Consider the following 109,617-nt stretch of genomic DNA (forward strand, 5'->3'; position numbering starts at 1 on the left):
GCGGCTCATCCGGCTGCAATGCTATGAGGGGCTCGACCTCGCCTCCGCCGTCTACGAGTGGAACTATTCCGGGCAGATGATGGCGATCCGGCTCGCCGAGGCCGGCGGCGTTGCCGAGGATCGCGAACGGCTGGAAGGCGATATCTTCTCCGAGAAATATCTGGTGAAGCGGCCGCTGCTGCAGGCGCTCGAACCGCAGGACGGCGGTGCGCCGATCCTGCTGATCGACGAGCTCGACCGCACCGACGAGGCCTTCGAGGCTTTCCTGCTCGAAGTGCTGGCTGATGCGCAGGTGACGATCCCGGAGTTCGGCACGGTGAAGGCTGCCGAACCGCCGATCGTGATCCTGACCTCGAACCGCACGCGCGAGATCCACGACGCGCTGAAGCGGCGCTGCCTCTATCACTGGGTCGGGTATCCCGACGCGGCGCGCGAACTCGCCATCCTCAAGGCAAAGGTGCCGGACGCGCCTGCCAAGCTCTCGAAGCAGGTCGTCGGCTTCGTGCAGGCGATCCGCAAGGAGGAGCTGTTCAAGGCGCCGGGTGTGGCCGAGACGCTGGACTGGGCGACGGCGCTGGTCGAGCTCGACGCCGTTGCGCTCGATCCGGCCATCGTCTCCGACACGCTGGGCGCGCTGCTGAAGTACCAGGACGATATCCAGGCGATGCAGAGCTCCAAGGTGAAGGAGTTGCTGGATCAGGCCAAGGCCGAGGTGGGTCGCTAGTCTTCAACTCGCGACAACAAGCGACATCGGCGGAGCAGCGTGAGGAGGGATGTCGTGAACGCAGACATCAAGGCCGTTGAAGCGACGGTGCGGACTTATCTCGATGGGCTCTATGAGGGGGATGCGGAAAAGCTCGCGCATGTATTTCATCCGACAAGCGCGCTCACCACCGCCCGCGAGGACGGCACGATCCACATCGTCCCGCGCGATCAATGGCTCGATCTCGTTCGGAACCGGCCTTCGCCCCACGCCGCGGGGCTGCAGCGCGACGACCATATCCTGACCATCGATCTCGTCGGGCCGACGCTGGCGCTGGTCAAGGTCAAATGCCAGATGCCGCCGCGCTACTTCACCGATCTGCTCTCGCTGCTGAAGATCGAGAGCCGCTGGCAGGTTGTCCAGAAGGTGTTCATGACGGAGACGAAGCCGGTATGATCAACCTCGGCCATCATCCTCAGGAGCCGCGCAGCGGCGTCTCGAAGGATGCTTCAGAGCGAACTGGAACATCCTTCCAGACGCGGGCGGTGCCCGCTCCTCAGGAGGAGGGTTGAGCTATGTGCTGTCCCCCATGACCGGGAAGCTCTCCGAGAACGTTGCCTATTTTGCGCGAGCCTTGCGCGCGGCCGGGCTGCCGGTCGGGTCCGGGGCGGTGGTCGAGGCGGTCGAGGCCTTGGGCGATGGTGCATTGGGCGACCGCGACGATGTCTACTGGGCCCTCCACGCGATCTTCGTGAAGAAGCATGAGGACAGCCCGATCTACGATCAGGCGTTCCGGCTGTTCTGGCGCCGCCGCAACCTGATCGAGAAGATCATGGCGCAGATGTCGCCGGTTTCGCCCGGGGCCGAGCGCCAGCCGCAGAAGGCCGAGGCGGGGGCGTTGCGCGTGGCCGAGGCCTTCTCGCCGCCTGCCCGCGAGGATGAGCCGCCGGTTGAGCTGACGGAGCTTACGGCGCGGCTGACGGTCTCGGATCGCGAGATGCTGAAATCGCGCGACTTCGCGCAGATGACCGCGGCGGAAATCGCCCGCGCCAAGCAGCTCATGGCCGAATTGAGGCTGCCGGACGACAGCGTGCCGACGCGGCGGTTCAGGCCCCTGGCGCATGGACGGACGATCGATCTGCGCCGGACGCTCCGGCAATCGCTCAGGGGAGGCGGCGGCTCGATCGACCTGGCCTTCCGTGAGCGGCGCGAGATGCATCCGCCGATCGTGGCGCTGGTCGATATCTCCGGCTCGATGGCGGAGTATTCGCGCATCTTCCTGCATTTCCTGCATGCGCTGACCGAGAAGCGCCGGCGCGTGCATTCCTTCGTCTTCGGCACCCGGCTGACCAACGTCACCCGGATGCTGAAGGCGCGCGATCCGGACGAGGCGCTGGCGCTTGCCGGGAGGGCGGCGCCGGATTGGGAGGGTGGCACCCGCATCTCCGCGGCACTGCACGAGTTCAACCGCGTCTGGTCGCGGCGCGTGCTGGCGGGCGGGGCGGTGGTGCTGCTCTTCACGGACGGGCTCGAGCGCCATCTCGACGACAGCCTCGCCTTCGAAATGGACCGGCTGCACCGTTCCTGCCGGCAACTGATCTGGCTCAACCCGCTGCTGCGTTACGACGCCTTCGCTGCGCGGGCGAGCGGCATCCGGGCGATGCTGCCGCATGTCGACAGCTTCCGGCCGATCCACAATCTCGCTGCCATGGCGGATCTCTGCACGGCGCTTTCGCGGGAGGTGGGGCGCGAGAACGATCCGCGCCTGTGGTTGAAACGGGCGCAGATGCCGAGGATCAGCGCCTGAAGCGGCCGTGCTGCAGGAAGTGGATGGTCTGGGCCATGGCTTCCGGATCGCGCATGATCAGGGGATGGCTCGTCGGCAGGACGATGTGGTCGCTCATGCCGGCGACGCGGGTGCGCTCGACCGAGACGCGCCCGTCATTGGGGCCGGGCAGCACCAGCGACGCGAAGACATAGAGCGAGCGATCACCGGCGATGACGCCGAGCGGGTAATCCACCGCTCCGAGCAGACGGCACAGCTCTTCGCTGCGCTGCGTCGCGAGCTGCCCGCCTGCCGGGCCGAAGGCGCTCTGATATAGCCAGTTCCGCTGCAGCAGGTCGGCGATCTCGCTGCCCTCGTTCGGCGGGGCGAGCATGACCACGCGGCCAAGCCGCTCCGGGGGGAAACGGTTGAGATAGGCGCGGGCGACGAGCCCGCCCATCGAATGGGTGACGAAGTGGAGATGCCCGGTCAGCGCGGCCTCGAAGGCCGCGATCGGGTCGCGAAGCCCTTCCACGATCTCGGACAGATCCTGCCGGCGCGAGGGGTAATCGAGATTGAGGACGCGATAGCCCGCCGCCGTGAGGGCCTGTTCGAGCAGCTTCATGGAGGTTGCGCGGCGCAGTATGCCGTGCAGCAGGACGACGCCGTCTTGGCCGGTCGCGGCCATGGATTTCCTCGGATCGGAGCGGGAAGGGCTTTGAACTTGGCAGAGCGCTAGCACATATATCGGCTGAGCATAACGACCGTGCTGGGTTCGCTCGACGCGAACCGGCCATTGGCGCATAAGATCGCATCTCGTTTCCGCGTCATCCGCGAAAGGCCCGGCGATGATCAGCACCGACACCGACATCCTGCGCGCTGCCGAGGAGTGGAGCCGCGGTGGCCGGCATGTGGCGATCGCCACGGTGGTCGAGACCTGGGGCTCGGCGCCGCGCCCGGTCGGCTCGCATCTCGTCATCGACGGCGAGGGCAATTTCCTCGGATCGGTCTCCGGCGGCTGTGTCGAAGGCGCGGTGGTGGCCGAAGCCGCCGACGTGATTGCCGACGGCAAGGCGCGCATGCTGGAATTCGGTGTCGCCGACGAGGCGGCCTGGAAGGTCGGCCTCTCCTGCGGCGGCCGCATCAAGGTCTATGTCGAGAAGGTGAACTGAGATGGCCTCCTGGGAAACGCTGATCGCCTTCGCGACGGTGACGATCCTTGTCGCCTATTTTCCGGGGCCGGCGCTGCTCTACACCGCTGCCCAGACGATCAGCCATGGCCGCAAGGCTGGCCTGATGGCGATGCTCGGAATCCATCTCGGCTGCTATGTCCACGTCTTCGCCGCCGCCTTCGGCCTCTCCGCCGTGTTCAAGCATGTGCCGGAACTCTACATGGCGGTGAAGATCGCCGGAGCGATCTATCTGGTCTGGATCGGCATCGGCATGATCCGCTCGCGGATGGGCGCGCCCGATCAGCCTGTCGCACCTCCGAAGACGGTGAAGCGCGCCCTGCTCGATTCCTTCATCGTCGAGATCCTGAACCCGAAGGTCGCGCTGTTCTTCATCGCGCTCCTGCCGCAGTTCGTCGATCCCGCCGCCTCGCTGCCGGTCTGGGTACAGTTCCTGATCCTCGGCACGATCGTCAATTTTGCCTTCTCCTCGGCCGATCTCGTCACTGTCTTCGGCGCCTCCTTCGTTGTGGGCGCGATGAAGAAGACCAAGGCGGGGTTCGCCTTCGGACGCTGGATCGGCGGCTCGCTGATGATCGGGCTGGGGCTGAAACTCGCGGTGGACAGGGGCTGAGCCCGTGGATCTCTCACTCCTCGCGGCGCTCAATGCCGAGCGCCAGGCACGCCGCGCCACCGTGCTCGTCACCGACATAGCCAGTGGTGCGCAGCGGCTCGTCAGGCAGGCGGCGATTACCGGCGATCCGCTGGCCGAGCCGCTGGAACGGCAGCTGCGCATGGGCAAGAGCGGCATGGTCGAGGTCGAGGGTGTCCAGTACTTCCTCACCGTGCAGGCCCCGCATCCGCGGATCGTGGTGACGGGCGCCGTTCATATCTCGCAGGCGATGGCGCCGATGGCGAAGACGCTCGACCTCGACCTCGTCATCATCGACCCCCGCACCGCCTTCGCGACGCCCGAGCGGTTTCCGGAGACCGAATTGCTGGCGGAATGGCCGGATGAGGCCATCGGCCGGATCGGCCTCGACAGCTACACCGCCTTCGTCGCCCTGACGCATGATCCGAAGATCGACGATCCCGGCCTGGAAGCGGCGCTGCGTTCGGACTGCTTCTATGTCGGCGCGCTCGGCAGCCGGAAGACCCATGGCAAGCGTGTCGAGCGCCTGACCGCGGCGGGCTTCGATTCTGCCGCGATCGAGCGCATCCGCGCGCCGATCGGGCTCGATATCGGGGCGGTTTCGCCGGCGGAGATCGCGCTCGCGATCCTCGCGGAGATCGTCTCGACTTTGCGCGGCCCGCGCCGCAAGCCGGCCTGAAAGGCGCAGCAGATGAGGTTCGGGCCCGTCCCCATCGCCGAGGCTGTCGGCTGCATTGCGGCGCATACGATTCGCGCCGGCGGGGCGACGGTGAAGAAGGGCGCCACGATCAAGGCGGAGATGGCGGCGCGGCTCCAGGAAGCCGGTGTCCGCGAGATCGTCGCGGTACGTCTGGAGCCTGGCGATATCGGCGAGAACGCAGCTGCCGAGCGCCTGGCCGCACAGATGACCGGCGAGGCGATTACCGCCGAGCTGCCCTTCACCGGCCGGGTCAACATGTTCGCCGCCGCGGCGGGCGTTCTCAAGATCGACGTGGCCGCCATCGATGCCTTCAACGCGGTGGATGAGGCGATCACGGTCGCGACACTGCCGGCCCTCAAGGCAGTGGTGGCGGGCGAGCTCGTTGCGACGGTCAAGATCATTCCCTACGCGGTTGCCGAGACCCAGATGCAGCAGGCGCTGGCGGCGCTCGGGGCCGGGCCGGCCATCGCGGTCGCACCCTATCGTCCATCGCGGGTGGCGGTGATCTCGACCCTGTTGCCGGGCCTCAAGCCGAGCGTCGTCGACAAAACCTTGCGGATCATGGAGGAGCGTCTGGCGCCGGCACAGGCCGTTCTGGCGGCCGACAAGCGCGTGCCGCATCAGCCGCGGCCGCTCGCCGAGGCCATTGCCGAGCAGGCGAAGGGAAATGCCGACATCATCGTGGTGTTCGGCGCCTCGGCCATCACCGACCGGCGCGACGTCATTCCGCAGGCTCTGGTGGAAGCCGGCGGCGAGGTCGAGCATCTCGGCATGCCGGTCGACCCCGGCAATCTGTTGATGCTCGGCAGGCTCGAAGGCAAGCCGGTGATAGGGGCGCCCGGCTGTGCTCGCTCGCCCAAGGAAAACAGCTTCGACTGGGTGCTGCAGCGCAGCCTCGCCGGCATCCGGGTCGGACGGTCGGACGTCCAGCGGATGGGCGTCGGCGGGCTGCTGATGGAGATCGTCTCGCGGCCGCAGCCGCGCGCGCCCGGGCATGGCGAAGCCGGCTCGATTGCCGGAATCGTGCTCGCCGCCGGGCAGTCGGCGCGCATGGGGGCAAGCAACAAGCTGCTTCAGCCGCTGCGCGGCAAGCCGATCCTGCGTCACGCAGTGGAGGCGCAGCTCGAAGCCGGCCTGTCTCCGGTCCTCGTCATTACCGGTCACGAGCAGGGTGCCGTCGCGGCTGCCCTTGCGGATCTGCCCGTCCGGGTCGTGCACAACCCCGATTATGCCTCGGGCCTGGCGAGCTCCTTGAAAACCGGGATCGCGGCCCTGCCCGGCGAGGTGCGGGGGGCGGTGGTCTCGCTCGGCGACATGCCGAACGTGACCCCGAATGTGATCGAGCGGCTGATCGACGCGCATGGAGCGCGGCCGGAGGCGCTCGCCGTCGTGCCCACGCTGTTCGGGCAGCGGGGCAACCCGGTGCTGCTGGCGCGAGAGGTCTTCCCGGCAGTGTCGTTGCTCACGGGCGATCGCGGGGCGCGGCGGCTGCTCGACGAAGCCGGCGAGCGGGTGGTCGAGGTCGCCTTCGAAGATCCGGCGATCGCGATCGACGTCGATACGCCGGAGGCGTTGCGGGCGCTGCAGGGCTGAGCGTCAAAGGAGCCAGTGCAGGCTCAGCGAGCCATAGGCGTTCGAAGGCCGGTCGCTTGTTCTCTGCCAGCCGCCGGACAGGCGCCATTCCAGATTGAGGAATCGCAGGCCCGTGAGGTGAAGCCCGAGCCGCAGCTTGCGATAGTCTTGCTCGCGATAGGCCTCGACTTCGGGGCCGACATAGAACCCGGTCGGCATCTGCCAGCCGGGTGCAAGCCGCCCCCAGAGCCGATGATTGACCGAGGAAACATAGGCATTGGCCTGCAGCATCATGCCATCGGCAGGCATTGCCCAGAGATCGGCCTGGAGCCGCGCGCCGTAGCGCGTCGTGATCATCGATGGACCGAAGGTTTCGACGCTCTGCTCGCTTTCGACGTCGGAGCCGGCATAAAGCGCGAAAAAGCTGTCGCCAATGCGCCATTCATAGCCCAGCAGCGCCTGTGACTCGGCCTTGTAGGTGGTGCCATGCGGTGGCTGGCGCCGCGTCTGTTCCTGCGAGCCCCCGGCTTTGAGGAAGAGCCTGAAGCCACTTTCGGCAAGCCCGCCGCCGAGCGCCCGTTTCGTGCCGACCGATGCGAAGGTTTTTGTCGGCCCTGCTTCCATCGAGCCGAATATCACCACCGAGACGGGGGAACGCTCTTCCGAGGCCTCCTCCGCACAAGGCAGATCGACAGGAGCGGCTGTCACGACAAGCACCAGCCCGGCCCGCTTGGCCTTGCCCCAGCCATACGCCACGCACACCCCCCGATAACGCGATGTCGCGGGCGCCGACCCACGTACCGGTTGAGATTGCAGCAGGTTGGCATTAAAATTGCAAGGGTTTGTTAACCAACCGGGAGCAGCCTCGACATATCCGGCAAAGCTTTCATTCCGTTTCAGGAGAGGAGGTGGCGATGGTCTCGGCAGACTTCATCAAGCAGCTGGAAGGCTACGGGCTGACAACGGCGACGATCCTCTATCGTATGCCGGATCACCTCCACGTCCTGCAGACCTATATCTGGCAGCAATACGACCTGGCGCCTCGCTTTCCGGTGCTTCAGGAATTTCTCGCCTTCTGGCGGCGCGAGCTCGATGGACCGCTTCATTCGGTCACCGTCGCGCATTCACGCCTGATCCGGCCGGCCGAAATCCGCAACCTGAACGGCGTGCTGACGCTGCACTGAGCAGGCCGCCCTTGGGGTGGCCTTGAGCGCCGGGCATTGAACGCCTGCGCGGGGCGTGCTTGTTGGGCGGCGGTCGGCCATGCTAGGCGGGCGCTTCCGCTTCGGCACGGCCTTTGTTCCCTTGTCATCTTCCCTGCGCACCTCCGGACTTCTCACGGCTCTCGCCGGACTGCCCGGGGAACGGATTGCGGTCGGTACGATCGTCGCCGCACTTCAGGACCGGGCCTACGCCCTGCTCGTCGTGCTGCTCGGCCTGCCGAACTGCCTTCCGATGCCGCCGCCGATCCCGTTGGTCTGCGGTCTGGTCCTCGCCTTCATTGCCCTGCAGATGCTGATGGGCCGGCGGATGCCGTGGCTTCCGCAGGCGCTGCTTACCCGCAGCATCGGCAAGCCCGAGCTCAATCGCGCTGTGCAGCGGGCGCTTCCAGCGCTGGTCCGGCTCGAACGCTTCTCCAAGCCGCGCCTGACGATGCTGGGCAGCCCCTACGCGGTCCCGATACTGGGACTTCTGATACTGGTCCTGGCGCTGGGTCTGATCGTCGCAGCGCCGTTCATCGGCCAGATACCGCTCGGCCTCGCCGTCTGTCTGGTCGGACTCGGCCTCGTCGAGCGCGACGGGGTGCTGATCATCATCGGGGCGGTCTTCGGTGCGGCGGGGCTGCTGCTCAGCGCCGGTTTCGCCTACGCGATCTTCAGCGGCATCCACGAGCTGCTGTTCTGAAGACGGATTTCAGGCGGCAACGAGGACTTCAGCAAAAGGGTTGTTGAGATCCAGCAGCCGGTCGATTTCGTTGGCGGGCACAGCCTTCGAGAACAGGAAGCCCTGGAGCTCATGGCAGCCGATTGCCTGCAGGAAGCGATGCTGCTCGGCCGTCTCGACGCCTTCAGCACAGACGCGCAGGCCAAGTGCGCGGCCGAGATGCGCCATGGAGTGAACCAGAATCGCGGATTCGCCGGTCGCTTCCATGTATTCGAGGAAGGAGCGGTCGATCTTGATCTTGTCGAAGGCGAAGCGCCGCAGATAGATCAAGCTCGAATAGCCGGTGCCGAAATCGTCGAGCGCCAGGCCGACGCCATGAGCGCGGATATCCATCATCGCGGTCTCGGCCGCATCGGCATCCTCGATCAGCACGCCTTCGGTGAGCTCGAGCTCCAGCTGTGCCGGATCGAAATCGGTCTCCTCGATGATGCGGATGACGTTGGCGACGAAGTCCTTGTGGCGGAACTGGATCGGCGAGACGTTGACGGCGAGCCGGACGCCCGACCAGCGCCTGGCTTCCGTGCAGGCGCGCCGCAGCACCCATTCGCTCAGCGGCACGATCAGGCCACGTTCCTCGGCGATGGCGATGAAGTCCGATGGCGGGATCATGCCATGCACCGGGTGCGGCCAGCGCACCAGCGCCTCGACCCCGACGATGGTGGAGCCGTCGACCGAGACCTGCGGCTGGTAGTGCAGCGTCAGCTCGTCATTCTCGATGGCGCGGCGCAGATCATCCTCGACCATCCGCTTGAGCTGCAGCGACCGGTTCATCTGCGTTTCGAAGAAAGCAAACCGATTCCGGCCGTTGTTCTTGGACTGGTAGAGCGCCGTATCTGCCAGCTTCAGCAGCATCTCGCGGTCCTTGCCGTCGCGCGGGCCCATCGCGATGCCGATCGAGCAGCCGATCGTGACCTCGATGCCCATGACGAGGAAGGGCTCGGTAAGGCGCGCAAGGATGCGTTCCGCCAGCGCGGTGCAGCGGGCGGGCGTGGCCTGCGTCTGAATGATGCCGAACTCGTCACCCCCGATGCGCGCGACCGTGCCTTCGGCCGGTGTGGCGCTTGCGAGCCGCGTGGCGACCTGCCGGATCAGCTCGTCGCCCGCAGTATGGCCATAGGTGTCGTTGACCGCCTTGAAGCGATCGAGGTCGATCAGCATCACCGCAAGGCTTTGGCCGTCCTGCTGCATATCGGCGAGGGTCTGGTCGAGAGTCAGGTCGAAGCTGCGCCGGTTCGGCAGGAGCGAGAGCTCGTCCTGGCCGGCGAGACGCTGGATCTGGCGCTCGCGCAGTTCGATCTGCCCGGCGGCTGCGCGCAGGCGCTGAACGACGAAAATGAAGATCGCCGAAAACAGCAATGCCACTGCGATCAGGGCCCAGAGGAACCGGTGCAGCATGACGTCGCCGGGGCGAGCCGGTGTCCAGCTCAGCCAGCCGGAGACCGCCCCGTCGGGAGCCCGCAATGCCAACCCGTTAAGCGCGTCGCTAGGCTGCGCGGCGACCAGGCGGATGTCGGCAATGCGATAGCGGTTGGAGAGCTCAGCCAGCAGGCCTGTCGATATGTGCCGGTAGGCAAGCAGGAAGAGCGCTTCCGGCGTGCTCGCGGCGTTGAACGGCATGACGCGTGAAAGGTCGACGACCGTCAGCATCAGGGTTTCGTCCCCGTCCCGGACAATCGTCGAACGCGTGGCTCCGAACTGTGGAAGGATCTCCTCGCCGACGGCGGCGGAAACCGGAGATTTTTTCGCACCGTGCAGCAACATCTCGAGATGGCGCAGCCCTTCCGCACCCGCCCGGCCCAGCTGCGTGTCCGTCTCGATGCCGGCCAGCACGATGCCGCGCGCGGACGCGATATAGGCCCCGTCGAAATCGGCGAACTGACCGCGCAGGCGTTTGAAGGCCGCCTGAAGCGCGGGCTTGGGATCATCCCCCTCCAAGGCATCCGGCAGCTCGCCGGTCGCGGTCAGGCCCTGCAGGCGCAGTTCATTGGCCTTGATCTGGGCGTTGAAGGCGGCCTCGATCCGTTCCGCCTGGCGTTGCACTTCGAGACGATTGGCCTCGCGGGTGATCGCGATGACGACGCCGATGCCGGCTGCCATCAGGAGCAGGAACGCGCAGCCGAGAGTCACCACCGTGCTCGCGAACATACGAGCGGAGGCCCCCGCATTCGTCATCTTCGCGGCAAACGGTTGCAGCATTCGTTATCCAAGGCAGGTCGTTGGCGCGATCTAAAGCCGAAATTATTGATATCCCGTTGCAGTTCGATAGCATCAGGATTCGGAGGGGAGGTAAGGCGGGCGCGGGATCGCCATGTGGGCCGCCCGCAAGGCGGCGGACCAGCGCTCGCGCAGGTCGTGGAAATAGGGCTCCCCAGCCTCGATCCGCCGGTTGAGTTCGAGATCGTCGGCATCGCGCCGCATGACGAGCAGGTCGATCGGCAAGCCGACGCCGAGATTGGAACGCATCGTCGAATCCATCGAGATCAATCCGACCTTGAGGGCATCGTAGAGATGCGTCTTGAAGGTCACGGCACGGTCCAGAATCGGCTTGCCGTATTTGTGCTCGCCGATCTGGAGGAAGGGCGCGTCCACACCGCATTCGATGAAGTTGCCGGCGCCATAAATCATGAAGAGCCGCATAGGCTGCCCCTTGATCTGGCCACCGAACAACATTGAGATGTCGAACTTGACCCGCGCTTCCTCCAGGGCGGTGCCGTCGATCTCGCGGATATGGCGAATGCAGCGCCCAACGAGCTGCGCGGCCCGGAACATCGAGCTCACATTCTGCAGGGTGTCGACCTCGCCGGTTTCCGGATTGGGCAGGCCTTCGTGCAGGAAGCTCACGACCGACTGGGTGATCGAGAGGTTGCCGGCGGTCATCAGACCGAAGTTCCGGTCGCCCGGCCACGAGAACACGTGGAGCTTGCGGAAGGTCGAGATGTCGTCGAGCCCCGCATTGGTGCGGGTATCGGCGATCATGACGAGGCCATCCTGCACGAGGATTCCGGCGCAGTAGGTCACGGGGCTTGTCCTTGCATCTGCGGCACTCCCGGGGAGGCGCGATCACTGGTTGGCGAAACGGCCCTCGGCCTCGCGGGCGCTGACGAGCACGTTGAGGTTTTCGCCCTCGCCGCCCTGACGCGAGCCGCGGACCGGCGCAGCATCGGCGAAGTCGAGCCCCACTGCCACGCGAACATGCGTATCGATCGGGCACAGGCCGTTGGCGCAGTCGAACCCGATCCAGCCATAGTCGTCCAGATGAACCTCCGCCCAGGCATGGGCGCCATTGCCGTGTGGCAGGCCGTCTGAGTGCGCGACATAGCCCGAGACGTAGCGGGCGGGCATGCCGAGATGCCGGGCGCAGGCCATGAAGACATGGGCAATATCCTGCGCGATCGCCTCCTGCTCGGCAAAGGCCGCGATCGCGCCGACGCCGCTGCGGCCGCTGGCATCGATGCAATTCATCCTGTCGCCGACGGCAGCCATGAGAGCATGCATCTGCGACAGCGGCGTGGCGGCGCCCGCCGTCACCTCGTCCGCAAAGCTGCGGAGCGCTTCGTCCTGTCCGGTCAGCAAGGTCTCGCGTCGATAGACATCGCAGGGAACCCGTTCGAGGCCGCCGCGAACCACACCGGCGAGATCGATCGTCTCGATCAACCCGTCAATGCGAATGCCGAGCGAAGAGATCGGGCCTTCGGCGTAGAAGCTATGGACGATGTTGCCGTGCGCATCCTGCGTCGCGCGCAAACGGCCGTCGACGCTCGGCTCGATGCGCCAGGACATCACATGCTGGCCGTCATGGTCGCGCGGCGTCAGGCGCAGGATCTGCGTGATGTGGCGCGCCGGCTCGGCGTAGTCGTAGCTGATCGTGTGGGAAATCCTGATCCGCATGATCCAATCCGAGCGGGTTACCGCAGCCGCGTTTTTGCGGCGAGCCTGAACGCGAGCAAGCCTTTCATTGCAGATACTGCTCGAAAATGGTGTTGCCGAGGCGATTGTTCTCCGTGATGAACTCCTCGATGAACTCGTGCAGCCCATGATCGAAGACATCGTCGATCCGGGTGTTGCTGAGGCCCGCCAGCGTCTTGCGCGCCTGGCGCTGGGCCGCGCCCTGCCGGCCATAGGCGTCGCCGAGATGGTCGAGGAAGCGCGAGATGTTCTCGTAGCAGGCGGCGAGCGAGCGGGGCATGCGGCGGTTCAGGATAAGCAGATCGGCGATCAGGATCGGCTTCACCGCCTCGCGATAGACCCAGTGATAAGCAGTCAGCGCGGAAACCTCGCGCAGCACTGTCGTCCACTGGAAGTAGTCGAGCGAGCCGCCGACCTGTTCGTTGGCCGGCAGCAGCATATGGTACTTCACGTCGAGGATACGAGCGGTGTTGTCGGCGCGCTCGATATAGACGCCCAGCCGCGAGAACCAGTAGCTGTCGTCGCGCAGCATGGTGCGGTAGGCCGAGCCATCGAAGACCAGCGAGACGTTCTTCACCCAGTCGAGAAAGCGGGCGAATTCCTCGCGATCCATGCGCTTCTTCTCGAAGCGCTGCAGTTCCAGCCAGGCGCCGTTCAGCGCATCCCACATCTCCGAGGTCAGCGCCGTGCGCACCGCTCGCGCATTGGAGCGCGCCTGGGCGAGGCAGTTGCGGATCGAGGAGGGGTTGTCGGGATTGAAGGTCAGGAAATCGCAGACATTGCGCTCGTTCGCTTCGCCATAGGCCCGGGCGAAGGTGTCCTCGCAGCCGGCGGTCAAGACCGCGCTCTGCCATTCCGTGCCGGCGCCGCCATAGGTCGAGGGCAGGTTGGTGAGGCGGGTGGTCGCGTCGAGGATGCGGGCGAGATATTCGGCCCGCTCGACATAGCGGGAAACCCAGTAGAGGCTGTCGGCAGTACGCGAAAGCATGATCAGCGAGAGCCTTTCCGCAGCAGGGCAGTCGGTTGCGGGGACATGATGGCGTGGCGTGAGGCTGCGTCCGTCATGCGTCGAGCACCCAGGTGTCCTTGGTGCCGCCGCCCTGGCTCGAATTGACGACGAGCGAGCCTTCCTTGAGTGCGACGCGGGTCAGCCCGCCGGGCACGCAGGAGATGCCGTTGGCGCCGGAAAGCACATAGGGACGCAGGTCGACATGGCGCGGCGCCACGCCCGAGGCAACGAAGGTCGGGCAGGTCGAGAGCGCCAGCGTCGGCTGCGCGATGAAGCCCTCGGGCTGGGCCTTGAGCTTGCGCCGGAATGTCTCGATCTGCGCCTTGTTGGCGTGCGGGCCGACGAGCATCCCGTAACCGCCGGAGCCGTTGACCTCCTTGACGACGAGCTTCTCGAGATTGTCGAGGACGTAGGCGTTGGCTTCCGGCTCGCGGCAGCGGAAGGTCGGGACGTTCTTCAGGATCGGCTCCTCGCCGGTGAAGAACTTCACGATCTCCGGCATGTAGCTGTAGACCGCCTTGTCGTCGGCGACGCCGGTACCCACCGCGTTGGCCAGCGTGACGTTGCCGGCCTTGTAGGCGCCGATGATGCCCGGCACGCCCAGAATCGAGTCGCTGCGGAAGACGAGCGGATCGATGAAATCGTCGTCGATACGCCGGTAGATCACGTCGACGCGCTTCGGCCCCTGCGTCGTGCGCATGTAGACGACGTCGTCCTTGACCAGCAGGTCCGAGCCCTCGACCAGCTCGACGCCGAGCTTGTCGGCGAGGAAGGAGTGCTCGTAGAAGGCCGAATTGTACTGGCCGGGCGTCAGGAGGCAGATCGTCGGGTCGGAGGGGGCGCTGCGCGGTGCGACCGAGCGCAGCGTCGCCAGCAACTGGTCCGGATAATTATCGACCGGCGCGACGCGATGCGTGGCGAAGAGCTCGGGGAAGAGCCTGAGCATCACCTCCCGGTTCTCCATCATGTAGGAGACGCCGGAGGGCGTGCGCGCATTGTCCTCGAGGACGTAGAAGGTATCCGCGTCGACCCGCACCACATCGATGCCTGCGACGTGGCAGTAGATGCCGTGAGGCACCTTGAAATCGACCATTTCGAGTTGGTAGCAGGCGTTCCGGTAGACCAGATCCGGCGGAATGATGCCGGCCTTCAGGCATTCCTTCGGCCCGTAGACATCGGCAAGGAACATGTTGAGCGCGGTGACACGCTGGCGCAGGCCCTTCTCCAGCTTGGTCCATTCCGGCTTGGTCAGGACGCGCGGGATGATGTCGAAGGGGATCAGCCGTTCGGTCGATTCGGCGTCGCCATAGACGGCGAAGGTAATGCCGATGCGGCGGAAGAACAGTTCGGCCTGGCTACGCCTCAAGGCGAGGGTTTCCGGCGGGGCCTCCTTCAGCCAGCGGTCGAGAGCTTCGTAGGCGGGCCGCAGCTCCGTGCCCGAGCCGGTCATTTCATCGAATGCGACCATGCTGCCCTCTTCCCCTTTTCGGCCAGCCTATGCGCATTCGCTGGCGTTCGGGAAGAGGGGGGAGAGGCCGCCAATTGGTCGGGTCTGCCTAATTCATGAGCAAGATTGCGTGAGGTGTTCGCGCAACCGAGCGGAAATACGCGAAGATGAAATCGCGCCGACGGCGGGCACTTCTGCCGCCAAGCCTCGCGGCGAGGGCGCTTCTAGGCGGTTTTAGTCGAAATGGATCGTTCCTGCAGCCAGAGCCTCAAGGCTTCGGCATTGTTCCGATGCTCGTCCTTCGCAGCGTAAAGCAAGGTCACCGGGCCTTCCTTCAGCTTCTCGTCCAGCGTGGCAACGGCCGCCTGCGCCGGCGCTGTGCCGAGTTCGGCAGCATAGGCTGCGCGAAACTCATCCCAGCGGTCGGGGTGGCCGTGGAATTCGTGCCGCAAGGTGTCGCTGGGCGCGATCTCCTTGAGCCAGAGGTCGATCCTGTCCTTGGCGATGCCGCGCGGCCACAACCGATCGACCAGGATTCGCATGCCATCGCTGGGGGCCGGCGAATCGTAGACACGTTTCACTGTCAGCTGCGACATGTGCTCTGCCTCCCGTGGAGGTGGTGTGCGGCTCAGATCAGGCCGAGGCTGCGGAAGCTCGCATGGCCGTCGCGGCCGACGATGATGTGGTCGTGGATGGCGATGCCGAGTGGCTTGGCGATATCGACGAGCTCGCGCGTCATCCGCATGTCGGCCCCCGAGGGCGTCGGGTCCCCGGACGGGTGGTTGTGCACGAGGATGATCGCCGAAGCCGAGAGTTCCAGCGCCCGGCGCATGACCTCGCGCGGATAGACCGGCGTGTGATCGACCGTGCCGGTCTGCTGCACCTCGTCGGCGATCAGTGCGTTCTTCTTGTCGAGGAAGAGGATGCGGAACTGCTCGCGTTCCGCGAAGGCCATCGCCATGCGGCAATAATCGAGCACCGAGGACCAGGAGGACAGGACGGGCCGCTTGGAGACCGCGCCCTTGGCCATGCGCTTCAGCGCGGCTTCGACGATCTTGAGATCGAGCGCCACGCCCTCGCCGACGCCCTTCACCTCGGTGAGACGCGAGGCCGGCGCGGCCAGCACCTCGGCGAAGGAGCCGAAGCGCTGGATCAGCTCCTTGGCGAGCGGCTTGATGTCGCGCTGCGGGATGGAACGAAACAGCAGCAGCTCCAGCAGCTCATAATCGGGCAGCGCGTCGGCCCCGCCTTCCTGGAAGCGGGCGCGCAGCCGCTCGCGGTGGCCGTGATAATGCGGCGCCGGCGCTTGCGGGGCAGGGGCTTCGGCAAAGACGTCAGGCGAGGGTGCCTTGCGTGGTCCCTTGCCGACGCCGGCGCTCATTTTGCGGCGAGCGGATTGTCGAGGCCGGCCGGCGAGAGCGTGAAGATCTCGCAGCCCGTCTCGGTGACGCCGATCTGATGCTCGAACTGGGCGGAGAGCGAGCGGTCGCGCGTCACCGCAGTCCAGCCATCCGAAAGCACCTTCACCCCCGGTTTGCCGAGATTGATCATCGGCTCGATGGTGAAGACCATGCCCGGCTTGAGCTCGATGCCTTCGCCGGGGCTGCCGTAATGCAGGATGTTCGGCGCGTCATGGAAGAGCTGGCCGATGCCGTGGCCGCAGAAGTCACGCACCACCGAGCAGCGCTCGGCCTCGGCATAGCGCTGGATGGCGAAGCCGATGTCGCCGGTCGTGGCGCCGGCGCGCACGGCCTTGATGCCGCGCAGCAAGCTCTCATAAGTGATCTCGATCAGCCGCTCGGCCTTCCGCGAGATCTCGCCGACGCCGTACATGCGGCTCGAATCGCCGTGCCAGCCATCGACGATCAGCGTGTAGTCGATGTTGAGGATGTCGCCTTCGCGCAGCGGCTTGTCGTCGGGAATGCCGTGGCAGACGACGTGGTTGATCGAGGTGCAGATCGACTTGGTGTAGCCGCGATAGAACAAGGTTGCCGGGTAGGCGCCGTTGTCCATGGCGAACTGGAAGGCGAGATCGTCGAGGCGCTGGGTGGTGACGCCCGGCTTGACATAAGAGCCGAGCATGTCGAGCCCCTCCGCCGTCAGGCGCCCGGCCTTGTGCATGGCCGCGAAGGCTTCGGGGCCATGAATTTTGATGGCGGGCTCGCGCGAACGCGAGCGGCCGATGGTGTCTTCGAATGTCATCGCGCGCGGAAAACTCCTCCCCCCATATCTATTGCGTTTGGTGGGAGGCGCAAGCCGGTTGAATGCGGGAGGCATGCGGGTGCGGGCATGCAGCTTCCGTGATGCCGTAAGGTTCGTGGCGCGCGAATGATTGTTGCTTCGGGATTTGCGGGATTGTAACTTTTTTGAGGCAATTCGTCGCCGCACCCTCGATTCGACCGGCTCGCTTCCCTTTGGACACATGCAAGCGTCTGTTTCCAGCCTGGCCGCCGATACTCCCGACCCGACGCTCAGCGCGCTCGATGCCTTGGTCGTCGATCTCGCAATGGCCCGCGGCCTCGACGAGGTCATGGCCGTGGTGCGCCGCAACGCGCGGGGGCTGACCGGCGCGGACGGCATCAGCTTCGTCCTGCGTGAGAACGGCCGTTGCTACTATGCCGACGAGGACGCCGTTACGCCGCTCTGGAAAGGCCAGCGTTTTCCGATGGAGGCCTGCATTTCCGGCTGGGCCATGCGGCACGGCGAGATCGTCGTCATCGAGGACATCTACGCGGACGACCGCGTTCCCCATGCCGCCTATCGTCCGACCTTCGTGCGCAGCCTGGTCATGGTGCCGGTGAGGCAGGACGACCCGGTCGCCGCGATCGGTGCCTACTGGGCCCGCCGTCATCGTCCCCAGCCCGAGGTGATCCGGGCCCTGAGGCGGATCGCCAACAGCGCGGCCGTCGCCATGACGAACATCGCGCTGGTGAATTCGCTCTCGGCCGCGCTGGAGGAAGCGGAGCGGGCGAAGGATGCCATCATCCTGGCCATGGCGTCGCTCGCGGAGACGCGCGACAACGAGACGGCCAATCATGTCCGCCGCACCCAGCATTATCTGCGAGCGCTTGCGGAGGGCGCCCGGGAGCGAGGCCTCTTCTCCGAGGAACTGGACGACGCGGCCCTGGACCTGCTGTTCAAGTCGGCTCCGCTGCACGACATCGGCAAGGTCGGCATTCCCGACAGCATCCTGCTGAAGCCCGGAAAGCTCGACGAGGAAGAGCGGGCCGTGATGCAAACCCATGCCGAGCTCGGACGTGTCGCCATCGCCAATGCCGAGCGCCATCTGGGCGGATCGAGCTCCTTTCTCCGGCTCGCCAAGGAAATCGCCTATACGCATCATGAGCGCTGGGACGGGGCCGGCTATCCGCAAGGTCTTGCCGGCCAGGCCATTCCGCTGGCGGGGCGGCTGATGGCGATTGCCGACGTCTACGACGCTCTTGTCACGGAGCGGGTCTACAAGGCGGCGATGACGCATGACGAGGCGGTCGCCGTGATCCTGAGCGAACGTGGGCGGCAGTTCGATCCCCGGCTCGTCGATGTCTTCATCGAGATCGCGCCCCTGTTCGGCGAGATCCATTCGCGTTTCGCCGACGCGCGGTGACGTCAGGCGATTGTGTATCCTGACGACTGGCGTCCCGGCGCCGCGAGGTGTATCAGGCTGGCCCGATGGCCACCATGATCGATCAATCCGCTGGCGAGGAGCGGCCTTACGGCGCCTTTGCCCCGAAAGCCTTCGTCGCACGCATCATCGCCTGGACACGCGCGACCACCAACAGCTTCCTGGGGCGCAAGCTCGCCCTTGCGCTGCGCAGCATCGCCGTGCGCGCGCTCGACGGTACCCCGGTCGACATCGAGGCGCTCGGCGCCAGGATGCGGCTCCATCCGAACGGCAATATCTGCGAGAAGCGCGTGCTGTTCACGCCGCAGAGTTTCGACGTGTCGGAGCGCGAGATGCTGACGGCGCGGCTGCGCGAAGGCTTCACCTTCATCGATGTCGGCGCGAATGTCGGCGCCTATTCCTTGTTCGTGGCGGCGCAGGCGGGGCGCGGCGCGCGCATCCTCGCGGTCGAGCCGCAGCCGGATATTTTCGCGCGGCTCGCTTTCAACATCGCGCAGAACCCGTTCGGCACGATCAAGGCGGTGGCCTGCGCTCTGGCCGACAAGCCGGGCGAGCTGACCCTGTTCATCGATCAGGCCAATCGCGGCGAGTCGAGCGTCCGTATCATCAATTCGAGCGCGGGAACCGCGCTGAAGGTGCCGGCGATGACCCTGCTCGCTCTGGTCCAGGGCGAGGGCTATGAGCGGATCGACGCGATCAAGCTCGATGTCGAGGGCGCCGAGGACATCATTCTCGAGCCTTTCCTGCGCGATGCGCCGGAGGCGCTCTGGCCGAGCTTCATCATCATCGAGGATTCGCGCCAGCGCTGGCAGAGCGACCTCGTCGGGCTGCTGACGCGCAGCGGTTACGAACTCGTTTCGCAGACGCGGCTCAATCTCGCCTTCGAGCGCAAGCGCGCCTGAACCGGCGCGTCCGTGCCGCGCAGGGGCGCGTCTGCGGAGCTGCTTGAGCACCGCGCAAATATGCCATAGACCACCGCGCGTCCCGCCGGACGCGGCGGTGGTATTCTATCTATCTGTTATCGCATCGCATTTTTCCGAAAAGTCGATTCCACTTTTCGGCCTGATGCTATAGCTCTTGTGCTGCAAGCCAGGAGCGCCGCCATGACCGCCAGTGAAGCCAGTTCCTCCGCCGCCATCGTGACGGCCGCGATCCTGGTGATCGGCGACGAGATCCTGTCGGGGCGCACGAAGGACAAGAACATCGGCTATATCGCCGAGTACCTCACCAATATCGGCATCGAGTTGCGCGAGGTCCGGGTGGTGCCGGACGTCACCGAGGAGATCGTCGCGGCGCTCAACGCCCTGCGGAACCGCTACAGCTATGTCTTCACCACCGGCGGTATCGGGCCGACCCATGACGACATCACGGCCGATTCGGTCGCGGCCGCCTTTGGCGTCGACATCGACTACGATCCGCGCGCGGTCGCGATGCTGTCGGAGCGCTTCTCGCCGGCCGAGCTCAACGAGGCGCGCATGCGGATGGCCCGCATTCCCGCCGGTGCCGAACTGATCGCCAATGCCATCTCAAAGGCGCCGGGCTTCAATATCGGGAATGTCTATGTGATGGCTGGCGTTCCGGCGATCATGCAAGCCATGCTCGATGTCGTGGCACCGACGCTGCGGACCGGGACCAAGATCCTCTCCGACACCGTCCGCGCCGGTCTCCGCGAGGGCGATATAGGCGGCCCGCTGGCGGAGATCGCTAGGGCTCATCCGGCGGTCTCGATCGGCTCCTATCCGTTTTGGTCGGACACCGGGCCGGACACGAACATCGTCGTGCGGTCGCGCGAAGCAGACAAGCTCCAGGCTGCCATGGGCGATGTGAAGGCTATGATTGCTTTCGAAAATCAAAGTAGGAAAGACGATAAATAAGTGTTTCGGCCTTTGCGGCTAGGGCGCGATTCAACTCTTGTTTTCTGCTCCAAAACGATGCGGAATAGGGTAATGGCCTGTCTTCTTATTGTTTTGTAGCAGTATTTTATACGTGAATATTTCTTTATTTTATGTCTTATGGCATATTGAACTACATATACATCATTCATCAATCAGTTGACGCCATGATCCCCCAGTAGCCGAAAAGAATTCGGCTCTTGTCGCTACGTTTTCGCGTGGCGGGCGTTCGATGACGGCTTTCATGACGGCGCTGGCCCGAGACGAAGCCTGATGCGCGGGGCCGCGCCAAAAGGGGGGATATTGATGTCGCTCTTTTCCGGCCTATTCTCGAACAAGCATACCGCGGGCCAGCTTGAGGCGATCAACCGATCGCAAGCGGTCATCGAATTCGATATCGACGGGAAAATACTGGACGCAAACGCAAATTTTCTCGCTACGATGGGTTACACGCTGGCCGAAATCAAAGGTCAGCACCACAGCATGTTCGTGACGCCGGAAGAAAAGATCAGCGCGAGCTACCAGCAGTTCTGGGTCGATCTTGGGCGAGGCGAATTTTCGCGTGGGCAATACCTTCGCGTCGGCAAGGGCGGCAAGGAAGTCTGGATCCAGGCGAGCTACAATCCGATCATGGGCGCCGGCGGCAAGCCGATCGGGGTGATCAAATACGCTTTCGATGTCACCGAACAGAAGAACCGCCTTGCCGATCTCGAAGGGCAGCGCGCCGCAATCGACAAGGCGCAGGCCGTGATCGAGTTCGATCTCTCCGGCAAGATCCTGCACGCGAACGAGAACTTCCTGAGCGTTCTCGGCTATGAACTTGCGGATATCGTCGGCCACCACCACAGGATGTTCGTCGATCCCGCAGAGCGCGAATCATCGACCTACCGCGCCTTCTGGGAGCGGCTGGGACGCGGCGAATACGACGCCGGGCAGTACCGGCGCATCGGCAAGGGCGGCAAGGAGATCTGGATCCAGGCGAGCTACAACCCGATCCTCGATGCGCAGGGACGGCCCTACAAGGTCGTGAAGTTCGCCAGCGACATCACCGCGACCTTCAAGGGCAAGCAGCTCGAAGCTGCCGTGAAGGAGACGAGCGAGGTCATCGCGCTCGCCAAGAACAAGGATCTGACCGGCCGCGTGCCGCTCGACGGCAAGAGCGGGGAAGTCGCTACGCTCTGCAACGGGGTCAACGATCTGCTCGATACGCTGGCGGAGGTGGTCGGCTCGGTCCGCGACATCTCAGGACGCATCGATGGCGCCTCGCTGAAGATCACTTCCGACAGCCAGCAGCTGGCGGAGCGAACGGAGGCCAATGCCGCCAGTTTGCAGCAGACGGCGGCGACGACGGAAGAGCTTGCGGCTTCGGTCAAGCACAGCGCCGGCAATTCGAAAATGGCGGTGCAGCTCGGCAATGATGCGAGCGCAGTTGCCGCGCGCGGCGGCGCCATCGTCACGCAGGCGGTGGAGGCGATGGGGCGGATCGAGAAGGCCTCGTCCGGCATCTCCGAGATCATCTCGATGATCGACGAGATCGCCTTCCAGACCAATCTGCTGGCGCTCAATGCCGCGGTCGAGGCTGCCCGGGCCGGCGAGGCAGGACGCGGCTTCGCCGTGGTTGCGACCGAGGTGCGTGCGCTGGCTGCCCGCTGCAGCGAATCCGCCAACGGCGTCAAGGCGTTGATCGCGAATTCCGCGCAACAGATTCAAGCGGGTGTCGGCCTCGTCAAGGATGCCGGCACGACATTGCACGAGATCGTGGATGCGGCCTCGAAAGTCGCCTCGACCGTCAGCGAGATCTCGCAGGCAACGACCGAGCAGGCCAACGGCATCGACGAGATGGCCCGCACGGTCGCGCATATGGACGAGATCACGCAGCAGAACTCGCTCCTTGCCGAACAGAGCGCCCGGGTTGCCCGCGACCTCCAGCTGGAAACCGAGCAATTGAGCACGATGGCGGCGTCTTTCAGGCTTGGAAGCGAGCATTCCAGGCCGGCGCTACAGCCCATCCGCGCTGCGGCACCGGCGCTGCGCGCCGTGCCGTCGGCGGTGTCCATCCCCCGTGGCCGGAGAGTGGCGTCCGGCGGCGGAGCGGATGGCTGGGCCGAATTCTGAGGCGCAATCGCCGGCTCGGCTGGGGATGTTCGGCGCGTGCCTCTTGTCAGGCGCGCGCCGATAGGCTTTTCGGACTTAAAACCGGCGCGTCCTGCGCCGCCACCAGCCCGGAGCGCGACGCCATGGCCGAACCGTCCTCGAACAAGGCTTTCCCGGTTTCCTGGGATCAGTTCCACCGCGATGCCCGCGCGCTCGCCTGGCGCCTCGCCGAAAAGGGACCCTTCGAGGCGATGGTCTGCATCACCCGCGGCGGTCTGGTGCCGGCGGCGATCATCTGCCGCGAGCTGGGCCTGCGCATGATCGAGACGGTCTGCGTCGCGAGCTATCACGATTACCGCAACCAGTCCGAACTCAGGGTGCTCAAGGACATCGCGCCGAACATCAAGGCGATCGGCGACGGCAAGGGCAAGGGCGTGCTGGTCGTCGACGACCTGACCGACACCGGCAAGACGGCCCGCGTCGTGCGCGAAATGCTGCCGAACGCGCATTTCGCCACGGTTTATGCCAAGCCGGCCGGCGTGCCGACGGTCGACACCTTCGTCACCGAGGTCAGCCAGGACACCTGGATCTACTTCCCCTGGGATATGGCTCTCACCTATGTCGAGCCGATCGCCAAGGGGCATCAGGGCTGAGAAGACGCTCGCCCGCTCAGCCGACGGAGGGTGAGCGGAAGGCGATCAGCATACCCGTCACCACCACGGCCATGCCGACGAGCTCCGTCGGCGTGGGGGTTTCCGCCAGCAGCAGGGCGCTGGCGGTAGCGGTCGCGATCGGCACGAGCGGCAGGAACAGCGTTGCCTTCGCCGCGCCGAGCGTCGCCACCGTGCGGGCGTAGAGATAGAGCGCGACCACCCCGACGAGCACGCCCTGATAGAGCGCCTGCAGCAGCAGTTCGGCGAAGGGTGCCCGCGCCATGTGAATGGGTAGCACCAGCGCGACGATCACCAGCAGCGGCACCGAGAGCAGGCACGAGGCGGCGGTGACCTCGAGCGAGCTCACGCCCCAGCGCCTGGCCAGCAACCCGAAGATCGACCACAGGCAGGCGATCAGCACGAAGAGCAGATCGCCGATCCAGGCGTCCGGCCGCGACGGCGTCACCGCCAGCGCGTCCCGTGAGAAGATGCCGATGCCGATGACGAGAATCCCGAGGCCGATCAGCCGCATCCGCCCGGCGCGCTCGCCGGTGACGAGGAAGACCAGCAGGGCGGTGAATACCGGGATCAGGCCGGGCGAGATGATCGATGAATGCAGGGCCGGCGCGAAATGGGCGCCTCCAACGAGGATCAGGCTGTAGAGCGGGCCGATCAGCAGGGCCATGACCCAGGCCCGCGGCCAGCCGAGCGAACCGACCGGGAAGGGGCGCATGTTCTTCAGCGCCCAGGGCAGCAGCACGGCTCCGGCCGAGACGAAGCGCAGGATCGTGACGTCGGCAGGGGTTAGGTCGATCAGCATGGCGTGCCGCGAGACCACGGCCTGCACCCCCCAGATCATCGAGGTCAGCAGCCCGCAGAGGATGCCGAGCCATTGCGCGCGGGTGGTCATGTCGAGGCGGCCTTGTGAGATCCGGGCGGGGCGCGGCGAGCGCAGTGCCGCCGCTATGCCGTTGGGCGCAAGGCCCGGCAATGGCGCTGAGCGCAGCCCGCCCCGGCGTGCCGCCTATGCCGCGCGGTTGCCGCCTGCCGCCGGCGGCGTCAGGACCAGCGGCAGCAGGCGCGAATCTTCGATGGCGGCCAGGCGGTGCCCGTAGCCGGCGAGGTAAGCCTCGTGGCTGGCGAAGGCGAGGAAGTTCTGCACGGAGGATTGCCTGACCAGCATGGCGCGATCCCACCGCTCGGCTTCCGGGCCGATGAAGAACGGACCGCCTTCGCCGATGAAGAGCAGAGAACCGCCGCTGGCCTCCAGATAGGGCAGGGTGTGGGCGACGTAGTGCTCGAAGGCCTGCGCGCCGCTGATCGGTTCGTCCGGCGCCAGCTGCGGCGTGGCGGAGTAGTCGGCAATTTCCCGCAATCGCAGGAGATTGAGCATCACGACGTCGCCGGCGATGTTGCGCTTGAAGAGGTCGCGGCCGGATTCCCAGCTCGGAGCGAGATAGGCCGTCACGGGCGCGGCTCCGGATCGGCCGAACCTGCAAGCAGCTTTTGCGCGTAGGCGCGGATATCGGCGGGCCAGGACCGGCTGTGGGTGGCGAAACCTTCGCCGTCGCTGGCGAAGAGGGCGCGCGAGGCTTCCTCGAAGCCCTCGCGGTTGCCCGCCATGGCGGAGATGAAGGCATAGGCGGCAGCTTGCGCGGCGCGGGCGCGGCTGCGCCCGCCATTGTTCTTGCGCGCTTCGTCGACGAGGCGCCGCAGGACCTGGGAAGCGCCGCCGGGCTGCAGAGCGAGCCAGTCCCAATGCCGCGGCAGCAGTGTGACCTCGCGCGCGACGACGCCGAGCTTGGGCCGGCCCCGCCCGCGCGGCGCTTCGGCACCGCCTGTTTCCGAAGCGGTGTTCGAGGCCTTGTCTGGTTGAGGCGCAAGCCGTGCGACGATCTCCGCATCGCTGCCGCGCAAATCGAGGTCGACGACCTTTCCGCTTGCGTCGTCGAAGACGAGGATCGCTGCTGCTGCATCGGCTGCCAGCGCCGCCTTCACGGCGAGCGCGACGTCGGGCAGCGCCCCCCCGGCGATACGGGTGGCGTCATGGAAGGCGGTGCAGTGCATGGGCAGGCTGGTGGACATCTGTTCTCCTCGACGGAGGGTTTATTATCCGGGTAGTTTTGTCCGCGCAATATGATCCGGGTAAAATTTATCCGAGTCGGCGATACCGTTCCGGCTTGCGGCTGCGGTCATCCGATGCTGCAATGCAGCACGAACCGGCTGTGCCTACGAAGCCGGACGCGCCACGGGAGGGCGGTCATGGCTGCAGAGATCGCGCAGGAAAGCCCGGTAGTTCCCGGCGTCGAGGCGCTCGCAGACGAACTGCTGAGTCGGATCGAGGAGGCGCGCCGGGATTCTCGCGACGACCCCTTTGGCAACCCGGTGCTGCGGGTCACGCTCTGGCTGACCCGGCTGATGGACCGCAGCGAACTGACCGTGGAAGGGGCAGGCGAACTGGTTCGTCAGCTCGGGCGGCAGGCTCTGCGGCAGCGGGCCGTGCGCGTCGCCCGCTATGTCGGGCTCGACAAGGATGAAGCGACTGTGTTCTCCGGGTTGGCGGAGGGAGTGGCCGGTGCGGCCGCGTCCTTCGACGATTTCCGGCAGGCCGTGGAGCGGGCGCGCTTTGCCGCCGTCTTCACCGCGCATCCGACCTTCGGCATGGCGCGCCGGCTCTGCCATGCACTCGCCGATCTCGCCTCCGGCGGCACTGCGGGGGAGGCGGTCGTCGGAGAGGCCGATCTGAGCTTCCGCCCCGATGGCCGGATCACGCTGCAGGACGAGTTCGAGCAGGCGCGCTACGCCGTGCGCCATGCGCGCGATGCCCTCGACCGGCTGAACGCCGCGTTCTTTGCTATCGCCCTCGAACGCTGGCCCGAGCGCTGGACCGAGCTTGCGCCGAAGCCGATCACGCTCGCTTCCTGGGTCGGCTGCGATACGGACGGGCGCACCGATATCGGCTGGTGGGACACGCTGCGCTACCGGCTGGAATCGAAGAGCGGGCAGTTCGCGCGCATCCTCGAAAAGCTGCCGAACGTGCCGGTGGCTGGGCCTGTCCACGCGCTGGTCGGCACGGCGTTGGCGGCAGTGGAGCGCCAGCTCGCGCTGGCGCCGCCGATCGGCACGCAGCCCTCGCTGCAGGCCTTGCAGGCCTTCGCGCTCTCACTGGTGCATGAACGCGAGACCGCGCTGCCGGAGGCCTCCGGCCTGATCGAGATGCTCGACGCAGCCCTGGCCGATGCCGCCGACGACGAGACGCGGCTCGTACTTGCACAGATCCGGGCCGGCTGCCTCGCCCATGGCGTCTCGATCGCGCTGCCGCATTTCCGGCTCAACGCCTCGCAGCTCCACAACGCGCTGCGCTCGGTCATTCCGCTGGAGGAGGAGCCAGGCCAGCCCGCCCAACGCCGCGCCTTCCTCGCTGCGGCCAATACCGAGCTCGGCAAGGTCGAACCGGTTGCCGTCGATTTCGGGGCGCTGGCGGCCGAGCGGGCCTCGGCGGCGCGGATGATGATGACGATCGCGCAGATCGTGAAGCATATCGACGGCACGAAGCCTGTGCGCTTCCTGATCGCGGAAACCGAGACCGGCTACACGCTGCTCTGTGCGCTCTGGCTCGCCAGTCGCTTCGGTATCGCCGACCGGATCGAGATCTCGCCGCTGTTCGAGACCTCGGACGCGCTGGAACAGGGGCCGCGCATCATCGACGAGGCACTCCGTAGCCCGCATTTCCGCGAATACCTCAAGCGCCACGGGCGGCTGTGTATCCAGTTCGGCTATTCCGATTCCGGGCGCTATATCGGGCAGGTCGCCTCGACCTTCTGGGTCGAGCGGCTGCGCATCCGCATCTGCGAGCTGCTCGCGCGCTACGAACTCGAGGATGTCGAGCTCGTCATCTTCGACACCCATGGCGAGTCGGTCGGGCGCGGCGCCCATCCCGACAGCCTGTCGGACCGGCTGGCCTATCTTGACCCGGCCTATGCGCGGCAGGCCTTCGCGCGCGCCGGCATCAGGACGGTACGTGAGACCAGCTTCCAGGGCAGCGATGGCTATCTCCTGTTCGGCACCTCGCAGCTCGCTGGTGCGACGGTCGGCCGGATCGCCGAAGCGGTGTTCGCGCCGACCCAGGAGGTGGACGACCCGATCTATGACGAGCCGGATTTTGCCAGCGAGTTCTTCCAGACCGTGCGCGAGGAGATGAACGTACTGGTCGACGACCCCGGCTACGCCGCCCTGATCGGCACCTTCGGCCCCTCGCTGCTCGACAAGACCGGCTCGCGCCCGGCCGCGCGCCAGTCGGAAGGGACGGGGCCGACACGCATCCGGCATCCGCGCGAGCTGCGCGCCATCCCCAACAACGCCATCCTCCAGCAGCTCGGCTGGATGGCGAACAGCATGCACGGCGTCGGCCACGCGGCCTCGCGCTCGCCGGATCTTTTCCGCGCCATGCGCGAGCGCTCCGAGCGCTTCGATCGCGCCTATCGGCTCGCAGCCTATGCGATGGCGCATAGCGACCTCGACGTGCTGCGGGCCTATCTCGACTCGCTCGACCCCGGCAGCTGGTTCGACCGGGCACGCCGAACGGTGCGCGAAGGCCGGCGCGAGGAATTGCTGGCGGTGGCGGAAGCGCTGTCGCGGCTGGAGCTGGCGCCCGCGCTGCGCCGCCTGTTCTGGCGGCTCTCGGCCGATGCGCTGAAGCTAAAGGTGGCGGCGGAGGACACCCCGCAGATGCCGGCGCGGCTTGCGGCGCTCCATGCTCTCAGGCTCGCGGCGATGCACCGGATCTGGCTTGCCTGCGCCCATATCCCGGATTTTCGGCCGCATGCGGGGCTGACGCGCGAGGCGTTGATCGAGCGGCTGCTGCGCCTCGATGTGCCGGCCTGTCTCGCTTTCCTGGCCGAGATATTCCCCCGCGATCCCGACCCGACCATCGGCCTCGATTTCGGCGAGCCTCCGGGTCCGCGCGAAGGCGGCACCTACGAGGCCCTGCACCGCGACGTCTTCGCGCCGATCCTGGCGCTGTTCGCGCTGATCCGCGAGATTTCAGGGGCGATCCAGCACGAGATCGGGGCCTTCGGGTAATGCCGGGAGGCGGCTGCCGCGCCCCGCGCGTCATGGTCGGGCTTATCCCGACCATCCACGTCTTCTCTTCTTCGAGGGCAGTGTTCAAGACGTGGATGCTCGCCACAAGGGCGAGCATGACGGCTGTGGCACCCGCGCATTGTCTGAAGCAGCGTTGAAACCGGCGCCGATCTCACTAGTTTGACCGGCAGAGGACATGCTGACCGGGAGACGCGCCAGATATGGCCGCCACCAGCTTCGACGCCGCGGGCGCGCGGATCACGATCTTTCGCGCCCTGCTGCAGACCATCGCGCGCCACGGCAAGGGCCGCATCGCGCTGGAGGACCCCGAGCGTCAGCCGATCACCTATGGCCGGCTCGTGCTGGGCGCGCTGGTGCTCGGCCGCAGGCTTGCGGCGCTGACGGCCCAGCGCGAGCATGTCGGCGTGCTGCTGCCGAACATGCAGGGCATGGCGGTGACTCTGTTCGCACTCCTGGCCTATGGCCGCGTGCCGGCGCTGCTCAACTTCACGGCCGGCGTCCGCAACCTGCGGGCGGCGGCGGAGGTCGCGCAGCTCAAGACCATCGTCACCTCGCGCCGCTTCGTCGATCAGGGCAAGCTGGATGAGGAGGTCGCGGCGCTCGGCGAGGGGCGGCGCGTCGTCTATCTCGAGGACCTCCGCAAGCAGATCACCAGCTTCGACAAGGCGCTCGGCGCGTTGCAGAGCCTGCTGCCGGGGCTCGTCCATCGTTCCTATGAGGCCAAGCCGGACGACACGGCCGTCATCCTCTTCACCTCGGGAACCGAGGGCAAGCCGAAGGGCGTGGCGCTGAGCCATGCCAACATCGTCTCCAATGCGCGGCAGGTCTTTGCCCATGCCGCCGGCGCGATCTCCGAGCGGGACGTCTTCATGAATCCGCTGCCGGCCTTCCACTCTTTCGGGCTGACCGCCGGGATGATGGTGCCGCTGCTGCACGGCATGAAGGTTGTGCTCTATCCGAGCCCGCTGCACTACAAGCAGGTGCCGAAGCTGATCGGCGACATGAAGGCGACCTTCCTGCTGGCGACCGATACGTTTTTGCAGGGATACGCTCGCGCTGCGGAAAAGAACGATCTCGGCAGCGTGCGCTACGTCGTCGCCGGGGCGGAGCGGGTCAAGGCCGAGACGAAGCGGATGTGGGAGCCCTACGGCACCACCATCCTCGAAGGCTATGGCTGTACCGAGTGCTCGCCGGTGCTCGCGGTCAACACGCCGGCGGCGATCCGGGAGGGCACTGTCGGCAAGCTCCTGCCCGGCATCGAGGCGAAGCTGGAGCCCGTCGAGGGCATCCATGAGGGCGGCCGGCTTACCGTGCGCGGGCCGAACGTCATGGCCGGTTATCTCGACCCGGAGCAGCCGGGTCGCGTCATCCCGCCGGAGGGCGGCTGGCACGACACCGGTGACATCGTCGTGATCGAGGACGGCTTCGTCGCGATCCGTGGCCGGGCCAAGCGCTTTGCGAAGCTCGGCGGCGAAATGGTTTCGCTCGCAGCGGTCGAGACCATGATCGCCAAGCTCTGGCCGGACCAGAACCATGTCGTGGTCGGCCTGCCCGATCCGCGCAAAGGCGAGCAGCTCATCCTCGTCACCGAGAAGCCCGACGCAGACCGTGCGGCGCTGCAGGAGGCGGCCAAGGCGCAAGGCTTCCCGGAGCTGTGGGTGCCGCGCGCCATCCTGGTGACGCCATCGATCCCCGTGCTCGGCAATGGCAAAATCGACTATGGCGCAACCCGGGAGCTCGCCGCCTCGCGGCGCGCGCTGCTGTAAAGCCATAATTGTAATGTTGTTTCACCGCATGATGATTCCGGCCTCGATTCTCGTTACGCTGCGCGTCGCCGCGCTTGCGCCTGCCCTCTCGCTTGCGAGCCCAGGCGATCTGGCGGCCCAGAGCCCCGGAAACACCTATGTCCGGCGCGACGAATGCATCGCAGGCGGCCTGCTCAGCGCAGAGCAATGCGAGTTCGCCTATCGCAACGCACGCGCCGAATTCGAGCAACGGGCGCCACGTTACGCCACGCGCACGGCCTGCGAGCGTGCCCACAAGCGCTGCGGGGCGCAGGTCGTCTCGGCCGGCGGCTGGGAATCCTTCGGCAAGGGTGGCGCGACCTATGTGCCGCGTTTCGTCGGCGTCAGGGTGACGGGCGAGGGCGCAGCGAGGCGGGCCCTGCCCGTGGTCGAAGGCAGCGCCAAGGTCGCCTTCGTCGGCCGCCCGGTGACGGAACTGCAGGACAAGGTTGGGGGCCGGCAGGGCGTGATCGGGCTTGCCAGCAGCGTCGGGCGCGGCGCACACCGCCATTCCGAACAGGCCTCCGGCACCTATGTGAAACGCGGCGACCGCGACGACACGGTGCGCGTTCCGATGGAGGAGAAGAGCATCGGTTCGAACGTGCCGCCGGGGCTCTATGTCGATCCAGACGGGGTCGAATGGTACAAGCCGGCGCGCCCGCACTGAGGGAACGCTGCGATCGCCCTGTGCGAAGGCGGGCCGGAGGCTTGCGCGCACCGTGCCCGCCCGCTATCGCTGTGACGCCTGCGGACGTGGCGAAACTGGTAGACGCACGAGACTTAAAATCTTGCGCCTTCAAAGGCTTGCGGGTTCGAGTCCCGCCGTCCGCACCAAGCTGGCCGCGAGGTGATTCATCAGCAGCCCGGTCTAGGGAGCGTGTTGCGGCGCCAACCAGTCGCGATACTTGGTGGCGAAGTTCAGGGCCAGACGATCGATCGGATCGGCCATCAAGGCCGCATCGAGCATTGTTCCGCCGATTCCCTGGCCGGCCAGCGCGATCGCGCTGAACTCCGGATAGTTCACGAGGACAGCTCCGGTTTTGGCGTCTGTCACGCTGACATCGGCGACCATCTCGTGGCCTCCGCCCACGACCACCCGCTGGATGGCCGAGGCGATGTAGAGCCGACGCAGATTGATCCTGATTTTCACCGGGCGGTGACCGGTCATGACCGGCTTCAGCTGCTCCTCGAGAGCGTTGCCGATCTTCGCGGAAGCCAGCTTGGCGACAAAAGCGCGCGCTTCAGGCGTCTTGGAGAGTTCTTCGGATTCGGCCTCCGACCGTCCCTTGGATCTCGCATAGGCGCGGTCCCCGTCCCCCCACCACAGGGTCGCTGCAACGTCGGTTTCTACATGGATGCTGGCGAGGCGGAAGGTTTCGACGTCCCGCTGCGACAGCGGGTTTTGCATGGTGACGCAGCCAGCAAGAACAAACGCCAAAAAGCCTAGGCATAGAATACGCTTAATCATGAACGCCCCCTTGGATCAGTGGCCGGCGTAATCCAGCGCTCGCCGGATTCGCCAGCCCGACGAATGGACGAGACAGAGGCTTTGCGGGGGTGGCTTTGGCAGGCGCCTGCGGAGCTTTCGACGGCGGTTTCTCTCAACCGGCTCGGAAGATCACGCTCAGATTGTTGGCTGGCATCTCGATGACTTGCGGGGTGCCGAAACCGTTCGCTGCGGCAAGGGTCGTAATCTCTCCGAGGTCGCGGAGGCCCCATTCAGGATCGCGGCCGCGCAGGCTTTCGTCGAAGGCCGCGTTGCTCGGTTCGAGCGGCCGACCGGGCCGGCGATAGGGGCCGTAGAGATAGAGTGGGCCATCCGGCTTCAGCAGCAGCCGCGCCTGGCGGAACAAGCCCTCGGTGGCCCTCCAGGGCGAGATATGGATCATGTTGATGCAGAGAATGGCGTCGGCAGCTTCGACCGGCCATTGTGGGGCACAGGCGTCGAGCATCAGCGGCGGCAGGATGTTTGTTAGCCCGGATGCCTGCGTCCAGGCTGCGATGCTCGCCAGCGCGTCGGGAGCGGGATCGCTCGGCTGGAAAGTCAGGGCGGGCAGGGCGGCCGCGAAATGGATGGCATGCTCTCCGGAGCCGCTCGCGATCTCCAGCACAAGCCCGGAAGGCGGCAGCACATGGCGCAACACGTCCAGGATCGCATCGCGATTACGCTCGGCGGCCGGTGCCTGCAAGCGGCGGTCGATGCCCGCATGTTCGCCCTGCGTCGGTTGCCAGAACCTCGACTTCGTCATCATTCGCTCACGATTCTTTCGTCTGGCTTATCGCGTTAGTGCAACGATCCGCTATAAGGAGCGTGGAAGCGGGCTGCCAAATGTCGCAGCGCCGCAGCAAACGGATTGGTTTTGTTAACCGAAATCCTGATCGTCCTGGCGCTGACGATCGTGAATGGACTTCTCGCCATGTCCGAGCTCGCGGTAGTTTCGTCGCGGCCGGCTCGCCTCAGGGTCCTTAGCGACCAGGGCAACAAGGGCGCCGCGACCGCGATTCGCCTGGCCGAAGACCCCGGCCGCTTTCTCTCCACTGTTCAGATCGGCATTACGCTTGTCGGTGTGCTCTCCGGTGCCTTCTCCGGCGCCACGCTGGGCGCGCGCCTGTCGGAATGGCTGGGCACCCAGGGTTTTTCGCAATCGGTGTCGGATACGCTCGGCGTCGGCATCGTCGTCGTCGCGATCACCTATCTGTCGCTGATCCTCGGCGAATTGGTTCCGAAGCAGATCGCGCTGCGCGACCCCGAGCGTGTGGCGGCACGCGTCGCTCCCGCGATGTTGTTCATGTCGAAGATCGGCGCGCCACTCGTATTCCTGCTCGACGTCTCCGGCAAGTCGGTGCTCGCACTGCTCGGCCAGAAGGGCGAAACTGACGAGAAGGTGACCGAGGAGGAGGTGCGCACCATCATTGCCGAGGCGGAGACCGCCGGCGTGCTGGAGCGCGACGAACGCGAGATGATCGCTGGCGTGATGCGACTGGCGGACCGCTCGGCGCGCGCCCTGATGACGCCGCGCCGCGAGGTCGAGGTGATCGACCTGTCGGATAGCGCCGAGGAACTCCGCCAGCAGCTGAAGGACTGCCGCCGCTCGCGCCTGCCGGTTCAGGACGGCGAGTCGGATTCGATCATCGGTGTCGTGCTGGTGAAGGATCTGATCGACTTCCTGGCCGCGGGCGACATCGAGGAGCTGCGCCGACGTGTCCAGGATGCCCCGATGGTGATGGACACCGCCGACTCCCTGCATGTGCTGCGCGAAATCCGCTCCAGCCGCGTGCATATGGCGCTGGTCTTCGACGAGTACGGCCATTTCGAGGGCATCATCACCCCAGGCGACGTGCTCGAGGCGATCATCGGCGCCTTCCAGGAAGAGGAGGAGGACGAGCCGGCCATCGTGACGCGCGCCGACGGGTCCTATCTCGTTGCGGGCTGGATGCCGGTCGACGAGTTCTCGCACGAACTCGGTATCCCGATCCCGCGCGACGCCGACTTCCAGACGGTCGCCGGCTTCATCCTCGCGGAGATGAACCATCTGCCCAATGTCGGCGAAAGCTTCGACAAGGGGTTCTGGCGCTTCGAGGTCGTCGATCTCGACGGCCGCCGCATCGACAAGATTCTGGTCAGCCGGATCGAGTGAGCCTCCAAAGCCGGCTCTCACTCAAAATACAGAGCCGTCTTACCGATTAGCCTGCACCGGCAGGCTGTTCGGAACGGGTTCCAGATCGCCTTGCGTCCCTTCGGACGCGAAGTGGCGATCTGTCCCCTTGTCAAAGCATCGCGTTCTTCCGAAAAGTGGATTCCATTTTTCGGCCAATGCTCTAGCGGCGCGGCTCGTCCGGCTCGATGATGCGGTATTCCGCATCGATCACCTCGATCCGTTCGGTTCGCTGCGGTCCGCCGGCGAAGGGATCGGCACGGTCGAAACCGGCCGCCTTCAACTTGGCCTTGAGGCGCCAGACCGCGATCACGCCGGCTATGGCGACGATCGGGATCAAGATCAGGGCGAGGCTCGCCGCGACCAGAAACAGGGTGATGCCGACGACGAAGCTCGCCGCCATGGCGAGCCATGCTGCCCAGCGCGGCATCGCGCGGGCCCGGCCATTGAGTTGCTCGTAAAGGTTGACGCGGATCATCTCTCTTTCATCCCTCTCCGGACCTACAGATAGGGATGGAATGCGGCGATGACGAGATCAGCTGGAGCGCCGCACGTCCGGCCGGACGCGCTAAGGGTGACCTATCTATCTGTTTCGCATCGGATTTTTCCGAAAAGGGGATTCCGCTTTTCGGTCCGATGCTATATGTCGCGCCAGTCGTAAAGCCAGCCATAGCGGTTGCGCAGCCCCTCGGGGCCGAGCCTTTTCAGGGCGAAATCGCGGGCGATGCTGAGCGGCCAGCCGAGATGGTAGTTGCGGCCGTTGCCGCGGCTTTCGTCCTGCACCCGGGCGACGCGCCGGGCCCTGGCTCCCGCATAGGCGGCGAAGGCGGCGGGGACGCCTGCGGCGCCGTCGCGGCCGAGGGCCTCGGCCAGCAGGCGCGCCAGCACCGCGGCATCCTCGATCGCGAGCGAGGCGCCCTGGGCGAGGAAGGGCAGGATGGGGTGGGCGGCGTCGCCCATCAGCGCGATGCGCCCTCCGGCCATGGCGGCGGGCTTGCGGTCGAACAGCGACCAGACCTGCCAGCCCTGCGCCGCACCCGTAAGCTCTCGCAGCGCCGGGGAAGCGCCGGAGAGATGCTCGGTGACGACGCTGGCGTCGCCGTCGCGCGACCAGCCCTCACGGGCTTCCTTGGCCTGGCGGACGACGACGACGTTGATCTCCCTGCCGCCGGCGACGGGGTAATGCACGGCATGCCGGCCGGGGCCGAGATGGAGCGTCACGCGCGGCTTATCGACGGCGCGGGCCGGCACGACGGCGCGCCAGGCTTCGTAGCCTGTGAAGACTGGCGGCGAGGCATCGCCGGAGAGGTCCCGCACGCGTGACCACAGCCCGTCGGCGCCGATCAGCCCGAGCGCGGAAATCGTCTCGCTGCTGCCGTTCTGCCCGCCGAGCCTGACCGCGACGCCGTTCGCGTCCTGACTCACCTCCTGTACGCCGCGGCCGACCATCAGGCGGATGTTCGGCATGGCGCGCGCGGCGTCGAGCAGGACGGTGTGAAGGTCGTTGCGCCTGAGCATGCGGAACGGGGTCGGCATGTGCTCCGGGCTGGAGGGCATCTCCAACACCTGCGAGCCGTCGCGCCAGCGCCGGATCATCAGCCCGTGCGAGGAGACGCTGACGCGCTTCAGCGGCAGCGTCAGGTCGAGAGCATCGAGCACGCGGCCGGAATTGGAGGTGATCTGGAGACCGGCGCCCGTCTCGCCGAAGCCGGTGCGCTTCTCGACGACGGTGGCGGCGATGCCGCGGCGGGCCAGTGACAGCGCCATGGTCAGCCCGCCGATGCCGGCGCCGGCGATGACGAAATGAGGAGCAGACACGAAGGATGCCCTTGATCGATGGCGCCGGGAGGGCGCGGGTGCCCCTCAGAACCCGCGCTTCGGCGGAGCCGGCTTCAGGCCGCCTTGGCGGTGTCGTGCCAGGCGCATTCCGGCGGGGTGCATTCGGCGCCCTTCAGCGACGGCTCGTATTTGAACAGCGTCGAGCAGTAGGGGCAGATGATCTCGCTGTCCGAGCCCATGTCGAGGAAGACATGCGGGTGGTCGAAGGGCGGCTTGGCGCCGATGCACATGAACTCGTGCGCGCCGACATGGACGACGGCGACGCCGGGGTCGTTGTGGAAATGCGGAATGCCGGTCGCGGCCATGGTCGTCGCTCTTCAGAAGCTGGAATTCGGGCGCAACCTATCCCGTCAGCCGGCGCGACGCCAGTCCGGGATTTGCATCAACGCTCGCGGAGGCAGGCCTGAGCGAGCGCGCTCACGCGGGCGCCTTCGTCCGGTGAGAGCAGGTCGTCGAGCGCCTTCTGCCAGAGCTGCTCGCGCTTGAGCTTGTCGATGGTGCAGCCGCAGACGGCGCGGCAGAGCTGCTCCGGCACGTCGGGCCCGCAGCTGCGCTGGCATTCGGCCCGGAAGGCACGCTCGGCCGGCGGAGGCGGCGGGGCAACGAAGGTCACCAGCGTCAGGGCGGCGATGAAGACCGGCTGGTGGACGAGATAGACGAGCAGGCTGTGGCGCCCGCCAGAGGCGACGATTCGCGTCGGGAGCATGCGAGGGCGCCAGGCTGCGAGCCGCGTGCCTTCGAGGGGGGGCAGCAGCAGGCGCGCCAGCACGATGCCGGTGAGCACGCAGCCGAACCAGGGGAAGACCGGTACGAAATCGGCCGTCTGAAGCGGCGCATGCGAGAAGCCGAGCCAGGACAGCCAGGGGGCGTCGAGCAGCGGGTGGGCGACGAAGCGCGGCAGCGCGAAAGCGAGCACCACCGATAGCGTCACGACGGCGACCGGCAGCCGCAGGAAGGGCAGGGCCAGCACGCTCGCCAGCGCGATGTGGTGGAGGATGCCGAAGAAGATGAAGTTGCCGGGGATCGCGAACCAGGTGCCCAGCGAAACCAGGGCGGCGGCACCGGCGACCATCGCGAGGCGCTTCAGATAGGCGGGGCGGTTTAGGCCCTTGCGCGTGGCCAGGACGAGGCTGAAGCCGACGACGATCAGGAAGGAGCCGGCGATGCAGCGCGCGAAGATCCGCCAGCCTGGCTCGGCGACGACGTCGGTCTCGATCAGCCCGAAGAAAGAGAGATCATAGGCGAAGTGGTAGACGAACATCGCCAGCAACGCGATGCCGCGCGCGACGTCGACGAAAGCGAAGCGGGGCGATTGCGTCGTCGCGGAGGGGGGTGGCGCGCTGTTGGCGGTCTGGCTCATGGCGATAGTTCATAAGCAAGCCGCGCCGCAGCGGCTACCCAAAGCCCGACCTGCATGGCAGGGAAGGGCAACAACCGGTTTCGTCATCCCGCCTCGTTCCGAGATCCGCATGCAGAGCTTTTCCTCCGACGGCGTGAAGATCGCTTTCATCGATCTGGCCCCGACTGGCGACACGCCGCAGCACCGGACCGTGGTGCTGGTCCACGGCTTCGCCTCCTCCCACATGACCAACTGGGTCAACACCCAGTGGACGAAGACGCTGACCCATGCCGGCTACCGCGTCGTCGCGCTCGACGACCGCGGCCATGGCCAGAGCGAGAAGCTCTATGAGCCCGCTGCCTATTCCTCGGAGATCATGGCCGAGGACGTGCGCCGCCTGATGGATCATCTCGACATCCCGCGCGCGGCCGTGATGGGCTATTCGATGGGCGCGCGCATCTCGGCGCATCTGGCGCTGGCGCATCCGCGCCGGCTCGATGCGCTGCTGCTCGGCGGGCTCGGCATCCATCTCGTCGAGGGCGTCGGGCTGCCGCTCGGCATCGCCGACGCCATGGAGGCGCCGTCGCTCGACGTGCTGACCGACTCGATGCAGCGCATGTTCCGCGCCTTCGCCGAGCAGACCAAGAGCGACCTCGGGGCGCTCGCCGCCTGCATCCGCGGCTCGCGCCAGACTCTCACGGCCGAGCAGGTCGGGCAGATCGCGATGCCGACCCTGATCAGCGTCGGCACGAAGGACGATGTTTCAGGCTCCGGCCCGGAGCTGGCGAAGCTCATTCCCGACGCGGAATCCTTCGCGATCGAAGGGCGGGACCACAACCTCGCGGTCGGCGACAAGAGCCATAAGCAGGCCGTCCTCGACTTTCTCGCGCGTTTGTGAGAACGTCGCGGATGAATAGAGGCAATCTGGAAAAGCGGGCGACGCCAATGTGTTGTCGACATTCCCTGAAAAACTGAATCCGCTGCCTCGCTTTTTGATTCAACTTTGGTCGGCTTGAGCCTTTGGTGCGGACGCCAGCTTGTGGCTAGGCTGTCCTCCTGTTGACGACCCTTTCCGGAGAATGATCATGCCGTCAGGGCGCTCTGCCGTGGAAGCACGCGATCTCACGACCGGCCTCAACCGGCTCGACCCCGTCTGGTCTCGCCTGCGTGGCGAGGCCGAGGCGGCCGTTGCGGCCGAGCCGGCGCTGGGCACTCTCATCGTCGCCTCGATTCTCAACCAACCCTCGTTCGAATGCGCGGTCGCCCATCGCGTCGCGGCCCGGCTCGGCCATCCGGCAGTGACGGCCGATCTGATCGAGCAGGGCTTCGCCGAGGCGATGGCCGATGACGAGACGATCGGCGCCGGCATGCGTGCCGACGTGATGGCGGTGCTCGACCGCGACCCGGCCTGCTACCGCGTGCTCGAACCGGTGCTGTTCTTCAAGGGCTTCCACGCGTTGCAGTGCCACCGCCTGGCGCATTGGCTCTGGACGCGGGATCGGCGCGATTTCGCGCTCTATCTGCAGGCGCGCTCCTCGGAGGTTTTCCAGACCGACATCAACCCGGCCGCAAAGATCGGCAAGGGCGTGTTCCTCGACCATGCCACTGGCCTCGTCGTCGGCGAGACGGCGGTGATCGAGGACGATGTCTCGCTGCTGCATGGCGTCACGCTTGGCGGCACCGGCAAGCAGGGCGGCGATCGCCATCCGAAAATCCGCAAGGGCGTGCTGATCGGCGCGGGCGCCAAGATCCTCGGCAATATCGAGGTCGGCCAGTGCAGCCGCGTCGCGGCGGGCTCGGTGGTGCTGACAGCGGTGCCGCGCAACAAGACCGTGGCGGGCGTGCCGGCCAAGGTCGTCGGCGAGGCCGGGTGCGCCGAGCCATCGCGCTCGATGGACCAGATCCTCGAAGGCAATTGCGGCGCCTATATCTGAGCCAGGCCCCTATTTTCGGTAGCCCTCATCCTGAGTAGCCATTCCGTTGGGAATGGCGTTTCGAAGGATGTTTCAGGAGGCTCCGGAACCAGCTGGAGCATCCTTCGAGACGCCGGTCGCGCTGCTCCTCAGGATCGGGGCTCACAAGACCGCGAGGGCACTTGGAGAATCTTCCCGTGCCGAGCGCGCCAGCCATTCCATGATTTCGCCCCGGCGGGCATGCGCGCCGGGGCCGATAGCCGGCGTCAGCGTTGGCCGGTCCGGCGTCGCCATGGCCTGTGCGAAGGGCGCGACGAGCCGCCGGTTCGCGAGATGGGGTGCAACGAGGCTCATCCGGCCCATCAGCACGCCCGAGCCTGACAGGCAGGCATCCAGCGCCAGACTGTAAAGCGAGAAGGCCGGGCCGCGCCCGGAGTCGATCCGGGCTTCCGGAAGCGCAAAGGCAAGCCAGCGCGCCCAGTCGTTGCGCCAGACGGCATCGTGCAGCAGCGTCTGCCGTGCGAGGTCGGCGGCGGACGAGATCTGGCTGGCGAGAGTCGGGGCACAGACCGGCAGGATGGCGTCGTCGCCGAGCTGCTGGGCTCCCGCCTCGGCCGATACCCGGTAGAACAGCGCGAGATCGTATGGCTCCCGGCGCGGATCGGGCGGCTCCTCCATGGCGGTGAGCGAGATCTGCAGGTCCGGGAAGGCCTGCTGCAGCGCCGGCAGGCGCGGCGAGAGCCAGAGCTGGGCGAGACAGGGCAGGGCTGTGATAGCCAGCGGACGATGCGGCTCCGCCTCCCGCAGTGCCTGAACGGCCTGACCGAGCATGTCGAAGCCGCGCGTCAGCCTCGGCAGGGCCTCGCGCGCCGCATCGGTCAGGGTGACGCCCTGCGCCAGCCGGCGGAAGACCGGGAAGCCGAGCGTCGCTTCGAGCTGCCGGATCTGCTGAGTCACGGCGCCGGCCGTGACGCCGAGTTCGTCCGCCGCCCTGGTGAAGCTCTCCAGCCGCGCCGCCGCCTCGAAGGCGCGCAGCGCGTTGAGCGAGGGCAGGCGCGGGCGGGGCGGTTTGACGGGCACGGCGAGCATCCGGTTCGAGGCTGAGATTTTCTCAGCCTGCGAGCGAGGAATACTCGTTTGCGCGCGACGCGGCAAACCGCTGATATGCCAGAAGGCAGGCGACAGCGGAGGGAAGGTGGCATGACGGCACTGGGCAGGCGCAATTGGGTGCCGCAGGCGAGCGAGGACTATGTGCTCAAGGTCGCCGGCGAGACGGCGAGCCAGCCGCTCGAGGCGATCGCGGCGCGGATCGACACACTCGCGGCGGAGAATCGCGCCATCCATGAGCGCGACTGCGTCAACCTCAACCCCGCGACCAACGTCATGAACCCGAAAGCTGAAGCGCTGCTCTCGGCGGGGATCGGGGCGCGGCCCTCGCTTGGCTATCCCGGCGACAAATACGAAATGGGGCTGGAGGCGATCGAGCAGATCGAGATCATCGCCGCCGAGCTGGCGGCCGAGGTCTTCGGCGCTGAATATGCCGAGATCCGGGTGCCTTCGGGCGCCATCGCCAATCTCTACGCCTTCATGGTCGCGGCCAAGGCGGGCGACTGCATCATCGCGCCGCCGGGCGAGATCGGCGGCCACGTCACCCATCACGGCGCCGGCGCTGCCGGGCTCTACGGCATCGTCACCCATCCGGCGCCGATCGACCCGGTGAACTACACGGTCGATGTCGAAAAGCTCAGGGCGGATGCACTGCGGCTCCGGCCGAAGCTGATCTCGATCGGCGGCAGCCTCAACCTGTTTCCGCATCCGATCCGCGAGATCCGCGCCATTGCCGACGAGGTCGGCGCGCTCGTCCTGTTCGATGCGGCGCATATGTCCGGCATGATCGCCGGCCATGGTTGGCAGCAACCGCTGGAGGAGGGCGCTCACCTGATGACGATGAGCACCTATAAGAGCCTGGGCGGGCCGCCTTCCGGGCTGATCCTCACCAACGATGCCGAGATCGCGAAAAAACTCGACGCCATCGCCTATCCAGGCCTCACCGCCAATTTCGACGCGGCGAAATCGGCCTCGCTCGCGGTTTCCTTGCTCGACTGGAAAGCGCATGGCCGCGCCTATGCTCAGGAGATGGCCAAGACCGCGAAGGCGTTGGCCGAAGCGCTGTCCGAGCGGCAGGTGCCGGTCTTCGCCCGCGACCGCGGCATGACAACCTCGCATCAGTTCGCGATCGAGGCCGCGCCCTATGGCGGCGGGCAGGCCGCGGCGAAGAAGCTGCGCGCGGTCAACATCCTGTCCTGCGGCATCGGCCTGCCGCTGCCGGCAGTCGCTGGTGACGTCAACGGCCTCAGGCTGGGCACGCCCGAGATCGTGCGCTTCGGCATGACCGCAGCCGATATGCCGGAGCTGGCGGGCTATATCGCCGAAGGCCTCAACGGCGCACGCTCCGCCGCGGCCGTGGCGAGGGACGTGACGGCCTTCCGCGGACGATTCCGGGAACTGCATTTCATGCGCTAGGATGGGTTCCGGAGGCAGGAGCTCATGAGCATCGACATCAGGCTCGAGCGGCCGGGCGACGAGGCTGAAATCGCGGAGATCACCACGGCGGCCTTTGCCAAGGCGCAACACAGCAGCGGCGCGGAGGCGGCGATCGTCTCCGGCCTGCGGGAGGCGGGGGCGCTGAGTCTGTCGCTCGTCGCCGTCGAGGGCGGCGGCGTCATCGGCCATGTCGCGTTCTCACCAATCGAGATCGCGGAAGTGATGGGCGCCTGGTACGGGCTCGGCCCGGTTTCGGTCTCGCCCCTGCGGCAGCGCCGCGGGATCGGCGGAGCGCTGATCGAGGAAGGCCTCGCCCAGTTGCGCGCGAGCGGGGCGACCGGCGTCGTGGTGATGGGCGATCCGGCCTTCTACCATCGCTTCGGTTTTGCCAGCGATGGCGAGTTGCGGTTCGGCGATGCCCCGCCGGCCGCTCTGCAATGGCTGGCCTTCAAGGCGGCGGCGCCGCGTGGCGAGGTGCGTTACCACCCGGCCTTCGGCTGAAGGCGGCCCATTTCCGCGTTTCGAGAAAGCGCGGAAATGCCCTTGCCGCGCAGTCGTCAGGAGTCGCCAACTGGCGCAAAAAAGCAGAGCAATTCGCCGGCATCGTTGATGCAGAGATGCCAATGCCCGTCAGGCGACGGCGTGGCCTTGTCGTAGGGGATTTCGAGCTTCAGGGGCACGCGGCGCTCCTTCGGCCACATCGGGTGTTCGCCCGGCAGCACTGTCACGACGAAGCCGCCATGGACTTCCCGCACGGCCTCTGCCTCCAGCGGCGCGCAGTCGGCGCCGGAGCAGCAGTAGAACGGGTAGTCCCAGCGGCTTGGCGCCTGATGGGAGAATGCGCGCGTCGCTCCCAAGGCAAGCAAAGCCGCCACGGCGATTGAAGCGATCACACGCATCGGCCGGCCCTCGCAATTAAAATGCGGCGCAAAGGCGGCGAATGCGTGGCGGGTGGCGCGGATGATTGCGCCATCGCCGGAAAGCGCTGCTCGCGCCAGGCTGTGCCGTCAGCGTGCCGCACCACCGGGCTCGGCCGTGCGCCGAGCATCCAGGTCTTGTGTGGCTATCGACCTCGGCATGTGCGGGTTCAGGTCGAGGGCCGTGCGCGGTCCAGCGGCAATGTCCGAAGCGGGCGGAGAGCCGACACTGGCGATCTGCCAGCAAGCGGACACCATCTGCCTGCCGGCTCGCAATTAGCCGCGGTACGTAGCCAGGCAGGCGCCCCAAAACAGGCTGGAAAAGTACCATGTTGGCGGCCCAAATCCGGCAGCCTCCAGCAAAGCAGCGACCTCGTTCTCCGATGCGGGCGGATCGGCGCCCTGCAAAATCTTGGCGCGCTTCGCTTCGACTTCGGCGGGCTTTGCTCCGTGCATGCGCCAGCGCTCTGCCCAGGCCGCCAGCAGCAGAGGTTCGGCGGCGTAGGCAAAGCGATTGCCGGCAAGAATGAGTGGAGCGCCGGGTTTCAGCCGTGACGCAATGGAGTCGAGAATGTCGCCCTTGGCCTTTCTTCCCGGGAGATGATGCAGCACGCCGATCAGCGTCGCGGCGTCGAAATCGCGCACGGCGGGAAGCTCTTCGACATAGCCGATCGCGATCTCCGTCCGATCAAGGAATCCGAGCTCCTGCAACCGCCCCGCCGTAACATCCATCATCTGTGCGGATGGGTCGACGGCGACAAATCTCCAGCCCGGTTCGAGAGATGCGGCGCTGACAATCTCCTGTCCGCCGCCACCAGCTCCAACGGCGAGCACTCGGGCTGCGTTGCCCGGACCTAGCGTCGCCGCCAGCATGCAGGCCGAAAGCTCATGACAAGCTTCGTAACCTGCCAGCGCAATGCGGCTCTGGATGAGATACTCGCCGGCGCGGTCGGCGTCGAATTTCGCGACGGAGATGGGTGTCGGTTCAGCAGAGGCCATGGCTACCTGGCGAAGTTTTGCGAGCGCCCGCGTCGTTGTTGGGCGACATGAGCCTTTCAATTGCTCATGCAGGCCGCCACGGCAAGATTTCGACAGCCAGGGGCAGGGCGCGCCTTGCGCACGGCGCTTCTGCCCAAGAGCGGACGCCGGCAATGCCCGAGATGAGCTGAGAGCGGTCATGGGATGCGGGCATGGCATACGCAAAATTGAGGCTCTGGCGCATCGGAAATGGCGATGCGCGAGAGCGACAGTGACGCACGACGACCGATTGCTCCCACAGGGCGAGCATGAAGGGGGCAGGGACCCGGGCTCGAGACCCGAATGTGCGGATGCCGTCAGGCTCCCTTAGGGGGCTCATAGCGCGCCAGCATCTCGGCGCGCATTTCCTCTTCGCCGACGAGACGGCCGCCGCCGAGGCGAACGGAACGCACGGCGCCGGTCTCGTCGCGCTGGAGTTCCGCCGTCTCGCCGGGGCTGCTGAAGCCGGAGGCGCGCGTGATGCGGCCGCGATCGGGCGCCTCCAGCGTAATCTCGGGGGCGTCGAGGAAGGGCATGAGCAGGGCCGGGGCGGTGACGAGCACCTGCTTCCCGACCGGGACGAGATCATTCGCGCCCCAGATGGTCCACCAGCGGCCGGCCCAATCCCGCGCTTCCGCCGGCGGCGCGCCGCGCTCGGCGAAGGTCTTGAGGATATGGGCGACGCCGTCGAGCCAGGGGTGGGCGAGGCCGTCGATGGCGTTGGTCAGCACCGCGACGGTAAGGTCCTGCTCGGGGAAGACGCAGGTGCGGGTGATGAAGCCCTGGAAGCCGCCGGAATGGCCGAACCAGCGCCAGCCGCCTTCGCCGCCGGAGATGGTCCCGAGGCCGTAATGGCGCCCCAGGCTCGACTCGTCGTCCGGCCAGAGGCGCCGCGTCATCTCACGGCGGCTGAGGGCCGAGAGGATGCTGGTCTCAGCCTTCGGCGAGAGCTGCGCGAAATAGCGCGCGACATCGGCGGCCGTGGCGACGAAGCCGGCGGCGGAGGTCATGGCGTGGCCGGGATTGTCGGCGGGGATGACGACGCGCCGGCCGAGCGGCTGCGTGCCGCTATGGCCCTTCGCCATGGGGCGGTGGCCCCGGAGCTCGATATCGGCCTTGGTTTCGAGCAGCCCGGCCTTGGAGACGACCTCGTCGGTGATCCACTCATCGTAGCTCAGGCCCGTCACCGCCTCGATGACGAGGCCGAGCAGGGCGAAGCCGTGATTGGAGTATTTGAAGCGCTGCGAGCCGGAATAGACCGGAGCCACGGCGAGATCGGCGAGCAGTTCCGCCTTGCTGCAATAGGGTTTGCGGTCGAGGAACTGGCCGTTGTCCGGCCCGTCGCGGGTCAGGCCCGCACTGTTGGAGAGCACCTGCTCGATGGTGACGTCGGCGATCTCGGGATGCAGCCCGTCGATGAAGCGGCCGACCTTGTCGTCGAGCCGCAGCCGGCCTTCCTCGACCAGGCGCAGGATGCCGGCCGAGGTGAAGCTCTTGGAATGGGAGGCGATGCGGAAGCCGTGGCGCGGCGTCAATGCCTCGCCAGTCGCGAGGTTCGCGCTGCCGAAGGCGGCTTCGAGCACGATCTCCGTGCCGCTAGCAATCGCGACGGCACAGCCGGGCTGGTCATGGTAGCGGCGCTGGAATTCAAGCCAGCTCGCGACATAGGCGAGGGCGGGGGCAAGCCATGGCTTCATAGGTCGGCATCCGGCACGGTTGCGGCAGGTGGCCAGCATCGCATGATTCCGCGGGCTGCCGGCAAGCCGTGGAGATGTAGGGCGGCCATGTGCGGGGCGGCTGCTTTCGCTTGCCCTTCACGGCCTGCCGTGGCATCGCTCCCGGCCAATCGAAAGGACCCTGATCGTGGACAAGAAAGAACTCGCCAAGCTCGAAGCCTATCTGCGCCGCACCTTCAACAACCACGCGATCAGCGTGCGCGCCCGGATGAAGAAGACCGACTCGGCCGAGGTCTATCTGGGCGAGGAGTTCATCGGCATCATCCATGTGGACGATGAGGATGGCGACCGCTCCTTCAACTTCACCATGGCGATCCTCGACGTCGATCTCGAAGACTGAGGCCGCAGCGCGGCGGGCTATCTGATCAGCCCGTCGAGCGTCTGCCGCACGCCGCCGAGCATCAGCGCCCAGTCGGCGATGATGCTGCGCGGGAAGCGGATGTTCACATCCATGCCGCGATGCTGGAAGGTGATGCGGCAGGGCTCGTCGAGATGGGCGGCGGTCTCGATCGGGCAGCGCGCAGCGAAGCCTTTCCCGTCCGGAACCGAGACATAGAATTCGTCGCCCTCGAAGGGCGAGCCCTTGCGGAAGCCGCGCACGACCAGCCCGCCGGGATTCGACCAGACAGTCGGCGTCAGGAAGCGGGCATAGGTCGCAAGCTGGCGCGCCGGCTCATTGACCTTGTCGGGCGGGCTCAGCGTGATCAGCAGGCGCTTCCTGTTCTGCGGCTGAGCCGGGCCGAGGTTCGGCCAGCCGAGCCGCAACCGAGCCATGCCGACGAGGCGGCTGGTGTCATCGTCCTCGTCGAGCCCGGTCAGATCCTTGGGGATCAGCAGAGCGACATTGCCGACACGGGCCGGCTGCAGCGCGGCGGGCTCCTCGGGGCGGCGATGGGTCAGATAGAGCCCGAGCCCGGTTGCCAGCGCGCCTGCTAGCATGATCAGCAGCGCGACCCTGAGCAGGGCGCCATCAGCACGCGGCAGGGGCGCGCGTGGCCGCTGCAAGCGTGTGCGCACCATCGAGGTGAGATGGGCGGCCTGCTGGCCGGGCCGGTGATGGGACAGAGACGCAGTCATTCCGGATACTCTCGCCCGATCCTTCGGACCGGCTCCGCATCACTGAAACACCACCGGCTTAACGGCGCGTAAACCATAACCGGGTGCTTATCGTTAACTATCGGTAAAGACTTGCCTTCACAGTTCGTAAACCATGCGGCAGGCTCTCGCGCGTCGTTCCGGGGAGGGACCGCGCTCGTGACCATTCAGCCTGCCGCGACCGAGGCGCTCCAATCGCTTCTCATCGGCTTTGCCTTCGCAGGGCTGCTGGCCAGCGCGTTTGAGCTGTTCACCTCGCATCGGGCCGACTTCAAGCTGTTGGAAATGGGCGGTCTTGCTGCTGTCGCGAGCGTGCCGGTCGTGGTCTTCAGCGCGCCCTTCCTGATCCTGCGCGATACCGCGCGCAGCCGGCAGATCGAAGGGCGGCCCTTCATGTTCGTGATGATCGCCGGCATGACGGCCGGGGTCTGGGGCATGGCTTCCGGCCGGGTGGTGCTCGATCTGCTGCACATGCTCGGCGCTTGACGGCGAGGGGCTGTCGTCTGCAATCCTCAGGCGGCCGAAGCATCAGGATATCGCTCATGCCGCTCTACGCGCTCGATGGAACAAGACCCGACGTGCCGGGCGAGGGGGCCTGGTGGCTGGCGCCCGATGCGCATGTGATCGGACACGTAAGGCTCGCTGCCGATGTCGGTATCTGGTTCGGCGCCGTCCTGCGCGGCGACAATGAGTGGATCACCATCGGCGAGGGCAGCAACATCCAGGAAGGCTGCGTTCTGCACACCGATATGGGCTTTCCGCTGACCGTGGGAGCCAATTGCACGATCGGCCATCGCGCGATTCTCCATGGCTGCACGATCGGGGAGAACAGCCTGGTCGGCATGGGCGCGACCGTGTTGAACGGCGCGAAGATCGGCCGCAACAGCCTCGTCGGCGCCAATGCGCTGGTGACCGAGGGCAAGGAGTTTCCCGACAATTCGCTGATCGTCGGCGCGCCGGCGCGGGCGGTGCGGACGCTGGACGAAACGGCCGCGGCAGGGATCACCGCTTCAGCCCAGGCCTATGTCCGGCGCTGGCGGCAATTCGCGGCCGGTCTCGAAAGGCTGGACTGAAAAAAAGAAGCGGGCCGGCCTTCCGGGGAGGAAAGCCGGCCCTGGCGAAACCCGATCCTTGGGGACGGGTGGGTGGGGACGTGACCGAGCCTCGCCGTCCTATCGCCGCAGCCGCTTGGTGGCCGCGGAAATCTTCATCAGCGCTGCACCGAGGCGACCGTCGGGGTCTGCGCGCCGCCGAGCGAGGTCCAGCCCGTGCGGTACTGCGACTCGCGCTTGACGTAGACGTAGCCAGTCTGGCTCCAGGGCAGGATTGCGTTGCGCTTGTTGTCGAGCACGAAGTCGCCGCGGTCGGTGCGGATCATCAGCACGGCATGGCCGGCGTTCTCCTCGTCGATCACGACGGTCATCAGCATGGCGCGGCGCGGCAGCCCGGCTTCGGCGAGGCGCTTGCGCTTCAGCAGCGCGTAGTCCTCGCAATCGCCCTTGCCGTCGGTCGGAATGTCCCAGCGATCGACGACACCCCAGTGCTCGTCGTCGGTGACGGCCTCGATCTCCCGATTGACGCTGTTGTTGATGGTGACGATCGTCTTCCACAGCTTGGCGTTCAGCTCGACGCGCTCCGGCTCGCGGGTGTCGGTGCGGCATTCGGACGGTGTGCGCTTGCAGAAGTCCGTCCACGCATAGGGCGCGCGGGCATCGCCAGAGGCTTCGGCCGGAAGGCTCGCGACCGGGATGCCGACCGAGCCTTGAGCATTCGCCACGGTTGCTCCACCGAGCGTGACCAGAGCGGCGAGTGCGGTACCAATCAGATTGCGATGAATTGAGAGCATGTCGTCCCCTTTCTGTCCCGGGGCTGACGATGCGTGCAGGCAAATGGATTCCGGCTGAAATGGAAACGTACAAATTTATGTATTCGACCGAGCGGTCAGCGAAGAATAGATCAGTATCAATCTTGCTGGAATGGGGAAGTAACGATTCGTATCAATCGCACAACGGGATGTTAACCATTAATTCTTTGTTGTTCGGTAGAGGATCATTAACTTACGCATCCCTTAAGCGGGGGGTGTGGAGCCAGCGCGCCAGCTGCCTGCGCTCCGGCTGCGACGCCGCCACGGAGTTCCAGTTTCACAAGAGGATGCCGAGATCGCCGCACGACGTGGCCGCGCAAATTCGGCCGCTCAGGCGGTTTGCGCGAAGCGGCCGGCCGGGCCGGCTTTCAGAGCTCGAGGTTTTCGTCGAGCAGATCGGCGGAGAGCGGGAAGCGGAATTCCGCCGCGTAGCCGCCGTCGAAGCGGCGCACGATCCGCGCCGGCGTCGAACCGATCCGCACCGCAGTGTTGATCGGCAGATCGAGATCGCTCGAAAAGGCGGCGCCCGAGAGCGAAATGTCGACGATGCGGACGACGTATTCCAAGCCGTCCTCCATCGTGAGAATGGAGCGCGGATTGCGCGGCACGACACGCTCGTGTCGGCGATCTTCCGGCAGGCCGAGCTCCTCGCGGTTGGCGAGCCAGGTGAGCTGGGCCGTGAACTTCTCGCGCTTGCGGCTTGTCGCGGTGATGGTCATCGCGAAGCCTTCCAACGTCGTACGGACGCAGGTGCCTTCGATCCGGCCGAGATGTTCGAGATAGGTGATTACGCGGTCGCCCGGCTTGGCCTTGGCCGGAGCGGCCATGTGCACGCCACCGGGCGAGATGTCGATCGTCTGACAGGGATATTCCATGCGGTTGGGCAGCATGTAGCGGCCCAGCAGCACCACCTTCATACGGTGATGCCGCCTGCGCTCAGCAGGAATGGCAGCCGTTCGGGGCGTTTGGAGCGCGCTCAGCATCTATGACCGACCTAGATTCGGGCGGATCGTAGGCGCGGTCTGGTTAACGGATCGTTCCGATCAGGCGCGTCCGCCCGGCAGGACGACGAGACGCGGCGGCTCCGCTCGGCGTGCTGCCGCGGGCGGACGCGAGGCGGCGGCGGGCCAAAGCATCCGCAGCGAGATCATGCGCATCGACTCGATGGTATCGAGGCCGAGCCAGTCGGGCGAGACCGCCGGCGAAAGTGCGCCGAGAATGCGTGCATGGGTACGGCCGCGATAGCGCAGCGGCAGCAGCAGCAACTCCAGGTAGATCGGCGCGCCGGTCCTGGATTCCCCGGAGAGACCGGCGACGGCGCCGGCGCTCTCGTCCATCACGGTCTGGACGAGGCGGCGCATGTCGCCTTGCGATTCGACATCCGGCCAGAGCGCCGTGAAGGCCCGCCCCCTCAGCTCGTGCCCGATCAGCGCGCACAGGCGCGTTCCCGCCAGACGGAAGACGGGGCCGATGGGCTCGTTCTCCAGCACGAAGGTGTCGGCCAGCGCAGGGCGCAACGCACCGGGTTCGATCTCGCCACGCTCCGGCGCGGCCCGCTCGCCACGCAGCGCGTCCCAATATTCGAAAACCAGACGTGTGCTTGTGTTTTTCATCCTGCGCCCATGCTGCCGGCTGCGCCCCCCGGGACGGTGCGGCGACCGAGATTGGCGCAGAACCGTTCGAAAGAGGGACGAATCGCTTCCCCTGATTACCGAAGACGCATTCGCCATGCCGTCTTGCCACCGTCGTCTGAGTCGGGGGAGGCAGGCGGGGGCATTAGGGTTAACCAAATCTTACCTTTGTGGAAGATCGCTAGAATGCGTATAAAATGCTTCGGAATTCGCGGGCGCGGAGCCTGCCCGCAATGCGAGGTGGAAGGGGGCGTGACCTTGCCGGCCGGTCCTACCGGGCGGCGTCACAGCCTGCGGAGAAGGGGAGGGCGCGAGCCACTCCCCTTTTTCGTTGCATCATGTGCAGGCGGTGCTTGCGTGGCATGGACGCTTCGGCAAGTGTGACGCCGCATGGCTTTTCAAGATCCTCCCCGGCCGGCACGTGAGCCGGCGCTCAACCTGCCTCCGGCCGTCGTCTGGCTGCTCGCCGCTCTGGCGCTCATCCAGGCGGGCCGTTCCTTGCTGTCCGACTATGACGATTACGTCCTGATGTCGTGGCTGGCCTTCGTGCCGGCGCGGCTGACGCTGTGGCTTTCGCCCGGGCGGCTGGAGGACGTGGTCGGCGCGATGGCGCAATCCACGGCGGGGCAGGATGTGGTCGAGAGGCTGCAGCTCGTGCGGCTGCTCCTCGCCGACGGCGGCGTCAGGCTCTGGACCCTGCTGACCTACGGGTTCCTGCATGGCTCCTGGCTGCATCTGGTGTCGAATGCGGTCTGGCTGGCGGCGTTCGGCAGTCCGGTGGCGCGGCGGCTCGGGACGAGCCGCTTCCTCAATCTGATGGCACTTTCGACGATCGGTGGTGCGCTGCTGCACTGGTGGTCGCGCGAACTCGACGTCCTGCCGCTGGTCGGCGCGTCGGCCGGCGTTTCCGGAGCCACCGCGGCGGCGATTCGTTTCGTCTTCGCTCCAGGCCTGCGCTTCGGTGAATTGGGCAACGATGAGGTGGTGCGGGCGATCCCGGCCGAACCGCTCGGCCAGCTCTGGCGCAATTCGCGCGCGCTCCTGTTCATCGCCATCTGGTTCGCGACGAACATCCTGTTCGGGGCGGGGCTGGTGCCGATCCTCGGCGAGGAGACGAGCATCGCCTGGGAGGCCCATATCGGCGGTTTCGTCGTCGGGCTGCTGCTGTTTCCGCTGTTCGATCGAGGCACGCTCAGGCGCTGAGCGGCGGGGTTCGATCCGGAGGGAGATAGCGTTCGGCGAACGGCTGGCGAGCCTTGCCTGCGCCGGTCTCTTCCCCCACACTCTCAATCATTGCGAAGCACTCTTCGAGCCGATCCGGCATCGCGAGGTTGCCGGTGGCTCGCGGGGTTCCAGCGGAACCGCGCGCCGGCAATTGGCGCGCCTGCGAGGAGGGACTTCCATGAATGTCGAGAAGCTGCTGGGCGACAAGGGACGCGAAGTCATCTCGGTGCTGCCGCACCGGACGCTGGCCGAGGCGATCCGCACGCTGAGCGAGAAGCGCATCGGTGCCGTGGTCGTCATGGGGGCCGACGGAGCGCTGGTCGGCATCCTGTCCGAGCGCGACATCGTCCGTGCGCTGGGAGAGCATGGTGCCACGGCATTGGAGAGCGCGGTGTCGCGGTCGATGACGTCCAAGGTCGTGACCTGCCGGCCGCAGACCAGCGTCGATGAGTTGATGGAAATCATGACGATGGGCCGCTTCCGCCATATCCCGGTGGTCGAGAACGGGCGCGTCACCGGCATTGTCTCGATCGGCGACGTCGTCAAGCATCGCGTCGCGGCGATCGAGGCCGAAAGCCAGGCGATGCGCGACTATATCGCGATGGCCTGACGGGTATTGCATCGGACCGGAAGTGGAGCCGCGCTTTTCGGAAAAATCCGATACGATAACGAATACATGGATCGCCGTTGTCGCGTCCGGTGGGACGCACGGTGATCCAGCGCGTCCGGCTCAGCTTTCCGGCGCGATATGGCTGGCGGCGACGAGGGCGGCGATATCGTCGAGCGCGCGCTGCGCCGCCTGCCGCCCGAACTCCATGGTTTCGTCGGCGCGATGGAAATCGAACAGGCCGATTCGGCCGAGCTTCGGGCCGATCATCACGTCCGGGGGATCGCCGGCGAGTCGCGAACGCGAGATCCGATCCTGCGTGATATTGAAGGCGTCGATCATGACGCCGGCGAGGCCCGGACGGTTCTCGGAGGGGCGGCCGACGATGTTGCGGACGCGCTTGGCCGCGCCGCTGATACCGTCATACCAGCGTGGCTCGGGGCGGATCTCCAGCTCGGGGACGAGCGGGTCAGGATCAGAGCCGTGGTTCTGGATGATCGTACCGCGGCCGGAGAGATCGTTGTTCAAATTGACGCAGATCACGATGTCGGCACCGAGTGCGCGGGCCGCTGTGACCGGGACCGGGTTGACCAGCGCGCCGTCCATCAGCCAGCGACCGCCGAGCTTCACCGGGTCGAATACGCCGGGCAGGGCATAGGAGGCGCGCAGTGCCTCAACCAGCGGGCCGTGCGTCAGCCAGATTTCGTGACCGGACCCCAGCTCGGTCGCGATGGCGACGAAGCGATTCGACAATTCCTCGATACGGATGCCGTCGACATGCTGGTCGAGCAGGCGCTTGAGCCGTCCGCCGGAAATGAGGCCGGCGCCGCCGATATGGAAATCCATCAGGCCGACGATGCGGCGCTTGGTCAGGCTGGTGGCGAATTCGGCGAGTTCGGGCAGCTTGCCGGCGGCGAAGCAGCCACCCACCACGGCGCCGATCGAGGTGCCGGCGATCACGTCGGGGGCGAAGCCCGCTTCGATCAGGACTTCGAGCGCCCCAATATGAGCCCAACCGCGGGCCGCGCCGCCGCCGAGCGCCAGGCCAATCTTCGGCCTGCCCGCCAAGGACTGCTCTTCGATCGAACGCATCTCGTTCATTGCGGCACCACCTCCGCCGAGACCAAAGGCCCGCCGCGCGGCATCGTCCCAGAACATGGACCCATTCCTCCGTAGGGATTTAGGGTCTCAGAAGCCGATGAGTGAATAGTGAACGGCATGACAGGCGGCATTATCGCCTGCATTTGACGAAACCGTGAAGGCGCCGCCGCGGCATTGCCGATGCGCGCAGGCTTCAGGTGCATAGGACGAGTGGCTTCTGCGCATCCTCGCGCAGCGGCTGGACCCGATAGAAGCAGGAGCAGCGGCCGGTGTGGCAGCAGCCGCCATCGCCGCCGACCCTGACCTTGAGCCAGATCGCGTCCTGATCGCAGTCGACCCGCATCTCGACGATGGTCTGTATCTGGCCCGAGGTCGCACCCTTGTGCCAGAGCTCCTGGCGCGAGCGCGACCAGTACCAGGCCTCGCCAGTTTCGATCGAGCGCTTCAGCGCCTCGGCATTCATATGCGCGACCATCAGCACCGCGCCGCTGTCGGCTTCGGTGGCGACGACCGTCACGAGGCCATTCGCATCGAAGCGGGGGCTGAGCACCATGCCCTCCTCGAGGGCGCGTTTGTCGGCCGCAGCGGGGAAGAGGCTCATTGGCGGCTCCATCGTGGAAAAGGCGCGTCATCCGACGCGCCTTGTAGGGAACTGGCCGGGTGACGCCAACCGTCGGGATCACAGTCCCGGCGACTTCACCATCGTGAAGAAGCGGACCTGCTCGGCCGGATCATCGCGGAAGACGCCCCGATACTGCGTCGTCATGGTCGAGGAGCCCTGCTTCTGCACGCCGCGCATCGACATGCACATATGCTCGGCCTCGACGAGGATTGCGATGCCGCGCGGCTCCAGCGCCTCCTCGATCACATCGGCGATCTGTGCGGTCATCGTCTCCTGCGTCTGCAGGCGCCGGGCATAGACGTCGACGATGCGGGCAAGCTTCGAGAGGCCGACCACGCCCTTCGACGGGTAGTAGCCGATATGCGCCTTGCCGACGAAGGGAACCATGTGGTGTTCGCAATGCGAATAGAACGGAATGTCGCGCACCAAGACCATGTCCTGGTAGCCGTCGACCTCCTCGAAGACGCGGTCGAGGATGTCATGGGGGTCCTCGGCATAGCCGCTATAGAGTTCCTTGTAGGCCTTGGCGACGCGCTGGGGGGTCTCGAGGAGACCTTCGCGCGACGGATCGTCGCCGGCCCAGAGTATGAGCGTGCGGACGGCGGCCTCGGCCTCTTCCCGCGTCGGCTTGCGGACCAGAAACTTGTCAGCGGAGGGGCCGATGGCCCCCTCGACGGACAAGGACTTAACCACAGGGATCATGTGGTGCCTCCCGTTGGGACGGTGGGGGCCACGCGCCCGGCGGCCAAGCGACCGCGACCGCGAGGCCGTTGCGACAAGTTTCACGCCCTCAGGCGGAAGAGGTTTCCATGCCCTCCCGTTTCGCGGCGATCAACCCTATATTGGGTTCCCAGGCCGGTCATTCCAGATCGGCGAGAGACCAAGCCATGCTGGACGACGTCTACAACAAGCGCATCCTCTCGCTTGCGGCCAACATCCCCCTGCTGCAGCGGCTGCCGTCTCCGGACGCCACGGCGCGGGCTCATTCGAAGCTATGCGGCTCCACCGTGACAGTCGATGTCACCATGGAGGGCGACGTCGTCACCGGCTTCGGCCATGAGGTGAAGGCCTGCGCGCTCGGACAGGCTTCCTCCTCGATCATGGCACGGCATGTCGTCGGCTCGACGGCGGAGGAACTGCGCCGGGTGCGCGAGCAGGCCCGCGCCATCCTGAAGGAGAATGCCGAGCCGCCGGAGGGCAAATGGGCCGATCTTGCCGTGCTCGTGCCGGTGCGCGACTTCAAGGCGCGCCACGCCTCGACGATGCTGACCTTCGATGCGGTGGTTGATGCGATCGACCAGATCGAGGCGCGGCGGCGCGAGGCCGCTGCCTGATCACTTCACGCCGAAGGCGACCTTGATCTCCGGAATCGTCTCGTCGAACCGGGCCTTGAAGGCGCGTTCCGCCAGCAGGGCCTTGGCGACGGCACGCCCGACCTTGTCGCCGGCGGCGAGATCGCTGGGAAAGTGGAAGCCGCAGATCAGGCGGCTTTCGTCATAGCTCTTCACGCGCTCTTCGAGCTTGTCCGCCATTGAGGGGACCGCCGTCTTGAGCAGTTCCGAATAAAGCGCAGCCGTCGCCGCATGGGCGGAGGGGAAGGACGTACCCTCCGGGCGCGCACCGGGGCAGGGCTTGACGCGGACCTTGGACCAGAGCTGGAAGGGGCGCGTGCGACTCGTCAGGCGGTGGACGCTCTTCAGCAGGATGCCAAGCTCGACCTGCGCTTCGCGGAACAACAGCCGCACCTCGCGATGGGTGCTGTCGACATAGTTCGTTTCCATGCCATTCAGGAAGTTGACCAGCCCCTGGCGCTGGTCGGCGATCGCCTGCTTCTCGCGCTCCGGTGTGCGGCCCTGCGTGAGCTGCTGCACCTGCTCGAACTCGGCCTTGGCTTCCGGGCTGTTCTGCGCCGGGGGCAGGCCGATGATATGCGCGACGTCGATCTTCGCGCCGTCGAGCCAGAGCAGGTAAGGCCGCTGCTGGGCCGAGGCCGGCGCGGCGAGGCCGAGGCTCAACGCCAGTCCGAAACCCGCAAGAGTATTGCGCAGGTGGACTGGGCGAAGGAGGGCATGGCGAAAGCGAGCGGCGCGCATCATGTTTCCGGTACTAGGCAATTGAAGGCGGGAATGGAAAGCGGGTTCTGGTGGCGACTGAACAAGACGAAGCAGACGATCTATTCCAGCGTCTCTTTGTTAAGCAAAGATTTTCGCGCTTGCGAAGCCTTGCGCTTTTGCCGCGCCGTTCTGCACATTTCGCAATTCGCGGCTATCAGCTCAGTCTCTCCATGCTGGTCGGACGCCATTGTCGGCATTGGCCAAGCTGCTCCGTCTATACCGACGAGGCGATCCAGCGCTTCGGCTTGTGGCGCGGCGGCTGGGTGGGCCTTGCGCGGATCTGTCGCTGCAACCCATGGGGAACGAGCGGCATCGATATCGTCTGCGAGCAACTGCCGGCGGGTGCGAACTGGTTTCGTCCGTGGCGATACGGCCGCTGGCGTGGAACCCGCGTGCCTGAATCGGCAGGGCTCGCTGCGCCGGGCCCTAGGATTTCCCTGGACGCTGGGCCTGGGCGGCCTTGAGCGCATCCTTGCAGCCATCCGAGAAAGAAGCCTCCTTCTGGTGCATGCAGGCGAGCAGACGGCCGCCGCCGGGCCTGATGGCGGGACAGTTCTTCGCGAAATCCGCCTGACAGGCGGCGCGCACCGCAGCCTGATCCTGAGCGAGGGCCGGGACGGAAACGGCAAACAGCAGGGCAGCCAGCGAGATGCGGATCATGGGCGGTCCTTTCCGGATGGGATTCAGGAGCCTCAAGGGTGATTGCAGCACGTTTGTGGGGGCCTGACCATGGCGTGACAAATCGGCAAGCTCGCGGCTCTCCGTGATTGCGCGCTGCCGCACCGTCGTATAGGCGAGGGCCTCTCGCGCGCGCCGAACCGGCTGCGGGCCCGCGCGCTCTTCCGACAGGCAGCCGGCCTTGACTTACGGGGTTCGTATCCCCGAGTGAGCAGGAGCGCGATCGATGACGATCTCCCTGACTTTTCCCGATGGCGCCAAGCGCGAATTCCCCTCCGGCATCACCGGGGTCGATATCGCCAAGGGCATTTCCCCCTCTCTCCTGAAGCGCACCGTCGCCATGGCGCTTGACGGCACGGTCGTCGATCTCGCCGATCCGATCGAGTGCGATGCCAGGATCGAGTTCCTGAACCGGGAAGACCCGCGTTCGCTGGAGCTGATCCGGCACGACACCGCGCACGTGCTCGCCGAAGCCGTGCAGGAGCTTTTCCCCGGCACGCAGGTGACGATCGGCCCCGTCATCGAGAACGGCTTCTACTACGATTTCGCCCGCAACGAGCCCTTCACCCCGGAGGACTTCCCGGCGATCGAGAAGAAGATGCGCGAGATCATCGCGCGCGATAAGCCCTTCACCAAGGAGGTCTGGAGCCGCGACAAGGCCAAGGACTTCTTCGCCAACAAGGGCGAGGCCTACAAGGTCGAGTTGGTCGATGCAATTCCGGCCGACCAGACACTGAAGATGTACGCGCAGGGCGATTGGATCGACCTCTGCCGCGGCCCGCACATGACCTCCGTCGGCAAGGTCGGCAACGCCTTCAAGCTGATGAAGACCGCCGGCGCCTATTGGCGCGGTGACAGCAAGAACGCGATGCTGACCCGCATCTACGGTACCGCCTTCGCCAAGCAGGAGGAACTCGACGCCTATCTCAAGCAGCTCGAGGAGGCGGAAAAGCGCGACCACCGCAAGCTTGGTCGGGAGATGGACCTGTTCCACTTCCAGGAGGAGGGGCCGGGCGTCGTGTTCTGGCACTCCAAGGGCTGGCGGCTCTTCCAGGAGATCATCGCCTATATGCGCCGGCGCCTCGCTGCCGACTATGAGGAGGTGAATGCGCCGCAGATCCTCGACAAGTCGCTCTGGGAGACCTCCGGCCACTGGGGCTGGTACCAGGACAACATGTTCGCGGTGAAGTCGGCTGCGGCCTTCGAGAACCCGGCCGATGCCGAGCGCGACCATCGCGTCTTCGCCCTGAAGCCGATGAACTGCCCCGGCCATGTCCAGATCTTCAAGCACGGGCTGAAGAGCTATCGCGACCTGCCGATCCGCCTCGCTGAGTTCGGCAACGTCCATCGCTACGAGCCGTCCGGCGCGCTGCACGGGCTGATGCGCGTGCGCGGCTTCACGCAGGACGACGCGCATATCTTCTGCACCGAGGAGCAGCTCGCGGCCGAGTGCCTGAAGATCAACGACCTGATCCTCTCGGTCTATTCGGATTTCGGCTTCACCGACGACCTCGTCATCAAGCTCTCGACCCGGCCCGAGAAGCGCGTCGGCTCCGACGAGCTGTGGGACCACGCCGAGGACGTCATGACCAAGGTGCTGGAGCAGATCGCGGCACAGTCGGGCAACCGGATCAAGACCGAGATCAATCCGGGCGAGGGCGCGTTCTACGGGCCGAAGTTCGAATATGTGCTGCGCGACGCCATCGGCCGCGACTGGCAGTGCGGCACGACGCAGGTCGACTTCAACCTGCCGGAGCGTTTCGGCGCCTTCTATATMGGCGCCGATGGCGAGAAGAAGCAGCCGGTCATGGTCCACCGTGCCATCTGCGGCTCGCTGGAGCGCTTCACCGGCATCCTGATCGAGCACCATGCCGGGCATTTCCCGCTCTGGCTGGCGCCCGAGCAGATCGTGGTCTCGCCGATCACCTCGGACGCCGACGGCTATGCCGAGGAGGTGACGATGGCTCTAATGGGCGCCGGCCTGCGCGCCCGCGCCGACCTGCGCAACGAGAAGATCTCCTACAAGGTGCGGGAGCACTCGCTGGCGAAGGTCCCGGTCATCATCGCCGTCGGCAAGCGCGAGGCCGAGGAGAAGACCGTGACGATCCGCCGCCTCGGCAGCCAGGCCCAGACGGTGATGCCGCTCTCGGAAGCGCTCGCCACGCTGACGCAGGAGGCGTCGGCGCCGGACGTCGCGCGGACGAAGGCAGCCAAGGCGGCGTGACCTGTCCCTCCGTCATGCCCGGGCTTGCCCCGGGCATGACGGGAAAGAGAGGCTCCTGTCCCCTGAGAGATTCTCGGGTCGAAGCCTTGCTTCGCCCGAGAATGACGGTCGTTGGAGCGTACCTCTAGCTAAAGCCGCTTCGCTCATGCCAGATTGCCGGCGATGCTGACGGGTTCCTATCGCAAGCGGCTCGAGGCCGATCTCATCCGCTGGGTCGATGGCGGGCTGCTCAGCGCCGAGAGCGCCGGCTCGATCCGCCGCTCCGTTGCCCGTGAGCAGAGCGGTTTCGGCCTGCCGGCGCTGCTTGGCCTGCTTGGCGGGCTGCTGATCGCATCGAGCGTCGCGGCCTTCGTCGCTGCAAACTGGGAGGCGATCCCGCGCCTCGCCAAGCTCGGCATGATCCTCGCGAGCATCGCGGTCTGCCTTGCGCTCGCCTTCCGGCTGGAGCGCGGGGGCTCAGCCCGCGGCAGCGATGCGGCAGTGACCTGCGGCGTGCTGATCTTCGGCGCCGGGGTCGCGCTCGTCGGGCAGATGTACCATCTGCCGGCTGATTGGGCAGGTGGGGCCGTGCTGGTCGCGCTGGGAGCACTCGCGGTCGCCTTCCTGATGCGGTCGAGCGGAGCTCTCGCCATCGCCTTCGTCGCCATCTGCGCCTGGAGCTTTGGGCGCTGGGAGGAAGCGCGCGGCGGCGCCCATTTCGAGTTCTTCATCCTCTATCTTCCGGCGCTGTGGCTGGCCCTGTCGCGCAATAACCGGCTGATCCAGCATCTTGCCGTGCTCACCGGCGCGTTCTGGATCGGCATGGCGCCCGGCTACTGGCTGTTCGAGCGCTTCGATTACGGCCTTCTCGCCTATGGGCTGGCCGTCTCGGCACTTTATGTCGCGCTGGGCGCGATCGCGCTCGACCGGGGCGGTCCGGGCCTGCTGACGGCCTGCCTGCCCTGGGGCCTGCTCGGACTCGTGGTCGTTCTCAATGCCGAGCTGATCCGCATCCTCGACAATGACGAGGCCCGCGCCGGGCATGCCTTCCTCTTCGTGTTCTACGCTTATGCCGTCGCGGTCCCGCTGACGATCCTGGCCGGGGTAACAGCTCGTGACCGGCGCTTCACCTGGCCGCTGGCGGCAGCGCTCGTGCTGTCGCTGCTGGTGCCCGCCGTGTTCTGGAGCGGCACCGCCACCGGCATGCCCGGCAAGATTGCCGTGGCAAGCCTCATCCTCCTCTCGGCTACCGCTCTCATGGTCGCCGGGGCGGCGGGGGGCGTTCGCCGGCTCGTCATGGCGGGTTCCATCCTGTTCGGCATCGCGATCCTGATCCTGCTCTGGCAGACGATCGGCACGCTGCTCGACCAGTCGCTGTTCTTCCTCGTCGCCGGGGCGGCGCTGCTGGCCGTTGCCTCCGGGGCGCGGCGCCTGTTCGCGCGGCTGAACCCGCCTGCCGGGAAGGAGGCCGCGTGATGCGTCCGTTCTCGGCCGATGGGATTGCCGTGAAGGTGCCACTGCTCTGGCGCACGGTCGCCGCCGCGCTGGTGCTGGGTCTCGCCTTGCTCGCACTGGTCGAGCAGCGGGCGCGCATCCTGCGCAACGGCACGGAGGTGCGGCTGAAGACGGTGCCCGTCGATCCGCGCGATCTCTTCCGCGGTGATTATGTCGTGCTCGCCTATCCGATCAGCATGGTCGAGACGGGGCCGGAGGGCGCGCGGCCATACCAGCGCGGCGACAGCGTCTTCGTCACGCTCGGCCGCGACGAGCAGGGCTTTGCGCGGGCGCTCGGCGTCTCGCGCGAATGGCCGAAAGGCAGCGGCGAGGCGGTCGTGATCGCCGGGCGCGTGACGTCGATCGGAGGCTGCGCGATCAACGCCAACGGCCAGACTGATTGCAACCGAAGCGGCAGCCGCCTGCGCATCGCCTACGGGCTCGAGAGCTATTTCGTGCCCCAGGGCGAGGGCAAGGCGATCGAGACCACCGAAAAGGCCCGCATCGAGGTCGTCGCGGCCGTGTCGCCGTCGGGCGAGGCCGCGATCAAGCGACTGCTGATCGACGGCAAGCAGGTCTATCAGGAACCGCCCTACTGACGGGCGGGCAGTCCGCCAATCAACGATTGCGCGGAATTGAAGCGGCGCTCTGACAGCTGCACAGCGGCTGGGGCGCATCACGTTGCCGTGTTGCCAGACGCTCGCAGGCGATTTGTCTCACCTCCGCCGCAAAGCGGCAGAACGGTCGCCACACGCGCTTGTGACAACGCGCCGCGTGACGGGAATCCTCTTCAGTTATATGAACGGCAGATGAACAGACTCGACAGGGAATGTTCATCTCAAGGCCCGTCGACGGGGAACCGCGACCAGCCGCCTGCGTTCCGCCCGAGCCTTTCCTCGCTGCTGAAGGACAGCCCCGTGTCGTCCATCCCCTCCTTCAGACGCTTCCTGCTTCTCGGCCAACGGGCCGACGGCGTGGTGCGCTCTGCCGGCGGGCGGGATGCGCGGATCGACGTGGTGCGCGGGCTCGCGCTGCTGATCATCTTCATCAACCACATGCCGGGGAACGTGGTCTCGGCCTATATGCCGCACAGCTACGGCTTCTCGGACGCGGCCGATATCTTCGTCCTGCTGGCCGGCGTCTCGGCTACCCTGGCCTATGGCGGGCTGATCGAGCAACGTGGCCTGTCGCTCGCAGCGCTGAAGCTCGGCGGGCGGATATGGACGCTCTACATCGCTCATATCGCGGTGTTCGTGCTCGTCTGCGGGGTCGTCGCCACCGCGGTTACGCAGACGCAGAACCCGCTCTACATCGAGACGATCAATATCCAGCCCTTCTTCCGCGACACGGTCGAGGCGCTGATCGGCGCGCTGACATTGACCTATCAGCCGTCCTATCTCGACATCCTGCCGCTCTACATCGTGCTGCTCGCGCTGTTCCCGGCGATCTACTATGCCGTGCGGATCAGCCCGCTGCTGGCGCTCGCCATCTCGCTGACGATCTGGCAGGTCGCGCTCGCCTTCGAGCTCAACCTGCCGAACGGCAGTGCCGGTGTCTGGTTCTTCAACCCCTTCGCCTGGCAAGTCGTTTTCACGGTCGGGATCATCATCGGCCGGGCGGCGCAGCTCGGCGTTGCCGCGCCGCGGCTGCTGTGGCTCGATGTGGCTGCCGTCGCGTTCATCGCCTTCGCCTGGGTGGTAAAGATCTCGTCAGGCAACCCGACGGGCATCGGCGCGTTGAATGATTGGTTCGATTCCGTCCAGCTCGGCTCGGATAAGACCAATCTGGCCTGGACCCGGCTGATGCATATCGGCGCGCTGGCGTGGCTCGCGATCCGCTGGCTGCCGACGGGCGGGGCGATGGCGAAGCCGGCAGTCGGGCGCGCATTGGCTTCGACGGGGCAGAATTCGCTCCACGTGTTCTGCGTCGGGATCGTGCTCTCGATCATCGGGCAGATCGTCCTGGCGGAAACGTCCTTCGCTTTGGGCATTCAGTTGCTGATTTGCACAGCGGGCATTACTATTTTGGCAGGGTTAGGGATTTTCCTGTCGTGGTACCACTCGATCACGAAACGCGGCGCAAGCGCCGAACCTGTCCCGGCCCGTGGCGCGCAGGCGCCGCGGCCCTCCTTTTCCTCGCGCTGAATTCATCCGCCATCGCGGTGCCGATGCCGGCGCTGTCCGACACACGCTGCCGCGCCGATGCGACGAAGCCCGTCTTCCAGCCGAATTTGCCAGCCGCGCGCAAGGCACTGCAGGAAACCGGCAAGCTGACGATCGTGGCGCTCGGCTCGTCCGCGACGGCCGGCTCCGGAGCCAGCGCTGAGGACAAGAGCTATCCGTCGGTGCTGCAGACCGAACTCAGACGCCGCCTGCCCGGCGCCGAGGTCAATGTCGTCAACAAGGGGGTCGGCGGCCAGTCAGCGTACGACATGCTGCTCCGCATGCAGGCGGACGTCATCGACGAGAAGCCCGCGATCGTGATCTGGCAGACCGTCATCAACGACGCGATCCGCGACATCGGCGAGGAGAAGCTCGCCAAGATCCTCAACAAGGGCATCGGCAAGGCGCGCGCCGCCGGGATCGACATGGTGCTGATGGATCTGCCGTGGTTGCCGCGCGAGGGGCGCTATCCGCATTACGACGACTATCGCGCGGTCCTGATGCGGACGGCGCAGGAGCAGGGCATCTCGCTCTTCCCGCGCTATGCGCTGATGAAGGGCTGGTCGAATTCGCGGCAATTCACGCCGGAGGAACTGCTCGGCATGGACGGGCTGCATCTCGTCGATGCCGGCTATCGCTGCCTCGGCCTGCGCCTCGCCGACGGGATCGTCTCAGGCATCGGCAATGTCCGGATCGAGACGGCAGGCCGTGAGATGAAGCCGGTGAACTGAGCGCTGGCGAAGCCCGACTACTTCGCGAGAACCTCGATATCGCGGTCGGAGCCCGACTCGACCTTGAAGTCGCGCGAATAGACCTGTCCCTCCTGCCGGGCGATCAGGACATAGTCGCCCTCGGCCAGGATGACCTGCGGGAAGGCGCCGATGGCCTCGCGGATGACGTCGCCGCCCGGCGTCAGCACGCTGAAGGCGGTGCCGGCGAAGGCCTCGCCTCCGGCGCTGGCGACGAGCTTCAGGGTGACCTTGGCGGCGCGGTGATGCAGCGTGGCTTCGGTGACCTTGCCGGTCTCGACCTTCACGTCGGCGCGCTGGATGGCGTTTGAGTCGCCGTAGGTGGAGACGACATGATAGGTGCCCTCGGGCAGGCGGATGATCTCGCCGGCCTTGGCGCCGCTGGTGATGAGCCGCCCTTCCGAGTTTCCCTGCAGGGGCACGAAGACGGAGAAGGTGAGCTGCCCGGCCGGGATCGGGGCGTCACCGATCGAGCCCGCCAGCGAGAGCGCGCCGGCGCTGATCTGCACCTGATCGCGCAGCCCCTGCGCGCCTACGCTGACGCGCTTGGTGCCGCTGGCGAAGCCGTAGGCGGCATGGACGATGTAGTTGCCCGGTGGCACCGAGAAGCTGGGTTCGGATTCGGAGGAGCGCGCGATGATTTTTGGGGCCGATCCGTCCACGGTTTCGCTGAGGATGCGCCAGTTCAGCCCGGACTTGATCGGCCTGCGATCGCTTGCGAACTGCGCGGAGACGCTGAGCCTGGCCTGTGCGCTCGGAGCGCCGGGGATCGCGGGGGCCTGGGTGTCCGCGCCGGGGCCGGCGTCGGGCGTCGTGGTTTGGGCTGATGCCGGCGATAAGAGGACGGCCATGGCGAAGACGACGCCGGCGAGGCGGCGGCCAGCTTCAAAACCATCCAATTCAAACATGCTTTCCGTCCTCGACGCCCCTGCGGCCATGTATGAGCAGGCACGCTTGTCCTCATCATGGCGAAGGAATAGGTCAATCCTATCGCCATCATCCGGATGTTTCATGACCGATACGCTCTCTCTGCTCAAGCTGCGTCGCTCTGTGCCGCCGCAGTTCCTCTCCGCTCCGGGGCCGCAAGGCGCCGAGCTCGACGAATTGCTGGCGATCGCGGCGCGTGTGCCGGATCACGGGAAGCTGGCGCCATGGCGCTTCATCATCTTCGCCGGTGCGGCGCGCGAGGAGGCGGCCGAGGTGGTCGCGCGCGTCTTCCGGAAGAAGAACCCCCAGGCGAACGACGATCAGGTCGAGTTCGAGCGCAAGCGCCTGCTGCATGCGCCCGTCATCGTGGGGGTGGTCTCGCGGGCGCGCGAGCACGTCAAGATCCCGCTCTGGGAGCAAGAGCTCTCGGCAGGCGCCGTCTGCATGAACCTGCTCGTCGCGGCCTATGCCATGGGCTATGCCGGCTCCTGGCTGACGAACTGGTTCTCCTTCGACCGCGAGGTGATGACCGCGTTCGGGCTCGCCGAGGACGAGCGGATGGCCGGCTTCATTCATATCGGCACGCCGACCGCGCCCATCACCGATCGAGACCGCCCGGTGATGGCCGACATCGTCAGCTATTACGGTGCCTGACGTGAGCTACTACTCCGCGACGAAGGACGAACTCGGCTTCACCTACGATCCGTTCAAGGCGATCGTGGCGCCAAGGCCGATCGGCTGGATCACGGCGCTGAGCGCGAAGGGTGAGGTCAATCTCTCGCCCTACAGCTTCTTCAACGCGATCTCGTCGCGGCCGAACATCGTGATGTTCTCTTCGGAGAACAAGAAGGATGCGGTCTCCTTCATCGAGGAGACCGGCGAATTCACCTGCTCGCTGGTGACGAAGGTGCTGGCGCAGCAGATGAACCTGACCTCGGCGCCGCTGCCGCGCGGCGAGAACGAGTACATCCATGCCGGGCTCGAAATGGCGCCGTCGCGCTTCGTCAAGCCGCCGCGCGTCGCAGGCACGCCGGCTGCGCTCGAGTGCAAGCTGCTTTCGATCCAGCAACTTCATGATCTCGACGGCAACGCCGTGCCGCGCTGGATGGTGCTTGGGCAGGTCGTCGGCACCTTCGTCGACGATGCCTTCGTCAAGGACGGGCGCTTCGATACGGCCGGCGCCAACCCGATCGCGCGCTGCGGCTATGCCGATTATGCCGAGGTGACGAGCCTGTTCTCGATCCAGCGGCCGGCGGGCGGGTAGGGCGGTCGTCGGGCCGGCGTCATTCTCGGGTGGAGCGAAGCGCAGACCCGAGGATCTCGTGACAGGAGGATGCCAGGCCTCCTTCGGCCGGAGATGCTCGGGCCGCGCCCGAGCGTGGCCCTCTGTGACTGCCGGCTTCAGCCCTGCGCCAGAGGCCCTTTGGCGCGGTAGTCGCCGAGTGGGGAGAGGGCGCGGTTGATCGCCTCGGCGTCGAGGTCGACGCCATCCGGCAAAGTCAGTTGCGGCGGGTCGAGCGTGACTTTCGCGCCCGCGACAAGCGCCGTGGCCGCCTGTTGGACGCGCGAGGCGCAGCCGCCGCAATGCATGCCCGAAATCGCAAAAACCTGAGTCATCCGAATCGCCTCGGGCCGATCATTCAGCCAGTTTCTGAGCGCACGCGAGAAGCCGCTGCGCCCTGACCAGATGGGGACGATCGAGCATTTCACCATCGAGGCCGATGACGCCGGCTCCGGGATTGGCCGCAAACAGCGCGACGATCTGCTCCGCCTTGGCCAGTGCTGCCGGCGAGGGCGAGAAAATCTCGTTGATCGGCGCAACCTGGGCCGGATGGATCGCCATCTTGCCGGTGAAGCCGTCCCGCCGCGCCGCCAGGCATTCGGCGCGGAAGGCGGCTTCGTCCCGGAAATTGGTGAAGACGGTGTCGATCGCCTCGACCTGCGCCGCCGTTGCCCCGAACAGCGTCAGCGCGCGGGCGAGGCGGTAGGGATCGGTATAGGAGCCGTCCTCCAGCCGGTTGGCTTCGGCGCCGAGATCGGCTGAGAGGTCTTCGGCTCCCCAGGTCAGGGCCATCAGCCGGTGGGAGGAGCGGCTATAGCTGCCGAGCCCGAAGATGCCCTTGGCGTTCTCGGTGGTGATGGGCACGATCCGCGTGGTGCCGTCGGGCAGGTCGGACTCCGCTTCGCGCACCGCGATCTTGGCGGCGAGGTGGCCGACATCGGCGCCACCTTCCGATTTCGGCAGCATGATCGCGTCGGGCGCGCCGGGCATGACGGCGTCGAGATCGGCGTCGCTCATCCCCGTGGCGAGGCCGTTGATGCGCACGATCAGCAGCGGGCGCTTCGGCAGCGGGCGGGTGGCGTCCAGGAAGGCGCGGGTGATCTCGCGCGCCTGCGGCTTGGCGTCGAGCGCGACGGAATCCTCCAGATCCAGGATCAGCGCGTCGGCGCTGCTCTCCAGGCCTTTCAGCTGCTTCTTCGGGCTGTCGCCCGGCACGAACAGGAGCGAACGCATGACGTCAGACCGCGACCGTGGCGGGGACGGGCCGCTTGCGCATGAAGGCCTGGCGACGGCACTGGGCGACGAGCGTGCCGTCCTGCTTGTAGGCCTTGTGCAGGAAGTCGACGATGCCGGCATCGGGCCGCGAGCGCGACTCGCGCTTGGCGACGATTTCCGTCGTGCAGTTCACGGTGTCGCCCTCGAAGAGCGGGGCGGGGAAAGCGACGTCGGTCATGCCGAGATTGCCGATGGTGGTGCCGACTGTGGTGTCGTTGACGGAGATGCCGATCATCAGCCCGAGGGTGAAGAGCGAGTTCATCAGCGGCTTGCCCCACTCGGTCTCGGTCGCGCAGAAATGTGCGTCGATATGAAGGGGTTGCGGGTTGAGCGTCATGTTGGAGAACAACATGTTGTCCATCTGTGTGACGGTTCGGGTCAGGCCGTGCTCGATCACCGCGCCGACCTGGAAATCCTCGAAATAGATTCCGCCACGCTTGTGACGCACCACATCCGCCATCGACGCCTCCGCCTTCGCCTCGCCCGCCGCTGAGCCGGCACGAGAAGTCGTAGAATGCCATCCGCCGGGAGGAAAGCGGAAAGCGCGGCGTTAAGCTTCGGGAGGGGGCGCTTAACGGTTCGCTTACCATAATGGAGCATTGTTTGGATTGCGCTTTCCGCAATTCACGAAAGCCGCATGCCGAAGGCTCCAGATGTTCCTGTTCACCACGCCGCAGACCCGCGACGCGCAGCCAGCTAATCCGGTCGTCAGCGCCATCCGCCAAGGCGCGGAACGGACAGGCGCGGGCTTCGATTACCTGCTCAAGACGGCGCAGCGCGAATCCTCGCTGGAGCCGGAGGCCAAGGCCAAGACGTCGAGCGCGACCGGGCTCTTCCAGTTCATCGAGCAGACCTGGTTATCGATGGTGAAGCAGGAGGGGCCGAAGCAGGGTCTCACGCAATATGCCGATGCAATCTCCGAGAGCGGCGGGCGGCTGACGGTTTCCGACCCATCTGCGCGGGAGAAGATCCTGCAGCTTCGCAACGATCCGCAGGTGGCGGCGTTGATGGCCGGCGCGTTGACGCAGAAGAATCGCGACCAGCTTGCCGGCGCCCTCGGGCGGCAGCCGCAGGCGGGAGAGCTCTATATGGCGCATGTGCTCGGTGCGCGCGGTGCCTCCGACCTGATCAAGGCGGCAGCCAGTGATCCCAATCGCGTCGCGGCGCGCGACTTCCCGGAGGCCGCGGCGGCCAACCGGTCGATTTTCTACGACAAGGCGGGCCAGGCGCGCAGTGTCCAGGAGGTTTATGGCGTGCTGGCGGCGAGCCATGCCAACACCCAGGTTGCGGCGAGCGCCACGCAAGGCCCTCCGGCGGGGCAGGGCGATATCCCGGAAACCGAGATCGCCGCTGCGCTGCGTCCGGGCCGCGCGAAGGGGCTCGTCGGCCTGTTCTCCACCAATGGCTCGCGCGATCCGGTCTCCAAGGCTGTCGCCAATCTCTGGACGACGCCGAGCCGGGGCGGCACGCGCATGGCGTCGCTCGATGGCGGGGAGCGCTATTTTCCGCGCCCCGGCCAGAGCGACGCGACGTCGGCGTCCGATGCGAACTCCCCGACCGACGCTCTCGCGTCGACCGATTCAGGCAAAGTCGTCAACGCGCCGTTGCCGCCCTCGCGGCCGAGCGAGCTGTCCTCCACCACCGCTGCGGCACCGCAGGCGGTGGCGGCAGGGAAAGCACGTCGCGGCCCGCTCGACCTGTCCTCCTTCATGATCCGGCGGGGGGGAGCATGATCGTTCGCCGTTTCCTGCTCTGGGCTCGGACCGCACCGGCCGAAGCGCGCGCCTCGGGCGCTGCCGCGCTTGCGGGCGCCTATCTGCGCTCCGGAATGTCGGACGAGGATCGACGCGAGGCGGAGACGGCGCTGATCGCGCTGATCGACGACCCCTCGCCGCTGGTTCGGCGGGCTATTGCAGAAGAAATGGCTCCCTCGATGCGCACGCCGCGCAACCTCGCGCTCGGCTTGATCGCCGATCAGAGCGATGTGGCGGCGCTGGTCCTGGCGCATTCGCCGGTGCTGACCGAGGCCGATCTGGTCGACGCGGCGGCGGTTGGCGACACGCTGGCGCAGCGCGCGATAGCGATGCGCCGCTGCCTGCCGGTCAGCGTCTGCGCGGCGTTGGCGGAGGTCGGTTGCGAAGAAGCGCTGATCACGCTCGCAGGCAACCGTACTGCAGAAATCCCCGATTTCTCGTTTGAGCGCATGGTCGAGCGCCGCGGCGACAGCGGTGCGCTGCGCGAGGCGCTGTTGGAGCGGGCGGACCTGCCCGCCGGGCTGCGGCAGAGCATCGCCGCGCGCGTGTCGGACACGCTGGCGAGCTTCGTCGCCGGTTGCGGCTGGTTGACCCCCGAGCGCAGCGCCCGCCTCGCGCGCGAGGCCACCGAGCGCGTCGCGGTGGCGCTTGCGGCGGGAGGAGAGGCGACAGATGCGCCGGCGGTGGTCGAGGTTCTGCGCGCGACCGGGCGGCTGACGCCCGGCCTGATGCTGCGCTCTCTGCTGAGCGGAGAACCGGCGCTGGCGGAGGCCGCCTTCGTCTCGCTTGCCAACTTGCCAGCTGCGCGGGTCGCAGCGCTGCTGCGCGACAGACGTGGTGCCGGGCTCAAGGCGCTGTGCCGCAAGGCCGGATTGCCGACTGCACTGGAACCGGCCTTCACGGCCGCGATCCTTGCTCTCAATGCTCGTGGCTTCGATGCGGGCGGCGCACGGCACGGCATCGACCGTGACTTGTTGCGCGACGTCCTGATCGCCTGCGAGGCGATGGAGGGTTCGGAGGCCGATTCGCTCATGGCGCTGCTGCGGCGCATGGATGCCGAAGCTGCCCGCGACGAGGCGAAGGTTCTGGCGGATTCGTTCGCCGATGATGCGGCACTTGCCCTGTTGATCGAAGCCGACCCAGCCTTCCTGGTGGAGCTCGAAGCGGGCGATCTGCGCGACGTCGCCTGAGACGAAGGTAAGCTAGTAGCCGAACTGCTCGCGCAGGATGCGCTCGTCCAGGCTGTGGCCGGGGTCGTGCATCATCACGAGATCGACTGCGCGGTCGATCTCGATCGAAACGGAGGTGACCTCGTCGATCTGGGTGTGATCGGCAACGGCACTGACCGGCCGCTTATCGGCTTCCAGCACTTCCACGAAGACTTTGGCGTGATCCGGCAGGAGCGCCCCGCGCCAGCGACGGGGCCGAAACGCCGAGATCGGCGTCAGCGCGAGGAGGGGTGCATCGAGCGGCAGGATCGGCCCATTGGCCGAGAGATTGTAGGCGGTGGAACCCGCAGGCGTCGCGAGCAGAAGCCCGTCGGCGATCAGTTCCGACAATCGCACCTGGCCATCGACCGAGATCCGCAGCTTCGCGGCCTGGTAGGAACGGCGCAGCAGCGAAACTTCGTTGATCGCCTTGGCCTGCACCGTCGCGCCATTGCGGTCGACGGCCTGCATCGACAGCGGGTGCACGATGCTGCGCTGGGCGGACTCCAGCCGCTTTCGCAGGCCGCGCTCCTTGAACTCGTTCATCAGGAAGCCGACCGAGCCGCGATTCATCCCGTAGATCGGTTTGCCGGTGCCGAGAAAGCGGTGGAGCGTCTGCAGCATCAGCCCGTCGCCGCCGAGCGCGACCACGACATCGGCTTCCGCTGGATTGGCGTTGCCATAGCGCTCGACCAGCTTGTCGAGCGCCGCCTGCGCCTCAGGCGTATCACTGGCGACGAAGGAGATCGCGCCGAATCGGTCGGTCATAGCGTGTCCTGAAGGGGCAGGCCCTGCGGCATCGGCGCAGGCTTAACACGACCGGATGGCGGGCGGCGAGACTACGCCGACGACAAACCCCCGAGACGAAAGAGGCCGGGCTTTCGCCCGGCCTTGACGAGAGGCGATGCGCGGTGCCGGTCAGATCGCCGGAGTCCACTGGACCGGCACCATCTCGAAGCCGTTGCCGTCCTTGGCGATGTAGCCGACGGCCGGGAAGGGCGCGTGGTAGAAGGCGACCTGCATCCGATCGCTCGAGACCATGTCGAGCAGCTTGCGGCGGGTGGCTGCGGCCTGGGTCCCGTCCATGTCGAAGACGGCCGACCAGTCGGGATTGCGCACGAAGAGCGCGGGATGATTGGTCGTGTCCGACATGATCATCAGCTTGCCGTTCCCAGAGGTGAGGGCGAAGACAGTGTGGCCGGGCGTATGTCCGGGTGCGGCGATCGGGGTCAGCCCCGGCAGGATCTCCTTGCCCGGCTCGAACTGCTTCACGTCCTTGGAAACCGGGCCGAAGACACGCCGCACGCCGGCAAAGGCGCCCTTCATGGCTTCCGGCGCCGCGTTCATCTTGGCGTCGTCCATCCAGAAGGCCCATTCGGCCGCCGGCACCATGACTTCCGCATTCGGGAAGACGGCCGTGCCGTCCTTCAGGCGGAAGCCGTTGATGTGATCGCCATGGAAATGGCTGAACACGACTGTCGAGACATCCTTCGCTTCGAAGCCGGCAGCCTTGAAGTTCTTCATCCAGGTGCCGGAGGTCGGCGCGCCGGAATCGCCGTTGCCGGTGTCGATCAGCGTGAGCTTCCCGCCGTGCTGGATCGCCAGCGTCGTGAAGGTGATGTTCAACGCGTCCTGCGGCAGGAAGGCCTGATCCATGGCCTTCTTGACGTCGGCGAGCTCGGCATTGCGGACGAAGCCTTCCAGCGGACGCTTGGCAAAACCGTCATTGATGGCGGTCACCGTCACATCGCCGACCTTGTAGCGATAGAAACCGGGAGCTTGATTCACGGGAACTCCTTGCGCTTGGGCCAGACCGAGCCCCGGAAGGTCCAGGGTTGCAGCTGCGACGAGAGCACCTGCACCCGCCATCGCGGTCCGGCGCGAAAATCTTATGTCCTGCATCGTTTACTCCCCTCAGATCGCAGGCAGACTAGCGGGGGCAGGTGACCGTTCAACCGCGACAATGTGTCGATAGGTCAAGTTTCCGTGAGGCGGCCGACGGGAGCGGTCGCACCGGCGGCTTCCGCGGTCTCGGAACCCTGCCGGCCCGCGGAATCGCGCCGCGCGAGGGCGCGCAACATCGCGGCGCAAAGGGCGAGCGAGCCCATCACGCCCTGGCCCGAGCAATCGGCGACGAGTGCCTGGAACGCAATGGCATCGTCGCCTGCCAGGCATTGCAGGCTCCAGCTCCAGTCGGGAGCCTTCTGCCGCAGGAGCGAGACGGCGACATCAATGTCGGCGCTGACCGCGCCGAGAGTCTTCCAGAAGGAGCCATGCTGATAGATGCCGCCGGCCGGGGTGCGGCGGGTGGCGAGTCGTGTCGGCTTGCGCCGCACCGTGTAACCGAGCGCTTCGTAGATATCGGCATCCAGCTCCCGGTCGGGCTTGCTGGAAGTCTCGCAGCGCGCGGCCAATGTCAAAAGATGAGTCCGGTCGTCCATTCCGGGTTCGCACAAGGATCGATCAGGGGTAACGCCGCCAGGCGGCGACGGCGTGACCGAACATCTACCTCATGATGGCGCGTGCCGGCCAGCCATCTGTACGGGCCGGCCGATCCAGGATCGCCGTGCCTCCCATCGGGCGCGACGACGGTGGTCCACGCGTTTGTTATCGCGCCGGATCTTTCCGAAAGGTGGATTTCACCTTTCGGTCAGATGCTATAGCGGGCTTTCAGTAGCCGACGACTGCGCCGCGCGCGTGACCGCCGGGCACGCGGCAGGAGCAACCCGTACCGAGAGGGGCGGGCGCGTAGAGGGTGCAGATCCTCACCGGCGTGCTGCATTGGCCGCCATCTGCGGTGGGCACCACCTCATAGGCCGGATAAACGGGATAGGCAGGGTAGGCATAGGCCGGATAGGCAGCCACCGCGCCGAGCGTCGCGACTGCGGCCAGGCCGGAAGCCACGCCCCAGTAAGGATATCCGCCCCCGCCCCAATAGCGCCGATAGGGATAATAGCCACCCCAGTAAACGGGTCTGCGCGGGTAGAAGCCGGCGCCACGCCAGCCCCAGCCGCCACGCCAACCGGTGCCGTAGCCGGGGCGAATCCCGTAGGGCCTCATGCCGATCCCGTGAGCGTGAAAGCCGCCGGCGCGGAAGCCTCCGCCTCCGAAACGATATTGAGCGCTCGCTGAAAATCCAGTGGCTAGCAGCGACGACGCAACCGATACAGCGAGAAGCAGAGAGCGACGCATGCGAATCTCCCCGGAGAACGGGACTCACCCCACACGCTGAACGTTGTGTCGCGGCTCAAGTTCCACCTAAATCGCCGGGCGCCCGATCGGACGCGGCAACGGCGATCTATGCATTTGTTACCGCATCGGATGTTTCCGAAAAGCGGAGTCCCGTTCTCGGTCCGATGCTGCAAGCGCCGCGGTCAATCGAACCAGCGCGACTGCGATTTGCAACGGTAGCCGACAAAGCAGGCCTCCTGGTCGCGACTTGGAACCCAGGCCGGATCGAGCGATTCGTCGAACTGGCAGAAGCTCCGGTCGCGGACAAAGCGGTCATAGGTGAAGCCGCCCGTGCCGAGCACGATCGCGCCATGCACCTGGACATCCCTCTGGCTGGCCGCACAAGGGCGCGATACGGTGGAGGGGCGCGCCTGTGCCAGTGCGGCGCCTGCATTCAGCGCGAGAACGAGCGTGAGAGCGATGGCCTTCATCGGAGCCTCCCGGCCTGTCGAGGCGGACAACTGACCCGCTGCGCCAAAACGTTCCCGCAGCGGGTGGATGTCAATCCCGAAACACGGTTCCACGCGAACCTGCCAAGGCAGCGATGCCATGCCAGCGGCCGCCCTGCAGGTTTCGCGATCGTACTGGCTTGGCTTGCGACCGTGCCGGGACAATGAGACGCCGGGAGCTTACGAGGCTGCAGCCAGGGCCAGCAGGGCGCCCATGATATTGATCGCCGTCAGCAGCCAGTGAGGCACTACGGCGGCGACGATTGCCGATACTTCGCCGTTCTCGAACATTGGCCCCTCACGCCACGCTCCAACCGGCCGATTTCAATTGATCCGAGGAAAGTCMGCAGCCCCCAAACGGGGGCATCTCGACGCAATCCGGCTCGCCTCTGGAGGGCGGCAGGAGCGAGGCGCCGGACTGCATCCGGCGCCTCGTATCAACATCTTGAAACCATTCTGGAATTCGTGGTGCCGGTGGAGAGGATCGAACTCCCGACCTTCGGTTTACAAAACCGCTGCACTACCGCTGTGCTACACCGGCATCCCTGACTGCTCGGCCAGGATTGCCGCCGACGGAAATTTTCTCGTCGGCGGTGCCGTAGCGGTTACCAGCCGATGACAGCGAGAGCAAGCATCTCCGATGCTGCTGCCGCCGATCCGTTGCGCGGCATTCGTGCGCAATGACGTGGAAAGGCCGTTTCAGGAACGTCTGCCTGGCCTCATCGTCTGGCTGACGGGCTCAGCTCATCGAGCGGATGATTTCGCGATAGGCCGCCTCGGGAAAGGCCTTGAGGGTTTGGGTGCGGACATTGCCGAGCATGCCGAGTTGCAGGCAGAAGCGCGCCTGGACCGCATCGTCCGGCGCCTCGCAGACGATCACCATGTCGTATTTGCCCATCGTCATGAAAAAGGCCTTGAACTCGCCGCCCATCTCCTTGAGCGCCTGTTTGGCAGCGTCGAGACGGCTCGGCGAGGCGTTGACGTGGCGCGCTCCCTGATCGGTCCAATTGGCCAGCATGATGTAGGTTGTCATCGCGCTACTCCCTGAAACGGCCCGGCCTGTTCATCGGAAGTATCGGGCGGCGGCTTGATCGTCGCCGCTGGTGGGATGGCTCCTGCCATCTGCCGGACCTTGACGTTACGATAGCACAGCGGGCGGCGGAACAGCACGGCAAAGCGGCTTTGGGGCAGCGAGAGAAGTCACGGCCTCGAGCGGCAAAGAAAAGGCCCCGCTCTTGCGAGCGGGGCCGAGATGATCGCCTGAAGTGGGGGTCACTTCAGGATGTCGCGGTCCTTGGTTTCCGGCAGGAAGAGCAAGCCGATCACGAAGGTGCCGAGCGCAACGATGATCGGATACCAGAGGCCGGAGAAGATGTTGCCGCTGGCGGCCACGATGGCGAAGGCGGTCGGGGGCAGGAAGCCGCCGAACCAGCCGTTGCCGATGTGGTAGGGCAGCGACATGCCGGAGTAGCGGATGCGGGTCGGGAAGAGTTCGACCAGCAGCGCCGCGATCGGGCCGTAGACCATCGTCACGAAGAGGACGAGCACGAACAGGATGCCCACGGCCTTCATGGCGCGGCCGTCGCTCAGCACCTGGCCCATCGAGGGCGTCTTCAGGATGGTCGCATCCCCCGCCTTCGGATAGCCGGCCGCCTGGGCGGCGGTGACGAGATCGGCCGCGCCGCTCGGCGCAGCAGCCCCGTTGATCGTTGCCTTGAGCGGCGAGCCGGCCGGGCCGGGCACCAGATCGTAGTGGATCGAGTTGGTGGCCAGCGTGCGGCGGACGACGTCGCAGGGCTTGGTGAAGGTGCGCACGCCCACCGGGTCGAACAGCGTGCCGCATTCGGCCGGATCGGCGGCGAGGACAAGCTTCACGTTCTCGGTCGCCGACATCAGCTTCGGGTTGGCGGTGCTCGCGAGCATCGTGAACAGCGGGAAGTAGGTCAGCGCCGCGATCAGGCAGCCGGCGAGCAGGATGGGCTTGCGGCCGATCTTGTCCGAGAGCCAGCCGAACAGGATGAAGAACGGCGTGCCGGCGAGCAGCGAGAGCGCGATCAGCAGGTTGGCGGTGGTACCGTCGATCTTCAGCGTCTGCGTCAGGAAGAACAGGGCGTAGAACTGGCCGGTGTACCAGACGACGGCCTGGCCGGCGGTGCCGCCGAACAGCGCGATGAGGCCGATCTTGGCGTTCTGCCAGGTGCCGAAGGCCTCCGAGAGCGGCGCCTTCGACTGGGTGCCTTCTTCCTTCATCTTCACGAAGGCTGGCGATTCGGAGAGCTGGAGACGGATCCAGATCGAGAAGCCGAGCAGGATGATCGAGAGCAGGAACGGAACGCGCCAGCCCCAGGCGGCGAAGGCTTCCGGCGTCATGCTGAGGCGCAGGCCGAGAATCACGATCAGCGACAGGAACAGGCCGACGGTCGCGGTCGTCTGGATCCACGACGTATAGAAGCCGCGCCGGCCCATCGGGGCATGCTCGGCGACATAGGTCGCGGCGCCGCCATACTCGCCGCCGAGCGCGAGGCCCTGCAGCAGGCGGCAGGCGATGAAGATCACGGGCGCGGCGTAGCCGATGGTCTGGAAGCTGGGCAGCAGGCCGACGAGGAAGGTCGAGATGCCCATCACGGTCATGGTGACGAGGAAGGTGTATTTGCGGCCGATCATGTCGCCGAGGCGGCCGAAGAACAGGGCGCCGAAGGGGCGGACCGCAAAGCCGGCTGCGAAGCCGAAGAGCACGAAGATGAACTTCGCCGTGTCGTTGTCGCCGGGCACGAAGGTCTGGGCGATGTTGGCGGCGAGCGAGCCTGCCAGATAGAAGTCATACCACTCGAAGACCGTTCCGGCCGACGAGGCAATGATGACCTTCCTCTCTTCCTTGGTCATCGGCCGAGGCGCAGCCCTCGAGTCCGATGTTTGCGATGCCATGCTCATGGCGCTTGTCTCCCCTGGTAAAGCCCTCAAGCCGGGATGTCCCGGCCGGTTCCTTCAACGCGGCTCGCACTTCTGATGTGGCGATGACCGCGATGCCGGCTGGCAGACAAATTCCGCCACGCCAGACTGGCTCAGAGATTTGCGCGCGTATTGTCGCAGGGGCAATCGAGCACTTGGTCTTGCACCGTTCGTCTTAAGACTATCGACGAGGCGGGTGGGAGGCCAACGACTGTGGAAAACCAGTGGCTTTCCAGCGGGCGCGGCGGCATTATAGTCCTCTTCGGGAGGCCTGACGAGATGCGGTTGAGGAGGCGCGCCATGTCGCGGCTTGCGATCACCTTGTCCTGCGGTTTCTTCGTTGCTGCGACGCTGTCGACGGGCGCCTGGGCCGCCGGGCGCAGCGGCGGACACGCAGCGCCCGTATCGATAGGTCACGGGCGAGCCATCGCCGGGTATCCCGTTCGGGGCGTCCGGCCGTGGCGCGGTGCAGTCCGCGGAGTGCATGGTTGGCATCATCGCCGCTTCGGCTGGAATTCGCCGGGCTATGATTGGCCCTGGTACGATGCAGGCGGGGCAACGGCGTCGGGCGGTGTCACCGTCATCGAGCAGCAAGCCGAGGCGCTGCAGACGATCGATCCCGATGCGTTCGAGAATCTGCCCGTGCGGGCCGGAATCCAACGTTCGCCCACGCCGGAGCCAACGATCTACCGGCTAGAGGGGCCACGCTCGCGTCCCGTCGCTCGAATTATCCGGATTGGCGGCGCGGACGATGCCCGAGAAGGCGCCCGCAGCCGATACGCCCATGCCGAGACGGGCGCGCTGCTGCTGACGGTGCCGCGCCGCTGATCGGGTGTTCGCCCAAACCAATCTTCGGGCCAGAGATAGGCCTCAAATTCGTCGCTAGCGGCGGCTTGCGACGTAGAGCGCGATCGCCGTGGCGTTCGAGACGTTGAGGCTGGTAATCGCACCCGGGACTTCAAGCCGCGCGACGTGATCGCACATTTCGCGGGTGCGCTGACGCAGGCCCTTGCCTTCCGCTCCCATTACCATGACGAGGGGCCGCTTCAGCGTCACTTCGTCGAGCGCGACGTCTCCATCCGAATCGAAGCCGATGCGCAGGAAGCCGCGCTTGCCGAGCGTCTCGAGCGCATCGCCGAGGTTGCGGACGGAGATCACAGGCACATGCTCCAGCGCGCCGGAGGCCGATTTCGCCAGCACGCCGGTGGCCGCGGGCGAATGGCGGATGGTGACGATGACCGCCGCTGCGCCGAAGGCTGCCGCAGAGCGCAGGATGGCGCCGACATTGTGAGGGTCGGTGATCTGGTCGAGCGCCAGGACGACGGCGTCGTCCGCCAGGTCGTCGAGCTCGGGCGAGGGCAGGGGATCGCAGACCAGATAAAGGCCTTGATGCACCGAATCAGGCGTGAGCAGCCGGTCGATCTCGGAGGGGCGCACGATCTCGGGTTCGAGAGGGAGCGTGCCCACCACTTCCTGCAGCCGCCGCAACCCGTTCTCGGTGGCGAGCAGGCGCCGGTGCCGGCGCTCCGGGTTGCGCAGGGCCTCGACCACGGGATGGACGCCGTAAAGCACGGCCTCGTCGATATCGCCGGGCCGATGCGGCGGTGGGCCACCGGCGCGGCGGGGGGCGCCTGGGCGGCCGCTGGCAGGCCTGGCTTGTTTCGGGCGGAATGGCGGGGCCATCGCATTCTCCAGATTGACCGGAGTGCCGTGCCATGGCGCGAGGCGCTTGGCCAGAGCCAAGCGCAGGACGTGGACGGATCGCAGAGGAAAGGATCGACCATGACAGACAGGACAGATCGGCTGATCGTCCTCACGGGAGGGCCCGGCTCTGGCAAGACGACCCTGATCGAGGCGCTCGCGAAACGCGGCCATGCCGTGCGGCCCGAGGCCGGCCGGGCGATCATCCGCGATCAGCAGGCGATCGGCGGCGAGGGATTGCCGTGGAAGAATCGCGCGCTCTTCGCGGAGCTGATGCTCGCTGCCGATCTGCGTAGCTACGATGAGGCGTGTGGACGAGGCGAGCTTGTCTTCTTCGACCGTGGATTGCCCGACATCGTGGGCTATCTCGCGCTCTGCGGGCTTCCGGTGCCGCCGTATGCCGGGGCTGCGGCGGAACGATTCCGTTATCGCAGGACGGTGTTCATCGCGCCGCCATGGCCCGCCATCTTCGGGCAGGATGCCGAGCGCAAGCAGGATTTCGCCGAGGCCGAGCGGACCTATGAGGCGATGGCCCGGACCTATCCTCGTTATGGCTATGATCTCGTCGAATTGCCCCAGGAAAGCGTCGAAACCCGAGTCGATTTCATCCTGAAGCGCCTCGGCGCTGCGAGCTGAGCGATTTCAGCCGGGCGCGCTTCACAGGGAATTCGCGCCTTCGGTCGTTTTGCCGTTGACAGGGGGCGGCCCGGTCACCATAAGTCCGGCCGCGCCTGCCGGTCGTCGCGAAAGTGACATATCGGCGGCCCTCGGCCCCACAGGCCGATCATGGGCGCAGGCGGGGGAATGTCCCGAGCGGCAAAGGGGGCGGACTGTAAATCCGCTGGCTATGCCTTCGCAGGTTCGAGTCCTGCTTCCCCCACCACCCATCTCCTTGAAACTTGAAATTGCTCAGCTTCTGCCGCTGATGCCGTGCCGAGAGCGGGCCTGTGCCCGCTCCCGTCGAAGGTCGCGCGTATTTTACCGCAGCGGGGGCGCGTAGAGCACGCCGCCCATGCTCCAGAGCTGGTTGAGGCCGCGGGGGATGCCGAGCTTCGAGCCGGTCCCGAGGTTGCGCTCGTAGATCTCGGCATAGTTCCCGGTCGCCTTGACCGCCCGGATCGCCCAGTCCGCATCGAGCCCCATCGCCTTGCCGAAGCCGCCTTCCGCGCCGGTGAAGCGGCGTGCGTCGGGCTTCTGCGATTTCAGGGCCTCGTCGACATTGCCGGTGGAAATGCCGAGCTCTTCGGCGTTGACCAGCGCGAAGTTCACCCACTTCACCACGTTGAACCAGGGGAAGTCGTCGCTGCGCACCACCGGACCCAGGGGCTCCTTCGAGATCACATCCGGCAGCACGATCGCGTCCGCCGGCTTCGCCAGCCTGAGCCGCTCGCCATGCAGAGCCGACTGGTCGCGGGTCAGCGCGTCGCATTGTCCGCTCTCGAAGGCGGCGAAGGCTTCCGCCGCGCTCGGATAGACCTTCTCCTCATAGGTCATGGAATTGGACTTGAAGAAGTCGGCAAGGTTGAGCTGGGTCGTGGTGCCGGCCTCGACGCAGATTTTCGCCTTGTCCAGAGACAACGCGTCGTCGACCTTGAGCGAGCGCTTCGCCAGGAAGCCCTGGCCGTCGTGATAGGTGATGCCTGCGAAGGCGAGACCCAATTCGGCCTCGCGGCCGAGTGTCCAGGTCGAGTTGCGTGCCAGCAGGTCGACCTTGCCACCCTTCAGCGCATCGAAGCGCTCGCTGGCGGAGAGCGGCGTGAAGGCGACCTTGTTCGCATCGCCGAGGACGGCGGCCGCGACGGCGCGGCAGAAGTCGACGTCGAAGCCGCTCCATTTGCCCTCGGCATCCTTTGCCGAGAAACCGAGCACGCCCTCGCTCACGCCGCATTGGAGCGTGCCGCGCTGTTTCACCGTATCGAGTGTGCCTGCAACGGCCGGAGCCGCCAGAGTGGCGGCAAGCGCGGCGCCGGCGGCGAGGCCGGGCAGGCGAAACCATGAGGCCTTGGACATGGCTCTCTTTTCCCTTCGGATTCGGTTGCGCACGGCGCCAGTCACAGCGTGGCGTTGTGGCGGATGATCACCTTGGTCCCCACAGGGACCCGCTCGTAGAGATCGACGATGTCGCCATTGGCGAGCCGGAAGCAGCCGGACGAGATCGCCTCGCCGATCGTCTCGGGCTGGTTGGTGCCGTGGATGCGGAAGACGGTCGAGCCGAGATAGAGCGCGCGCGCGCCCATCGGGTTGCCGGGACCACCAGCCATGAAGCGCGGCAAATAGGGCTGGCGCTGCAGCATCTCCGGCGGCGGGCGCCAATCGGGCCATTCGGACTTGCGGCTGATCTGGACCTGGCCCGACCAGGTAAAGCCCTCGCGGCCGACGCCGATGCCGTAGCGCAACGCGCGGCCATTGCCCTGGACGACATAGAGGAAGCGCTCGCCGGAATGGATCACGACGGTGCCGGGCGCCTCGCTGGAGCGGAACAGCACCATCTGGCGGGCATAGGGGCCCTCGGTGATGCTGACCTCTTCGGTGGAGACACGGCCGGGCTCGTCCCCGATATCCATCGTCTCCTTCATCCCCGCCGGGGCGCGCGGCTGCGCGAGGGAGGCGCCGGAGAGGGCTAGCAGCGGCAGGCAGGCGAAGCCGGCAGCAAGGCCGATGCCGGCGAGGGTCTTTGAGAGGTTCATGTCCCGTCAGCTCCAGATCAGCAGCGGCTGTAGACGAAGGTGCCGTAGCGCCGGTTCGCGTCCGGATCGACGAAGCGCATCACCAGCTCCTTCTGCGATACCGAAAGCAGCTCGCGATCCTGCGGATCGCCGGCCGGCGCCTCGAATCCGACATAGCTCTTGCCGCCCGGGCCGGCCTTCAGCCGCAGCTCATAGGGCTTGGGGTCGTCGGCGACATGCATCATCACACCGTCGCCGGGGCCCTTCGTGATCGTATAGGGCTGCTTGCATTGCGCCCGCGCTTCGGCCTCGGTGCGCTTGCGGTCCTTTTCGGTGTGGAAGGAGGCGATGCCCCAGCGGCCCACCAGCGCATCACGCGTGACATTGGTCGGGGGCGGGGCGGCGTCCGCGACGCTCGCCACCGGCGACAGCGCCTCGCCGCCGCCACAGCCTGAGAGCAACAGCGCCAGAAGCAGGCTTCCACTCAACGAACCGATTCCGGCACCGGAACCTCCGGCCCTAAACCCTAGCTGTCTCATCGGTCCTCCATCGCGATTGGTCAGAGTCGAAGCGATGCATCATGGTGAAAGGCAAAGGGGTGGCCGATGCTAGGACAGCATGGCCCCTGTCATTGATCCTGGAGCTGGTGATCGCGTGGCGTCCATCGGCTTCCCGGAGGGCCCCCTGGCCAGAGATGCAGCAGCACAGCCGCAAACGCGATCAGGATCAAGCCCCCTTTGCCGTTCTTTCATCCGCGGAGCTATCCGCCCCGGTTGTCGTATGGGTCGTCGTCGGGGCGATTGGCGCCTGCCCGAGCCCGCGCCCGCTCGGCCAGATGCCGCTTCAGGGCCGCGAGTTCCTCAGCCGACCAGCGGCCGGTGCCGAGGACGGCCGTCCACGCCTCGACATAGTGTTCGGGCGCATAGACATGGCCGTAGCCGATGGGGGTGCTGGTCGCCACGGCCATGTCGAGCGCTAGCTGCAGCATCGTGACGATCGGATACCAGCGTAGCTCGGACGACACGTCCGGCCCGCGCGGCTGCTTCATCCAGTCCGGCTGCCGATAGGCATCGCGATAGTCGAAGAAGGTGATCGGGTCGCTCGCATATTGCAGATAGACCAGCCGCATCGGCCCCCAGGGTCGATCGGGCGGGACCGTCGGGCCGTTCTGGTTCATGAAGCGCACGATGCGGCCGTCCCGGAATTCGGGCAGCCATTGCGGGGTGCCGGGATTGCGGGCCTCGGTGATCGAGCGCCAGTTCCGGGTCTCGAAGGGCGGGCCGCTCCAGAGCGCGCCGTCGATCGGATCGCCGATCATCTCGAACAGCTCGGCGGATTTCTCGGAGTTCATCGCGCCCAGGCTGAGGCCGTGCAGATAGAGCTTCGGCCGCGCGTCATGGGGCAGGGCGGTCCAGTGGCGATAGATCTCGCGGAAGAGCGCGCGGGCGGTCTCGGCTCCGTATTCCGGCTGGGTCAGGAGCGAGAGGGGGCTGCTCAGATAGGAGTACTGCACCGCGACGCTGGCGACATCGCCATCGCGCAGATGTTCCAGCGCATCCATCGCGGAAGGATCGACCCAGCCGGTGCCCGTCGGCGTCACGACGACGAGCGTCGAACGCGAAAAGCCGCCGACGCGCTTGAGTTCCTCCAGAGCGAGCCTGGCCCGCGCCTCGGCCGTCTGGGCGCCGCGCAGACCGACATAGACCCGGATGGGCTCCATTGCCGGATGCCCGGTCTCGGCGCTGATCCGCGCGGCGGTCGGGCCAGCGGCGATGAATTCACGACCGGCACGGCCGAGTTCCTGCCAGTTCACGAGCGAGGCCGGGCTGCCGGTCTTGTTCGGGGCGGTGGGTTGCGGCCGCTCGGGCTCGAGCCGGGCATCCAGTTCGCGATAGGAGGAATCCAGCATGCGGAAGACCGCGCTCGCCAGGACGTTGCTCGCCAGCGACCAGAACAGGAGCGCGGCCAGGCCGACGCCGATCACGGTGGCGAGCCGGGCAGGGATGAAGCGCCGGGTGACGCCGACCAGCCAGTCGGCCAGCCGCTTGAACAGGCGCGCGATGACCAGCACCAGCACAAAGGTCGCGAATGCCATGAGGCACAGCTTGGTCGGGTGAGAACTCGGCAAATGACTCAGACCGACGACCGCGCGAACGGAATTCTGCCACTCGGCCGCTTTCCACAGGAACAGCAGCGCGATCAGCAGGGACAAGAGAAGTGCCACGGCATTGGTCGGCCGCCGCAGCCGGTCCGACGGCTCGGGGAGTTCGAGATAGCGCCAGAGCTGTCGCGACAGAACGCCGAGGCCATAGCCGATCGCAAAGCAGATGCCGGCGAGCGCACCCTGCGTGAGATAGCTGCGCGGTACGAGAGTCGGCGTCAGAGCTGCTGCGAACAGCAGCGTTCCCAAGACCAAGCCTACGCCCGACAGCGACGACAACTGCCTGCGAATCCAACGCGTCACGACTGGCTATCCCCCTCGCTCGGATCCGTCCGGCCGTTTCGCCGACAATGTTCCGATGCGGAACCGTAGTCGCCGCACATCCGGGCTGGCAATGCAGGTGAAGCGACGGAGGGTTGCGGCACAGGCGGTTGTGCATAGCTGTATCGAAATATTATATAGATGCTTATGACAAGCATGCCTACAAAGCCACCGCCGACCGTGGGCTTCCTCCTGCACGACGTCGCGCGTCTGCTGCGCAAGCGCTTCGAGCAGAACGCCCGCGACACTGGCCTGACGCGCTCACAATGGCAGGTGCTCGCCTATCTCGACCGGAATGCCGGCATCCAGCAGGGGATGCTCGCCGAGCTGATCGACGTCGAGCCGATCACCGTCGGCCGGATCGTCGACAAGCTTGAGAGCTGCGGGCTGGTCGAGCGCAGGCCCAATCCGAACGACCGGCGCAGCTGGCAGCTCTACCTGACCGAGAAGGCGGGGCCGACGCTCGAAACGATGCGCGCGCTCGGCGAAGTCACGCGGGCAGAGGCGTTCGGCACGATTCCTGAAGCGGAGCGCGCGCGACTGCTCGGCCTCCTCGAAACCATGAAAGAGAATCTTGTGGCCGCCTGCCAATCGCCGGCGGCCGAAGGACAGGTCCGCCATGGATGACGTTGCCAGAAGAACCGATGCCGGCGTGGAGAATGCTCGCGAACCCGAGCCGCGTGACAATGTGACCGAGATCAAGCGCGCGGGAGAGATGAAGGCGCCGCCTGCGCCCGCCGGCAATACGCCCGAGACGACGCCGGTCGCCGCTTCCGCTCCCTCGCCGACGCGCCCCGCGCGCAACCGCAAGCGCCAGTTGCTCTTCGCGCTGCTGCCGGTCGCGCTGATCGCGGGCGGATATACCTACGTCACCGGCGGTCAGGTGATGTCGACCGACAACGCTTACGTGCAGGCCGACATCGTCGGCATCTCGACGGATGTCGCGGGGATCGTCAGCGAGGTCGATGTCCGCGACAACCAGCCGGTGAAGGCCGGCGAAGTGCTCTTCCGGCTCGACGACAAGCCGTTCCGCTTCGCGCTGGAGCGGGCCGACGCGCAGATCGGCGTGGTCAGCAACGATCTCGCGGCGCTGAAGGCGACCTACAAGGGCATGCAAAGCCAGATCGCCCAGGCCGAGAGCGATATCGCGTTCTTCCAGACCACGTTCAAGCGCCAGCAGGACCTCGCCACGAAATCCGTCGCGTCGCAGGCGACCTACGATCAGGCCAAGCACGATCTCGACGGCTCGCAGCAGAAGCTGGTGCAGTTGCAGACCCAGCTCGCCGGCATCGCCGCCGGCCTGAACGGCAAGCCCGATGCGCCGATCGAGGAACATCCGCGCTACCGCGACGCCGTCGCCGCCCGCGCCGAGGCAGCCCGCCAGCTCGACCATACCGTGGTGCGCGCATCGATGGACGGCATCGTCACCAACGTGCCCTCGCTGCAGAAGGGGCAATATCTGGCAGAGGCGACCAACGCCTTCAGCCTGGTTTCCACGGACCATGTCTGGATCCAGGCGAACCCCAAGGAGACCGAGCTGACCTGGGTGCGGCCGGGGCAGAAGGCCGAAATCTATGTCGACACCTATCCAGGCGCGAACTGGAGCGGCACGGTCGACAGCATCAGCCCGGCCTCGGCGGCAAGCTTCTCGCTGCTGCCGGCACAGAACACCAGCGGCAACTGGGTCAAGGTCGTCCAGCGCATCGCCATGCGGGTGAAGATCGAGACGCCGCCCGACCGGCCGCAACTGCGCGCCGGCATGAGCGTGACGCTCGATGTCGACACCGGCCATGCGCGCGGCATGCCTGACTTCATTGGCTCGGCGATGGGCATGAGCAAGAACCCGGGCACGGGCAAAAACCCGAGCATGGACAAGAAGACAGAGAACAACCATGGCTAGCGCCATCGCCGCGGCAGCGACCCCGGTCGCCAACCGCGGCGCCATCACCGCCTGCGTCATTCTCGCGGTGATCATGCAGGCGCTCGACACCACGATTGCCAATGTCGCGCTGCCCTATATCCAGGGCAGCGTCTCGGCCAGCGCCGACCAGATCAACTGGGTCCTGACCTCCTACATCGTCGCGGCCGCGATCATGACGCCGCCCTCAGGCTTCCTGGCCGCGCGCTTCGGGCGCAAGCGGGTGCTGTCGGTGGCGATCATCGGCTTCGTCGTCGCCTCGATCCTGTGCGGGGCGGCGCAGTCGCTCCCCCAGATCGTCGGCTTTCGGCTGATGCAGGGCTTCTTCGGCGCGGCGCTGGTGCCGCTGTCGCAGAGCATCCTGCTCGACATCTACACGCCCGAGGAGCGCGGCTCGGCGATGGCGCTGTTCGGCGTCTCGGTGATGGTGGGGCCGGTGCTCGGCCCGGTGATCGGCGGCTGGCTGACCGAGAACATCTCCTGGCGCTGGGTGTTCTACATCAACCTGCCGCTGGGCATCCTGGCTTTGGTCGGCGTCTCGATCTTCGTCAGCGAGACGAAATCCAGTGCATCGGCGAAGCTCGACTGGGTCGGTTTCGGCGCGCTCAGCATCGCGATCGGCGCGTTGCAGCTCTTCCTCGATCGCGGTGCGCAGCTCGACTGGTTCGACTCCTTCGAGATCGTCGTCGAGGCGACGGTCTGCGTCGCGGCGCTCTATATCCTCGTGGTGCATACGTTCACGGCCGAGAATTCCTTCATCAAGCCGCGGCTTTTCCTCGACCGTAATTTCTGCGTCGGGCTGATCTTCATCTTCATCGTCGGCATCTGCTACCTGGCGTCGCTGGCGCTGATGACGCCCTATCTGCAGACGCTGATGGGCTATCCGGTGGTGACCGCCGGCATCGTCATGGGGCCGCGGGGCTTAGGCACGATGGCCTGCATGTTCATGGTCGGGAAGCTGATCGGCAAGGTCGATACACGCATCCTGCTCGGTTCCGGCCTGCTGGTCAGCGCCTGGGCGATGTACGATATGGCCGGCTGGACGCCCGACGTGTCGCAACAGACCATCATGGTGACCGGCTTCCTGCAGGGGGCGGGGCTCGGACTGCTCTTCGTGCCGCTGACGACGATCACCTTCGCGACGCTCCCGGCCGAGTATCGCGGCGACGGCACCGGCCTCTACAACCTCTCGCGCAATATCGGCTCGAGCGTGGGCATCTCGCTGGTCGCCTATCTGCTCACCCGCAACGTGCAGGTGAACCATGCCGAGATCGCGAATTATGTCACGCCGTTCAACCGCATCTTCGATATGCCGGCGATCAAGGAGGCCTGGGATCCGCTGACGCTGGCGGGGCGCGCCGCGCTCGACGAGGTCGTGACACGGCAGGCGACGATCATTTCCTATGTCGACGACTTCAAGCTGCTGATGATCCTCTGCCTTGCAGCGCTGCCCTTCCTGGCGCTGTTGCGCACGCCTCGCCAAAAGGCGGCTGCGCCGGCTGATGACCACGCGATGGTGATGGAGTAGCGCCTCGCGTGGCGCGTCGGCCTTGGGGCTGACCCAAGGTTAATCTTGTTCGGTCAAACTCGCCTGAAATCTCACCTAGAGCTTTTGCGCAGATCGATTTCAGTCGATTATCATGGTGTCGGATTAACGCAATTTTAACGCTACGAGCCCGTGTCATGCGACCAGAGCGCGTGCCTCGAATCCCCACCCCGTTCCGCATCTCCAGCCCGGCTCGGATGCCGCGGGCGGCGAACGACAACGTTCCCGAAAATCCCGCGAGCATGGCGAGCTTTTTCGTCGGGCGGTTCGTGATCCTCGTGGCGCTGGTGGCGGCGCTGGCGATCATGCTCGGCTGCGCCGTCTGGTTCGGGCGCACCGTCTGGCGGCTGTTGACCTGAGGGACTGCGCGCCGGCTGCACTGGCTGGCGAGCGGGGCCGCGCAACGCTTGCGTCAGAGCACGCACCGATCCGATTGCGCCGCAATCCGACCGGATCATGCGTTCTCTCTCAATAAGTTAGAGGAGGTTCCGAGCAGGTTGATTCAACCTGGCCGGACCCGGTTCTAGCGCGCGTTGGTGAAAGCCTTTCGACTGAACACCGTTCGGAACAGGATCGCGACGTCGAGCCAGAACGACCAGTTGTCGATGTACCAGTGATCATAGGCGACGCGCTTGGCCATCTTCTCGTCGGTGTCGGTCTCGCCCCGAAAGCCGTTCACCTGAGCCCAGCCGGTTATGCCCGGCTTGACGTTGTGACGGCGCGCGTAGTTGGCGATCCTGCACTGGAACTCGACATCATGGGCGAGCGCATGCGGCCGCGGCCCCACCAGCGACATGTCACCGGCAATCACGTTCAGAAGCTGGGGCAGTTCGTCGAGATTGTAGCGGCGCAGCACCTGCCCGACCCTGGTGATCCGGGGATCGTTGCGCTTGGCCTGGACGACGACCTGGCCGTCGTCGGTCGTGGTCATGGTCCGGAACTTGAAGATGCGGAACGCCTGCTGATTGAAGCCATAGCGACGCTGCCGGAAGAGGATTGGGCCGGGCGAGTCGAGCCGGATCAACGCGGCGATCATGATGAGGAGCGGCAGGGTCAGGACCAAACCCGAGACGGCAGCAACCATGTCGAGCGCGCGCTTGGTGGCGATCTCCGCTCCGGACAGCGGCTGACGGGTCAGGCGCAGGCTGGAAAACGAGCCGGAGCGAACGAAATGCGGCGTCTCAAAACGCTCCATGATCGGCTCAGGCGCGAGATGGATCGCGACCGGAAGATTGGTGAAGGCGCCGACGCAGGCCTCGATGGTCTTCTGCTCCGACCAGGGCAGGGCGATGAGGACGGCATCGGGCCGCCTGGCCCGGCAATTTGCCACGGCGGCGGCCAGATTGGCCGAGAGTTCCGCCGGATTGCCATCCCGGCCCGATTTCAGGAACGCAACGTCTGCGATCGCGAAACCGACATGCCAGGGTTTGTGCCGGGCGACGAAGGACATCACGTTGTCTTCCCGCCCGATCAGGAACACGCGCTCGGACGTGATCCGACCTGCCTTGCTACCGGCTGCGACCCACCGGGCAAGAAGCGAGCGCGACAGCGCAATCACCGGTATTCCGGCGAAATAGGTCGTGAAAATGACGATTCGCGAATAGTGACCAGTGATCTTGGCGACGAAGATGAGCGCCAGGAAAGCGACCATCGTGATGTTCCAGACCGAGAAGGCCGATGCGATCTGTCCCTGGGGCGAGAGGTAGTTTTTGAGCTGATAGCGCCCTTGCATCAGATTGATGAAGACGAAGATCGTCATCAGCATCGCCGCCAGCTCGGGGGCAGCGCGATCCATGCCGATTTCGTTCTGAGTTACCAGGTAATAGGCGGCCGACGCCGCACCGACGAGAGAGCCGACGATGATCGCGTCGCTCGCCGCAGTGAGCGGCCCGAGCCAGTACCGCCAGAGGCGCGGCCGGCTTTCGGACGTTGTCAGCAGCGTGCTGTCCAGATCGTTGACGCTCATGTCACCCCGCCTTCAGATCCGAGCGGCAGCGACGCCTCGTCCCAAAGCGGGACGCAGGCTCACAGCGGATCCGTCGTGAAGGCTGAGGTGGCAATGCCTGTGCCGCCAACAGGTGGCCCAGATCGAGACACTGGATCTGGCGGGTTCCACGTTCAGATGGCGTTGCGGAAGCGCCGGAGCATATATTCGAAGGAGCTCGCCATGGCGGAGCCGACAAGCGCCCCCATGATCTTGACCAGCGCGTCATGAGGCAGCCCGTGACGGGTCATCTCCAGCGTCTGCAGCCATTCCAAACCTGCGGCCAGACCGATCAGGCCGGGCAGCACCAGCCAGCGCTGGCGCGGGTAAGCGAAGGTGAGCAATGCGCCGGCGGCAAGATAGGCGAGGAAGCGTTCGGTATCCGCACCCAGGTCCATGAGGTGGGGCCGCGCATCGATCGGCGACAGCGTCGAAACGACGATCACGAGGAGGGCGGTCCAGCCGATCAGGACGGCGGCGCGGCGCAGCTTGTCGAGGGAGGCGTTCAAACCGGAACTCCGAATGCTGGCGGGGCGCATAGCAAGATTTAGGCCAGCACTGTAAGAATCGTTTCGCGCCGATGCCCAGCTATGCCCTTATGGCAATGTAAAAACGGCGAAGCAATGGCATAGGTGAAATCTGTGTCATGTCTTCGCGCCGGCTATGCTGTCGTAAGGGCGTCGGGTCAACATGTCGGCGATGAACGGGAGAGGTTTCATGCTGGAGAGTTCTGCCGCGTCGTCGGCGGCGCGGATCGCGCCGGGCGGCAAGGCCATCCATGGCATGCCGCTCGGCACCTGATGCCGGAGGCGCGCTTTCCACGCATTCCCGGCGACATGGGCAATGGCACGTTCGGCTGAGCCGGCCGACTTATCCCCGGCTTCGGCAATCGCCCGATAATCCCCCTCGCGACAGCCCGGCGCTGCATCCCCTTCGCGAGGCCACATGACCGACACCCCCCGACTTTCCCTACCCCTGCTCGCCGCCGGACAGGCGCAGAAGCACGTCACCCACAACGACGCGCTGACGCGACTGGATGCCTTGATCCACCTCGTCGTCGACAGTCGCACGCAGACCGCGCCGCCGGCCTCGCCGACGGAGCTTTCCGCCTATATCGTGCCCCCGGGCGGCACCGGCGCCTTCGCCGGCCGGGCCGATCAGCTGGCGCTGTTCGAGGATGGCGGCTGGACCTTCCTGACGCCGCGTGCGGGCTGGCAGGCCTGGGTCGCGGACGAAGCCGAGCACAATCTCTGGACCGGGACGGAATGGCGCCGCGCCAGCCCGCTCAGCAGCCTCGGCGCCGAACGCTGGGGCATCAACGCGTCTGCGGATGCGACCAACCGGCTCGCGGTCTCCTCCGAGGCCAGCCTGTTCAACCATGCCGGCGGCGATCATCGCCTCAAGATCAACAAGGGCGCTGCGGGCAACACCGCGAGCGTTCTGTTCCAGGCCAACTGGTCGGGGCGCGCCGAATTCGGCCTGGCCGGAGACGACGAATTCCGGGTGAAGGTCAGCGGGGACGGCTCGGCCTGGCACGATGCAATCGCGATCGATCGCTGGACGGGAAGCGTGGTTCTGCCAGGCTCGGCCTGGGCTTGCGGCACGGACCTCCTGATCAATGGCGACATGCAGATCAACCAGCGCGGCTTCGCGGGCGGAGCGCTTGCGACGGGAAACTACGGGTTCGATCGCTGGAAGGCGGCGAGCGGCGGCGCCAATCTTTCGCGCAGCGGTTTCGCTATCACGTTGAACTCAGGTGGAATCGTGCAGGTCGTCGAGCCGGCGCTGTGGGGCCTTGCCTCCTTCGCCGGTCTGTCGCTGACGCTGTCCGTCGAAGGCCTGAGCGGCGGCAATCTCTCGGTCGCCATCGGTAGCCAGACCGGCACGATTACGGCAGGCGCAGACCGGCGTTCGGTGACGTTGACCCCGGCTGTGGGCGACACGGGGGCCTTGACGGTGCGGTTGTCCCCGAGCGCCGGGACGGTCAGCTTCGCCCGCATCAAGCTGGAGCGGGGCGGCGTCGCCACTGGATGGGGAGCCCGCGCGCTGGCGATCGAGCAAATGTTGTGCCGACGCTACCATTGGCGCCCGGACGGACAGATCCTGATCGACGCCTACCAGGCTGCGGCGGCGGGCGCTCGCCAGAGCATCGGGATGCCCGTACCAATGCGAACGACGCCGGCAGTCGGCTTCACCGTGTCCTCGGAAATCAATGTGCAAGGCAGCGATCGCGGCGTTGTCGCCCAATCACCCGAGCGTGCCTATGCCTATGTCACCGCACAAACGCTGGGGCGGGTGCGGGCGGCGTTCGACGCCATCGCCTTCGATGCGGAGTTTTAGGGCAGCGCGTCATGCTCGGGCTTGCCCCGAGCATCTCCGGGAGAGTGGGCTCTGGAGCCTCCCTCGGCTCGAGATTCTCGATTCCGCGCCGGGCGCGGCCCGGGAATGACGCCTCCTGCTCGCGTCAGTGAATCTCGGGTTCCGCCACCTTGGCAGTGCCTTCGAGATAGTCGAAATCGCAGCCCTTGTCGGCCTGCCGGATATGGGCCGCGGACATCTTGCCCCAGCCGCGCGGATAGTCGCGGTCGGGCGGCGTCCAGACGGCGAGGCGGGCGGCGATCTCTGCTTCGGTGAGGTTGACCGAGATGCTGCGGGCCTCGACGTCGACGCTGATGATGTCGCCGGTCTGCACCGCGGCGAGCGGGCCCTTGATATAGGCCTCCGGCGCGACATGCAGGATGCAGGCGCCGTAACTGGTGCCGGACATGCGGGCATCCGAGATACGCAGCATGTCGCGCACGCCCTGCTTCAGCAGCTTCTTCGGGATCGGCAGCATGCCCCATTCCGGCATGCCGGGGCCGCCGACCGGGCCGCAATTCTTCAGCACCATGATGTGGTCGGCGCTGACGTCGAGGTTCTCGTCGTTCACCGCCCGCATCATTGCGTCGTAATCCTCGAAGACGAGGGCCGGGCCGGAATGCTTGAGCAGGCGAGGCTCGGCGGCGGAGGGCTTGATGACGCAGCCATCGGGGGCGAGGTTGCCCTTCAGCACGGCGAGGCCATTGGCCGTCGAGACCGGGCGGTCGAGCGGGCGGATGACGTTGTCATCATAGACATTGGCGAGCGCGATGGTCTGCGCCAGCGGCTTGCCGGTCACGGTCATCGCATCGGTGTGGAGCTTGCTCTCGAGCTGCTTCAGCAGGGCGGGGAGGCCGCCGGCATAGAAGAAATCCTCCATCAGGAAGTCGCCCGAGGGGCGCAAATTCGCGATGACCGGGACCGTGCGCGAGAAGGCGTCGAAATCATCCGGTGTCAGCGGCACTCCGGCGCGACCGGCCATGGCGACGAGATGGATGATCGCGTTGGTCGAGCCGGCGACGGCCATGTGGACCGTCAGTGCATTCTCGAAGCTCTTGCGGGTCAGGATCTGGTCCGGCGTCAGATCCTCCCAGACCATCTCGACGATGCGCTTGCCTGCGGCGGCGGCCATGCGTGGATGGGCGGCGTCGGCGGCAGGGATGGCGGAGGCGCCGGGCAAGGTGAGGCCGAGTACCTCGGCATGGCTCATCATCGTCGCGGCCGTGCCCATCACCATGCAGGTGCCGTAGGAGCGGGCAATGCCGCTTTCCATATCGCGCCACTGATCGTCGGTGATGTTGCCGGCTTCCTTCTCGGCCCAGTACTTCCAGACGTCGGCGCCGGAACCCAGCACCTTGCCGGCCCAGTTGCCGCGCAGCATCGGCCCGGCCGGGACGAAGATGAAGGGAAGCCCCGCGCTGCAGGCGCCCATGATCAGGGCCGGCGTGGACTTGTCGCAGCCGCCGAGCAGCACCGCGCCGTCGAGCGGGTGGGAGCGGATCGATTCCTCCGTCTCCATCGCCAGGAAGTTGCGATAGAGCATTGTCGTCGGCTTCTGGTACTGCTCCGAGACCGACATCACGGGGATTTCGATCGGGAAGCCGCCGGCCGCCCAGACCGCGCGCTTCACCGCCTCGGCGCGGTCGCGCAGGTGCGTGTGGCAGGGGTTGATCTCTGACCAGGTATTGATGATGCCGATGACCGGCTTGCCCATGAATTCCTCATGGCCCAAGCCCATCTGCAGCGCCCGCGAGCGATGGCCGAAGGAGCGCAGATCGCTCGCCCCGAACCAGCGCCAGCTGCGCAGGGTCTCGGGCGTCTTGCGGGGGCGGGACATGGGCGTTTCCTCGGAATTCTTGTCGTTCTAGTCGGTTCTGGCGTCATGGTCGGGCTTGACCCGACCATCCCGGAAACCAGTGCCATCTTGTCATGAGATTCTCGGGTCTGCGCTTCGCTCCGCCCGAGAATGACGGCCTGTCACTCAGCCGCGGCCTTCACGGCGCCCCAGCCCGACACGATGCCGCGCAATTCCGCCCGCTCGGCCTCGTTCAGCTCCGGCAGGCCGGGCAGTCTGACCGGGCCGACATCGGTGCCGAGCAGGCCGAGTGCTTCCTTCACCACGGTGACGTTGGCGCCGTTGCCGTATTTGGTGCGCAGCTTCTCGAAGCCGGCGATGGCATCGACCTCCCGGCGCGCCGCGGCATAGTCACCGGCTTCCAGCGCACGCCAGACAGCGAGCGAGCGCTCGGGCACGACATTGATAAGACCGGAGGTGAAGCCGCGCGCGCCGAGCGCATAGAAGGGTGCGGCCCAGCCCTCGGCGAGGCCGCAGATCCAGTTGGCCGAGGAGCCTTCGGTCTCGCGTACGCAATCGGCGAGCAGCATCATGTTGTTGGAAGCGAACTTGACGCCGGCGACGTTCGGATGCGTCGCGACGCGGATCAGGTCCTTCACGCCGATCGCGTCCGAACGGATATAGGCGACGAGCGGGATCGACAGCGCCTCGGCGATGGCGAGGATGTAGTCGGCCTGGGCTTGCGGCGCGGCGAAGGGGTCTAGCGGGTGATGCACCATCGCGGCATCGCAGCCGGCCCTGGCGGCGAGCTTGCCGGTCGCTACCGCCTCGCGCAGGGACCTGCCGATGCCGGCGGTGACCAGCGCCTTGCCGGCGGCAGACTCGGCTGCGACGGCGTGGGAACGTTCCACCTCCGCCGTCGTCATCGGGTAGAACTCACCGGTGTTGCCGGCCGAGACGATATTGTGGATGCCGGCCTCGGCGATGCGCCGGACTATCTTGCCGGTCAGGCCCCAGTCGGCCTCGCCATCCGCCTTCCAGGCGGTGACATGGACGCCGGAAATGCCGCGCAGCGCGCTGCGCACCTTGTCATTCGTCATAGTCCAGTCCCTCCGCATCCGCGCCGAAGACCAGCCTTACATGGGCCTTCGCCGAGCGGACGATGTGGCGGCGCATCCTGAGTTCGGCGAGCGCGGGATCGCGCGCCAGGAGCGCCTCGTAGATGCCGCGATGCTCCTCGAAGCCGCGGCGGCGTTCGGCCAGCTCCGAATGAAGCGAAATGCGCTGGGCGTGATCGTACATGCGCTGGCCGTCGAGCCGGCGCTCCAGATAGGTGCAGCCCGAAATGCGATGGATCGCGCGGTGATAAGTCTCGTTGAGCGCGACCAGATCCTCGAGGTCGCCATGCTCGGTCGCCTGCTCCATCTCGGCGATCAGCCGGGCGAGCTCTCTTTCGTCGCTCCCGGTCAGGTGGTTTGCCGCGATATGGGCCATGACGCTTTCGAGCGCGGCGCGGCCCAGCGCCATCTCCAGCGCCTGCCGCGGCGAGAACTCGACGAAGACGCCGCGCCGCGCCTCCGTCCGCACCAGCCCTTCGCTCTCCAGCTTGCGGATCGCGTCCTTCACCGGTGTCGTGCTGACGCCGAGCATCTCGGCGAGCTGGCGTTCGTTCAGCCGCTCGCCATTGCGGAAGCGCCCGGCGACAATGGCGCGGCGCAGGCGCTCATGCACGTGCTCGCGCAGCGAACGCAGCAGATCGGGGGCGACGGGTTCGACGGCAGGCTGCAACATCATCATTCCGAAGCGGCCAGTCAACATCCACCAAAGCCGGATAACGACCCGCGCCGCACACCGGCATCAAACAGCACAATCCTCCTGTTCCGGCAATCTGAAATTTCAGATTTCAAATCTGCAATCCTGTGATATCCCTCGGGCAAGCGCCCAGAACGAGGCGCAAGGCGGAATGTCCGTGACGGGGAGGAACAAGACCAATGAGCATCAGCCGCAGAACGATCATCATCGCCGCCGCTTGCCTGGCTGCGGCTGGGCCTGCCTTCGCGCAAGGCGACTATCCGGGCAGCAAGGTCGTCACCATCGTCGTGCCCTTCGCGGCCGGCGGCACCACCGACCTGCTCGGGCGCATTCTGGCTGACCGGCTGGGCCAGCGCCTCGGCGGCAAATTCATCGTCGAGAACCGGCCGGGCGCCGGCGGGAATACCGGTGTTGCTGCCGTCGCACGCGCGCCGGCCGATGGCTACACGCTGACCATGGGCACTGTCTCGACCCATGCGATCAACCCGGCTGTCTATGCCAGGCTGCCCTTCGACCACACCAAGGACTTCGCGCCGATTTCACAGGTGGCGAGTGTGCCGAACATCCTGATGGTCAATATCGATCTGCCGGCCAAGACGGTTCCCGAACTGATCGACCTGCTCAAGAAAAATCCCGGCAAGTACTCCTTCGGCTCGTCTGGGGCGGGCACCTCGACCCATATGGCGGCGGAACTGTTCAAGGTCGCGACCGGGACCGACATGGCGCATGTGCCTTATCGGTCGAGCGGGCAGGTGACGCAGGACCTGCTCTCCGGCCAGATCCAGATCACCTTCGACAACATCACAATTGCCTGGCCGCATGTGCAGGAGGGCAAGATCAGGGCGCTGGCTACCGCGACACCGCAGCGGCTGGAGGTCGCCAAGGACTTGCCGGCGCTGGCCGAGTTCATTCCAGGCTATGATGCCAGCTCCTGGCACGGCTTCTTCGCGCCATCCGGCGTGCCGAAAGAGATCGTCGCCAAGCTCTCGGCCGAGACGCAGGCGATCATGAAAGAGCAGGCGGTGATCGACCAGCTCAAGAAGCTCGGCGTCGATCCCGTCGGCTCGTCGCAGGAGCAGTTCACCGCCCATATCGCCTCGGAGACCAAGCGCTGGGCCGAGGTGGCGCAGAAGGCGAATGTGAAGATCGAGTGAGGCGGTCGGGCTTCCGGCGCCGCGAGCCGTGGAATCAATCCGCGGCCGCAGTGGCGATCGCATTCATGAGCCAGCGCAGCGCGGGGTCCGCCAGCGCGCGCCGTGCGTGCAGCAGGTCGATATCGAAGGCGGCCACTTCGCAGGGGAGCGGCAACACTGCGACGCCGGCGCTTGCTGCAAAGCGGCGGGCAACCCGCTCGGCCATCGTGGCCACCAGATCGGTGCCGGCTACCGCGAAGGGAACCGCGACGACATGGGGCAGGGTGACGGCGACGCGGCGCCTCAGCCCCATTTGATCAAGGGCGATATCGATGGCGCTCGGCAGGCCGTCGCCACCGGCCGCCGAGAACAGGGCGTGGGGCAGGGCGGCATACTCGCTCAGCGTCATATCGGCTCCGCCTCCGGCGCGCGCAGGGTCCCGGATGCAGACGAAGCGTTCCTCGATCAGGCGCCGGCGCAGGCAGAGTGCTGAATCGGGCAGGTGGCCGCCGATCAGGGCGTCGAGTTCGCCCCGCTCCAGCCGCGCCAGAGCGTCTCCTGCGTCGGTGATCGGCCGCACGGCGAGGTCGACGCCCGGAGCCTCTCGACGCAGCAGCCTGACCAGGGTGGGGACGACGACGAGATCGCCATAGTCCGTCACGGCAACGGCGAAACGCCGGTTCGATGTGGCGGGCTCGAAGCCTTGCCGGGGCGCGAGCGCTTGCCGGATCTGCTCGAGCGCGGCGCCGATCGGCCGGGCAAGCGCCAGCGCCTTCTCGGTCGGCTGCATGCCGGAGGCGGTGCGCAGGAACAGCTCGTCGTCGAACAACTCGCGCAAACGCCGCAGGGCACTGCTCATCGAGGGCTGCGCCAGGCCGATCCGGCCGGCGGCGCGGGTGACGTGGCGCTCCTCGATCAGCGCCTCGAAGGCCACCAGCAGGTTGAGATCGATCGACGCTAAATTCATGCAGACAATGATGCATATACGAACAATCGATTTCAAGAATGTCGTGGAGGTATCTACACCGGCATCCGTTGTACCGACGGGCCGATAGCTGCGATGTCCCCCTCTCTTGCGCGCTGCATTCCAGGTGGACCGACATTGCTGATGGTCGGGGTGCTCGCAGGCCTCGCGATTCCGGCGCTGGCCGATGCTGTGCGCCCGGCAATGGCTGCCGCCATCTTCGTGATCGTCCTGGGCACATTGCTCAGGGTCGACGGCAACGCCTTCCTGATGACATTGCGGCGACCGCGCCTGTCGCTCTTTCTGCCGGGGCTAGTGATGCTGGTTTGCCCGCTGCTCGTCGCGGCGGTGGTGCGCGGTGCCGGGCTGGCGCCTGAGCTTGCACTGGCGGTGGTGCTCGCCGTCTGCGCACCGCCTTCCGGCGGAAACGCGGCGGTGGCGCGGCTGCTTGGCCTCGACCCGACGCTGCCGCTTACGGTGACCTTGCTGTCGATGGCGGCCGCGCCTCTGACGGTGCCGCTCCTCGCGCAATGGCTCGGCGGTATCGGTTTCGACCCCTATGAGCTGGCATTCCGGCTGTTCGCTCTGACGGCCGGAGCCGCTGCGTTCGCCTGGCTGTTGCGCCGCCATGCGGGTGCGGCGCTGGGCCGGCATGGAGCTACGGTCGATGCAACCGTTCTCGGCGCCCTGCTGATCTTCGCGCTGGCCGCGATGGCCGGAGTGCGAGTCCAGATCGAGGCCGATCCCACTATGGCGCTGTCCTGCGTTGCGCTCGCCTTCGCTTGCAACATCGCGTTGCAGGGGCTCGGCGTCGTCCTGACGCCCGGCAGCCTCGCCGCGCGGTTGACCGTCGGCCTGACCCTCGGCAACCGTAATGTCGGATTGGTCTGGTCCGCGCTCGGCGCCGCGACCTCGCCGACGATGGCGCTTTTCTTCGCGGCGACGCAGTTTCCCATCTACATGACCCCACGCCTGATCGCCTTCGTGATGCGTCGCGCCGAACCGGAGACAGCCAAGCCATGACCGCCCCCGCCCTGACCGAAGAGATTGCGCTGCGCTTCGCCCGGATCGCGCTCGGCCATGTCCGGCGGGAGTACCCGAACAAGCCGGACCACACCTTGGCCGGGCCGGAGGACGCGCGCACGCCAAGCGCGCTGCATCCGGTGTTCTACGGCAGCTATGACTGGCATTCCTGCGTGCATAGCTACTGGATGCTGGCCCGCCTGCTGCGGCGCTATCCAAACATGGAGGCCGCCGCCGACATCGTGGCCTTGTTTGATGCGCAGCTCGTTCCGGAGAAGATCGCAGTCGAATGCGCCTATCTCGCTGCCCCGACGGCGCGCGGCTTCAAGCGGCCTTATGGCTGGGGTTGGCTGCTGAAGCTCGCCGCCGAGCTGGACGGGTTAGACGATGGGCGCTGGGGCAGGGCACTGGCGCCGCTCGCCGAGATCTTCGCGCAGCGCTTCCGCGACTTCCTGCCGATCGCGACCTATCCGGTCCGCGTCGGCACGCATTTCAACACCGCCTTCGGCCTGCGGATGGCTGCCGACTATGCGGCGGCGACTGAGGATGGGGCGTTCCTGACGCTGCTGCGCGAGACGGCGCTGCGCTGGTACGGCGCTGATGTCGACTGCCCGGCCTGGGGCGAGCCGAGCGGGGACGATTTCCAATCCTCGGCCCTGATCGAGGCGGAATGCATGCGCCGCCTGCTTCCGGCGGAACGGTTCCTACCCTGGTTCGAGCGCTTCCTGCCGCATGTCGCACAGAGCAAGCCGGCCATTCTGTTCAAGCCGGCCACCGTGAGCGACCGGACCGACGGCAAGATCGCGCATCTCGACGGGCTCAATCTCAGCCGGGCCTGGTGCTGGAGCGCGCTCGCCGCGGCCTTGCCGGCGGGCGATGCGCGGCGCCCGGTCATCGACGATGCCGGGCGGCGGCATCTCGAAGCCGGTCTGCCGCATATCGCCGGCGACTATATGGGCGAGCACTGGCTCGCGACCTTCGCTGTGCTCGCTATCGAGGAGCGGTAGCCGTTCAGGCAGCTCCCTTCAGCTCAGCTCCTCCGCGCCAGCCGAGCGCCGGCGCGACGAGGGCAGCGAAGTCGCCAATGATCTGGCGGTAGTCGTCGATGCGGAAGTTGTAGGGCAGCTCCAGCCGTAAGGTATCGACGAGCGGCAGGATCGGGTCCGCCGCAAGCCGTTCGATCAGCTCGGCCGCCGTTCCGACCAAATCCGGCGCGAATTGCGTGCGCCGTTCGCCCTGCGGGGCGAGGGTGCGGGCGTGGCGGCTGGCTGCGTAGTCGCGATAGCGCTGGCGCGTCGCGGCGTCTGCTCCGTCGATCGGGACGATGACGCGGCCGACTGCGATCCGCGGTGTGACTGCGCCGCGCCAAAGTTCGCGGAACGTCTCGATATGGCGCCGCTGCGCCTCGAAGAAATCATCGGTTTCCTCGCCGATGTTGATGTTGCCGACCAGCAGGTGGAAGCCGTTCTCCGCTGCCCAGCGCGCTGAACGCAGCGAGCCGCCGCCGTACCAGAGGCGCTGGCGCAGGCCGGGAGCGTGCGGGCGCAGCCGCGGCCGATGCTCGCCGGCGGCCGAGGTGATGCGCGTATCGGGATCGCCGAGCCAGCCGCCCTCGATGTTCGCGGCGAGCCGCGCGACACGGGCATGCGAGAAATCGATCGTCGCCGGATCACCGTCGAAGAGACGCTGGCCCAGCAGCTTGCCGAAGGGCGGCGGCCCGGCGCTGAGCCCGATGTTCAGCCGGCCGCCGGAGAGGACGTCGACCAGCGAGAGGTCTTCCGCCAGCCGGAACGGATTCTCGTAGCCCATCTGGATGACGGCGGTGCCGAGCCCGATCCGGCGCGTGCGCTGCGTCGCGGCGGCCAGGAAGGTCGCCGCTGAGGAGACCCCGGGTTCGAGATGGCGCTGGCGCACCCAGGCGCTGTCGAAGCCGACAGCTTCCCCATGTTCGAACAGCGAGAGCGAATCTTCGAGTCCGCTGCGGGGATCGGCGTCGTCGTAGTTGCCCGGTGTCAGGAAGGCGATGTGCCGGATCGAGAGCTTGGTCATGTCAGTCGTTTCGTCATGTCAGTACTTCGGCAGGCCGGGCGGGTTGGTCTCGGAGCGCTCCACGGCTTCCTCCTCGATGCCCCAGCGGGCGAGGGCCTGCCGGTATTTCCCGCTCTTGATCAGGTTGTTGGTGGCGAGCGTCAGCGCGTCGACGAGGCCGCTGCCCTTGCGGGTGGTGATCGCGACATCGGATTTGAGCGGCCAGCCGGCGCTCAGCGTGCCGATGCGCTTGATGTCCTTGTCGCGGGCGGCGACGAAGACGAGCTGGGCATGGGGCTGAACGACGACGTCGACCCGGCCGGCGCGCAGCGCGACGAGCCGCGCTGCCTCATCGTCGAAGAGCTGCAGCTCCAGCGGCTTCAGGCCGGCAGCGACATTCTGCTTGCTCCATTCGACCAGGATGCGTTCCTGGTTGGTGCCGCCGCCGACGCTGAAGCTCAGCCCCGCCGCGTCCTTCGGTTCCTTGATGCTGGTGACCTTGCTGTCGGCCTTGACGAAGAAACCGTGCAGGCCCTGGCGATAGGTCGAGAAGTCGAATTTCTCCTTGCGCTGCTCGGTGACGCCGACATTCGAGATGACGGCGTCGTATTTGCCGGAGGCCAGTCCGAGCGGCCAGTCGGCCCAGGCGAGCGGCACGAGGTTGAGCTTGAGTCCGAGGCTGTCGGCGACGAGCTGAGCGAAGTCGGGATCCGCGCCGACCACGGTTTTGGCATCGGTGGCATAGGTGGAAAGCGGAGGCCCGCCAGGGCTGATGCCGACCGTGAACACGCCGGGCTCGACGAAAGTGAAGCCCCTCGGAACGGCGGCGACGGCGGCCGGGTCCTTCTCGGCGCGGATACGACCGGGCTGTTCGGGGCCAAGATCGAAGGGCGCCTGCTGGGCGAAGGCGGGCAGGCTCGTGGCGCCGAGCGCGCCGACGAGAAGCGACAGGAGTGTCCGTCGCGGAATCATGATGGTCTCCAATTCTTCAGATGGGGCGCGATCAGGCCACGCCGATGACTTTTTCGAGCCCTCATCCCGAGGAGCCATTCCCTTGGAATGGCGTCTCGAAGGATGCTTCAGGAGGTTCGAGAGGCATCTGGAGCGCCCTTCGAGACGCGGACTTCGTCCGCTCCTCAGGACGAGGGCTGTGAATGGTCAGCAGCTTCGAAGGCTTTCACGCCTTCGGCAGGCCGGGCGGGTTGGTGCGGGACTGCTCGATGGCTTCGGCCGAGAGGTTCCAGCGGGCGAGCGCCTTGGCGTAGTTGCCATTCTTGATCTGGCCGTTGAGCGCATGGGTGATCGCGTCGGCCAGGCCGGCGCCCTTGCGCGTCGTGACCGCGATCTCGGCGAGGACCGGCCAGCCGCCGCTGAAGTTGCCGGCGAGCCGTGTCTTGCCTTCCTGCGCTGCCTTGAAGCTCAGGAGGGCGTTGGGTCCGAGATAGGCGTCCGCGCGGCCGGATTCGAGTGCGAGATAGAGCACGACGTCGTCGTCGTAATACTGGGGCTCGACGGGCTTGAGCCCCGCCTTGATGTTGGCCTCGTTCCAGCGCAGCAGGATCTGCTCCTGATTGGTGCCGGCCGAGACGATGACCTTGAGGCCGGCGACGTCCCGCGGCTCGCGGATGACGATCTCGTTATCCTTCTTCACGTAGAAGCCGAGCAGGTCCTTGCGGTAGGTCGAGAAGTCGAACTTCTCCTTGCGCTGCTCGGTGACCGTGACGTTGGAAATCACCGCGTCGTATTTGCCGGAGGTGACGCCGAGCGGCCAGTCGGCCCAGGCGGTCGGTACGACCTCGAGCTTGCGGCCGAGCGCATCGGCGATGAGCTGGCCGATGTCGGGCTCCGAGCCGATGATCGTCCGGGTGTCGTTGGCGTAGCTGCCGAAGGGGAGGCGCCCAGCGGTGTTGGCGATGGTGAAGACGCCGTCCTTCGCGAATTTCGCATCCTTGGCGATGAGCTTGATCGCCTCCTCGTCAATCTGCGCGCGCGGGCGGCCGGCCTGTTCGGGCGAGAGGTCGATCGCCTGCTGGGCGAAGGCCCTGGCGGGGAGGATGGCGGCCGAGGCGGCGCCGGCGAGAAGGCTCAATGAATCGCGTCGCGTGATCATGGTCGGTTTCCTTGTGCGGGGGGAGGTCAGAGCACTTTGGCGAGGAATTCGCGGGTGCGGGGGTGATCGGGGGTGCCGAGGATCTGGGCAGGGGCGCCGGTCTCGACGATGCGTCCGGCCTCCATGAAGACGACCTGGTCGGCGACCTCGCGGGCGAAGCCGATCTCATGGGTGACGATGACCAGTGTCGTGCCGGAGCGGGCGAGCTCCTTGATCACGTCGAGCACCTCGCCGACGAGCTCCGGGTCCAGCGCCGAGGTCGGCTCGTCGAAGAGCAGGACCTTCGGCTTGAGCGCGAGGGCGCGGGCGATGGCGACGCGCTGCTGCTGGCCGCCCGAGAGCTGGCGCGGATAGGCCTGCGCCTTGTCGGCCAGCCCGACGCGGACGAGGAGTTCCTGCGCCTCGGCCAGCGCCTGATCGCGGGAGAGCCCGCGCACCGTCACCGGCGCCTCGACGATGTTCTCGATCGCGGTCAGATGCGGGAAGAGGTTGAAGTTCTGGAAGACCATGCCGACGTCGACGCGCCGGACGAGGATGTCCTTCTCCTTCAGCTCGTAGAGAGTCTCGCCGTCCTGCCGGTAGCCGATCAGCTCGCCGTCGATGGCGATGAAGCCCTCGTCGACGCGCTCCAGATGGTTGATCGAGCGCAGCAGGGTCGATTTGCCGGAGCCGGACTGGCCGATGATCGCGGTGACGCTGCCCGGGCGCAGCGACAGGTTGACGTCATCGAGCACCTTGAGCGGGCCGAAGCTCTTCGAGACATGGCTGATGCGGATCTCGCCGCCGCTGCGCGGGGAGAGCGTGGCGAGCGAGACCTTGCCCTGCGAGGCCGCAGCCTGGCTCGGAACCGCGACGCCGCCAGCGGCCGTCGCCGCCGCGATGCGGCTGCCGCCCAGCCAGCGCAGGGCGCGGTCGATGACCGACGGCGGCGGATTGCGCAGGGCGCCGCGCGAGTAATAGCGCTCGACATGGTGCTGAATGAAGGAGAGGACGCTCAGGATGACGAGGTACCAGACCGTCGCCACCATCAGGAGCGGGATCACCTCCAGATTGCGCCGGTAGATGACCTGGATGGTGTAGAACAGCTCCGGCAGGGCGAGGATGTAGACCTGCGAGGTGCCCTTCGCGAGGGTGATGACCTCGTTGAAGGCAGTCGGCAGGATTGTCCGCATCGCTTGCGGCAGCACGATGCGCGAGACCTGGCGACGGCGCGGCAGGCCGAGCGCCGCAGCGGCTTCCAACTGGCCCTGGTCGACGGAGAGGATGCCGCCGCGCACGATCTCCGAGGAGAAGGCGGCGGCATTCAGCGTCAGTCCCAGCACGGCGGCGAGGAAGGGCGTGATCAGCTGTGTCGTCTGCCAGGAGCCGAAGCTGATCCCGGTGAAGGGAATGCCGAGCCAGATCGTGCTGTAGAGATAGCCGAGATTGTTCAGGATCAGCAGCAGCACGATCAGCGGGATCGAGCGGAAGAGCCAGACATAGCCCCAGGACAGCGAGGCGAGCAGCGGCGAGCCCGAGACCCGCGCCAGCGCCAGCACGGTTCCGAGCAGGAAACCGAAGACGGTGCCGAGCAGGGTGAGCAGCAGCGTGCGGCCAAGCCCAGCCAGAACCGGCTCGGCGAAGAACCATTCGGCGAAGACGTCCCAGCCCCAGCGCGGATTGGACAGCACCGAATTCAGGACGGCGAACAGCACGACGGCCGCGAAGATGGTGCCGATGGTGCGTGCCGGATAGCGCGCCGGGACGATGCGATAGCGGCTGAAATCTCGGTGTGGTGCCGGGGTCTGGGCGTGCGCGGGCAAGCCCGCGAAGTCGCTGGCGAGGGTCATGGCTGGCTCTTGTTTTGTGAGAAGGAGGAGCGGCCCGTCAGGCAGCGCTGAGCGAGGAGCGGGTGTCCGGCCGGCGCGGCAGCGAGGCCGGCAGGACGGAAAGCTCCTTCTCGAAAGGCAGCTTGCCATAGGTCTCGGGATCGGCCGAGACGTCGAAGAGCGGGGTATAGCCCGCCTCCAGATAGAGGCCCTTGGCCTCCGGCTGGCGGAAGCCGGTGGTCAGGAAGATCTTGCCGTAGCCCTGCCGTATGGCCTGCAGCTCCAGCTCGACCACGATGCGGCGGGCGAGGCCCTGGCGGCGGAAGTCGCTATGGGTCCAGATGCGCTTCATCTCGGCGGTGCGCTCGTCGTAGCGCTTGAAGGCGCCGCCGGCGATGGCGTGGCCGTCACGTAGCAGCAGCACGAAATTGCCGTCCGGCGGGGCGAAGAGCTCGGCCGGGTAGCGGCTCATCTCGGCGCCCGGCGGCTCACCGAAATAGCTGCCGTAGCGGGTGGCGTATTCCCAGGTGAGCTGCTCGACCAGCGGCTGGGCGAGGGGATGCAGGGGGGTGGTGTAGAAAAACGCGTCGGCCATGGCGTGAGCCCTTCCGTGAAATCGTTGCGGGGCGGCTCAGCCGGCGCGGCGCGTCGGCGCGAGGTCCGAGATCGCCGCGTAGCGGCTCTCGCGGCGGGGCAGGCCAAGATGGTCGCGCAGCGTCGCGCCGGGCAGGTTGCGGTCGTAGACGCCGCGCGCCTCCAGCACGGGGATGACGAGCTCGACGAAATCGTCGAGGCCCTGGCCGATCACCGGGAAGCCGAGGATGAAGCCGTCGGCTGCCTGCGTTTCGACGCGCCCGATCAGCTTGTCGGCGACCTCCTCGGCCGAGCCGATGAAGTCGCTGCGCGGCGTCGCGGCCTCCAGCGCGGCCTCACGCAGAGTCTGCCCCTTGAGGGCGGCGTTGCGCTTGATGCGGTCGGTGGTCGAGCGGAAGCTGTTCTTGCCGATCTCGCCGAGCTCGGGGAAGGGGGCGTCGAGCGGATAGGCGCTGAAGTCGTGATGGTCGAAGAAGCGGCCGAGATAGGCGAGCGCGTCGTCGATCGAGATCAGGTCACGGATCGCCCGGTATTTCTCTTCGGCCTCGGCCTGCGTGCGCCCGACGATGGGGCCGGCGCTCGGGAAGACCTTGACCTCGTCGGCCGACCGGCCATGGGCGACGGCGCTGGTCTTGATGCTGCGGTAGAAGCTCTGCGCTTCCTCCAACGGGACATGGTTGGCGAAGACCGCATCGGCATGGCGGCCGGCGAGCCCGATCCCGGCATCGGACGCGCCGGCCTGAAAGATCACCGGCTGGCCCTGCGGCGAGCGCTGGATGTTGAGCGGGCCCTCGACCTGGAAGAAGCGGCCCTTGTGATTGAGCGCGTGGAGCTTCTCGCGGTCGAAGAAGCGGCCGCTCTCGCGGTCGCGCAGGAAGGCATCGTCATCCCACGAATCCCAGAGGCCCTTGGCAATGTCGAGATACTCATGCGCGATCTCGTACCGCAGCGCGTGCTCGGGATGCGGGCGGCTGTAGTTGCGGCCGGAGCCCTCCAGCGGAGAGGTCACTGCGTTCCAACCGGCGCGGCCGCCGCTGAGCAGGTCGAGCGAGGCGAATTGCCGGGCGATGGTGAAGGGGTCGCTGTAGGAGGTCGAGACCGTGCCGACGAGGCCGAGCTTGCTGGTCGTCGTCGCCAGTGCCGAGAGGATGGTCAGCGGCTCGAAGCGGTTGAGGAAGTGCGGGATCGACTTTTCGTTGATGTAGAGCCCGTCGGCGACGAAGGCGAAGGCGATGCCGTTCTCCTCGGCCTTGCGGGCGTTGCGGATGAAGAAGTCGAGATTGACGCTGGCATCCGCCGGATTGCTCGGGTGGCGCCAGGCGTTCATGTGGCTGCCGGCGCCCTGCAGCATCAGGCCGAAGGTGAGGCGGGTGCGGGACATGGATGTGTCCTTTCGGGAGGGAGGGATCAGGCCGCCAGCGCCGGCGTCTCACCGGCGAGCAGCGTCACGGAGGCGAGGCGCCGGGCGGTGAGGGCCACCGGCGTGTCGATGACGAATTCGGCGATGCCGAAGCGGGCATGCAGCGCGTCGAGCTCGCGCCGGACCTGCTCGGGCGTGCCGGCGAGGATGTGTGGTTTGCGGATCTCTGTGCTGTAGGAGGAGGCGCCGGCCTGGCGGGCGTATTCGGCCGCCTGTTCCTCGCTGCCGAGATTGAGGTTCTGGCCGTTGTCGAGCGTGAGACGGACGACGCGATGGTTCTCCGTCAGGCTGAGTGCCTCCTCGGCCGTCGGGGCGGCGAAGGCGGCAACCGCGAGCAGCAGTGCAGCCGGGCCGCCGGCTTTCGCATAGGCGTTCAGGCTGACCTCGATCGCCTTCGGGTCGCCATTGTGGTGGCCGGCGAAAACGAAGTGCCAGCCGCGTTCGCCGGCCTGCCGGGCGCTGTCGGGACTCGCGCCGAGCAGGAAGCGCTCCGGCGTCACGGGCGGTACCGGGAAGGCACGGGCCTTCTCCTGCGGGCCGGGTGCCTCGGTTGGCGGGGCAAGGAAAGTGTCGAGCTCGTCCAGCAGAGCCTCGAACGAGGGCGAGCGCGCCGGATCATGGAGCACCCGCAAGGCCTTGGTCGCGAAGGGCAGGCCGCCGGGAGCCTTGCCAATGCCGAGATCGACGCGGCCGGGAGCCAGCGAGGCCAGGAGGTTGAAGATCTCGGCGACCTTGTAGGGGCTGTAATGCGGCAGCAGCACGCCGCCGGTGCCGATGCGGATGCGCTGCGTGCGCGCCAGCAGATAGGCCGCCAGCACCTCGGGGGCCGGGCTGGCGAGACCGGGGAAATCGTGGTGCTCGGCCAGCCAGAAGCGGCGATAGCCGAGACGCTCGGCGGCCTGGACGAGGCTCGTCGTGCGCTGCAGCGCCGTGGCGGCGGTCTCGCCTTCGAGGATCGGGCTCTTGTCGAGCAGGCTGAGGCTATAGGTCATGTCGGAAAGCCGTATCGAGAAGGTCAGAGGGAGCGCAGGCCGAGCGCGGTGCGAGCTTCCTCGGCCATCCAGCCGAGCCGCTCATAGTCACCGCGCCAGTAGAGAAGGGCGGCATCGTTGGCGCCGAGCCTGATCTCGCGCACCCGGCCGATGACGATGGCGTGCGAGTGCCGCTCGATCAGCTCTTCCAGCTCGCAATCCAGTGCGGCCAGCGCGCCTTCGAGCAGGGGCGCGCCGGTGCGGCCTTCGCTCCACCGCGCCTCGGCATAGCGGGCGGGGCCCTTTTCGCCGGCGCGGCCGGCGAAGCGGTCGGCGACCTCCTTCTGCGCGGCGGTGAGGAAGTTCACGCCAAAGCTGCGGTGACGCTTGAGCACCGGGAAGGAGGAGGACGACAGGTTGACGCCGAACATCACGGTCGGCGGCTCGGCCGAAAGCGAGGACAGCGAGGTCACGGTCAGGCCGGTCCGGTCATCGCCACGCCCCGTCGTGATGACGGAGACGCCGCCGGCGAGATGGCGCAGCGCCGACCTGAATTCGCGACTGACGTCCCTCGCAGGCGGCGAAGCGCTCGCCGCTGGTCGGATGGCAGCGTGCGAAGCCGGGGGGGTCAGCGAGACGATCGCCATGGAAACCTCTGACGGAGACTGCGGATCGGGGGCGGCGGGCGGGGGAGCCTGACGCGCTGTCGGATGATGGCGGCGAGCCGGAAGGGAGATGACCCGGCCGTCTTCTGTTGCGGGGGAGAGCCGGTTGGGCGCTTCGGCGCTGCTGTCGGTGTTCGCACGAGACATGAGGTCTCCTTCGCCGGCAGGCCGGCGTCGCAGGGAAAACGAATTCGGAAAGGAAGTCGTCAGGCGCTCAGCGGCGCCGGCGTTCCGTCAGGAACATCGCCTCCGCGGCGGGGCAGCAGAACTGACTGTGACGTTGGTCGGCATCGCCGGCGTGTCTCCGTGCTTCGGAGCCCACGATTTCATCGTGGTGCTTTTAGCGTTGTTGACGCGGCGCAAGCTGCTCCAGCAAATCCCGCGAAGGAGCGAGAGGAATATCGCTCGATACTGTCATTGTTTCTGCGGAGAGACCCGCGGTCAATGAAACAGCTTTTCAAAGATCAGTTGAGCCGGAGGTGGAAAGCGCCACGACAGGGGCTTCGGCGGGAGAATTCCGTTCGTCGGCCGGGGCGGCGCCCGGCGGGGCGGCCGCCTCAAGGCCGAAGCACGCGCGGTCCGCACAGCCGAGGCCGCGGAGGGAGCAGTCCGTCGCCGAGGGCGGCGGGCTCAGCTTATGCAGTCGGGAAGGGAGTTGGAGCGGGTACCGGGAATCGAACCCGGGTATTCAGCTTGGAAGGCTGCTGCTCTACCATTGAGCTACACCCGCATCGGCGGCCAAATTCCCTATCGCACCGGCAGGTGTCAAGGGCTGCTGTACCGTTTCCCAGTCAGTCTCGCGTCATCTCAGAGTTTTGGCCAGGTATCGGAGAGCCTGTAGCCGGCGGGCCAGGGGTCGTCGGGATCGAGCATGAGCTGGGAGGTGCCGGTCACCCAGGCGCTGCCGGTGATTCGCGGGATGATCGCCGGCGTATCGCCGACGCGCGTCAGGCCCTCGATCTCGCAGTCGAAGCGGGAGCCGATGATCGACAGGCCGACGAAGCGCTCGCCGACGCCCAATTGTCCGCGCGCATGCAGCACGGCCATCCGCGCCGAGCAGCCTGTGCCGGTCGGCGAGCGGTCGATCTTGCCGGGGCGGATCGCCACCGCATTGCGGCCGGTCAGGACGCCATCGATGCGTTCGACCGGGGCTGCGAACTGGCAGAAGGAAATGTGATCCCAGGCGGTATCGCCGGGATGGACGAAGCCGAGCTGCTCATTCGCCGCGCGGGTGATCTTCATGCCGGTTTCGGCGATCTCGCGGGCCTCGTCGGGCGCGATCGCGAAGCCGAGACGCGCCGCGTCGACGATGACGAAGCTGTCCCCGCCATAGGCGATATCGACCGTGAGCGTGCCGAGGCCGGGGACCTCGATCGTCGCGTCGAGCCGGGCTGCGAAGGAGGGGACGTTGCGCAGGCTGATCGCCTCGGCCTTGCCGTCGCGGCAGGTAGCGCGGATCTCGATCAGCCCGGCCGGCGCCTCCAGCACGATATCGGTGTGCGGCTCCTGCATCGGCAGGATGCCGGTGTCGAGCAGCACGGTCGCGACGCAGATCGTGTTTGAGCCCGACATCGGCGGCGTGTCGGCCGGCTCCATGATGATCCAGCCCATCTGGGCGCGCGGATCCTTGGGCGGAACGAGCAGGTTGACGTGGCGGAAGACTCCGCCGCGCGGCTCGTTGAGCACGAAGTTCCGCAGGGTTTCGTCGGCGGCGATGAAGCGCGACTGCTCCCAAATCGTCTCGCCCGGAGGCGGCTGGACGCCGCCCACGATGACGTCGCCAACCTCGCCCGCGGCATGGCAGCCGACGACATGGATGATCTTTTGGCTGCGCATCGACGGGACCCGGCAGGATTGACGTGTGCCGGCAGCCTAGCCAGTTCACGCGCCTTTCAGAAGCCGAAGTTGAAGCAGGCCTTCACGATATCGTCCGAGCCTGGGAATTGCCGGGCGGGATCGAGCCCTTCTGATCTCGCCGATTTTCCGGCATGGCCGACCCATCGCTCGACATGCTTGGAGCAGGATGGTTTGGCCGCTCCTTCAAATGGATGAGGCGCCGGAGAGGCGGCTGGGCTCGAATGGGCTGAACGCAGCCGGGCGGCGGCCATGACGAGCGCTTCAGCGATCAACCCCTATGATGCGGTGGCCTATCCCGGCCATTCGTTCTCGCAGACCCACCCGGCGCGGCTGGCGACCATTGCGCATTTCCACGGAATGAGTCCGGCGTTGCCGTCGCAGATGCGCGTGCTGGAACTCGGCTGCGGGCGCGGCGGCAACCTGATCCCGATGGCGGCGCAGTATCCGCAGGGCCGTTTCCTCGGCATCGACCTCAGCGGGGATTCGATCCGGCAGGCGAATGCCAATGCGGCAGAGCTCGGCCTGTCGAATGTTGCCTTCAGGCAGGAGGATATCCTGGAGCTGACATCCGACCTCGGACGCTTCGATTACATCATCGTCCACGGCGTCTATTCCTGGGTGCCTGATCCGGTACGAGAGCGGATCATCGCCCTGTTCGGCGAATTGCTGGCGCCGCAGGGCGTCGCCTATGTCAGCTACAACGCGCTGCCGGGCTGCCGCCTGCGCGATCTTGCGCGGGACGTCATGCTCTATGCGGTCCGCGACATCGACGAGCCGTGCGAGCGGGTGCGGGCGGCGCGCGCCGCGCTCAAGGAGGTCGCCGAAGCCAGCGATCCCGACAGCTATCACGGTGCGGCGCTGCGCCAGCGCCTGAAGCAGATCGACGAGCTTCCGGACAATGTCTTCTACCATGACGACCTGAATCCGGGGGCGCGGGCTTTCGCGCTGCATGAGGTTCTGTCTGCTGCGGAGGGGCACCGATTGCAATTCCTGGCGGAAGCGTCGTTCCCGAATCTCTACGGCGCCGCCAAGGGCCCCGCGCAGCAGCTCCTGGCGCAAATCCCGGTCGAGGCGGCGGCGCGGCGCGAGCAGATGCTCGACCTGCTGATCGGGCGCGCCTTCCGCGAGACACTGCTCTGCCGGGCCGAACTGCCCTTGCGGCGGGGCATCCGGGCTGATGCGCTGAG

At 66.5% G+C, this 109,617-nt stretch carries 111 protein-coding genes, 4 tRNA genes and 1 pseudogene (2 of these 116 only partly in view); 51 read left to right on the forward strand and 65 right to left on the reverse strand.

Annotation, left to right across the window (positions count from 1 at the left end; translation table 11 throughout):
• The 3 genes from AC1DNE_RS03350 to AC1DNE_RS03360 all read left to right on the forward strand — a co-directional run.
• On the forward strand, positions 1-724 hold the 3' portion of the coding sequence (locus tag AC1DNE_RS03350; RefSeq protein ID WP_441471669.1) for an AAA family ATPase. 197 nt of this gene lie to the left of the window's left edge; 724 of the gene's 921 nt are visible here — the last part of the coding sequence; its start codon lies beyond the left edge, outside the window; its stop codon occupies positions 722-724.
• A 54-nt stretch (positions 725-778) separates the two neighbouring features.
• Complete coding sequence (locus AC1DNE_RS03355) at positions 779-1,159, forward strand: nuclear transport factor 2 family protein (protein ID WP_441471670.1); 381 nt, start codon at positions 779-781, stop codon at positions 1,157-1,159.
• Between the two features lie 133 nt (positions 1,160-1,292).
• Positions 1,293-2,510, forward strand: coding sequence for a vWA domain-containing protein (locus AC1DNE_RS03360; protein WP_441471805.1), 1,218 nt, complete (start codon positions 1,293-1,295; stop codon positions 2,508-2,510).
• Here the strand turns inward: AC1DNE_RS03360 and AC1DNE_RS03365 are convergent.
• Positions 2,500-3,156 (reverse strand): esterase/lipase family protein, encoded by a 657-nt coding sequence (locus AC1DNE_RS03365; protein WP_441471671.1) that lies wholly within the window; start codon positions 3,154-3,156, stop codon positions 2,500-2,502. The genes AC1DNE_RS03360 and AC1DNE_RS03365 overlap by 11 nt on opposite strands.
• Before the next feature lie 160 nt (positions 3,157-3,316).
• Here AC1DNE_RS03365 and AC1DNE_RS03370 point away from each other — a divergent pair, with 160 nt between their 5' ends.
• Genes AC1DNE_RS03370 through AC1DNE_RS03385 form a run of 4 tightly spaced genes read left to right on the forward strand, consistent with a single transcriptional unit; the run spans position 3,317 to position 6,582 of the window.
• Positions 3,317-3,640, forward strand: coding sequence for an XdhC family protein (locus tag AC1DNE_RS03370; RefSeq protein WP_441471672.1), 324 nt, complete (start codon positions 3,317-3,319; stop codon positions 3,638-3,640).
• Position 3,641: 1 nt separating this feature from the next.
• A complete protein-coding gene (locus AC1DNE_RS03375; protein WP_441471673.1) occupies positions 3,642-4,271 on the forward strand; it encodes a LysE family translocator in 630 nt (209 codons plus the stop codon).
• A gap of 4 nt (positions 4,272-4,275) precedes the next feature.
• The gene (locus tag AC1DNE_RS03380; RefSeq protein WP_441471674.1) at positions 4,276-4,968 is read left to right on the forward strand and encodes an XdhC family protein; all 693 of its coding nucleotides are present in this window, start codon (positions 4,276-4,278) and stop codon (positions 4,966-4,968) included.
• A 12-nt stretch (positions 4,969-4,980) separates the two neighbouring features.
• Complete coding sequence (locus AC1DNE_RS03385) at positions 4,981-6,582, forward strand: NTP transferase domain-containing protein (protein ID WP_441471675.1); 1,602 nt, start codon at positions 4,981-4,983, stop codon at positions 6,580-6,582.
• Between the two features lie 3 nt (positions 6,583-6,585).
• Here AC1DNE_RS03385 and bcsS read toward each other — a convergent pair whose 3' ends face one another.
• A complete protein-coding gene (gene bcsS, locus AC1DNE_RS03390) occupies positions 6,586-7,317 on the reverse strand; it encodes a cellulose biosynthesis protein BcsS (RefSeq protein WP_441471676.1) in 732 nt (243 codons plus the stop codon).
• A 158-nt stretch (positions 7,318-7,475) separates the two neighbouring features.
• Between bcsS and AC1DNE_RS03395 the strand changes: the two genes are divergently transcribed.
• Positions 7,476-7,745 carry an usg protein gene (locus AC1DNE_RS03395; RefSeq protein WP_441471677.1) on the forward strand — a complete coding sequence of 90 codons (270 nt, stop codon included), beginning with the start codon at positions 7,476-7,478 and terminating at the stop codon, positions 7,743-7,745.
• Between the two features lie 121 nt (positions 7,746-7,866).
• On the forward strand, positions 7,867-8,466 hold the full coding sequence (locus AC1DNE_RS03400) for an exopolysaccharide biosynthesis protein (RefSeq protein ID WP_441471806.1): 600 nt from the start codon (positions 7,867-7,869) through the stop codon (positions 8,464-8,466).
• 9 nt (positions 8,467-8,475) lie between these two features.
• Here AC1DNE_RS03400 and AC1DNE_RS03405 read toward each other — a convergent pair whose 3' ends face one another.
• The 8 genes from AC1DNE_RS03405 to map all read right to left on the reverse strand — a co-directional run bounded on the left by AC1DNE_RS03405 (position 8,476) and on the right by map (position 17,069).
• On the reverse strand, positions 8,476-10,701 hold the full coding sequence (locus AC1DNE_RS03405; RefSeq protein ID WP_476803943.1) for a putative bifunctional diguanylate cyclase/phosphodiesterase: 2,226 nt from the start codon (positions 10,699-10,701) through the stop codon (positions 8,476-8,478).
• A 72-nt stretch (positions 10,702-10,773) separates the two neighbouring features.
• Complete coding sequence (locus tag AC1DNE_RS03410; protein WP_441471679.1) at positions 10,774-11,523, reverse strand: proteasome-type protease; 750 nt, start codon at positions 11,521-11,523, stop codon at positions 10,774-10,776.
• A 42-nt stretch (positions 11,524-11,565) separates the two neighbouring features.
• Positions 11,566-12,393, reverse strand: coding sequence for a transglutaminase family protein (locus AC1DNE_RS03415; RefSeq protein WP_441471680.1), 828 nt, complete (start codon positions 12,391-12,393; stop codon positions 11,566-11,568).
• A gap of 64 nt (positions 12,394-12,457) precedes the next feature.
• On the reverse strand, positions 12,458-13,399 hold the full coding sequence (locus tag AC1DNE_RS03420; protein ID WP_441471681.1) for an alpha-E domain-containing protein: 942 nt from the start codon (positions 13,397-13,399) through the stop codon (positions 12,458-12,460).
• A gap of 73 nt (positions 13,400-13,472) precedes the next feature.
• Positions 13,473-14,888, reverse strand: a complete 1,416-nt coding sequence (locus tag AC1DNE_RS03425; protein ID WP_441471682.1) for a circularly permuted type 2 ATP-grasp protein — start codon at positions 14,886-14,888, stop codon at positions 13,473-13,475.
• 203 nt (positions 14,889-15,091) lie between these two features.
• The gene (locus tag AC1DNE_RS03430; protein WP_441471683.1) at positions 15,092-15,463 is read right to left on the reverse strand and encodes a DUF488 domain-containing protein; all 372 of its coding nucleotides are present in this window, start codon (positions 15,461-15,463) and stop codon (positions 15,092-15,094) included.
• Positions 15,464-15,495: 32 nt separating this feature from the next.
• Positions 15,496-16,248: a RadC family protein gene (gene radC / locus AC1DNE_RS03435; protein ID WP_441471684.1), complete on the reverse strand. Its 753-nt coding sequence runs from the start codon at positions 16,246-16,248 to the stop codon at positions 15,496-15,498.
• On the reverse strand, positions 16,245-17,069 hold the full coding sequence (gene map / locus AC1DNE_RS03440) for a type I methionyl aminopeptidase (RefSeq protein ID WP_441471685.1): 825 nt from the start codon (positions 17,067-17,069) through the stop codon (positions 16,245-16,247). The genes radC and map overlap by 4 nt, the downstream gene beginning before the upstream one ends.
• A gap of 220 nt (positions 17,070-17,289) precedes the next feature.
• On the opposite strand from map, the gene AC1DNE_RS03445 reads away from it, so the two are divergent.
• From AC1DNE_RS03445 to gpt, 5 genes are all read left to right on the forward strand, one after another.
• Complete coding sequence (locus AC1DNE_RS03445) at positions 17,290-18,471, forward strand: HD-GYP domain-containing protein (protein WP_441471686.1); 1,182 nt, start codon at positions 17,290-17,292, stop codon at positions 18,469-18,471.
• A gap of 65 nt (positions 18,472-18,536) precedes the next feature.
• Complete coding sequence (locus tag AC1DNE_RS03450; protein ID WP_441471687.1) at positions 18,537-19,391, forward strand: FkbM family methyltransferase; 855 nt, start codon at positions 18,537-18,539, stop codon at positions 19,389-19,391.
• A gap of 201 nt (positions 19,392-19,592) precedes the next feature.
• Positions 19,593-20,363, forward strand: a complete 771-nt coding sequence (locus AC1DNE_RS03455; RefSeq protein ID WP_441471688.1) for a competence/damage-inducible protein A — start codon at positions 19,593-19,595, stop codon at positions 20,361-20,363.
• Between the two features lie 324 nt (positions 20,364-20,687).
• Positions 20,688-22,496: a methyl-accepting chemotaxis protein gene (locus AC1DNE_RS03460; protein ID WP_476765895.1), complete on the forward strand. Its 1,809-nt coding sequence runs from the start codon at positions 20,688-20,690 to the stop codon at positions 22,494-22,496.
• A 122-nt stretch (positions 22,497-22,618) separates the two neighbouring features.
• Positions 22,619-23,128 (forward strand): xanthine phosphoribosyltransferase, encoded by a 510-nt coding sequence (gene gpt / locus AC1DNE_RS03465; protein WP_441471690.1) that lies wholly within the window; start codon positions 22,619-22,621, stop codon positions 23,126-23,128.
• 16 nt (positions 23,129-23,144) lie between these two features.
• Here gpt and AC1DNE_RS03470 read toward each other — a convergent pair whose 3' ends face one another.
• From AC1DNE_RS03470 to AC1DNE_RS03480, 3 genes are all read right to left on the reverse strand, one after another.
• Positions 23,145-24,038 (reverse strand): DMT family transporter, encoded by an 894-nt coding sequence (locus tag AC1DNE_RS03470; RefSeq protein WP_441471691.1) that lies wholly within the window; start codon positions 24,036-24,038, stop codon positions 23,145-23,147.
• A gap of 114 nt (positions 24,039-24,152) precedes the next feature.
• Positions 24,153-24,596 (reverse strand): DUF1330 domain-containing protein, encoded by a 444-nt coding sequence (locus tag AC1DNE_RS03475; RefSeq protein ID WP_441471692.1) that lies wholly within the window; start codon positions 24,594-24,596, stop codon positions 24,153-24,155.
• The gene (locus tag AC1DNE_RS03480; RefSeq protein ID WP_441471693.1) at positions 24,593-25,213 is read right to left on the reverse strand and encodes a DUF2239 family protein; all 621 of its coding nucleotides are present in this window, start codon (positions 25,211-25,213) and stop codon (positions 24,593-24,595) included. Before AC1DNE_RS03480 ends, AC1DNE_RS03475 begins: the two co-directional genes overlap by 4 nt.
• Positions 25,214-25,390: 177 nt before the next feature.
• On the opposite strand from AC1DNE_RS03480, the gene AC1DNE_RS03485 reads away from it, so the two are divergent.
• The 4 genes from AC1DNE_RS03485 (at position 25,391) to AC1DNE_RS03500 (ending at position 30,849) form a co-directional block, all read left to right on the forward strand.
• On the forward strand, positions 25,391-28,210 hold the full coding sequence (locus AC1DNE_RS03485; RefSeq protein WP_441471694.1) for a phosphoenolpyruvate carboxylase: 2,820 nt from the start codon (positions 25,391-25,393) through the stop codon (positions 28,208-28,210).
• A gap of 221 nt (positions 28,211-28,431) precedes the next feature.
• On the forward strand, positions 28,432-29,997 hold the full coding sequence (locus tag AC1DNE_RS03490; protein ID WP_476765897.1) for an AMP-binding protein: 1,566 nt from the start codon (positions 28,432-28,434) through the stop codon (positions 29,995-29,997).
• Between the two features lie 13 nt (positions 29,998-30,010).
• Positions 30,011-30,682, forward strand: coding sequence for a DUF1190 domain-containing protein (locus AC1DNE_RS03495; protein ID WP_476808305.1), 672 nt, complete (start codon positions 30,011-30,013; stop codon positions 30,680-30,682).
• Positions 30,683-30,762: 80 nt separating this feature from the next.
• Positions 30,763-30,849 (forward strand) — tRNA-Leu (locus AC1DNE_RS03500).
• A 34-nt stretch (positions 30,850-30,883) separates the two neighbouring features.
• Here AC1DNE_RS03500 and AC1DNE_RS03505 read toward each other — a convergent pair.
• Together AC1DNE_RS03505 and AC1DNE_RS03510 are read right to left on the reverse strand one after the other, a co-directional pair.
• Positions 30,884-31,483, reverse strand: coding sequence for a DUF6778 family protein (locus AC1DNE_RS03505; protein WP_441471697.1), 600 nt, complete (start codon positions 31,481-31,483; stop codon positions 30,884-30,886).
• A 133-nt stretch (positions 31,484-31,616) separates the two neighbouring features.
• Complete coding sequence (locus AC1DNE_RS03510) at positions 31,617-32,264, reverse strand: DUF938 domain-containing protein (protein WP_441471698.1); 648 nt, start codon at positions 32,262-32,264, stop codon at positions 31,617-31,619.
• A gap of 126 nt (positions 32,265-32,390) precedes the next feature.
• On the opposite strand from AC1DNE_RS03510, the gene AC1DNE_RS03515 reads away from it, so the two are divergent.
• Positions 32,391-33,653: a hemolysin family protein gene (locus tag AC1DNE_RS03515; protein WP_441471807.1), complete on the forward strand. Its 1,263-nt coding sequence runs from the start codon at positions 32,391-32,393 to the stop codon at positions 33,651-33,653.
• A 181-nt stretch (positions 33,654-33,834) separates the two neighbouring features.
• Here AC1DNE_RS03515 and AC1DNE_RS03520 read toward each other — a convergent pair whose 3' ends face one another.
• From AC1DNE_RS03520 to AC1DNE_RS03535, 4 genes are all read right to left on the reverse strand, one after another.
• Positions 33,835-34,149 (reverse strand): hypothetical protein, encoded by a 315-nt coding sequence (locus AC1DNE_RS03520; RefSeq protein ID WP_441471699.1) that lies wholly within the window; start codon positions 34,147-34,149, stop codon positions 33,835-33,837.
• 161 nt (positions 34,150-34,310) lie between these two features.
• Positions 34,311-35,489 (reverse strand): FAD-dependent monooxygenase, encoded by a 1,179-nt coding sequence (locus tag AC1DNE_RS03525; protein ID WP_441471700.1) that lies wholly within the window; start codon positions 35,487-35,489, stop codon positions 34,311-34,313.
• A 74-nt stretch (positions 35,490-35,563) separates the two neighbouring features.
• On the reverse strand, positions 35,564-35,815 hold the full coding sequence (locus tag AC1DNE_RS03530; protein WP_441471701.1) for a zinc-finger domain-containing protein: 252 nt from the start codon (positions 35,813-35,815) through the stop codon (positions 35,564-35,566).
• A gap of 77 nt (positions 35,816-35,892) precedes the next feature.
• Entirely contained in the window at positions 35,893-36,870 is a 978-nt protein-coding gene (locus AC1DNE_RS03535; RefSeq protein ID WP_441471702.1) for a heparan-alpha-glucosaminide N-acetyltransferase, read from the reverse strand.
• Positions 36,871-36,979: 109 nt separating this feature from the next.
• Between AC1DNE_RS03535 and AC1DNE_RS03540 the strand changes: the two genes are divergently transcribed.
• On the forward strand, positions 36,980-37,747 hold the full coding sequence (locus tag AC1DNE_RS03540; RefSeq protein ID WP_441471703.1) for an alpha/beta fold hydrolase: 768 nt from the start codon (positions 36,980-36,982) through the stop codon (positions 37,745-37,747).
• A 187-nt stretch (positions 37,748-37,934) separates the two neighbouring features.
• A complete protein-coding gene (gene cysE, locus AC1DNE_RS03545) occupies positions 37,935-38,783 on the forward strand; it encodes a serine O-acetyltransferase (RefSeq protein WP_441471704.1) in 849 nt (282 codons plus the stop codon).
• A gap of 141 nt (positions 38,784-38,924) precedes the next feature.
• Here the strand turns inward: cysE and AC1DNE_RS03550 are convergent, their stop codons facing one another.
• The gene (locus AC1DNE_RS03550) at positions 38,925-39,842 is read right to left on the reverse strand and encodes a LysR family transcriptional regulator (protein ID WP_441471705.1); all 918 of its coding nucleotides are present in this window, start codon (positions 39,840-39,842) and stop codon (positions 38,925-38,927) included.
• 120 nt (positions 39,843-39,962) lie between these two features.
• Between AC1DNE_RS03550 and AC1DNE_RS03555 the strand changes: the two genes are divergently transcribed.
• A complete protein-coding gene (locus tag AC1DNE_RS03555; RefSeq protein WP_441471706.1) occupies positions 39,963-41,285 on the forward strand; it encodes a serine hydroxymethyltransferase in 1,323 nt (440 codons plus the stop codon).
• 24 nt (positions 41,286-41,309) lie between these two features.
• Positions 41,310-41,807 (forward strand): GNAT family N-acetyltransferase, encoded by a 498-nt coding sequence (locus AC1DNE_RS03560; RefSeq protein ID WP_476765899.1) that lies wholly within the window; start codon positions 41,310-41,312, stop codon positions 41,805-41,807.
• A 56-nt stretch (positions 41,808-41,863) separates the two neighbouring features.
• Here AC1DNE_RS03560 and AC1DNE_RS03565 read toward each other — a convergent pair whose 3' ends face one another.
• From AC1DNE_RS03565 to AC1DNE_RS03575, 3 genes are all read right to left on the reverse strand, one after another.
• Positions 41,864-42,205 (reverse strand): hypothetical protein, encoded by a 342-nt coding sequence (locus tag AC1DNE_RS03565; protein WP_441471707.1) that lies wholly within the window; start codon positions 42,203-42,205, stop codon positions 41,864-41,866.
• Positions 42,206-42,499: 294 nt separating this feature from the next.
• The gene (locus AC1DNE_RS03570) at positions 42,500-43,222 is read right to left on the reverse strand and encodes a class I SAM-dependent methyltransferase (RefSeq protein WP_441471808.1); all 723 of its coding nucleotides are present in this window, start codon (positions 43,220-43,222) and stop codon (positions 42,500-42,502) included.
• Positions 43,223-43,557: 335 nt separating this feature from the next.
• Positions 43,558-44,937: a serine hydrolase domain-containing protein gene (locus tag AC1DNE_RS03575; protein WP_441471708.1), complete on the reverse strand. Its 1,380-nt coding sequence runs from the start codon at positions 44,935-44,937 to the stop codon at positions 43,558-43,560.
• A 166-nt stretch (positions 44,938-45,103) separates the two neighbouring features.
• On the opposite strand from AC1DNE_RS03575, the gene AC1DNE_RS03580 reads away from it, so the two are divergent.
• Positions 45,104-45,316, forward strand: a complete 213-nt coding sequence (locus AC1DNE_RS03580; protein WP_149128549.1) for a DUF3126 family protein — start codon at positions 45,104-45,106, stop codon at positions 45,314-45,316.
• A 17-nt stretch (positions 45,317-45,333) separates the two neighbouring features.
• On the opposite strand, the gene AC1DNE_RS03585 is transcribed toward AC1DNE_RS03580, so the two are convergent.
• Positions 45,334-46,053: a hypothetical protein gene (locus AC1DNE_RS03585; protein WP_441471709.1), complete on the reverse strand. Its 720-nt coding sequence runs from the start codon at positions 46,051-46,053 to the stop codon at positions 45,334-45,336.
• A 177-nt stretch (positions 46,054-46,230) separates the two neighbouring features.
• On the opposite strand from AC1DNE_RS03585, the gene AC1DNE_RS03590 reads away from it, so the two are divergent.
• Both AC1DNE_RS03590 and AC1DNE_RS03595 read left to right on the forward strand, forming a co-directional pair.
• Positions 46,231-46,557, forward strand: coding sequence for a DUF6949 family protein (locus tag AC1DNE_RS03590; protein WP_441471710.1), 327 nt, complete (start codon positions 46,231-46,233; stop codon positions 46,555-46,557).
• A gap of 56 nt (positions 46,558-46,613) precedes the next feature.
• The gene (locus AC1DNE_RS03595) at positions 46,614-47,144 is read left to right on the forward strand and encodes a gamma carbonic anhydrase family protein (RefSeq protein WP_441471711.1); all 531 of its coding nucleotides are present in this window, start codon (positions 46,614-46,616) and stop codon (positions 47,142-47,144) included.
• A gap of 137 nt (positions 47,145-47,281) precedes the next feature.
• On the opposite strand, the gene AC1DNE_RS03600 is transcribed toward AC1DNE_RS03595, so the two are convergent.
• The 3 genes from AC1DNE_RS03600 to AC1DNE_RS03610 all read right to left on the reverse strand — a co-directional run bounded on the left by AC1DNE_RS03600 (position 47,282) and on the right by AC1DNE_RS03610 (position 49,548).
• Positions 47,282-47,917: a transglutaminase-like cysteine peptidase gene (locus AC1DNE_RS03600; protein ID WP_441471712.1), complete on the reverse strand. Its 636-nt coding sequence runs from the start codon at positions 47,915-47,917 to the stop codon at positions 47,282-47,284.
• Between the two features lie 386 nt (positions 47,918-48,303).
• Positions 48,304-48,918 carry a PilZ domain-containing protein gene (locus AC1DNE_RS03605; RefSeq protein ID WP_441471713.1) on the reverse strand — a complete coding sequence of 205 codons (615 nt, stop codon included), beginning with the start codon at positions 48,916-48,918 and terminating at the stop codon, positions 48,304-48,306.
• Between the two features lie 60 nt (positions 48,919-48,978).
• On the reverse strand, positions 48,979-49,548 hold the full coding sequence (locus AC1DNE_RS03610; protein ID WP_441471714.1) for a PAS domain-containing protein: 570 nt from the start codon (positions 49,546-49,548) through the stop codon (positions 48,979-48,981).
• Between the two features lie 408 nt (positions 49,549-49,956).
• Here AC1DNE_RS03610 and AC1DNE_RS03615 point away from each other — a divergent pair, with 408 nt between their 5' ends.
• Complete coding sequence (locus AC1DNE_RS03615; RefSeq protein WP_441471715.1) at positions 49,957-50,769, forward strand: rhomboid family intramembrane serine protease; 813 nt, start codon at positions 49,957-49,959, stop codon at positions 50,767-50,769.
• Between the two features lie 199 nt (positions 50,770-50,968).
• Entirely contained in the window at positions 50,969-51,400 is a 432-nt protein-coding gene (locus AC1DNE_RS03620; RefSeq protein ID WP_441471716.1) for a CBS domain-containing protein, read from the forward strand.
• 120 nt (positions 51,401-51,520) lie between these two features.
• On the opposite strand, the gene AC1DNE_RS03625 is transcribed toward AC1DNE_RS03620, so the two are convergent.
• From AC1DNE_RS03625 to folE, 3 genes are all read right to left on the reverse strand, one after another.
• Positions 51,521-52,555, reverse strand: coding sequence for a patatin-like phospholipase family protein (locus tag AC1DNE_RS03625; RefSeq protein WP_441471717.1), 1,035 nt, complete (start codon positions 52,553-52,555; stop codon positions 51,521-51,523).
• Between the two features lie 136 nt (positions 52,556-52,691).
• Positions 52,692-53,099 carry a phosphoribosyl-AMP cyclohydrolase gene (hisI, locus tag AC1DNE_RS03630; protein ID WP_476765900.1) on the reverse strand — a complete coding sequence of 136 codons (408 nt, stop codon included), beginning with the start codon at positions 53,097-53,099 and terminating at the stop codon, positions 52,692-52,694.
• A 78-nt stretch (positions 53,100-53,177) separates the two neighbouring features.
• On the reverse strand, positions 53,178-53,822 hold the full coding sequence (folE, locus tag AC1DNE_RS03635; protein WP_441471719.1) for a GTP cyclohydrolase I FolE: 645 nt from the start codon (positions 53,820-53,822) through the stop codon (positions 53,178-53,180).
• A gap of 185 nt (positions 53,823-54,007) precedes the next feature.
• Here folE and AC1DNE_RS03640 point away from each other — a divergent pair, with 185 nt between their 5' ends.
• Positions 54,008-54,454 (forward strand): iron-sulfur cluster assembly scaffold protein, encoded by a 447-nt coding sequence (locus AC1DNE_RS03640; protein WP_476779277.1) that lies wholly within the window; start codon positions 54,008-54,010, stop codon positions 54,452-54,454.
• Here the strand turns inward: AC1DNE_RS03640 and AC1DNE_RS03645 are convergent, their stop codons facing one another.
• A complete protein-coding gene (locus AC1DNE_RS03645; protein WP_476840910.1) occupies positions 54,455-55,213 on the reverse strand; it encodes a phosphatase PAP2 family protein in 759 nt (252 codons plus the stop codon). It lies immediately after the preceding gene.
• A gap of 137 nt (positions 55,214-55,350) precedes the next feature.
• On the opposite strand from AC1DNE_RS03645, the gene yidD reads away from it, so the two are divergent.
• The gene (yidD, locus tag AC1DNE_RS03650; protein WP_476765932.1) at positions 55,351-55,698 is read left to right on the forward strand and encodes a membrane protein insertion efficiency factor YidD; all 348 of its coding nucleotides are present in this window, start codon (positions 55,351-55,353) and stop codon (positions 55,696-55,698) included.
• Here the strand turns inward: yidD and AC1DNE_RS03655 are convergent.
• A complete protein-coding gene (locus AC1DNE_RS03655) occupies positions 55,661-55,894 on the reverse strand; it encodes a hypothetical protein (RefSeq protein ID WP_476765903.1) in 234 nt (77 codons plus the stop codon). The genes yidD and AC1DNE_RS03655 overlap by 38 nt on opposite strands.
• A 244-nt stretch (positions 55,895-56,138) precedes the next feature.
• Here AC1DNE_RS03655 and thrS point away from each other — a divergent pair, with 244 nt between their 5' ends.
• The 5 genes from thrS to AC1DNE_RS03680 all read left to right on the forward strand — a co-directional run bounded on the left by thrS (position 56,139) and on the right by AC1DNE_RS03680 (position 62,502).
• Positions 56,139-58,136: a threonine--tRNA ligase gene (thrS, locus tag AC1DNE_RS03660; RefSeq protein WP_476840911.1), complete on the forward strand. Its 1,998-nt coding sequence runs from the start codon at positions 56,139-56,141 to the stop codon at positions 58,134-58,136.
• A 162-nt stretch (positions 58,137-58,298) separates the two neighbouring features.
• Positions 58,299-59,591, forward strand: a complete 1,293-nt coding sequence (locus tag AC1DNE_RS03665) for a DUF2157 domain-containing protein (RefSeq protein WP_441471724.1) — start codon at positions 58,299-58,301, stop codon at positions 59,589-59,591.
• Complete coding sequence (locus AC1DNE_RS03670) at positions 59,591-60,208, forward strand: GDYXXLXY domain-containing protein (protein ID WP_441471725.1); 618 nt, start codon at positions 59,591-59,593, stop codon at positions 60,206-60,208. The genes AC1DNE_RS03665 and AC1DNE_RS03670 overlap by 1 nt, the downstream gene beginning before the upstream one ends.
• A 318-nt stretch (positions 60,209-60,526) precedes the next feature.
• The gene (locus tag AC1DNE_RS03675) at positions 60,527-61,753 is read left to right on the forward strand and encodes an OpgC family protein (protein ID WP_441471726.1); all 1,227 of its coding nucleotides are present in this window, start codon (positions 60,527-60,529) and stop codon (positions 61,751-61,753) included.
• Positions 61,754-61,776: 23 nt separating this feature from the next.
• Complete coding sequence (locus AC1DNE_RS03680) at positions 61,777-62,502, forward strand: SGNH/GDSL hydrolase family protein (RefSeq protein ID WP_441471727.1); 726 nt, start codon at positions 61,777-61,779, stop codon at positions 62,500-62,502.
• Positions 62,503-62,519: 17 nt separating this feature from the next.
• On the opposite strand, the gene AC1DNE_RS03685 is transcribed toward AC1DNE_RS03680, so the two are convergent.
• On the reverse strand, positions 62,520-63,428 hold the full coding sequence (locus tag AC1DNE_RS03685) for a hypothetical protein (protein ID WP_441471728.1): 909 nt from the start codon (positions 63,426-63,428) through the stop codon (positions 62,520-62,522).
• Positions 63,429-63,531: 103 nt separating this feature from the next.
• On the opposite strand from AC1DNE_RS03685, the gene AC1DNE_RS03690 reads away from it, so the two are divergent.
• Positions 63,532-64,101, forward strand: a complete 570-nt coding sequence (locus tag AC1DNE_RS03690; protein WP_441471729.1) for a nitroreductase family protein — start codon at positions 63,532-63,534, stop codon at positions 64,099-64,101.
• A 1-nt stretch (position 64,102) separates the two neighbouring features.
• Entirely contained in the window at positions 64,103-64,711 is a 609-nt protein-coding gene (locus AC1DNE_RS03695) for a flavin reductase family protein (RefSeq protein WP_441471730.1), read from the forward strand.
• Positions 64,712-64,848: 137 nt separating this feature from the next.
• On the opposite strand, the gene AC1DNE_RS03700 is transcribed toward AC1DNE_RS03695, so the two are convergent.
• The 3 genes from AC1DNE_RS03700 to AC1DNE_RS03710 are packed head-to-tail and all read right to left on the reverse strand — an operon-like array spanning position 64,849 to position 66,464.
• Positions 64,849-65,064 carry a heavy-metal-associated domain-containing protein gene (locus AC1DNE_RS03700; RefSeq protein ID WP_441471731.1) on the reverse strand — a complete coding sequence of 72 codons (216 nt, stop codon included), beginning with the start codon at positions 65,062-65,064 and terminating at the stop codon, positions 64,849-64,851.
• 19 nt (positions 65,065-65,083) lie between these two features.
• Entirely contained in the window at positions 65,084-65,962 is an 879-nt protein-coding gene (locus AC1DNE_RS03705; RefSeq protein ID WP_441471732.1) for an HpcH/HpaI aldolase/citrate lyase family protein, read from the reverse strand.
• Between the two features lie 4 nt (positions 65,963-65,966).
• A complete protein-coding gene (locus AC1DNE_RS03710) occupies positions 65,967-66,464 on the reverse strand; it encodes a MaoC family dehydratase (protein ID WP_476840912.1) in 498 nt (165 codons plus the stop codon).
• 193 nt (positions 66,465-66,657) lie between these two features.
• Between AC1DNE_RS03710 and AC1DNE_RS03715 the strand changes: the two genes are divergently transcribed.
• Positions 66,658-67,737, forward strand: coding sequence for a lytic transglycosylase domain-containing protein (locus AC1DNE_RS03715; RefSeq protein ID WP_476765906.1), 1,080 nt, complete (start codon positions 66,658-66,660; stop codon positions 67,735-67,737).
• On the forward strand, positions 67,734-68,948 hold the full coding sequence (locus AC1DNE_RS03720) for a DUF2336 domain-containing protein (RefSeq protein ID WP_476765907.1): 1,215 nt from the start codon (positions 67,734-67,736) through the stop codon (positions 68,946-68,948). The genes AC1DNE_RS03715 and AC1DNE_RS03720 overlap by 4 nt, the downstream gene beginning before the upstream one ends.
• A 12-nt stretch (positions 68,949-68,960) precedes the next feature.
• Here the strand turns inward: AC1DNE_RS03720 and AC1DNE_RS03725 are convergent, their stop codons facing one another.
• From AC1DNE_RS03725 to AC1DNE_RS03760, 8 genes are all read right to left on the reverse strand, one after another.
• Positions 68,961-69,734 (reverse strand): NAD kinase, encoded by a 774-nt coding sequence (locus AC1DNE_RS03725; RefSeq protein WP_441471736.1) that lies wholly within the window; start codon positions 69,732-69,734, stop codon positions 68,961-68,963.
• A gap of 150 nt (positions 69,735-69,884) precedes the next feature.
• Entirely contained in the window at positions 69,885-70,754 is an 870-nt protein-coding gene (locus tag AC1DNE_RS03730) for an MBL fold metallo-hydrolase (protein ID WP_476765908.1), read from the reverse strand.
• 188 nt (positions 70,755-70,942) lie between these two features.
• A complete protein-coding gene (locus tag AC1DNE_RS03735) occupies positions 70,943-71,407 on the reverse strand; it encodes a hypothetical protein (protein ID WP_441471738.1) in 465 nt (154 codons plus the stop codon).
• A 229-nt stretch (positions 71,408-71,636) separates the two neighbouring features.
• On the reverse strand, positions 71,637-72,026 hold the full coding sequence (locus AC1DNE_RS03740) for a hypothetical protein (protein ID WP_441471739.1): 390 nt from the start codon (positions 72,024-72,026) through the stop codon (positions 71,637-71,639).
• A 314-nt stretch (positions 72,027-72,340) separates the two neighbouring features.
• Complete coding sequence (locus tag AC1DNE_RS03745; RefSeq protein WP_441471740.1) at positions 72,341-72,628, reverse strand: hypothetical protein; 288 nt, start codon at positions 72,626-72,628, stop codon at positions 72,341-72,343.
• Positions 72,629-73,112: 484 nt separating this feature from the next.
• Positions 73,113-73,187: transfer RNA gene (locus tag AC1DNE_RS03750), tRNA-Thr, on the reverse strand.
• A 198-nt stretch (positions 73,188-73,385) separates the two neighbouring features.
• Positions 73,386-73,679: a GYD domain-containing protein gene (locus AC1DNE_RS03755; protein WP_441471741.1), complete on the reverse strand. Its 294-nt coding sequence runs from the start codon at positions 73,677-73,679 to the stop codon at positions 73,386-73,388.
• 239 nt (positions 73,680-73,918) lie between these two features.
• Entirely contained in the window at positions 73,919-75,529 is a 1,611-nt protein-coding gene (locus tag AC1DNE_RS03760) for an MFS transporter (protein ID WP_441471742.1), read from the reverse strand.
• A 366-nt stretch (positions 75,530-75,895) separates the two neighbouring features.
• On the opposite strand from AC1DNE_RS03760, the gene AC1DNE_RS03765 reads away from it, so the two are divergent.
• Complete coding sequence (locus tag AC1DNE_RS03765) at positions 75,896-76,423, forward strand: hypothetical protein (protein ID WP_476765909.1); 528 nt, start codon at positions 75,896-75,898, stop codon at positions 76,421-76,423.
• Between the two features lie 54 nt (positions 76,424-76,477).
• Here the strand turns inward: AC1DNE_RS03765 and rlmB are convergent, their stop codons facing one another.
• On the reverse strand, positions 76,478-77,278 hold the full coding sequence (gene rlmB, locus AC1DNE_RS03770; protein ID WP_476765910.1) for a 23S rRNA (guanosine(2251)-2'-O)-methyltransferase RlmB: 801 nt from the start codon (positions 77,276-77,278) through the stop codon (positions 76,478-76,480).
• Between the two features lie 99 nt (positions 77,279-77,377).
• On the opposite strand from rlmB, the gene AC1DNE_RS03775 reads away from it, so the two are divergent.
• Both AC1DNE_RS03775 and AC1DNE_RS03780 read left to right on the forward strand, forming a co-directional pair.
• Positions 77,378-77,932 (forward strand): AAA family ATPase, encoded by a 555-nt coding sequence (locus AC1DNE_RS03775; protein ID WP_476765911.1) that lies wholly within the window; start codon positions 77,378-77,380, stop codon positions 77,930-77,932.
• A 162-nt stretch (positions 77,933-78,094) separates the two neighbouring features.
• Positions 78,095-78,179 (forward strand) — tRNA-Tyr (locus tag AC1DNE_RS03780).
• 95 nt (positions 78,180-78,274) lie between these two features.
• Here AC1DNE_RS03780 and AC1DNE_RS03785 read toward each other — a convergent pair.
• From AC1DNE_RS03785 to AC1DNE_RS03800, 4 genes are all read right to left on the reverse strand, one after another.
• Positions 78,275-79,306: an amino acid ABC transporter substrate-binding protein gene (locus tag AC1DNE_RS03785; protein ID WP_476765912.1), complete on the reverse strand. Its 1,032-nt coding sequence runs from the start codon at positions 79,304-79,306 to the stop codon at positions 78,275-78,277.
• Positions 79,307-79,347: 41 nt separating this feature from the next.
• A complete protein-coding gene (locus tag AC1DNE_RS03790; protein WP_441471747.1) occupies positions 79,348-79,983 on the reverse strand; it encodes a L,D-transpeptidase in 636 nt (211 codons plus the stop codon).
• 17 nt (positions 79,984-80,000) lie between these two features.
• A complete protein-coding gene (locus tag AC1DNE_RS03795; protein ID WP_441471748.1) occupies positions 80,001-80,450 on the reverse strand; it encodes a hypothetical protein in 450 nt (149 codons plus the stop codon).
• Positions 80,451-80,722: 272 nt separating this feature from the next.
• The gene (locus tag AC1DNE_RS03800) at positions 80,723-82,426 is read right to left on the reverse strand and encodes an alpha/beta hydrolase (RefSeq protein WP_476765913.1); all 1,704 of its coding nucleotides are present in this window, start codon (positions 82,424-82,426) and stop codon (positions 80,723-80,725) included.
• A gap of 174 nt (positions 82,427-82,600) precedes the next feature.
• Here AC1DNE_RS03800 and AC1DNE_RS03805 point away from each other — a divergent pair, with 174 nt between their 5' ends.
• The 3 genes from AC1DNE_RS03805 to AC1DNE_RS03815 are packed head-to-tail and all read left to right on the forward strand — an operon-like array spanning position 82,601 to position 85,890.
• On the forward strand, positions 82,601-83,071 hold the full coding sequence (locus tag AC1DNE_RS03805) for a MarR family winged helix-turn-helix transcriptional regulator (protein WP_441471750.1): 471 nt from the start codon (positions 82,601-82,603) through the stop codon (positions 83,069-83,071).
• On the forward strand, positions 83,064-84,344 hold the full coding sequence (locus tag AC1DNE_RS03810; RefSeq protein WP_441471751.1) for an HlyD family secretion protein: 1,281 nt from the start codon (positions 83,064-83,066) through the stop codon (positions 84,342-84,344). Before AC1DNE_RS03805 ends, AC1DNE_RS03810 begins: the two co-directional genes overlap by 8 nt.
• On the forward strand, positions 84,337-85,890 hold the full coding sequence (locus tag AC1DNE_RS03815; RefSeq protein WP_441471752.1) for a DHA2 family efflux MFS transporter permease subunit: 1,554 nt from the start codon (positions 84,337-84,339) through the stop codon (positions 85,888-85,890). The genes AC1DNE_RS03810 and AC1DNE_RS03815 overlap by 8 nt, the downstream gene beginning before the upstream one ends.
• Before the next feature lie 541 nt (positions 85,891-86,431).
• Here AC1DNE_RS03815 and AC1DNE_RS03820 read toward each other — a convergent pair.
• Together AC1DNE_RS03820 and AC1DNE_RS03825 are read right to left on the reverse strand one after the other, a co-directional pair.
• Positions 86,432-87,874 (reverse strand): undecaprenyl-phosphate glucose phosphotransferase, encoded by a 1,443-nt coding sequence (locus AC1DNE_RS03820; RefSeq protein WP_441471753.1) that lies wholly within the window; start codon positions 87,872-87,874, stop codon positions 86,432-86,434.
• A 152-nt stretch (positions 87,875-88,026) separates the two neighbouring features.
• The gene (locus tag AC1DNE_RS03825; protein WP_441471754.1) at positions 88,027-88,401 is read right to left on the reverse strand and encodes a VanZ family protein; all 375 of its coding nucleotides are present in this window, start codon (positions 88,399-88,401) and stop codon (positions 88,027-88,029) included.
• 208 nt (positions 88,402-88,609) lie between these two features.
• Between AC1DNE_RS03825 and AC1DNE_RS03830 the strand changes: the two are divergent.
• Both AC1DNE_RS03830 and AC1DNE_RS03835 read left to right on the forward strand, forming a co-directional pair.
• Positions 88,610-88,743 (forward strand): annotated as a pseudogene (locus AC1DNE_RS03830) (aspartate/glutamate racemase family protein); the annotation flags it as partial.
• A gap of 94 nt (positions 88,744-88,837) precedes the next feature.
• Positions 88,838-90,232 (forward strand): DUF2793 domain-containing protein, encoded by a 1,395-nt coding sequence (locus AC1DNE_RS03835; protein ID WP_441471755.1) that lies wholly within the window; start codon positions 88,838-88,840, stop codon positions 90,230-90,232.
• A 124-nt stretch (positions 90,233-90,356) separates the two neighbouring features.
• On the opposite strand, the gene araD is transcribed toward AC1DNE_RS03835, so the two are convergent.
• The 3 genes from araD to AC1DNE_RS03850 form a co-directional block, all read right to left on the reverse strand.
• Positions 90,357-92,087 carry an L-arabinonate dehydratase gene (gene araD / locus AC1DNE_RS03840; protein WP_476765915.1) on the reverse strand — a complete coding sequence of 577 codons (1,731 nt, stop codon included), beginning with the start codon at positions 92,085-92,087 and terminating at the stop codon, positions 90,357-90,359.
• Positions 92,088-92,227: 140 nt separating this feature from the next.
• Positions 92,228-93,145, reverse strand: a complete 918-nt coding sequence (locus AC1DNE_RS03845; RefSeq protein WP_441471757.1) for a dihydrodipicolinate synthase family protein — start codon at positions 93,143-93,145, stop codon at positions 92,228-92,230.
• Positions 93,135-93,836 carry a GntR family transcriptional regulator gene (locus tag AC1DNE_RS03850; RefSeq protein WP_441471758.1) on the reverse strand — a complete coding sequence of 234 codons (702 nt, stop codon included), beginning with the start codon at positions 93,834-93,836 and terminating at the stop codon, positions 93,135-93,137. The genes AC1DNE_RS03845 and AC1DNE_RS03850 overlap by 11 nt, the downstream gene beginning before the upstream one ends.
• Before the next feature lie 200 nt (positions 93,837-94,036).
• On the opposite strand from AC1DNE_RS03850, the gene AC1DNE_RS03855 reads away from it, so the two are divergent.
• On the forward strand, positions 94,037-95,011 hold the full coding sequence (locus tag AC1DNE_RS03855; RefSeq protein ID WP_441471759.1) for a Bug family tripartite tricarboxylate transporter substrate binding protein: 975 nt from the start codon (positions 94,037-94,039) through the stop codon (positions 95,009-95,011).
• Between the two features lie 34 nt (positions 95,012-95,045).
• Here the strand turns inward: AC1DNE_RS03855 and AC1DNE_RS03860 are convergent, their stop codons facing one another.
• Positions 95,046-95,957: a LysR family transcriptional regulator gene (locus AC1DNE_RS03860; RefSeq protein WP_441471760.1), complete on the reverse strand. Its 912-nt coding sequence runs from the start codon at positions 95,955-95,957 to the stop codon at positions 95,046-95,048.
• 93 nt (positions 95,958-96,050) lie between these two features.
• Between AC1DNE_RS03860 and AC1DNE_RS03865 the strand changes: the two genes are divergently transcribed.
• Both AC1DNE_RS03865 and AC1DNE_RS03870 read left to right on the forward strand, forming a co-directional pair.
• The gene (locus AC1DNE_RS03865) at positions 96,051-96,977 is read left to right on the forward strand and encodes a hypothetical protein (RefSeq protein ID WP_441471761.1); all 927 of its coding nucleotides are present in this window, start codon (positions 96,051-96,053) and stop codon (positions 96,975-96,977) included.
• Positions 96,974-97,984 carry a DUF2891 domain-containing protein gene (locus tag AC1DNE_RS03870; protein ID WP_476765916.1) on the forward strand — a complete coding sequence of 337 codons (1,011 nt, stop codon included), beginning with the start codon at positions 96,974-96,976 and terminating at the stop codon, positions 97,982-97,984. Before AC1DNE_RS03865 ends, AC1DNE_RS03870 begins: the two co-directional genes overlap by 4 nt.
• 4 nt (positions 97,985-97,988) lie before the next feature.
• Here the strand turns inward: AC1DNE_RS03870 and AC1DNE_RS03875 are convergent, their stop codons facing one another.
• The 10 genes from AC1DNE_RS03875 to AC1DNE_RS03920 form a co-directional block, all read right to left on the reverse strand.
• Complete coding sequence (locus AC1DNE_RS03875; protein ID WP_441471763.1) at positions 97,989-99,026, reverse strand: LLM class flavin-dependent oxidoreductase; 1,038 nt, start codon at positions 99,024-99,026, stop codon at positions 97,989-97,991.
• An 18-nt stretch (positions 99,027-99,044) separates the two neighbouring features.
• The gene (locus AC1DNE_RS03880; protein ID WP_441471764.1) at positions 99,045-99,977 is read right to left on the reverse strand and encodes an ABC transporter substrate-binding protein; all 933 of its coding nucleotides are present in this window, start codon (positions 99,975-99,977) and stop codon (positions 99,045-99,047) included.
• A 205-nt stretch (positions 99,978-100,182) separates the two neighbouring features.
• A complete protein-coding gene (locus AC1DNE_RS03885; protein WP_441471765.1) occupies positions 100,183-101,115 on the reverse strand; it encodes an ABC transporter substrate-binding protein in 933 nt (310 codons plus the stop codon).
• 26 nt (positions 101,116-101,141) lie between these two features.
• The gene (locus tag AC1DNE_RS03890) at positions 101,142-102,944 is read right to left on the reverse strand and encodes an amino acid ABC transporter permease/ATP-binding protein (protein WP_441471766.1); all 1,803 of its coding nucleotides are present in this window, start codon (positions 102,942-102,944) and stop codon (positions 101,142-101,144) included.
• A gap of 37 nt (positions 102,945-102,981) precedes the next feature.
• Positions 102,982-103,518 (reverse strand): GNAT family N-acetyltransferase, encoded by a 537-nt coding sequence (locus AC1DNE_RS03895; protein WP_441471767.1) that lies wholly within the window; start codon positions 103,516-103,518, stop codon positions 102,982-102,984.
• A 36-nt stretch (positions 103,519-103,554) separates the two neighbouring features.
• Positions 103,555-104,898: an LLM class flavin-dependent oxidoreductase gene (locus AC1DNE_RS03900; RefSeq protein ID WP_476765917.1), complete on the reverse strand. Its 1,344-nt coding sequence runs from the start codon at positions 104,896-104,898 to the stop codon at positions 103,555-103,557.
• A 26-nt stretch (positions 104,899-104,924) separates the two neighbouring features.
• Positions 104,925-105,929: an MsnO8 family LLM class oxidoreductase gene (locus AC1DNE_RS03905; RefSeq protein ID WP_441471769.1), complete on the reverse strand. Its 1,005-nt coding sequence runs from the start codon at positions 105,927-105,929 to the stop codon at positions 104,925-104,927.
• A gap of 23 nt (positions 105,930-105,952) precedes the next feature.
• Positions 105,953-106,555 (reverse strand): flavin reductase family protein, encoded by a 603-nt coding sequence (locus AC1DNE_RS03910; RefSeq protein ID WP_441471770.1) that lies wholly within the window; start codon positions 106,553-106,555, stop codon positions 105,953-105,955.
• A gap of 674 nt (positions 106,556-107,229) precedes the next feature.
• A tRNA-Gly gene (locus tag AC1DNE_RS03915) sits at positions 107,230-107,303 on the reverse strand.
• Positions 107,304-107,380: 77 nt separating this feature from the next.
• Positions 107,381-108,409 carry a trans-3-hydroxy-L-proline dehydratase gene (locus AC1DNE_RS03920; protein WP_476765919.1) on the reverse strand — a complete coding sequence of 343 codons (1,029 nt, stop codon included), beginning with the start codon at positions 108,407-108,409 and terminating at the stop codon, positions 107,381-107,383.
• A gap of 270 nt (positions 108,410-108,679) precedes the next feature.
• Between AC1DNE_RS03920 and AC1DNE_RS03925 the strand changes: the two genes are divergently transcribed.
• Positions 108,680-109,617, forward strand: partial view of a methyltransferase regulatory domain-containing protein gene (locus AC1DNE_RS03925; protein WP_476840913.1) — the 5' portion only. 619 nt of this gene lie beyond the right edge of the window; 938 of the gene's 1,557 nt are visible here — the first part of the coding sequence; it begins with the start codon at positions 108,680-108,682; the stop codon falls past the right edge of the window.

The organism is Allobosea sp. 05L423 (assembly GCF_056397745.1).

Bases quoted from the DNA above. Each gene is read 5' to 3' on its own strand.
- rlmB (WP_476765910.1), bottom strand. From the start codon at position 77,278: ATGGCCCCGCCATTCCGCCCGAAACAAGCCAGGCCTGCCAGCGGCCGC.
- AC1DNE_RS03710 (WP_476840912.1), bottom strand. From the start codon at position 66,464: ATGGCGGATGTGGTGCGTCACAAGCGTGGCGGAATCTATTTCGAGGAT.
- AC1DNE_RS03365 (WP_441471671.1), bottom strand. From the start codon at position 3,156: ATGGCCGCGACCGGCCAAGACGGCGTCGTCCTGCTGCACGGCATACTG.
- AC1DNE_RS03910 (WP_441471770.1), bottom strand. From the start codon at position 106,555: ATGGCGATCGTCTCGCTGACCCCCCCGGCTTCGCACGCTGCCATCCGA.
- AC1DNE_RS03905 (WP_441471769.1), bottom strand. From the start codon at position 105,929: ATGACCTATAGCCTCAGCCTGCTCGACAAGAGCCCGATCCTCGAAGGC.
- AC1DNE_RS03530 (WP_441471701.1), bottom strand. From the start codon at position 35,815: ATGGCCGCGACCGGCATTCCGCATTTCCACAACGACCCCGGCGTCGCC.
- AC1DNE_RS03645 (WP_476840910.1), bottom strand. From the start codon at position 55,213: ATGCGCGCCGCTCGCTTTCGCCATGCCCTCCTTCGCCCAGTCCACCTG.
- AC1DNE_RS03510 (WP_441471698.1), bottom strand. From the start codon at position 32,264: ATGACGAAGTCGAGGTTCTGGCAACCGACGCAGGGCGAACATGCGGGC.
- AC1DNE_RS03450 (WP_441471687.1), top strand. From the start codon at position 18,537: ATGGCCACCATGATCGATCAATCCGCTGGCGAGGAGCGGCCTTACGGC.
- AC1DNE_RS03745 (WP_441471740.1), bottom strand. From the start codon at position 72,628: ATGAAGGCCATCGCTCTCACGCTCGTTCTCGCGCTGAATGCAGGCGCC.
- AC1DNE_RS03755 (WP_441471741.1), bottom strand. From the start codon at position 73,679: ATGACAACCTACATCATGCTGGCCAATTGGACCGATCAGGGAGCGCGC.
- AC1DNE_RS03875 (WP_441471763.1), bottom strand. From the start codon at position 99,026: ATGACCAAGCTCTCGATCCGGCACATCGCCTTCCTGACACCGGGCAAC.
- AC1DNE_RS03900 (WP_476765917.1), bottom strand. From the start codon at position 104,898: ATGTCCCGCACCCGCCTCACCTTCGGCCTGATGCTGCAGGGCGCCGGC.
- AC1DNE_RS03815 (WP_441471752.1), top strand. From the start codon at position 84,337: ATGGCTAGCGCCATCGCCGCGGCAGCGACCCCGGTCGCCAACCGCGGC.
- AC1DNE_RS03520 (WP_441471699.1), bottom strand. From the start codon at position 34,149: ATGATCCGCGTCAACCTTTACGAGCAACTCAATGGCCGGGCCCGCGCG.
- AC1DNE_RS03805 (WP_441471750.1), top strand. From the start codon at position 82,601: ATGCCTACAAAGCCACCGCCGACCGTGGGCTTCCTCCTGCACGACGTC.
- cysE (WP_441471704.1), top strand. From the start codon at position 37,935: ATGCCGTCAGGGCGCTCTGCCGTGGAAGCACGCGATCTCACGACCGGC.
- AC1DNE_RS03620 (WP_441471716.1), top strand. From the start codon at position 50,969: ATGAATGTCGAGAAGCTGCTGGGCGACAAGGGACGCGAAGTCATCTCG.
- AC1DNE_RS03485 (WP_441471694.1), top strand. From the start codon at position 25,391: ATGGCTGCAGAGATCGCGCAGGAAAGCCCGGTAGTTCCCGGCGTCGAG.
- radC (WP_441471684.1), bottom strand. From the start codon at position 16,248: ATGAGCGCCGGCGTCGGCAAGGGACCACGCAAGGCACCCTCGCCTGAC.
- AC1DNE_RS03880 (WP_441471764.1), bottom strand. From the start codon at position 99,977: ATGATTCCGCGACGGACACTCCTGTCGCTTCTCGTCGGCGCGCTCGGC.
- AC1DNE_RS03560 (WP_476765899.1), top strand. From the start codon at position 41,310: ATGAGCATCGACATCAGGCTCGAGCGGCCGGGCGACGAGGCTGAAATC.
- AC1DNE_RS03705 (WP_441471732.1), bottom strand. From the start codon at position 65,962: ATGCGTTCGCTCCTGTTCGTGCCGGGCGACAGCCCGAAGAAGCAGCTG.
- AC1DNE_RS03405 (WP_476803943.1), bottom strand. From the start codon at position 10,701: ATGCTGCAACCGTTTGCCGCGAAGATGACGAATGCGGGGGCCTCCGCT.
- AC1DNE_RS03370 (WP_441471672.1), top strand. From the start codon at position 3,317: ATGATCAGCACCGACACCGACATCCTGCGCGCTGCCGAGGAGTGGAGC.
- AC1DNE_RS03665 (WP_441471724.1), top strand. From the start codon at position 58,299: ATGCTGACGGGTTCCTATCGCAAGCGGCTCGAGGCCGATCTCATCCGC.
- AC1DNE_RS03845 (WP_441471757.1), bottom strand. From the start codon at position 93,145: ATGACGAATGACAAGGTGCGCAGCGCGCTGCGCGGCATTTCCGGCGTC.
- AC1DNE_RS03810 (WP_441471751.1), top strand. From the start codon at position 83,064: ATGGATGACGTTGCCAGAAGAACCGATGCCGGCGTGGAGAATGCTCGC.
- AC1DNE_RS03685 (WP_441471728.1), bottom strand. From the start codon at position 63,428: ATGTTTGAATTGGATGGTTTTGAAGCTGGCCGCCGCCTCGCCGGCGTC.
- AC1DNE_RS03610 (WP_441471714.1), bottom strand. From the start codon at position 49,548: ATGAAAAACACAAGCACACGTCTGGTTTTCGAATATTGGGACGCGCTG.
- AC1DNE_RS03495 (WP_476808305.1), top strand. From the start codon at position 30,011: ATGTTGTTTCACCGCATGATGATTCCGGCCTCGATTCTCGTTACGCTG.
- AC1DNE_RS03885 (WP_441471765.1), bottom strand. From the start codon at position 101,115: ATGATCACGCGACGCGATTCATTGAGCCTTCTCGCCGGCGCCGCCTCG.
- folE (WP_441471719.1), bottom strand. From the start codon at position 53,822: ATGATCCCTGTGGTTAAGTCCTTGTCCGTCGAGGGGGCCATCGGCCCC.
- hisI (WP_476765900.1), bottom strand. From the start codon at position 53,099: ATGAGCCTCTTCCCCGCTGCGGCCGACAAACGCGCCCTCGAGGAGGGC.
- AC1DNE_RS03430 (WP_441471683.1), bottom strand. From the start codon at position 15,463: ATGTCGCAGCTGACAGTGAAACGTGTCTACGATTCGCCGGCCCCCAGC.
- AC1DNE_RS03420 (WP_441471681.1), bottom strand. From the start codon at position 13,399: ATGCTTTCGCGTACTGCCGACAGCCTCTACTGGGTTTCCCGCTATGTC.
- AC1DNE_RS03670 (WP_441471725.1), top strand. From the start codon at position 59,591: ATGCGTCCGTTCTCGGCCGATGGGATTGCCGTGAAGGTGCCACTGCTC.
- AC1DNE_RS03655 (WP_476765903.1), bottom strand. From the start codon at position 55,894: ATGATCCGCATCTCGCTGGCTGCCCTGCTGTTTGCCGTTTCCGTCCCG.
- AC1DNE_RS03595 (WP_441471711.1), top strand. From the start codon at position 46,614: ATGCCGCTCTACGCGCTCGATGGAACAAGACCCGACGTGCCGGGCGAG.
- AC1DNE_RS03700 (WP_441471731.1), bottom strand. From the start codon at position 65,064: ATGACTCAGGTTTTTGCGATTTCGGGCATGCATTGCGGCGGCTGCGCC.
- AC1DNE_RS03585 (WP_441471709.1), bottom strand. From the start codon at position 46,053: ATGACTGCGTCTCTGTCCCATCACCGGCCCGGCCAGCAGGCCGCCCAT.
- AC1DNE_RS03835 (WP_441471755.1), top strand. From the start codon at position 88,838: ATGACCGACACCCCCCGACTTTCCCTACCCCTGCTCGCCGCCGGACAG.
- AC1DNE_RS03850 (WP_441471758.1), bottom strand. From the start codon at position 93,836: ATGTTGCAGCCTGCCGTCGAACCCGTCGCCCCCGATCTGCTGCGTTCG.
- AC1DNE_RS03460 (WP_476765895.1), top strand. From the start codon at position 20,688: ATGTCGCTCTTTTCCGGCCTATTCTCGAACAAGCATACCGCGGGCCAG.
- AC1DNE_RS03445 (WP_441471686.1), top strand. From the start codon at position 17,290: ATGCAAGCGTCTGTTTCCAGCCTGGCCGCCGATACTCCCGACCCGACG.
- AC1DNE_RS03395 (WP_441471677.1), top strand. From the start codon at position 7,476: ATGGTCTCGGCAGACTTCATCAAGCAGCTGGAAGGCTACGGGCTGACA.
- AC1DNE_RS03860 (WP_441471760.1), bottom strand. From the start codon at position 95,957: ATGAATTTAGCGTCGATCGATCTCAACCTGCTGGTGGCCTTCGAGGCG.
- AC1DNE_RS03540 (WP_441471703.1), top strand. From the start codon at position 36,980: ATGCAGAGCTTTTCCTCCGACGGCGTGAAGATCGCTTTCATCGATCTG.
- AC1DNE_RS03360 (WP_441471805.1), top strand. From the start codon at position 1,293: ATGACCGGGAAGCTCTCCGAGAACGTTGCCTATTTTGCGCGAGCCTTG.
- AC1DNE_RS03505 (WP_441471697.1), bottom strand. From the start codon at position 31,483: ATGATTAAGCGTATTCTATGCCTAGGCTTTTTGGCGTTTGTTCTTGCT.
- AC1DNE_RS03870 (WP_476765916.1), top strand. From the start codon at position 96,974: ATGACCGCCCCCGCCCTGACCGAAGAGATTGCGCTGCGCTTCGCCCGG.
- AC1DNE_RS03600 (WP_441471712.1), bottom strand. From the start codon at position 47,917: ATGCTCTCAATTCATCGCAATCTGATTGGTACCGCACTCGCCGCTCTG.
- AC1DNE_RS03785 (WP_476765912.1), bottom strand. From the start codon at position 79,306: ATGTCCAAGGCCTCATGGTTTCGCCTGCCCGGCCTCGCCGCCGGCGCC.
- map (WP_441471685.1), bottom strand. From the start codon at position 17,069: ATGACATTCGAAGACACCATCGGCCGCTCGCGTTCGCGCGAGCCCGCC.
- AC1DNE_RS03895 (WP_441471767.1), bottom strand. From the start codon at position 103,518: ATGGCCGACGCGTTTTTCTACACCACCCCCCTGCATCCCCTCGCCCAG.
- AC1DNE_RS03455 (WP_441471688.1), top strand. From the start codon at position 19,593: ATGACCGCCAGTGAAGCCAGTTCCTCCGCCGCCATCGTGACGGCCGCG.
- AC1DNE_RS03820 (WP_441471753.1), bottom strand. From the start codon at position 87,874: ATGAGCGTCAACGATCTGGACAGCACGCTGCTGACAACGTCCGAAAGC.
- AC1DNE_RS03565 (WP_441471707.1), bottom strand. From the start codon at position 42,205: ATGCGTGTGATCGCTTCAATCGCCGTGGCGGCTTTGCTTGCCTTGGGA.
- AC1DNE_RS03375 (WP_441471673.1), top strand. From the start codon at position 3,642: ATGGCCTCCTGGGAAACGCTGATCGCCTTCGCGACGGTGACGATCCTT.
- araD (WP_476765915.1), bottom strand. From the start codon at position 92,087: ATGTCCCGCCCCCGCAAGACGCCCGAGACCCTGCGCAGCTGGCGCTGG.
- AC1DNE_RS03575 (WP_441471708.1), bottom strand. From the start codon at position 44,937: ATGAAGCCATGGCTTGCCCCCGCCCTCGCCTATGTCGCGAGCTGGCTT.
- AC1DNE_RS03790 (WP_441471747.1), bottom strand. From the start codon at position 79,983: ATGAACCTCTCAAAGACCCTCGCCGGCATCGGCCTTGCTGCCGGCTTC.
- AC1DNE_RS03625 (WP_441471717.1), bottom strand. From the start codon at position 52,555: ATGTTCTGGGACGATGCCGCGCGGCGGGCCTTTGGTCTCGGCGGAGGT.
- AC1DNE_RS03605 (WP_441471713.1), bottom strand. From the start codon at position 48,918: ATGCTGAGCGCGCTCCAAACGCCCCGAACGGCTGCCATTCCTGCTGAG.
- AC1DNE_RS03890 (WP_441471766.1), bottom strand. From the start codon at position 102,944: ATGACCCTCGCCAGCGACTTCGCGGGCTTGCCCGCGCACGCCCAGACC.
- AC1DNE_RS03690 (WP_441471729.1), top strand. From the start codon at position 63,532: ATGACCGATACGCTCTCTCTGCTCAAGCTGCGTCGCTCTGTGCCGCCG.
- AC1DNE_RS03765 (WP_476765909.1), top strand. From the start codon at position 75,896: ATGTCGCGGCTTGCGATCACCTTGTCCTGCGGTTTCTTCGTTGCTGCG.
- AC1DNE_RS03740 (WP_441471739.1), bottom strand. From the start codon at position 72,026: ATGAGGCCCTACGGGATTCGCCCCGGCTACGGCACCGGTTGGCGTGGC.
- AC1DNE_RS03855 (WP_441471759.1), top strand. From the start codon at position 94,037: ATGAGCATCAGCCGCAGAACGATCATCATCGCCGCCGCTTGCCTGGCT.
- AC1DNE_RS03865 (WP_441471761.1), top strand. From the start codon at position 96,051: ATGTCCCCCTCTCTTGCGCGCTGCATTCCAGGTGGACCGACATTGCTG.
- AC1DNE_RS03715 (WP_476765906.1), top strand. From the start codon at position 66,658: ATGTTCCTGTTCACCACGCCGCAGACCCGCGACGCGCAGCCAGCTAAT.
- gpt (WP_441471690.1), top strand. From the start codon at position 22,619: ATGGCCGAACCGTCCTCGAACAAGGCTTTCCCGGTTTCCTGGGATCAG.
- AC1DNE_RS03570 (WP_441471808.1), bottom strand. From the start codon at position 43,222: ATGGCCTCTGCTGAACCGACACCCATCTCCGTCGCGAAATTCGACGCC.
- AC1DNE_RS03760 (WP_441471742.1), bottom strand. From the start codon at position 75,529: ATGACCAAGGAAGAGAGGAAGGTCATCATTGCCTCGTCGGCCGGAACG.
- AC1DNE_RS03470 (WP_441471691.1), bottom strand. From the start codon at position 24,038: ATGACCACCCGCGCGCAATGGCTCGGCATCCTCTGCGGGCTGCTGACC.
- AC1DNE_RS03720 (WP_476765907.1), top strand. From the start codon at position 67,734: ATGATCGTTCGCCGTTTCCTGCTCTGGGCTCGGACCGCACCGGCCGAA.
- AC1DNE_RS03735 (WP_441471738.1), bottom strand. From the start codon at position 71,407: ATGGACGACCGGACTCATCTTTTGACATTGGCCGCGCGCTGCGAGACT.
- AC1DNE_RS03385 (WP_441471675.1), top strand. From the start codon at position 4,981: ATGAGGTTCGGGCCCGTCCCCATCGCCGAGGCTGTCGGCTGCATTGCG.
- AC1DNE_RS03490 (WP_476765897.1), top strand. From the start codon at position 28,432: ATGGCCGCCACCAGCTTCGACGCCGCGGGCGCGCGGATCACGATCTTT.
- AC1DNE_RS03680 (WP_441471727.1), top strand. From the start codon at position 61,777: ATGCCGGCGCTGTCCGACACACGCTGCCGCGCCGATGCGACGAAGCCC.
- AC1DNE_RS03775 (WP_476765911.1), top strand. From the start codon at position 77,378: ATGACAGACAGGACAGATCGGCTGATCGTCCTCACGGGAGGGCCCGGC.
- AC1DNE_RS03415 (WP_441471680.1), bottom strand. From the start codon at position 12,393: ATGCGGATCAGGATTTCCCACACGATCAGCTACGACTACGCCGAGCCG.
- AC1DNE_RS03725 (WP_441471736.1), bottom strand. From the start codon at position 69,734: ATGACCGACCGATTCGGCGCGATCTCCTTCGTCGCCAGTGATACGCCT.
- AC1DNE_RS03555 (WP_441471706.1), top strand. From the start codon at position 39,963: ATGACGGCACTGGGCAGGCGCAATTGGGTGCCGCAGGCGAGCGAGGAC.
- AC1DNE_RS03425 (WP_441471682.1), bottom strand. From the start codon at position 14,888: ATGGTCGCATTCGATGAAATGACCGGCTCGGGCACGGAGCTGCGGCCC.
- AC1DNE_RS03920 (WP_476765919.1), bottom strand. From the start codon at position 108,409: ATGCGCAGCCAAAAGATCATCCATGTCGTCGGCTGCCATGCCGCGGGC.
- AC1DNE_RS03480 (WP_441471693.1), bottom strand. From the start codon at position 25,213: ATGTCCACCAGCCTGCCCATGCACTGCACCGCCTTCCATGACGCCACC.
- AC1DNE_RS03640 (WP_476779277.1), top strand. From the start codon at position 54,008: ATGCTGGACGACGTCTACAACAAGCGCATCCTCTCGCTTGCGGCCAAC.
- AC1DNE_RS03535 (WP_441471702.1), bottom strand. From the start codon at position 36,870: ATGAGCCAGACCGCCAACAGCGCGCCACCCCCCTCCGCGACGACGCAA.
- AC1DNE_RS03615 (WP_441471715.1), top strand. From the start codon at position 49,957: ATGGCTTTTCAAGATCCTCCCCGGCCGGCACGTGAGCCGGCGCTCAAC.